Annotated in this window: 98 protein-coding genes and 4 pseudogenes (1 of these 102 running past the window's edge); 48 read left to right on the top strand and 54 right to left on the bottom strand. The window is 59.6% G+C overall.

Annotation, left to right across the window (positions count from 1 at the left end; translation table 11 throughout):
- From osmF to PAF17_RS02015, 4 genes are all read left to right on the top strand, one after another.
- Positions 1-674, top strand: partial view of a glycine betaine ABC transporter substrate-binding protein OsmF gene (osmF, locus tag PAF17_RS02030; protein ID WP_271887417.1) — the 3' portion only. The gene continues 238 nt to the left of window position 1, outside the view; only the last 674 of its 912 coding nucleotides appear in the window; its start codon lies beyond the left edge, outside the window; it ends in the stop codon at positions 672-674.
- Between the two features lie 66 nt (positions 675-740).
- On the top strand, positions 741-1,874 hold the full coding sequence (locus PAF17_RS02025) for an ABC transporter permease (RefSeq protein WP_271887416.1): 1,134 nt from the start codon (positions 741-743) through the stop codon (positions 1,872-1,874).
- On the top strand, positions 1,871-2,806 hold the full coding sequence (locus tag PAF17_RS02020; protein WP_271887415.1) for an ABC transporter ATP-binding protein: 936 nt from the start codon (positions 1,871-1,873) through the stop codon (positions 2,804-2,806). The genes PAF17_RS02025 and PAF17_RS02020 overlap by 4 nt, the downstream gene beginning before the upstream one ends.
- Positions 2,803-3,540: an ABC transporter permease gene (locus tag PAF17_RS02015; protein ID WP_271887414.1), complete on the top strand. Its 738-nt coding sequence runs from the start codon at positions 2,803-2,805 to the stop codon at positions 3,538-3,540. Before PAF17_RS02020 ends, PAF17_RS02015 begins: the two co-directional genes overlap by 4 nt.
- 4 nt (positions 3,541-3,544) lie before the next feature.
- On the opposite strand, the gene PAF17_RS02010 is transcribed toward PAF17_RS02015, so the two are convergent.
- Positions 3,545-3,997: a hypothetical protein gene (locus tag PAF17_RS02010; RefSeq protein WP_271887413.1), complete on the bottom strand. Its 453-nt coding sequence runs from the start codon at positions 3,995-3,997 to the stop codon at positions 3,545-3,547.
- 159 nt (positions 3,998-4,156) lie between these two features.
- Here PAF17_RS02010 and PAF17_RS02005 point away from each other — a divergent pair, with 159 nt between their 5' ends.
- Genes PAF17_RS02005 through PAF17_RS01975 form a run of 7 tightly spaced genes read left to right on the top strand, consistent with a single transcriptional unit; the run spans position 4,157 to position 12,192 of the window.
- Positions 4,157-5,200, top strand: coding sequence for a LacI family DNA-binding transcriptional regulator (locus PAF17_RS02005; protein WP_271887412.1), 1,044 nt, complete (start codon positions 4,157-4,159; stop codon positions 5,198-5,200).
- Positions 5,197-6,501, top strand: a complete 1,305-nt coding sequence (xylA, locus tag PAF17_RS02000) for a xylose isomerase (RefSeq protein WP_271887411.1) — start codon at positions 5,197-5,199, stop codon at positions 6,499-6,501. Before PAF17_RS02005 ends, xylA begins: the two co-directional genes overlap by 4 nt.
- 27 nt (positions 6,502-6,528) lie before the next feature.
- A complete protein-coding gene (locus PAF17_RS01995; RefSeq protein ID WP_271887410.1) occupies positions 6,529-7,581 on the top strand; it encodes a sugar phosphate isomerase/epimerase family protein in 1,053 nt (350 codons plus the stop codon).
- A 2-nt stretch (positions 7,582-7,583) separates the two neighbouring features.
- Complete coding sequence (locus PAF17_RS01990) at positions 7,584-8,726, top strand: Gfo/Idh/MocA family protein (RefSeq protein ID WP_271887409.1); 1,143 nt, start codon at positions 7,584-7,586, stop codon at positions 8,724-8,726.
- Positions 8,711-10,234: a sugar ABC transporter ATP-binding protein gene (locus tag PAF17_RS01985; protein ID WP_271887408.1), complete on the top strand. Its 1,524-nt coding sequence runs from the start codon at positions 8,711-8,713 to the stop codon at positions 10,232-10,234. Before PAF17_RS01990 ends, PAF17_RS01985 begins: the two co-directional genes overlap by 16 nt.
- Positions 10,231-11,217 (top strand): ABC transporter permease, encoded by a 987-nt coding sequence (locus tag PAF17_RS01980; RefSeq protein WP_271887407.1) that lies wholly within the window; start codon positions 10,231-10,233, stop codon positions 11,215-11,217. The genes PAF17_RS01985 and PAF17_RS01980 overlap by 4 nt, the downstream gene beginning before the upstream one ends.
- A 30-nt stretch (positions 11,218-11,247) precedes the next feature.
- Positions 11,248-12,192, top strand: a complete 945-nt coding sequence (locus PAF17_RS01975) for an ABC transporter substrate-binding protein (protein WP_271887406.1) — start codon at positions 11,248-11,250, stop codon at positions 12,190-12,192.
- Between the two features lie 64 nt (positions 12,193-12,256).
- On the opposite strand, the gene PAF17_RS01970 is transcribed toward PAF17_RS01975, so the two are convergent.
- Genes PAF17_RS01970 through PAF17_RS01960 form a run of 3 tightly spaced genes read right to left on the bottom strand, consistent with a single transcriptional unit; the run spans position 12,257 to position 15,165 of the window.
- Positions 12,257-13,180: a sugar kinase gene (locus tag PAF17_RS01970; protein WP_271887405.1), complete on the bottom strand. Its 924-nt coding sequence runs from the start codon at positions 13,178-13,180 to the stop codon at positions 12,257-12,259.
- 2 nt (positions 13,181-13,182) lie between these two features.
- The gene (locus PAF17_RS01965) at positions 13,183-14,103 is read right to left on the bottom strand and encodes a 2-hydroxyacid dehydrogenase (RefSeq protein ID WP_271887404.1); all 921 of its coding nucleotides are present in this window, start codon (positions 14,101-14,103) and stop codon (positions 13,183-13,185) included.
- A gap of 57 nt (positions 14,104-14,160) precedes the next feature.
- Positions 14,161-15,165, bottom strand: coding sequence for a LacI family DNA-binding transcriptional regulator (locus PAF17_RS01960; RefSeq protein WP_271887403.1), 1,005 nt, complete (start codon positions 15,163-15,165; stop codon positions 14,161-14,163).
- Between the two features lie 209 nt (positions 15,166-15,374).
- Here PAF17_RS01960 and PAF17_RS01955 point away from each other — a divergent pair, with 209 nt between their 5' ends.
- On the top strand, positions 15,375-17,732 hold the full coding sequence (locus PAF17_RS01955; RefSeq protein WP_271887402.1) for an arylsulfatase: 2,358 nt from the start codon (positions 15,375-15,377) through the stop codon (positions 17,730-17,732).
- 27 nt (positions 17,733-17,759) lie between these two features.
- Here the strand turns inward: PAF17_RS01955 and qhpG are convergent, their stop codons facing one another.
- The gene (qhpG, locus tag PAF17_RS01950) at positions 17,760-19,022 is read right to left on the bottom strand and encodes a flavin-dependent monooxygenase QhpG (protein ID WP_271887401.1); all 1,263 of its coding nucleotides are present in this window, start codon (positions 19,020-19,022) and stop codon (positions 17,760-17,762) included.
- A gap of 211 nt (positions 19,023-19,233) precedes the next feature.
- Between qhpG and peaA the strand changes: the two genes are divergently transcribed.
- From peaA to PAF17_RS01920, 6 genes are read left to right on the top strand one after another with little or no spacing between them, the layout of a single operon-like run.
- Positions 19,234-20,784, top strand: a complete 1,551-nt coding sequence (gene peaA, locus PAF17_RS01945) for a quinohemoprotein amine dehydrogenase subunit alpha (protein WP_271887400.1) — start codon at positions 19,234-19,236, stop codon at positions 20,782-20,784.
- A 9-nt stretch (positions 20,785-20,793) separates the two neighbouring features.
- Complete coding sequence (gene peaB, locus PAF17_RS01940) at positions 20,794-22,254, top strand: quinohemoprotein amine dehydrogenase maturation protein (protein ID WP_271887399.1); 1,461 nt, start codon at positions 20,794-20,796, stop codon at positions 22,252-22,254.
- Complete coding sequence (gene qhpC, locus PAF17_RS01935) at positions 22,251-22,577, top strand: quinohemoprotein amine dehydrogenase subunit gamma QhpC (protein WP_271887398.1); 327 nt, start codon at positions 22,251-22,253, stop codon at positions 22,575-22,577. Before peaB ends, qhpC begins: the two co-directional genes overlap by 4 nt.
- Before the next feature lie 4 nt (positions 22,578-22,581).
- Entirely contained in the window at positions 22,582-23,658 is a 1,077-nt protein-coding gene (gene peaD, locus PAF17_RS01930; protein WP_271887397.1) for a quinohemoprotein amine dehydrogenase subunit beta, read from the top strand.
- Position 23,659: 1 nt separating this feature from the next.
- Entirely contained in the window at positions 23,660-24,343 is a 684-nt protein-coding gene (gene qhpE, locus PAF17_RS01925; RefSeq protein ID WP_271887395.1) for a subtilisin-like serine protease QhpE, read from the top strand.
- Positions 24,336-26,063 (top strand): ABC transporter ATP-binding protein, encoded by a 1,728-nt coding sequence (locus PAF17_RS01920; RefSeq protein ID WP_271887394.1) that lies wholly within the window; start codon positions 24,336-24,338, stop codon positions 26,061-26,063. The genes qhpE and PAF17_RS01920 overlap by 8 nt, the downstream gene beginning before the upstream one ends.
- Here the strand turns inward: PAF17_RS01920 and qhpR are convergent.
- A complete protein-coding gene (gene qhpR, locus PAF17_RS01915; protein WP_271887393.1) occupies positions 25,967-26,962 on the bottom strand; it encodes an AraC-like transcriptional regulator QhpR in 996 nt (331 codons plus the stop codon). The two genes, PAF17_RS01920 and qhpR, sit on opposite strands and share 97 nt — an antisense overlap.
- Before the next feature lie 314 nt (positions 26,963-27,276).
- On the opposite strand from qhpR, the gene PAF17_RS01910 reads away from it, so the two are divergent.
- Complete coding sequence (locus PAF17_RS01910) at positions 27,277-28,680, top strand: aldehyde dehydrogenase family protein (RefSeq protein WP_271887392.1); 1,404 nt, start codon at positions 27,277-27,279, stop codon at positions 28,678-28,680.
- A 219-nt stretch (positions 28,681-28,899) separates the two neighbouring features.
- Here PAF17_RS01910 and PAF17_RS01905 read toward each other — a convergent pair whose 3' ends face one another.
- Positions 28,900-31,038 carry a glycosyltransferase family 61 protein gene (locus PAF17_RS01905; protein ID WP_271887391.1) on the bottom strand — a complete coding sequence of 713 codons (2,139 nt, stop codon included), beginning with the start codon at positions 31,036-31,038 and terminating at the stop codon, positions 28,900-28,902.
- A 242-nt stretch (positions 31,039-31,280) separates the two neighbouring features.
- Between PAF17_RS01905 and gmd the strand changes: the two genes are divergently transcribed.
- The 3 genes from gmd to PAF17_RS01890 are packed head-to-tail and all read left to right on the top strand — an operon-like array spanning position 31,281 to position 34,551.
- A complete protein-coding gene (gmd, locus tag PAF17_RS01900; RefSeq protein WP_271887390.1) occupies positions 31,281-32,405 on the top strand; it encodes a GDP-mannose 4,6-dehydratase in 1,125 nt (374 codons plus the stop codon).
- Between the two features lie 32 nt (positions 32,406-32,437).
- Positions 32,438-33,382, top strand: a complete 945-nt coding sequence (locus PAF17_RS01895; protein WP_271887389.1) for a GDP-L-fucose synthase family protein — start codon at positions 32,438-32,440, stop codon at positions 33,380-33,382.
- Positions 33,379-34,551, top strand: coding sequence for a DegT/DnrJ/EryC1/StrS family aminotransferase (locus tag PAF17_RS01890; RefSeq protein WP_271887388.1), 1,173 nt, complete (start codon positions 33,379-33,381; stop codon positions 34,549-34,551). The genes PAF17_RS01895 and PAF17_RS01890 overlap by 4 nt, the downstream gene beginning before the upstream one ends.
- 57 nt (positions 34,552-34,608) lie before the next feature.
- On the opposite strand, the gene PAF17_RS01885 is transcribed toward PAF17_RS01890, so the two are convergent.
- Genes PAF17_RS01885 through PAF17_RS01875 form a run of 3 tightly spaced genes read right to left on the bottom strand, consistent with a single transcriptional unit; the run spans position 34,609 to position 37,157 of the window.
- Positions 34,609-35,385 (bottom strand): MetQ/NlpA family ABC transporter substrate-binding protein, encoded by a 777-nt coding sequence (locus tag PAF17_RS01885; protein ID WP_271887387.1) that lies wholly within the window; start codon positions 35,383-35,385, stop codon positions 34,609-34,611.
- Between the two features lie 46 nt (positions 35,386-35,431).
- Positions 35,432-36,106 carry a methionine ABC transporter permease gene (locus tag PAF17_RS01880; protein ID WP_271887386.1) on the bottom strand — a complete coding sequence of 225 codons (675 nt, stop codon included), beginning with the start codon at positions 36,104-36,106 and terminating at the stop codon, positions 35,432-35,434.
- Entirely contained in the window at positions 36,096-37,157 is a 1,062-nt protein-coding gene (locus PAF17_RS01875) for a methionine ABC transporter ATP-binding protein (protein ID WP_271887385.1), read from the bottom strand. The genes PAF17_RS01880 and PAF17_RS01875 overlap by 11 nt, the downstream gene beginning before the upstream one ends.
- A 278-nt stretch (positions 37,158-37,435) precedes the next feature.
- Between PAF17_RS01875 and PAF17_RS01870 the strand changes: the two genes are divergently transcribed.
- The gene (locus tag PAF17_RS01870) at positions 37,436-38,434 is read left to right on the top strand and encodes a formylglycine-generating enzyme family protein (RefSeq protein WP_271887384.1); all 999 of its coding nucleotides are present in this window, start codon (positions 37,436-37,438) and stop codon (positions 38,432-38,434) included.
- Positions 38,435-38,664: 230 nt separating this feature from the next.
- The gene (locus tag PAF17_RS01865; RefSeq protein ID WP_271887383.1) at positions 38,665-41,226 is read left to right on the top strand and encodes a GcvT family protein; all 2,562 of its coding nucleotides are present in this window, start codon (positions 38,665-38,667) and stop codon (positions 41,224-41,226) included.
- A 70-nt stretch (positions 41,227-41,296) separates the two neighbouring features.
- Here PAF17_RS01865 and PAF17_RS01860 read toward each other — a convergent pair whose 3' ends face one another.
- The 8 genes from PAF17_RS01860 to PAF17_RS01825 form a co-directional block, all read right to left on the bottom strand.
- Positions 41,297-42,463 carry a mandelate racemase/muconate lactonizing enzyme family protein gene (locus tag PAF17_RS01860; RefSeq protein ID WP_271887382.1) on the bottom strand — a complete coding sequence of 389 codons (1,167 nt, stop codon included), beginning with the start codon at positions 42,461-42,463 and terminating at the stop codon, positions 41,297-41,299.
- Positions 42,460-43,920: an NAD-dependent succinate-semialdehyde dehydrogenase gene (locus PAF17_RS01855; RefSeq protein WP_271887381.1), complete on the bottom strand. Its 1,461-nt coding sequence runs from the start codon at positions 43,918-43,920 to the stop codon at positions 42,460-42,462. The genes PAF17_RS01860 and PAF17_RS01855 overlap by 4 nt, the downstream gene beginning before the upstream one ends.
- Positions 43,921-43,928: 8 nt before the next feature.
- Positions 43,929-45,548: a GMC family oxidoreductase gene (locus PAF17_RS01850; protein ID WP_271887380.1), complete on the bottom strand. Its 1,620-nt coding sequence runs from the start codon at positions 45,546-45,548 to the stop codon at positions 43,929-43,931.
- Between the two features lie 11 nt (positions 45,549-45,559).
- Positions 45,560-46,015, bottom strand: a complete 456-nt coding sequence (locus tag PAF17_RS01845; RefSeq protein WP_271887379.1) for a gluconate 2-dehydrogenase subunit 3 family protein — start codon at positions 46,013-46,015, stop codon at positions 45,560-45,562.
- Positions 46,016-46,028: 13 nt separating this feature from the next.
- Entirely contained in the window at positions 46,029-47,252 is a 1,224-nt protein-coding gene (locus tag PAF17_RS01840) for a sugar ABC transporter permease (RefSeq protein ID WP_271887378.1), read from the bottom strand.
- Positions 47,242-48,027, bottom strand: a complete 786-nt coding sequence (locus PAF17_RS01835) for an ATP-binding cassette domain-containing protein (RefSeq protein WP_271887377.1) — start codon at positions 48,025-48,027, stop codon at positions 47,242-47,244. The genes PAF17_RS01840 and PAF17_RS01835 overlap by 11 nt, the downstream gene beginning before the upstream one ends.
- 39 nt (positions 48,028-48,066) lie before the next feature.
- Entirely contained in the window at positions 48,067-49,128 is a 1,062-nt protein-coding gene (locus PAF17_RS01830; RefSeq protein WP_271887376.1) for an ABC transporter substrate-binding protein, read from the bottom strand.
- A gap of 130 nt (positions 49,129-49,258) precedes the next feature.
- Positions 49,259-50,014, bottom strand: a complete 756-nt coding sequence (locus tag PAF17_RS01825; protein WP_271887375.1) for a FadR/GntR family transcriptional regulator — start codon at positions 50,012-50,014, stop codon at positions 49,259-49,261.
- A 166-nt stretch (positions 50,015-50,180) separates the two neighbouring features.
- On the opposite strand from PAF17_RS01825, the gene PAF17_RS01820 reads away from it, so the two are divergent.
- On the top strand, positions 50,181-50,609 hold the full coding sequence (locus PAF17_RS01820; protein ID WP_271887374.1) for a YeeE/YedE family protein: 429 nt from the start codon (positions 50,181-50,183) through the stop codon (positions 50,607-50,609).
- 10 nt (positions 50,610-50,619) lie between these two features.
- Entirely contained in the window at positions 50,620-51,033 is a 414-nt protein-coding gene (locus PAF17_RS01815; protein WP_271887373.1) for a DUF6691 family protein, read from the top strand.
- A gap of 21 nt (positions 51,034-51,054) precedes the next feature.
- Here the strand turns inward: PAF17_RS01815 and PAF17_RS01810 are convergent, their stop codons facing one another.
- Genes PAF17_RS01810 through PAF17_RS01785 form a run of 6 tightly spaced genes read right to left on the bottom strand, consistent with a single transcriptional unit; the run spans position 51,055 to position 55,838 of the window.
- Positions 51,055-51,723, bottom strand: a complete 669-nt coding sequence (locus PAF17_RS01810) for a fumarate hydratase C-terminal domain-containing protein (protein ID WP_271887372.1) — start codon at positions 51,721-51,723, stop codon at positions 51,055-51,057.
- Positions 51,723-52,676, bottom strand: coding sequence for a fumarate hydratase (locus PAF17_RS01805; protein ID WP_271887371.1), 954 nt, complete (start codon positions 52,674-52,676; stop codon positions 51,723-51,725). The genes PAF17_RS01810 and PAF17_RS01805 overlap by 1 nt, the downstream gene beginning before the upstream one ends.
- Positions 52,673-54,436 (bottom strand): L-aspartate oxidase, encoded by a 1,764-nt coding sequence (locus PAF17_RS01800; RefSeq protein WP_271887370.1) that lies wholly within the window; start codon positions 54,434-54,436, stop codon positions 52,673-52,675. The genes PAF17_RS01805 and PAF17_RS01800 overlap by 4 nt, the downstream gene beginning before the upstream one ends.
- 3 nt (positions 54,437-54,439) lie before the next feature.
- The gene (locus PAF17_RS01795; RefSeq protein WP_271887369.1) at positions 54,440-54,781 is read right to left on the bottom strand and encodes a succinate dehydrogenase; all 342 of its coding nucleotides are present in this window, start codon (positions 54,779-54,781) and stop codon (positions 54,440-54,442) included.
- Positions 54,778-55,110: a succinate dehydrogenase gene (locus tag PAF17_RS01790; protein ID WP_271887368.1), complete on the bottom strand. Its 333-nt coding sequence runs from the start codon at positions 55,108-55,110 to the stop codon at positions 54,778-54,780. Before PAF17_RS01790 ends, PAF17_RS01795 begins: the two co-directional genes overlap by 4 nt.
- The gene (locus tag PAF17_RS01785) at positions 55,110-55,838 is read right to left on the bottom strand and encodes a succinate dehydrogenase/fumarate reductase iron-sulfur subunit (RefSeq protein WP_271887367.1); all 729 of its coding nucleotides are present in this window, start codon (positions 55,836-55,838) and stop codon (positions 55,110-55,112) included. The genes PAF17_RS01790 and PAF17_RS01785 overlap by 1 nt, the downstream gene beginning before the upstream one ends.
- A 382-nt stretch (positions 55,839-56,220) precedes the next feature.
- On the opposite strand from PAF17_RS01785, the gene PAF17_RS01780 reads away from it, so the two are divergent.
- The 3 genes from PAF17_RS01780 (at position 56,221) to PAF17_RS01770 (ending at position 59,270) form a co-directional block, all read left to right on the top strand.
- Positions 56,221-57,198 carry a Bug family tripartite tricarboxylate transporter substrate binding protein gene (locus tag PAF17_RS01780; RefSeq protein WP_271887366.1) on the top strand — a complete coding sequence of 326 codons (978 nt, stop codon included), beginning with the start codon at positions 56,221-56,223 and terminating at the stop codon, positions 57,196-57,198.
- Between the two features lie 75 nt (positions 57,199-57,273).
- On the top strand, positions 57,274-57,765 hold the full coding sequence (locus tag PAF17_RS01775) for a tripartite tricarboxylate transporter TctB family protein (RefSeq protein WP_271887365.1): 492 nt from the start codon (positions 57,274-57,276) through the stop codon (positions 57,763-57,765).
- Positions 57,762-59,270 (top strand): tripartite tricarboxylate transporter permease, encoded by a 1,509-nt coding sequence (locus tag PAF17_RS01770; protein WP_271887364.1) that lies wholly within the window; start codon positions 57,762-57,764, stop codon positions 59,268-59,270. Before PAF17_RS01775 ends, PAF17_RS01770 begins: the two co-directional genes overlap by 4 nt.
- Positions 59,271-59,579: 309 nt before the next feature.
- Here PAF17_RS01770 and PAF17_RS01765 read toward each other — a convergent pair whose 3' ends face one another.
- Positions 59,580-61,181, bottom strand: a complete 1,602-nt coding sequence (locus tag PAF17_RS01765; RefSeq protein ID WP_271887363.1) for a thiamine pyrophosphate-binding protein — start codon at positions 61,179-61,181, stop codon at positions 59,580-59,582.
- A gap of 238 nt (positions 61,182-61,419) precedes the next feature.
- Here PAF17_RS01765 and PAF17_RS01760 point away from each other — a divergent pair, with 238 nt between their 5' ends.
- On the top strand, positions 61,420-62,319 hold the full coding sequence (locus tag PAF17_RS01760; RefSeq protein WP_271887362.1) for a LysR substrate-binding domain-containing protein: 900 nt from the start codon (positions 61,420-61,422) through the stop codon (positions 62,317-62,319).
- On the top strand, positions 62,316-63,053 hold the full coding sequence (locus PAF17_RS01755) for a sulfite exporter TauE/SafE family protein (protein WP_271887361.1): 738 nt from the start codon (positions 62,316-62,318) through the stop codon (positions 63,051-63,053). The genes PAF17_RS01760 and PAF17_RS01755 overlap by 4 nt, the downstream gene beginning before the upstream one ends.
- Before the next feature lie 56 nt (positions 63,054-63,109).
- Here the strand turns inward: PAF17_RS01755 and PAF17_RS01750 are convergent, their stop codons facing one another.
- From PAF17_RS01750 to PAF17_RS01730, 5 genes are read right to left on the bottom strand one after another with little or no spacing between them, the layout of a single operon-like run.
- A complete protein-coding gene (locus PAF17_RS01750) occupies positions 63,110-64,243 on the bottom strand; it encodes an alpha-hydroxy acid oxidase (protein ID WP_271887360.1) in 1,134 nt (377 codons plus the stop codon).
- A 10-nt stretch (positions 64,244-64,253) separates the two neighbouring features.
- On the bottom strand, positions 64,254-65,780 hold the full coding sequence (locus PAF17_RS01745; protein ID WP_271887359.1) for a sulfatase-like hydrolase/transferase: 1,527 nt from the start codon (positions 65,778-65,780) through the stop codon (positions 64,254-64,256).
- 31 nt (positions 65,781-65,811) lie between these two features.
- Positions 65,812-67,389, bottom strand: a complete 1,578-nt coding sequence (locus PAF17_RS01740; RefSeq protein WP_271887358.1) for a tripartite tricarboxylate transporter permease — start codon at positions 67,387-67,389, stop codon at positions 65,812-65,814.
- Complete coding sequence (locus tag PAF17_RS01735; RefSeq protein ID WP_271887357.1) at positions 67,389-67,949, bottom strand: hypothetical protein; 561 nt, start codon at positions 67,947-67,949, stop codon at positions 67,389-67,391. Before PAF17_RS01735 ends, PAF17_RS01740 begins: the two co-directional genes overlap by 1 nt.
- A gap of 10 nt (positions 67,950-67,959) precedes the next feature.
- Complete coding sequence (locus PAF17_RS01730; RefSeq protein WP_271887356.1) at positions 67,960-68,901, bottom strand: tripartite tricarboxylate transporter substrate-binding protein; 942 nt, start codon at positions 68,899-68,901, stop codon at positions 67,960-67,962.
- A 121-nt stretch (positions 68,902-69,022) separates the two neighbouring features.
- Between PAF17_RS01730 and PAF17_RS01725 the strand changes: the two genes are divergently transcribed.
- Positions 69,023-69,961, top strand: coding sequence for a LysR family transcriptional regulator (locus PAF17_RS01725; protein WP_271887355.1), 939 nt, complete (start codon positions 69,023-69,025; stop codon positions 69,959-69,961).
- Positions 69,962-70,002: 41 nt separating this feature from the next.
- Entirely contained in the window at positions 70,003-70,650 is a 648-nt protein-coding gene (locus PAF17_RS01720) for a TetR/AcrR family transcriptional regulator (protein WP_271887354.1), read from the top strand.
- Here PAF17_RS01720 and dddP read toward each other — a convergent pair.
- From dddP to hpbA, 4 genes are all read right to left on the bottom strand, one after another.
- The gene (gene dddP, locus PAF17_RS01715; protein ID WP_271887353.1) at positions 70,647-71,987 is read right to left on the bottom strand and encodes a dimethylsulfonioproprionate lyase DddP; all 1,341 of its coding nucleotides are present in this window, start codon (positions 71,985-71,987) and stop codon (positions 70,647-70,649) included. The genes PAF17_RS01720 and dddP overlap by 4 nt on opposite strands.
- A gap of 208 nt (positions 71,988-72,195) precedes the next feature.
- Positions 72,196-74,019, bottom strand: coding sequence for a BCCT family transporter (locus PAF17_RS01710; RefSeq protein WP_271887352.1), 1,824 nt, complete (start codon positions 74,017-74,019; stop codon positions 72,196-72,198).
- Positions 74,020-74,082: 63 nt separating this feature from the next.
- Positions 74,083-75,318, bottom strand: coding sequence for an aromatic ring-hydroxylating oxygenase subunit alpha (locus PAF17_RS01705; RefSeq protein WP_271887351.1), 1,236 nt, complete (start codon positions 75,316-75,318; stop codon positions 74,083-74,085).
- 38 nt (positions 75,319-75,356) lie between these two features.
- Entirely contained in the window at positions 75,357-77,393 is a 2,037-nt protein-coding gene (gene hpbA, locus PAF17_RS01700) for an N-methyl-L-proline N-demethylase HpbA (RefSeq protein WP_271887350.1), read from the bottom strand.
- 653 nt (positions 77,394-78,046) lie between these two features.
- Here hpbA and PAF17_RS01695 point away from each other — a divergent pair.
- Positions 78,047-78,901: a hypothetical protein gene (locus tag PAF17_RS01695; RefSeq protein WP_271887349.1), complete on the top strand. Its 855-nt coding sequence runs from the start codon at positions 78,047-78,049 to the stop codon at positions 78,899-78,901.
- Positions 78,902-78,936: 35 nt separating this feature from the next.
- On the opposite strand, the gene PAF17_RS01690 is transcribed toward PAF17_RS01695, so the two are convergent.
- The 5 genes from PAF17_RS01690 to PAF17_RS01670 form a co-directional block, all read right to left on the bottom strand.
- Complete coding sequence (locus PAF17_RS01690) at positions 78,937-79,902, bottom strand: sugar-binding transcriptional regulator (RefSeq protein ID WP_271887348.1); 966 nt, start codon at positions 79,900-79,902, stop codon at positions 78,937-78,939.
- A gap of 76 nt (positions 79,903-79,978) precedes the next feature.
- Positions 79,979-80,374, bottom strand: coding sequence for a methylglyoxal synthase (locus PAF17_RS01685; RefSeq protein ID WP_271887347.1), 396 nt, complete (start codon positions 80,372-80,374; stop codon positions 79,979-79,981).
- A 242-nt stretch (positions 80,375-80,616) separates the two neighbouring features.
- On the bottom strand, positions 80,617-82,131 hold the full coding sequence (locus PAF17_RS01680) for a tripartite tricarboxylate transporter permease (RefSeq protein ID WP_271887346.1): 1,515 nt from the start codon (positions 82,129-82,131) through the stop codon (positions 80,617-80,619).
- A gap of 28 nt (positions 82,132-82,159) precedes the next feature.
- Positions 82,160-82,681, bottom strand: coding sequence for a tripartite tricarboxylate transporter TctB family protein (locus PAF17_RS01675; protein WP_271887345.1), 522 nt, complete (start codon positions 82,679-82,681; stop codon positions 82,160-82,162).
- Between the two features lie 69 nt (positions 82,682-82,750).
- Positions 82,751-83,716, bottom strand: coding sequence for a Bug family tripartite tricarboxylate transporter substrate binding protein (locus PAF17_RS01670; RefSeq protein ID WP_271887344.1), 966 nt, complete (start codon positions 83,714-83,716; stop codon positions 82,751-82,753).
- A 258-nt stretch (positions 83,717-83,974) separates the two neighbouring features.
- Here PAF17_RS01670 and PAF17_RS01665 point away from each other — a divergent pair, with 258 nt between their 5' ends.
- From PAF17_RS01665 to otnC, 4 genes are read left to right on the top strand one after another with little or no spacing between them, the layout of a single operon-like run.
- Positions 83,975-85,060: an isocitrate/isopropylmalate dehydrogenase family protein gene (locus PAF17_RS01665; protein ID WP_271887343.1), complete on the top strand. Its 1,086-nt coding sequence runs from the start codon at positions 83,975-83,977 to the stop codon at positions 85,058-85,060.
- Complete coding sequence (locus tag PAF17_RS01660) at positions 85,057-85,782, top strand: aspartate/glutamate racemase family protein (protein ID WP_271887342.1); 726 nt, start codon at positions 85,057-85,059, stop codon at positions 85,780-85,782. Before PAF17_RS01665 ends, PAF17_RS01660 begins: the two co-directional genes overlap by 4 nt.
- Complete coding sequence (gene otnK, locus PAF17_RS01655) at positions 85,776-87,053, top strand: 3-oxo-tetronate kinase (protein ID WP_271887341.1); 1,278 nt, start codon at positions 85,776-85,778, stop codon at positions 87,051-87,053. Before PAF17_RS01660 ends, otnK begins: the two co-directional genes overlap by 7 nt.
- On the top strand, positions 87,050-87,685 hold the full coding sequence (gene otnC, locus PAF17_RS01650; protein WP_271887340.1) for a 3-oxo-tetronate 4-phosphate decarboxylase: 636 nt from the start codon (positions 87,050-87,052) through the stop codon (positions 87,683-87,685). Before otnK ends, otnC begins: the two co-directional genes overlap by 4 nt.
- 113 nt (positions 87,686-87,798) lie before the next feature.
- Here the strand turns inward: otnC and PAF17_RS01645 are convergent, their stop codons facing one another.
- Together PAF17_RS01645 and hutI are read right to left on the bottom strand one after the other, a co-directional pair.
- The gene (locus tag PAF17_RS01645) at positions 87,799-89,451 is read right to left on the bottom strand and encodes a urocanate hydratase (RefSeq protein ID WP_271887339.1); all 1,653 of its coding nucleotides are present in this window, start codon (positions 89,449-89,451) and stop codon (positions 87,799-87,801) included.
- A gap of 3 nt (positions 89,452-89,454) precedes the next feature.
- Positions 89,455-90,765: an imidazolonepropionase gene (gene hutI / locus PAF17_RS01640; protein WP_271887338.1), complete on the bottom strand. Its 1,311-nt coding sequence runs from the start codon at positions 90,763-90,765 to the stop codon at positions 89,455-89,457.
- Positions 90,766-90,856: 91 nt separating this feature from the next.
- Here hutI and PAF17_RS01635 point away from each other — a divergent pair, with 91 nt between their 5' ends.
- From PAF17_RS01635 to PAF17_RS01615, 5 genes are all read left to right on the top strand, one after another.
- Positions 90,857-91,546: an IclR family transcriptional regulator gene (locus PAF17_RS01635; protein ID WP_271887337.1), complete on the top strand. Its 690-nt coding sequence runs from the start codon at positions 90,857-90,859 to the stop codon at positions 91,544-91,546.
- The gene (locus tag PAF17_RS01630; protein WP_271887336.1) at positions 91,543-92,517 is read left to right on the top strand and encodes an arginase family protein; all 975 of its coding nucleotides are present in this window, start codon (positions 91,543-91,545) and stop codon (positions 92,515-92,517) included. Before PAF17_RS01635 ends, PAF17_RS01630 begins: the two co-directional genes overlap by 4 nt.
- Positions 92,517-92,813: a Dabb family protein gene (locus PAF17_RS01625; RefSeq protein WP_271887335.1), complete on the top strand. Its 297-nt coding sequence runs from the start codon at positions 92,517-92,519 to the stop codon at positions 92,811-92,813. Before PAF17_RS01630 ends, PAF17_RS01625 begins: the two co-directional genes overlap by 1 nt.
- A gap of 89 nt (positions 92,814-92,902) precedes the next feature.
- Positions 92,903-94,219 (top strand): YjiH family protein, encoded by a 1,317-nt coding sequence (locus PAF17_RS01620; protein WP_271887334.1) that lies wholly within the window; start codon positions 92,903-92,905, stop codon positions 94,217-94,219.
- Between the two features lie 73 nt (positions 94,220-94,292).
- Complete coding sequence (locus tag PAF17_RS01615) at positions 94,293-95,954, top strand: HAL/PAL/TAL family ammonia-lyase (protein WP_271887333.1); 1,662 nt, start codon at positions 94,293-94,295, stop codon at positions 95,952-95,954.
- A 111-nt stretch (positions 95,955-96,065) separates the two neighbouring features.
- On the opposite strand, the gene PAF17_RS01610 is transcribed toward PAF17_RS01615, so the two are convergent.
- From PAF17_RS01610 to PAF17_RS01565, 10 genes and pseudogenes are all read right to left on the bottom strand, one after another.
- Positions 96,066-96,713: a cysteine hydrolase family protein gene (locus PAF17_RS01610; protein ID WP_271887332.1), complete on the bottom strand. Its 648-nt coding sequence runs from the start codon at positions 96,711-96,713 to the stop codon at positions 96,066-96,068.
- Positions 96,710-97,513, bottom strand: a complete 804-nt coding sequence (locus tag PAF17_RS01605; RefSeq protein WP_271887331.1) for an ABC transporter permease — start codon at positions 97,511-97,513, stop codon at positions 96,710-96,712. Before PAF17_RS01605 ends, PAF17_RS01610 begins: the two co-directional genes overlap by 4 nt.
- Before the next feature lies 1 nt (position 97,514).
- The gene (locus PAF17_RS01600) at positions 97,515-98,462 is read right to left on the bottom strand and encodes an ABC transporter permease (RefSeq protein WP_271887330.1); all 948 of its coding nucleotides are present in this window, start codon (positions 98,460-98,462) and stop codon (positions 97,515-97,517) included.
- Positions 98,459-99,523, bottom strand: coding sequence for an ABC transporter ATP-binding protein (locus PAF17_RS01595; RefSeq protein WP_271887329.1), 1,065 nt, complete (start codon positions 99,521-99,523; stop codon positions 98,459-98,461). The genes PAF17_RS01600 and PAF17_RS01595 overlap by 4 nt, the downstream gene beginning before the upstream one ends.
- A gap of 17 nt (positions 99,524-99,540) precedes the next feature.
- Positions 99,541-100,101 (bottom strand): annotated as a pseudogene (locus PAF17_RS01590) (extracellular solute-binding protein); the annotation flags it as partial.
- A 344-nt stretch (positions 100,102-100,445) separates the two neighbouring features.
- Positions 100,446-101,105, bottom strand: coding sequence for an RraA family protein (locus PAF17_RS01585; RefSeq protein WP_271887328.1), 660 nt, complete (start codon positions 101,103-101,105; stop codon positions 100,446-100,448).
- Positions 101,105-102,409: a TRAP transporter large permease gene (locus PAF17_RS01580; protein WP_271887327.1), complete on the bottom strand. Its 1,305-nt coding sequence runs from the start codon at positions 102,407-102,409 to the stop codon at positions 101,105-101,107. Before PAF17_RS01580 ends, PAF17_RS01585 begins: the two co-directional genes overlap by 1 nt.
- Before the next feature lie 2 nt (positions 102,410-102,411).
- Complete coding sequence (locus tag PAF17_RS01575; protein WP_271887326.1) at positions 102,412-102,948, bottom strand: TRAP transporter small permease; 537 nt, start codon at positions 102,946-102,948, stop codon at positions 102,412-102,414.
- On the bottom strand, positions 102,945-103,919 hold the full coding sequence (gene dctP / locus PAF17_RS01570) for a TRAP transporter substrate-binding protein DctP (protein WP_271887325.1): 975 nt from the start codon (positions 103,917-103,919) through the stop codon (positions 102,945-102,947). Before dctP ends, PAF17_RS01575 begins: the two co-directional genes overlap by 4 nt.
- Positions 103,920-104,305: 386 nt before the next feature.
- The gene (locus tag PAF17_RS01565; protein WP_271887324.1) at positions 104,306-104,650 is read right to left on the bottom strand and encodes a RidA family protein; all 345 of its coding nucleotides are present in this window, start codon (positions 104,648-104,650) and stop codon (positions 104,306-104,308) included.
- 185 nt (positions 104,651-104,835) lie between these two features.
- On the opposite strand from PAF17_RS01565, the gene PAF17_RS01560 reads away from it, so the two are divergent.
- Positions 104,836-105,756 carry a LysR family transcriptional regulator gene (locus PAF17_RS01560; protein WP_271887323.1) on the top strand — a complete coding sequence of 307 codons (921 nt, stop codon included), beginning with the start codon at positions 104,836-104,838 and terminating at the stop codon, positions 105,754-105,756.
- Here PAF17_RS01560 and lhpI read toward each other — a convergent pair.
- Complete coding sequence (lhpI, locus tag PAF17_RS01555; protein WP_271887322.1) at positions 105,741-106,688, bottom strand: bifunctional Delta(1)-pyrroline-2-carboxylate/Delta(1)-piperideine-2-carboxylate reductase; 948 nt, start codon at positions 106,686-106,688, stop codon at positions 105,741-105,743. The genes PAF17_RS01560 and lhpI overlap by 16 nt on opposite strands.
- The gene (locus tag PAF17_RS01550) at positions 106,681-107,928 is read right to left on the bottom strand and encodes a Zn-dependent hydrolase (RefSeq protein WP_271887321.1); all 1,248 of its coding nucleotides are present in this window, start codon (positions 107,926-107,928) and stop codon (positions 106,681-106,683) included. The genes lhpI and PAF17_RS01550 overlap by 8 nt, the downstream gene beginning before the upstream one ends.
- Positions 107,929-108,266: 338 nt before the next feature.
- Between PAF17_RS01550 and PAF17_RS01545 the strand changes: the two are divergent.
- The 3 genes and pseudogenes from PAF17_RS01545 to PAF17_RS01535 all read left to right on the top strand — a co-directional run.
- Positions 108,267-109,273, top strand: a pseudogene (locus PAF17_RS01545) (ISNCY family transposase); the annotation flags it as partial.
- Between the two features lie 249 nt (positions 109,274-109,522).
- Positions 109,523-110,269: a M15 family metallopeptidase gene (locus PAF17_RS01540; RefSeq protein ID WP_271887551.1), complete on the top strand. Its 747-nt coding sequence runs from the start codon at positions 109,523-109,525 to the stop codon at positions 110,267-110,269.
- A complete protein-coding gene (locus tag PAF17_RS01535; RefSeq protein WP_271887320.1) occupies positions 110,266-114,093 on the top strand; it encodes a peptidoglycan-binding protein in 3,828 nt (1,275 codons plus the stop codon). Before PAF17_RS01540 ends, PAF17_RS01535 begins: the two co-directional genes overlap by 4 nt.
- A gap of 62 nt (positions 114,094-114,155) precedes the next feature.
- On the opposite strand, the pseudogene PAF17_RS01530 reads toward PAF17_RS01535, so the two are convergent.
- Positions 114,156-114,527: pseudogene (locus PAF17_RS01530) on the bottom strand (IS6 family transposase); the annotation flags it as partial.
- 183 nt (positions 114,528-114,710) lie between these two features.
- Between PAF17_RS01530 and PAF17_RS01525 the strand changes: the two are divergent.
- A pseudogene (locus PAF17_RS01525) lies at positions 114,711-115,343 on the top strand (DDE-type integrase/transposase/recombinase); the annotation flags it as partial.

Below are 115,343 nucleotides of genomic sequence, written 5' to 3'. Positions count from 1 at the left end.
ATACCGGCAACGCGGCTTTCTTCTTCAACGAAGCCGACAGCCCGGTCTGGAAAGACCCGGATGCCAGCTATCCGCGCGCGGCCGAGTTGGATCTTGAGGCGAATGACATCGTCTGGCTTCCGCCGGCGGTTGCGAACAACACATGGGCCATCGCAGTGCAAGGGAGTGTTGCCAGCGACAACAACCTGTCCACCATGAGCGATCTTGGCGCCTATATCGAGGAAGGCGGTGACATCAAGCTTGCCGCATCAGCCGAGTTTGTGAATTCGGCGGCTGCCCTGCCTTCGTTTCAAGACACCTATGGCTTCGAGATGTCTTCGGATCAATTGGTCATTCTGTCCGGCGGGGATACTGCCGCGACCATTGCGGCAGCGGCGCGGGGCACAAGTGGTGTGAATGCCGCGATGGTTTATGGCACCGATGGCGGTATCGGGCCTTCCGGGCTGGTCGTGATGCAGGATGACAAGAATGTGCAGCCTCTTTATCAACCCGCGCCACTGGTGCGCGGCGAAGTGCTTCAGGCACATCCTGAAATCGCCGAGCTGCTGGCGCCCGTCTTTGCCAAGCTTGACCTTGAAACGTTGCAGGATCTGAATGCCCGGGTGCAGATCAACGGTGAACCGGTCGATACGGTGGTCAGGGATTTCATGACCAGCGAAGGCTTGTTGGACTGATCCGGCGGCCAAGTCGTGTCGGCCCGGCCCAGTCTGTTTTCCAGGCTCCCGGATAAGCTGGGCGTCTTGATCGCCGCGCTCGTTGCCGTGGGGACGATGCTTCCGCTGGCGCTGCTGCGCGCGAACCGGATCGTTCCGGGCGAAGCCTTGCCGATCTGGCAGGCGTTGCCGGCTTTTCAGGCGGGAATCCTGATCGTCGCCCTGCTGATCTGCGTCATCGCATCAATCTGGCTGCGTGTGCCCGGTTTGCGATTGGGGGGCGCGATCGGGGGCGTTGCGATATTGTTGGTGCTGATGGGCCAGGCGGGCGGCTATCTGACGCCTGCGGGCAATGATCTGGCCCGGGTATCCCCTGCTGCCGGTTTCTGGCTTTTGCTGTTTGCCCTTTCGCTGACCGTGACCGATGCGCTGGCAAAGATGAAGCTGAGGCCGATCTGGCGCATTTTGGGTGTGCTGTTGGCGGGCGTGGGGTTGTTGCTTTTGCTGGGGTCGGGGCAGTGGGACGATCTGTCCGTGCTGCGCGAATATCAGGTGCGCAGCGCCGCGTTCTGGCGCGAGGCCGAACGCCACCTGTTGCTGGCATTTGGTTCGCTGAGTGCGGCTGTTCTGATAGGGGTTCCCCTCGGCGTGGCGTGCTTTCGCGTGCCGCGGTTGAAATCTGCGGTGTTGAACCTATTGAATATCGTCCAGACGGTTCCGTCGATCGCCGTATTCGGCCTGTTGATCGCGCCGCTGGCCTGGATCGCAGCCACAATTCCGGGGGCGGCCAGGATCGGTGTTTCGGGCATCGGCGCTGCGCCGGCCATGGTTGCGCTGTTTGCCTATTCGTTGCTTCCTGTGGTTTCCAATACGGTCATCGGGTTGGAAAACGTGCCCGGCAGAATACGCGATGCGGCATTCGGCATGGGGATGACCCGTCGACAGGCATTCATGGCGGTCGAAGTGCCGCTGGCATTTCCCGTGATCCTGACAGGTATTCGCATCGTCCTTGTTCAGAACATAGGGCTTGCAACCATTGCCGGTTTGATTGGCGGCGGCGGCTTTGGTGTGTTCGTGTTTCAGGGTATGGGACAGACGGCAACCGACCTTATTTTGCTGGGCGCCTTGCCGACCGTGATCTTGGCGACCGCATCGGCGGTGCTTTTGGATGCCGTCGTCGAAATCAGTGAAAGCTCTGCAACCAGGACCATGCGCGCATGATCGAACTTCAATCCCTGACCAAGATCTATGACGGCGTGACCGTGGTCGACGATGTTTCATTGACCATCAACTCGGGTGAGATCGCGACCATCGTCGGGACCTCGGGGTCGGGCAAGACGACATTGTTGCGGATGATCAATCGGTTGGTTCAACCCAGCAGTGGACGGATCCTGATCGATGGCGAGGAAACGTCCAGCATCCCGGCGTATGAATTGCGGCGCAGGATTGGCTATGCGATCCAGGGGCACGGGCTGTTCCCGCATCGTAGTGTCGGGCGCAATATTGGCACGGTTCCCCGGCTTTTGGGCTGGAAGCAGGCGCGCATTGCGGCGCGGGTGGATGAGCTGCTTGACCTGTTCGGGCTGGAGCCGGGCGAGTTTCGCGACCGTATGCCGCATGAGCTGTCGGGTGGGCAGCAACAGCGCGTGGGTGTTGCCCGTGCGTTGGCCGCGGGGCCAAACATCCTGCTGATGGATGAGCCGTTTGGCGCGTTGGATCCGATCATCAGGGCCAAGGCGCAGGATGATCTGTTGGCAATCCAGCGACGCATCGGGACGACCATCGTGCTGGTGACCCATGACATGAACGAAGCCATATCCCTGGGTCACAATATCGCGGTGATGGATCAGGGCAGACTGCTGCAATTCGCGCCCCCGGCAGACATCATCGCGCGTCCGGGCACCCCCTTTGTCGAAGCGTTGATCGGGTCCGAAGATCGTCCATTTCGAATGCTGGCATTGCAACGGGTGCGCGACCTGATCGAAAAGGGGCCGGCCTCTGGTCCTGCCATCGATGCTTGGGCGAACGCGCGCGCCGCTTATGCCGAGTTGTTGTGGTCGGGACGCGAAGCTGCGCCGGTGCAAGAGGGCGGCGCCCCGGTGGGGCGCATCACCCGCGCCGCGCTGCAATCACAAGCGGAAAAACCGGTATGAGCATGGCCATTCTGATACGGCTGGCAATGCTTGCGCTCTTGGCCGTATTTCTTGTCCAGCCAGAGGTTTTTGCCCCGTTCTTTGCGTTGTTCACGACGCGCGGTGCGCCGCCGATCTATGTGCAAAGCGATCTGTTGTCGCTGGCGTTGAATCATATGGCCATCGTGGTGACGGCGGTGTTAGGCGCGACCGTGATCGCGGTTGGGCTGGCGGTTCTGGTGACGCGCCCAAACTGGTCCGAGTTCCTTCCGTTGTCCCGTGCCTTGGCCAATATCGGGCAAACCTTTCCACCGATTGCCGTTCTGGCCCTAGCCGTTCCCGCGATGGGGTTCGGCAATGGCCCGACCCTTGTGGCGTTGTTCCTTTATGGCTTGTTGCCGATATTTGAGAATACCATGACCGGGTTATCCAACCTGCCGCCGACCGTTCAAGAGGCCGCGCGCGGGATGGGCATGTCTGACCGGCAACGCCTGTGGCAGGTAGAGCTGCCATTGGCGATGCCGGTCATTCTTGGCGGTGTCAGGTTGTCGACCGTGATCGCGATTTCAACGGCGACCATCGGATCGACTGTGGCGGCCCGGACGCTTGGCGAGGTGATCATCGCGGGACTGCTGTCAAACAATATCGCGTTCATCCTGCAAGGGGGGCTTGTGGTCGGGGCCATCGCTGTCTTGGTCCATGACGGGTTCGTGGCACTGGAGCGGCGCATGTCCCGGCGTGCCGGGCAGGGCTGACGCCCTAGTCTGCGGCGGTTGGCGCGATCTTGCATTGCAGCATGCCCTGCGCCTCGTGGGCCAATTGCGTAACCGCCGTTGACACAGCGCGATCAAGGATGATCCCGGGATCATCGGCAAGATATTGGGACATGTTCTGAAATTCCGCGAGTCGGGCCTCCAGTCCGGCGGCCCGGTCTTGCAGTTTCGCAACGGCTGCATCGGCCGTGTCACTGCCAGTTTCCCGCAGATCTGCCAGATCCGTGCGCAGTCCAACGATTTCAGCGCGCAAGGTATCAATGCGATCGAGCGCGGGCTGCGCCGATACCAGATTGCTTGCCATGTTCTGGGTGACGCCGTTGACCTCGGCCATCAGCTTCCATCCAAACCACAGGCATATCGCCAGCAGGATGAGCGTTGCGTTGATCAACGCGAGCGCGAGGTTTCTGATTGCCTTGCCCAATCGCACTAGAAACATGGTGCTCACCTTTTCTCAGTCTTGTGAAATCATGCATGTGCAAAAGGCGCGGCTCAAGCCGGAACAGAGCGAAAGGGTAAATTTGAAAGACGTCTGTCATAAAATGATTGACGTCAATCATTTTCAGCGCGATGTTGGGCTAAGGGAGGAGATTCGGGTATGCGCAATCCGACGCTGCATGATGTGGCGCGGGCCGCAGGTGTCAGCTATTCAACCGCCGACCGCGTGCTGAATCAGCGTGGAGGGGTGGCAGAAAAGTCGATCCTGCGCGTCCAGCACGCCATCCAAGAGCTTGGCTATCGCCGTGATATTCACGCGGCAAATCTGTCGCGACGCCGCAGCTATCGTTTCAGGTTCTATCTGCCACAGGGAGATCATGGTTTCTTCTCGGTCTTGCGTGATGCCGCGCAGGATCAGGGGCGGGCACGTGCGCTGGATCGTATCAATGTCGATGTGCATGATGTGCCCGCGCTGGATGCCGATGCGCTGGCCATAGAGTTGGCGTCAATTGCCGAGGGCGATTGCGATTGCGTGGCAATAGTCGGGGCGGATTCCGACCGGCTGGGTGCGGCGGTGGCGCGATTGGCAGGGCTGGGTATCGCGGTGGTCACACTGGTTTCCGACGTCGAAAGCCATGCGCGTGCCGCCTATATCGGCATCAACAATATCGCTGCGGGTCGAACCGCGGGACGGTTGATCGGCTTGGCCCATACCGCAAGATACGGTCGTATCCTGCCGATACTTGGCAAGCTGGGCGTTCGCGATCACCGCGAACGTCTGCGCGGCGTCAGCGATGTTCTTGCCGGGGTTGGCGGAATATCGTTATTGCCCGCGCTTGAGGTCATGGACCGACCTGACAGGATGCTGGAACATGTCGGCAAGGTTCTGACAATGGATCCGGACATAACGGGAATTTATTCGATCGGCGCCGGCAACAGGGCGCTGATCAGGATCCTTGGTGAGATGGGCGGCGCGCGTCCTTTTGTGGTGCTGCACGAATTGTCGCCACATTCCCGCGTGGCTCTGGAAGGTGGTCTTGTCGATGCGGTGATCGATCAGAAACCTGCCGAGGAAATCGCTCAGGCGCTGGATGCCATGAAGGCAATCGTTGATGGCGAGGTGCCCATACAGGCCGAGATTACACCGACAATCTATCTGAAAGATAACCTGCCCGGTCCGACCGGCGACGGAGAACACGCATGAGTGGATATTTCGATTCAATTCCCCCCCTGAGCTTCGATCCGGCCAGTGACGGATTGGCATTTCGCCATTACAATCCGGATGAATTGGTCATGGGCAAACGCATGTCCGATCATCTGCGCTTTGCGGTTGCCTATTGGCACAGCTTTGGCTGGGAAGGTGGTGATCCGTTTGGCGGGCGCACATTCGAGCGTCCGTGGTTTCCTGCAGACACAATGGAACTGGCCGAGCAACGTGCCGATGCCGCGTTCGAGTTCTTTCGCATTCTGGGTGTGCCGTTCTTCTGCTTTCACGACCATGATGTCCGCCCCGAAGGCGACAACCTTGCCGAAAGCCGGGATCGCCTGAACAGGATAGCCGATATCTTTTCAGAAAAGATGGCGGATGGTGGGCCACGGCTGCTATGGGGCACGGCCAATTTGTTCACCAATCGCCGCTATATGTCAGGCGCCGCCACGAATCCTGACCCGGATGTTTTCGCCTATGCGGCAGCGACTGTGCGCGATTGTCTGGAAGTGACGCACCGTTTGGGCGGAGAGAATTATGTGCTGTGGGGCGGGCGGGAAGGCTATGAAACCCTGCTGAACACCGATCCGGGGCAAGAGCTGGACCACATGGGCCGCTTTCTGTCGCTGGTTGTCGAGCACAAACACAAGATCGGGTTCAAGGGTGCCATCCTGATCGAACCCAAGCCGCAGGAACCGACCAAGCATCAATATGATTTCGACGTGGCGACGGTCTATGGCTTCCTGAAACGGTATGGCTTGGAAAATGAGGTCAAGCTGAACATCGAACAGGGCCATGCAATCCTGGCCGGGCATAGCTTTGAACATGAACTCGCGATGGCAAATGCCTTGGGGCTGTTTGGTTCGATAGATATGAACCGCAACGATTATCAATCGGGTTGGGACACGGATCAGTTTCCAAATAACGTCCCCGAGGTCGCGCTGGCTTATTACGAAATTCTTAAGGCTGGCGGCTTCACCACCGGTGGAACCAATTTCGACGCCAAGTTGCGGCGTCAGTCATTGGATCCCGTGGATCTGGTCGCGGCGCATGCAGGGGCGATGGATGTCTGCGCACGGGGCCTCAGGGCAGCGGCAAATATGTTGGACGAAAATCGCCTCGAGGACGCAAGGCGCGAAAGATATGCCGGATGGCAACGACCCGAGGCGCAAGCAATGCTGGGCCCGGATGCAAGTTTGGAAGCCATTGCCGACAAGGCATTGGCAGACGGCCTGAATCCTGATCCCGTATCCGGGCGACAGGAAATTCTGGAGAATCTGGTGAACCGCTATGTCTGATAGTGTTGCCGGATCGGGGAGGAAGAGATGAAGACGATCAAGGGACCGGCCTTGTTTCTGGCGCAATTCGCCGGGGATGAAGCGCCATTTAACAGCTGGGACAGTATCACGAAATGGGCGGCCGATTGCGGCTATAAGGGCGTTCAGGTGCCCAGTTGGGACGGGCGCCTGATCGACCTTTCCCGCGCCGCGCAAAGCCGCGACTATTGCGACGAATTCAAGGGTATTGCGGCCCGGAACGGCGTCGAGGTGACCGAGCTGTCGACCCATTTGCAGGGGCAGCTGGTCGCGGTGCATCCCGCCTATGACGAAGCCTTTGATGGTTTCGCTGCCCCCGAGGTGCGTGGAAACCCCAAGGCACGACAGGAATGGGCCGTCGACCAGGTTAGAAAGGCGCTTGATGCGTCTCGCAATATGGGGTTGGGCGCGATGGCCAGCTTTTCGGGCGCGTTGGCCTGGCCTTTTGTCTATCCGTGGCCCCAACGTCCTGCCGGTCTGGTCGAGGCCGCCTTTGATGAACTGGCGGCTCGGTGGCGTCCGCTGCTGGATCATGCCGAAGAATGCGGCGTTGATATCTGTTATGAAATCCATCCCGGCGAAGACCTGCATGATGGCGACAGCTATGAAATGTTCCTGGACCGGACCGGCGATCATGCGCGTGCCTGCATGTTGTATGATCCGTCGCATTATGTTCTTCAATGTCTTGATTACATTGAGAACATTGACATCTACAAAGACCGGATCCGCATGTTCCATGTCAAGGATGCCGAGTTCAACCCGAATGGGCGCAAAGGTGTCTACGGCGGGTTTCAATCCTGGGTCGACAGGGCGGGGCGCTTTCGGTCGCTTGGGGATGGTCAGGTCGATTTCGGGGCCGTGTTTTCCCGTTTGACGGCGAATGACTTTGATGGCTGGGCTGTGGTCGAATGGGAATGCTGCCTGAAGCATCCCGAAGATGGTGCCCGCGAAGGCGCGAGCTTCGTTCGCGATCATATCATTCGGGTCACCGAAAAGGCATTTGACGATTTCGCGGGCGGGGGCACCGATGATGCCGCCAATCGCAGGATGCTGGGGATCTGAGCATGGCGCGTATCAAACTGGGAATGGTTGGCGGCGGAAAAGACGCCTTTATTGGCGGGGTGCATCGCATCGCGGCGCGGATCGACGGCGAATTTGATCTGGTGGCCGGTGCGCTGTCTTCGACGGCCGAGAAATCCCGCGAAAGCGGTATTGCGCTGGGGTTGGAGGAAGACCGGTGCTATGGTAGCTTTGAAGACATGGCCGAGGCCGAGGCCGGGCGTGCGGACGGAATCGAGGCGGTCTCGATCGTCACGCCAAACCACGTGCATGCGGCCGCCGCCAGGGCGTTTCTGGCACGCGGTATTCACGTCATCTGCGACAAGCCGTTGACGGCGACGATGCAACAGGCCGATGAACTGGCCAAGGCTGTTTCCGAATCCAAGGCGTTGTTTGTTCTGACCCACAATTATACGGGTTATCCCATGATCCGTCAGGCGCAGGCGATGGTCGCGGCTGGCGCATTGGGGGATCTGCGTGTCGTGCAGGTCGAATACCCGCAGGATTGGTTGACCGAGGCGGCCGAACAAACCGGCACGAATAAACAGGCCGAATGGCGAACCGACCCGGAACGTTCGGGTGCGGGCGGTTCGGTCGGGGATATTGGCAGCCACGCGCATAATCTCGCATGTTTTGTGACCGGACGGAATGTCGAGAAACTGGCAGCGGATCTGCAAAGCTTCGTGCCGGGGCGCCGGGTGGATGACAACGCGAATGTCATGCTGCGTTTCGACGGCGGCATGCGTGGTATGCTGTGGTGCAGTCAGGTTGCGCCCGGCAATGAGAATGGCCTGAAGCTGCGTGTTTATGGTGAAAAGGGCGGTCTGGAATGGGCGCAAGAGGATCCGAACTATCTTTGGTTCACGCCATTCGGTGAACCAAAGCGTTTGCTGACCCGCGCAGGCGCCGGTGCCACAGAAGAGGCCAATGCCGTCTCGCGTGTTCCCGGTGGCCATCCCGAGGGTTATCTTGAAGGCTTCGCCAATATCTATGCGGGCGCCGCACAGGCAATCCGTGCGGCTCAACAGGGGCGGCGTGATCCGGTTCTGGACCTGTTGCCGGGCATCGATGCAGGGCTGGCCGGGATGCGTTTTATTGACGCCTGCATCCGCTCGTCCGCCGAGGATGCCGCATGGGTGACGTTGTGAACCAGCCGGTTCTGGAACTGCGTCGGGTCAGCCGCAGTTTCGGCCCGATCGAGGTGTTGCATGATGTCGATATCGTGCTGCGTCCCGGCCGGGTTCATGCATTGATCGGTGAAAACGGTGCCGGCAAGTCGACCACCATGAAGATCATGGCGGGTTATCAGCCGCCCAGTCAGGGTGAGGTCGAGTTTGACGGCCAGCCGGTTCGCTTTCAAACCATCGCCGAGGCAGAAGGTCTTGGGATCTCGATGATCCACCAAGAATTCAATCTGGCCGAGCAATTGACGGTCGAGCAGAATATCTTTCTTGGCCGCGAGATCAGGCGCGGCTTGCTGCTGGACAAGCCGGCGATGCGGCGCAGGACGCGCGAATTGTTGGCGCGGCTGGATTGTTCTGTCTCGCCCGATCGCCGCGTGTCGGATTTATCCAATTCCGACAAGCAAATGGTCGAGATCGCCAAGGCGCTGTTGCGCGATACCCGCGTTTTGATCATGGATGAACCCACCGCTGTTCTGACACGGTCGGAAACGGCGGTTCTGCTGCGTCAGGTGCGCGCGCTGAAAGAGGCGGGCACCGCTGTTCTGTTCACTTCGCACAAGCTGGACGAGGTCTCGGAAATTGCCGATGATCTGACAATCATGCGCGATGGTCGCGTGGTGTGGTCAGGCCCTGCCGCTGAAATGGACGAACATGACATGGCGACGGCGATGGTCGGGCGTGAGATGTCCGACCTGTTCGCGCCCAAGCTGGGACAGCCGGGCGATCTGGCGCTGGAGGTCCGAAATCTGAACGTAGCGGGTCATGCGACGGATATATCGCTGTCGCTGCGTCAGGGCGAGATCCTGGGGGTTGCGGGGCTGATCGGGTCAGGGCGAACCGAAACCTTCGAGGCGATTTGCGGCTTGCGCCCGGGGCAGGGTGATATTCGGGTATTCGGCAAGCCGGTGCAGATTGATCAGCCCTGGCAGGCCCAGGCACTGGGGATGTGCTATCTGACCGAAGATCGCAAGACGCGCGGATTGCTGCTGGACAAGGGAATGCACGAGAACCTGACACTTCAGGCGCTGGAACGGTTTGTCGATCGTGGACGGATCGATCGGGCTGCCGAAGACGACGCCCTGACCCGCGCGATCGCCGATTTCGACATTCGCGGGCATCGCGACTCGCTTATCCGGAATCTATCGGGCGGAAATCAGCAAAAGCTGCTGTTTGCCAAGGTTTTGCTGGCCGAACCGCGGATCGTGATCATTGATGAGCCGACGCGCGGGATCGATATCGGAACCAAGCAACAAATGTATGAATTCATTCGTAATCTAGCCAGTCAGGGACAGGCGATCGTGGTCATCTCATCCGAGATGCAAGAGGTGATTGGCCTTGCCGACCGCGTCCTCGTCATGCGGCAAGGCCGGATTATGGGGGAATTGCAGGACGAAGAGGCCAGCGAAGACGCAATTGTCCGTCTGGCGATGGGGGTTGTCCAGACAACTCCTGCAGAGGAGAAGACCGTATGAATGCCATCATCCGCACAGATCGACGCCTGTCCATGACGGTGGTCGGCCCGGTTCTGGGATTGATCGCGCTTCTCGTGGCGGGTGCCTTGTTGAACCCGAACTTTCTGGGTTGGGACAACCTGACAAATGTCTTGGCGCGCTCGGCTTTTATCGGGATCATTGCCGTCGGTATGACTTTTGTGATCACGGCCGGCGGGCTGGATCTTTCGGTCGGATCAATGGCGGCATTTATCGCCGGCCTGATGATCCTGATGATGAACAAGGCGCTGCCCGGGCTTGGCGTCGGGATTCCGGTGGTCCTGCTGGGCATGGCGACCGCATTGATCGCGGGTCTGGGTGCGGGCCTGTTGAATGGATTGTTGATCACCCGGCTTGGGATCGAACCTTTCATCGTGACATTGGGGTCGATGGGCATTTATCGCAGTCTGGTGACATGGCTGGCCGATGGTGGCACGCTGTCGCTGGATTTCACGCTGCGCAGCTTTTACCAACCGGTTTATTACGGCGGGGTGTTCGGCATCAGCTGGCCCATTATCGTATTCGCGCTGGTTGTTATCATTGGGGAAATCGTGATGCGTTCAACCGCATTCGGTCGCCACTGCGCCGCGATAGGATCCAATGACCAGGTGGCGCGCTATTCCAGTGTTCGCGTCGGACATGTGCGGCTGATGACCTATGCGGCGTTGGGCATGTTGGTGGGCGTCGCGACCATCATGTATGTGCCGCGCCTCGGCTCGGCGTCTTCGGCGACCGGCGTGTTATGGGAGTTGGAGGCAATTGCCGCAGTGATCATCGGAGGAACTGTCCTCAAGGGCGGGTTCGGCCGCGTCTGGGGGACCGTGATAGGTGTTCTGATCCTGTCGCTGATCGGCAATATCCTGAATTTGACGGATTTCGTATCGCCCTATCTGAACGGTGCCATTCAGGGGGCCATCATCGTTCTCGCTGTTGTCTTGCAGCGTGAAAGCAAGGCTGACGGCTAGGGTCGCGGCCGATATAAATGGGAGGTTAACATGAAACATTTCGTATCCGGACTTGCGGTTGCGGTCGCCCTGTCGGCCCCGGCCTTTGCGCAGGATGACACCAAGGTGATCGGGGTCTCGATTCCCGCTGCGACCCATGGCTGGGCCGGAGGGATGAACTATTTCGCGCAAGAAGCGGTCGACCGCCTGGACGCGGCCTATCCTCAGCTTGATTTCGTGCTTGCCACGGCGTCGGATCCGTCAAAGCAGGTGAACGATATCGAGGATATGGTCGCGACCCGCAATATCGACGCACTTGTCGTTCTTCCTTTTGAATCAGAGCCGCTGACCGGCCCGGTTCAGAACGTCAAGCAATCAGGTGCATGGGTTACCGTTGTCGATCGCGGCCTGTCGGTCGAAGGGATCGAGGATCTGTATGTTGCGGGCGACAATCCCGGTTTCGGGCGCGTGTCGGGTGAATACATGGCCCAGGCGCTGCCGGATGGAGGCAAGATCGTGGTGCTGCGCGGTATTCCCACAACGATCGACAATGAGCGGGTCGAAGGGTTCCAGCAGGCGATCGAAGGATCCGGAATCGAAATCCTGGGTATGGAGCATGGCAACTGGAACCGCGATGACGCCTTTACGGTGATGCAGGATTTCCTGTCTAAGTATCCGGAAATTGATGCGGTTTGGGCGTCAGATGACGATATGGCGGTTGGGGTGCTGGGCGCCATCGATGCTGCCGGGCGCGAAGATATCAACTTTGTTCTGGGCGGTGCCGGGATGAAAGAGATGATCAAACGCGTCAAGGATAACGATGCGATGATCCCTGCTGACGTGACTTATCCGCCATCAATGATCGCGACCGCGATCGAGGTTACGGCCGTCGGTCTGGTGTCGAATGCACCGGTTTCAGGTGATTTCATCATCGGCTCGGTTCTTGTGACGCCCGAGAATGCGGATGATTTCTACTTTCCCGACAGCCCGTTCTGATCGGAAATGAACGCGCCCCCGTTTCGGATGTGAAGCGGGGGCGAAGATGGGCGGCGCGGTCCTGTCAGGAAAATAGATCGGGCATCGCATTGCGGGCAATCATGGCGCCCTGATGGCAGACCACGACCGAGGCCAGCGCGGCCGCCTTGTCGATCGCGTCCTCTGGTGCCAGGCCTTTGCTGCGTGCGGCGATATATGCGGCGTTGAAGCTGTCACCTGCGCCGGTCGTGTCCACGGCTTTGACGGCGGGGGGCAAGGTATGGCGTTGATAGCTGTCGCTTGCGGCGGCGCGGCGCAACACTGCATCGCCCCCGGTCGTCATCACGATTTCGGCCTCGGTGCGTGACATCAGGTCCTGCATTGCCTGATCGAGAGCGGTTGCACCGAAACACGCTGTCAGATCGTCGTAGGATGGCAGAAGCAGTGTCGAAATCTGGGCAGCCTGAAGAATGAAATCCGCGGCGGTGTTGGCGTCTTCCCACAATACGGGGCGATAATTGGTATCAAAGATGACTTGCGCCCCGGATTCACGGCGTGTTTTCAATGCGGCAAGCAGGTTCGCGCGCCCGCTTGGTCGCAATACGGCCAATGAAATCGCGGAAAGGAACAACACATCCGCGGCCTCGATCGCAGCCAGCGATGCAGGGTCGTTGAAGTGATCCCGATAGGGTGCCTGACTGCGCCAATAGGTAAAGCTGCGCTCGCCCTGTTCATCGGTGGTGATGAAATACAGGCCGGGGCGGGCATTCTGGCGCATTGCCAGCGCGGTGACGTCAATGCCCTCGGCCTCGATCATGCCACGCAGCCAGATGCTCTGAGGATCATCGCCAAGGCAGGACTGATAGCCGACTTCGCCCGCACCCAACAGGCGTGACAGGTAGATGGCCGTGTTCAGGCTGTCACCACCGGCGCGGCGGTCGAAGGTGGATTCCGCATCGGGGCGTGCGTTGAATTCGACCAAAGGCTCGCCGATTGAAAGATAACGCATGTTCAATCCTTGTAAGGTGTGGGCAGGGGCTTTTGGGCGACATGGGCCGCGATATTGTCCAGAACCAGCTGTGCCATGGCACGCCGGGCCTGAACCGTGGCCGAGGCGATATGCGGTGTCAGCACACAATTCGGCGCATTCAGCAAGGATTGCGGGACATTCGGTTCGTCGTCGAACACGTCAAGCCCGGCGGCGGCGATCATGCCCGTGCTCAGCGCGTCGGCCAGTGCCTGCGTTTCGACAACCGGGCCGCGTGCAACATTGATGACAATGCCGTCGGGCCCAAGCGCACGCAAGACCTCGGCATTGACCAGCCCCTTGTTGTCCGATCCACCGGCAGCGGTCACGAAAAGCAATTCGCATTCTGCCGCAAGCGTGACGGGATCGGCGGCAAAGCTGTCAAGGCTGTCATGTTTTCTGCTGCGTGCGGTATAGGTGACTTGCATCCCAAGGCCCCGCAAAAGGTCGGCCAGACTACGCCCGATACGGCCATACCCCAATATCCCGGCGCGTCTTGTCAGCACCGAATTGCCCAGGCCCAGCTTCCCCTTTGTGGCCCAGTTGCCTTCGCGGACAAAGCGGTCGCCTTCGGACATTCGCCGTCCGGCGTCCAGCGCCAGAGCCAGGGCCATTTCCGCGACGGCCAGTGACAGCACATCGGGCGTGGTGGTGACGGCGATGCCGCGTCTTGCGGCTTCGGGCAGGTCGACGGCATCGACGCCCACCCCGTTCACCGCAATCAACTTCAGCGCCGGCAACCTGGCCATTGCCGCGCCCGACAAACCGACATTTCCGGCCGTTACCACGATCTCGGCATGGGATGCGGCATCGATATCGGTAAGCACCTCATAGTTGTCCATCAACTGCGTTTGCATATCGGATGGCTCTAGCGAAGCCAGTTGAAGAACGGTTTTACGGCTCATGTTGGAAAGGACCTCGGGTGATGATTTGGAACGTTCTAAATAGCTGCGGCATTCAAGTCAACAACCGGTGCTGGACCGGATCACGATGCGTGGCGTGATGATGGTGCGGGATATTTCCGCATCAGGTTGCGCCAGTCTTCGCGCAAGTTGACGGGCCGCTGCCATGCCGATTTGATCGGGCATCATGGCGATGCTGCTGAGCGCGGGATGCGTCAGTTGCGCCAAGGGCAAATCATCCAGCCCCATGACCGCAAGATCGACGCCGGGTTCGACACCGTTCTGGCGCAAGCCGGACATCAGTCCTGCGGCCAGAATGTCGTTGAAACACAGAATTGCGGTCGGTGCCGCCGGCAGCGCCAGAACGTCCCGCGCGGTTTGCATGGCACCACACCAGGTCAGTTCGGTTTCGACCGTGCCTGCGTTTTCGGCGTGGGTTTCGATCAGCGCGGCGTTGAAGCCGGCCAATCGTTCACTGCGTGCGGATGTTGCGGTTTTGTCAGACAGAAAGGCAATGCGCCGATGACCTTGATCGACCAGGTGCCGGACCGCAAGTCTGGTGCCTTCGATATAGTCGGCACCGGCATAATCGCTGCTGCCAGCAGAGATTTCGCGCAGTGATTGCACCAGCGGCAATTCCCATTCGCGCATGCGGCGGGGCAGGTCTTCGGCTGTGCCCGCAGCAGGGCAGAGAATGACCCCATCAACCCCATGGCCCCGGAACCGTTGCAGGATCGTGTCCTGGCGCGCGGAATCATCCTGGCTGTTGGCAAGCAAAACGACGCGATCTTCTTCGCCCATGACGGTTTCGACACCGGCTAGAAATTCGGTAAAGAAGCTGTTGACCAGATTGGGGACGATGACCCCGACAGTGCGGCTGAGATTGCTGCGCATCCGCGCGGCCCCCAGATCGCGCACATAATCCATGTCGGCCATGACGCATTCGACCTTTTCACGGGTCGCTTCCGCCACAAGCGGCGATTTCCGCACCACCAGCGAAACGGTCGCGCGCGAAACCCCCGCCGCGCGCGCAACCTGTTCCAATGTAACTCTTTTGCGTTTCATTCCTGCCGCCCTGCCAGCCCATTCCGAAAAAGCCCATCCGCCGCGCCACTTGTCAAGCGCGGGGCCGGCGGGACGGATAGGTGTGAATTGGGTGTTCGTAAACGACAGGTTTCGCGCTAAGCTGACTGCATCTTTGAATTTCTTGTTGAACTTCCATCGTGCCTTTGGGTGCGGCGGGCCGCGTGGATGCCATGACAAGGAGAAGGATCATGAAAATTGACGGTAAAGGTTCTGCCATATTTCTAACGGGGTTTCTGGTCTTCGCGGCTATAGCCGGTGCCGGCAACGGCCAGCCCGACCGAACCATCCTGCCCATCGCCGAGCCTGACCCGCCGCGATACGATCAACTTGACGCCCGCGATGCAACGCCCCCCGTCCAGTTCGAAGTGACTGCCCCGGAAGGTGCGCCGAATGTCGTTATTATCCTGATTGACGATATCGGGTTTGGCGGTCCCAGTGCATTTGGCGGGCCGATCGCCACGCCGACATTGGACGCTTTGGCGGCCGAAGGGGTGCGCTATACGAACTTTCATACGACGGCGCTTTGTTCGCCAACCCGCAACGCGTTGAAAACCGGGCGCAATCACCATACGACGAATACCGGATCGATCATGGAAACCGCGACGGCATTTCCCGGTAATACCGGTCGATTGCCAAATGGCGTTGCACCGATCGCCCAGACATTGCGGTTGAACGGTTACAGCACCGGTGCTTTTGGCAAATGGCACGAGACCGCGCCTTGGGAGACCAGCGTGTCAGGCCCTTTCGACCGTTGGCCGACACATCAGGGATTTGACAAGTTCTACGGCTTTATAGGTGGTGAAACGGATCAATGGTATCCGCTGGTTTATGATGGTGTGACCAAGGTGACGCCTCCGCAATTCGAGGGTTATCACTTTACGGTCGATATGACCAATCAGGCGATCCAGTGGGTCAAGGCGCAGCAATCCCTGACCCCTGACAAGCCGTTTTTCATGTATTTTGCGACCGGCGCCGTGCACGCTCCGCACCATGTTCCGAAAGACTGGGCGGATCGCTATGCGGGGCAGTTCGACCACGGTTGGGACGCCGTGCGTGTTGAAACCGTCGCGCGACAAGTCGAGGCCGGCATTGTCCCCGCCGGAACCGAATTGCCCCCACGCCCCGAGGATCTGAGCGCATGGGAGGATCTTGACGACAACTCGCGCCGCCTGTTTGCGCGGCAGGCCGAGGTTTTCGCCGGTTTCCTGTCACATACCGACGATCAGGTCGGGCGGGTCGTGGATGCGCTGCGCGATATTGGCGAGCTGGACAATACCCTGATCTTCTATATTGCCGGTGACAACGGCACCAGCGCCGAGGGTGGCTTTGTCGGCATGTTCAACGAAATGACCTATTTCAACCAGGTCACGGAAAGCGTCGAGGACCTATTGCCCCTGATCGATGAATGGGGCGGTCCCTTCACCTTTCCACATATGGCGGCGGGGTGGGCGGTTGCCTTTGATGCCCCCTTTGCCTGGACCAAGCAGGTGGCATCCGATTTCGGCGGCACCCGCAACGGTATGGTTGTTCACTGGCCCGACGGCATTGATGCGGGGGGAATGCGCAGGCAATTCACACATGTGATAGATGTCGCTCCGACCATCCTCGAGGCGACGGGTCTGCCAGAACCCAAAGTGGTCAACGGAACTCCGCAGATACCGATCGAAGGCACCAGCTTTCTATACAGTTTCAATGACGAGGCCGCACCCGAGCGTCACACGACCCAGTATTTCGAAATGTTCGGCAACCGCGCCATTTATCGTGATGGATGGTTTGCGCGGACGCTTCACCGCGCCCCTTGGGAAACCGGTCAGCAACGGCCGCTGGATCAAGACCAGTGGCAGCTTTTCGACACGCGCCGCGACTTTAGCCTCAGCCGTGATCTGTCGGCTCAGCACCCCGAGAAACTTGCAGAACTTGAAAGCGTGTTCATGGAAGAAGCGCGCAAGTATCACGTGCTGCCAATTGATGACCGCACCGTCGAACGCGCCAATCCCGCCCTGGCCGGACGCCTCGATCTGATGAAGGGACGAAGCTCATTGACGCTTTATCCCGGCATGGACGGAATGCTTGAAAACACCTTCATCAATATCAAGAACAGCTCGATGACGCTGACGGCGAATGTCGACATTCCCGAAGGTGGCGCACAGGGCGTCATCATCGCCCAGGGCGGACGTTTCGGCGGTTGGTCGCTTTATATGGACGAGGGACGGCCGATATACACGTATAACTGGTTGGGTCTTGATCGATATACCATCGAGGCGGTGGATCCGCTGTCTGCCGGGCCCGCCGAAATCGTGGTGCAGTTCGATTATGACGGCGATGGGCTTGGCAAGGGCGGCGATGCGATTTTGTCTGTTGATGGCATCTCGCTGGCGAAGGGACGGATCGACAAGACACAGCCACTGATCTTTTCGGCTGATGAAACAGCCGATGTCGGGTTGGATAACCAGACACCCGTTGCCGAGGGGATCGGGATCGGTCGCGACCAGACCCGCTTCACCGGTACGATCCGTGATATCGTGATCGATCTGCAGCAACCCTGAACGCGTCCATTTCCGCGGTCATGTGCCTCATGACGAAAACGCAGGGGTTTCCTCGAGGAGCAGGGCCTTTTGGATGTGTTGATCCCATTGGCCCCAACGCTGCTGCAGGCCGCGAAGGCCATCGGTCTGATGTATCTGCCATGCCTCGACCGCAGGCACCGGTCCAAACCACGCGACCCCGTCGGGCGAACGCGGGGTCAACAGGATGTCCCGGCGCGCCAGTTGACCGTTTTCGACAACGATCGACTGACCGACCGTGATTTCCTCGGGCGCGGCGATGCTGGTTTCATTATCTGGAAATCCGGTCCGTCTCTGCCAGAAGGGATGTTTGGAAAACCGCTGCTCCAGCCGCAGGAAATCACGGCCCACGCGCGCCTGATGCAGGCTGGTGCCCACGGCGCGAGTGTTCAGGAATTGCAGCGACATGGCGTTTGTGTCCTGACCGGGGCAGGCGGCCAGGCTGCGGCGCACGGCCGCGACAGCAAGCGCGCTGGAAACCGCCCAGAACTGTCCGTGGCCCGACAAGGGATCCATGGCCGCAAGCGCATCACCGACCGGCAGCACGGTCAGATCCCGCAATGGAGCGGGCAGGCGTGGTTGCGCGGCCCGCACATTGACCTGGCCGACTGGCCTGGCGCTGGTCAGGCTGGGTTCGGCGCGGGACAGGGCATCATGCAGCCGCATGGCCGGGCTGCCGTGACCAGTGGCATCCATGATTGCCTGCACCCAGATGCGCCCATCGGGCAAGGCAACGCGCCAGACCCATCCTGTTGAAATGGCGGTGATGGATATGCCGGCGTCAATTTCGGCGCCGGCCATCCAGCCGCAAATGGCCAGGGTGGCGGCGGCACGAATACTGCTGTGATGTCCCGATTTGCGCCCCCGGGCGTCGATCACCATTGGTGCTTGCAGGTGATGCCCGGATGACAGGATCGCTCCGCCGTCAACGGGTGTGCCGCTGCCGTGCCGCAGTTGGGCACCGGCCCGGCGTGCAGCTGCGCGCAAATGCGCATCCAACTTGTCGCGTTCGACGACATATTCGCTGTTGGTATCGCTGATTCCCGCCCAGTCGACGCGCCTGCGCAGCGGGCCAAAGATGCCATCAAAGCCTTTCAACAGCCCTTGTTTGCCCAACCAGTGATGCAGTCGCGGACTTAGCCCTTCGAGGCGGGCCGCGGTGCAGCAAGGATCGATGAGTGCAACCCGCAGGCCATCGCGCGCGGCCAGCCAGGCGGAAACGGCCCCTGCCGGTCCTCCTCCCAGGACAATCAGATCGAACGCGTCTGCCATTGTATTCCGCGATTGTTCAGCCTTGTGGCAGGATCGCCTTATCCGCGTGCAGTCAACTTGACAAAAGCGGCCAAAACCTTGTTGCGCGTCAATCTGCCGCGACTGTGGCCGGGAATGACAAGTATGCCCCGGCCTGCGGCGCTTTGCTGAAAAATATCAATTCGGATCCGGCCCGTCCCGGATCCTCAGCCGAGCCAGAGGAAGCAGCAAGATGAAGCCACTTATCCGATCAGCCTTGGTAACAAGCTGCGCATTTGGCGCGCTGTCCCTTGCCTTGCCCGCCTTCGCGGTGACCGGCGAAGAGGTGCTGGAAAATACCTGTGCCGCTTGCCATGCCGCGACGGAGGATGGCGGCTACGAGCGTATCAGCGCCGTGCGCAAGACCCCGGAAGGTTGGGACATGACGGTCACGCGGATGATCCGCAATCATGACGTCTATCTTGAAGATGACGAGCGTCTGGCAATCGTTCGCCATCTGGCGGATACGCGCGGCCTGACCCTCGAGGAAACGTCCGACCGGCGCTATATCCTTGAACGCGAGCCGGTGGCCTTTGATGCGGGTCCGGATGATCTGATGACGCAGACATGCGGGCGCTGCCATTCCTATGCGCGCGTCGCGCTGCAACGGCGCAGCCCGCAGGATTGGGAACATCTGATCAATTTCCACCTGGGGCAGTTCCCGACGCTGGAATATCAGGCGTTGGCGCGTGATCGCGACTGGTGGGGCATCGCCAAGGCCGAGATCATTCCGTTCCTTGCCAAGACCTATCCGCTCGGCGAAGCGCCTGCGGCGTTTTCCGGCGATGCGTCCGGCGATTATGTGCTGGCAGGCCGACAGCCGGGGCGGGGTGATTACACCGGCATGCTGCGACTTCAGGCAGCAGATGGCGATTACGCCGTGACCATGACGCTTGATTTTGCCGATGGCAGCCAGACCTTTGAAGGCACGGGGCGGATACTCGGCGCGGGCGAGTGGCGCGCGACATTGACTGACGGCACGACCTCGATCCGGCAGGTATTTGCAATTGCCGAGGACGGTGCGATTTCAGGGCGCTGGTACGAAACCGATCGCGACATGATCGGTGGACGCATTGCGGCCCTGCCCGAAGATGGTGCGACACAGGTGATCGCGGCCACGCCCCGGCGCGTGCGGATTGGCGAAGAAACTAAAATCCGTGTCGCAGGTGTCGGGCTGGGCGATGACCTGACCTTGCCTGAAGGTGTCACGGCAACAACAGAGAGTTCCGATTCAGGTGTGATGGTGCTGTCTGTCCAGGCCCAGACGGCGCCCGGACCGTTTTCCCTACTGGTAGGGAAACAGCAGGTGGATCTGGTCGCCTATGACCAACCTGACCGCATCACCATCGTCCCCGAAATGGCCATGGCCCGTATCGGTGGCGGCGGCGGTCCGATCCCAAAGGCTCCGGCCCAGTTCGAGGCGATGGGCTGGTTGAACGGCCCCGACGGTCAGGCCGCGACCGAAGACGACATCGCCCTGGGTGCATTCGACGCACAATGGGCCGTCGACAATTTCGACGAGGCCGCCGCCGCGATGGAGGATGCGAAATTCGCCGGCCAGATCGATGAAACCGGCCTGTTCGTGCCCGCAGATGCAGGCCCGAACCCCGAACGCCCGATGATGACCAACAATGCGGGCAACCTGAAAGTGATCGCTACGGTCGAAGCCGGTGACACGCCGCTGACCGCCGAGGCGCATCTATATGCAACCGTGCAGCGCTTTGTCGATGCGCCAATCCGCTGAGGTTCCGTCATGTCTGCCTTGACCCTTGTCCGCCACAATGCGCATCGCGTCGATATCGATGGCTATGCGATGCTGATGCATCCGCCGACGACCAGCCTGTTCGAACTGGATGCGGTCGCACAGGACGTCTATGAACTGTTTCGCACCACCCCGGCGGTCGATGCCGGGACGATGAAGGCCCGGCTTGGCGACCGCCACAGCCCGGATGATCTGGGCGATTGCCTGCAAAGCTTCATGGCGCTGGATATCCTGCGCGATGCCGAAGCCGCCGATATTCCACGGCCGATCGTCAAGGTCGAGGAAATCCCGCTGTCGACCATCATCCTCAACGTCAATACGGGCTGCAATCTGGCCTGCACCTATTGCTACAAAGAGGATCTGACCACGCCTGCCAAGGGTCAGAAGATGGCCTTTGACACGGCGCGCGCCTCGTTCGAGTTGCTGCTGAAACAGGCGGTCGATCGGGATCGCGTCAATGTGGTGTTCTTTGGCGGAGAGCCGCTGTCGAACATGCCCCTGATCCGCGAGGTCGTCGAATACGCTGTGCCGCGCGCCCGCGAAATGGGCAAGACGGTCGATTTCTCGTTGACCACCAACGCGACCTTGCTGACCGAAGAGATGGTCGATTGGTTCAATGCGCATCGTTTCGCGCTGACCGTCTCGATGGATGGGCCCAAGGCCCTGCATGACATCAATCGCAAGACCGTCGGTGGCAAGGGTACCTATGATCTGGTGTCGCGCAAGGTGCGGATGCTGCTGTCGCGCTATACGGCCCGTCCGGTCGGCGTGCGTGTGACCCTGACGCGCGGCGTCACCGATGTGATCGGCATCCATGACCACCTGAAGAACGATCTGGGCTTTGCCGAGGTCGGGTTCGGTCCCGCGACTTCAGGTCCGATCGCGGTGTTCAATCTGGACGAAGCCGGGCTGAAACATGTGTTCGACGACATGAAGGCCCTTGGCCAGCGCTATGTCGAGGCAGCGTGCCGTGGCGAGAATATCGGCTTCTCGAACATGCACCAATTGCTGACCGATATCGCTCAGGGCACCAAGAAACAGGTGCCTTGCGGTGCGGGGTTGGGGATGCTGGCCGTCGATCTGGAAGGCGACCTGCATCTGTGTCACCGGTTCGTCGGCTCGAATGAACCGACCTATGGGAATGTCGACAAGGGAATCGATGTCCCGAAGCTGGCCGCGTTCATCGAAAAGGCCCAGGATCGCAGCGAATATGGCTGCAAAACCTGCCGCATCCGTTCGATCTGTGCGGGCGGTTGCTATCACGAAAGCTATTCCCGGCAGGGCGACGCCTTTGCGCCTGTCTATCACTATTGCGACCTGATGCGAGACTGGGTGGATTTCGGCATCGAATCCTATGTCCGCATCATGCGCGCCAATCCCGATTTCTTCCGTAGCCAGCTTGAACCCCGGATCACGCGCTCCGGCCCCGCCAAGGAGGTTCTTCCACAATGAAACATCTGACCCCCGCAAATGCCAAGGCCAAGGCCTTTGTCGAAGCCGAGGCCGAAGGCCGCGAGGACGAAGTCGTCGCGATGAACTCTCTGGTTGGCTGCACCACATCCTTCGATCCCGGTTGGGAAGTGGATGCGTTCGGTGCGGTTTCGAATCTGTGTCAGCCGATGGAGGCCGATCTGTATGGCTGTGCAGACCCCTGCTGGTGGCCGGCGCAGGTCGCAGATACGTTGAACACCTATCCGGATTGGAGCGCGGGCGCCGATGATGTCATGCAGGACTGGCGCAAGCTGCAATCCGTCTTCCCCGAAAAGAAAGGCTGACCCGATGCGCATGTCGTTTCTGCCCCTTCTGGCGTCCGCCGCGTTTCTGGCATCGCCGGTTCTGGCCAAGGATTTCATTCTGGCCCCCGCGCGCCCCGACAAGCTGATCGTTGTCGATGCCGAGGAAATGAAGGTCGTCAATACGATCACGGTTCAGGATGCCGGTCCGACACCGATGGTGCCCATCGTCGCGCCGGATGGAAAATTTGCCTATTCGACGGTCAACAAGACGGAAAGCTTCGTCAAGATCGATCTGGACAGCGGCGAAGCCGTCGCCCGCGTCGATCTCAGCAGCGATGGCGAGCGGGTGAAATCTCTGTTCGGCTTCGCCCTGTCGCCTGATGGCGGGACGCTGGCCGTCTATGAAAGCCCGGTCAAGATGGAGCTGACCCATTTCGAGGTTCAGCCAACCCGGATCGCGCTTTACGACACCGAAACCATGGAACGGAAATCCAGTTTCGAGGCGCCGCGGCAGATCACCATTCTCGCCTATTCCACCGACGGCACCCGTATCTATGGCCTGGGCCGCAGCATGCATGTCATGGATGCCGTGAGCGGAGAACTGATCGAAGATCTGCCGATACAAAGCTGGCAGCCCGAAACCTATTCCCAGCCGGATGTTCTGGCGGTCTGGAGCCAGCATGAAAGCTCGGACGTGTTGTCCGTGCCGTTCTATACTGCCCTGACAGCCAAGGACCCTGCCGATCCGGAAGCCTATCGCACCGGGATGTTGACCATGGATCTGGATAGCGGAGAGATGGACATGCGAGAGGTGCGCATCATGGATGTGTTCTACTTCTCGACCGCGGTCAGCCCTGACAAGACCCGTGCCTTCGGGGCCTATAATGTGCTGGAAAGCTTCGACCTTCAGGAAGACAAGTCGATCAAGCGGGTGCCGCTGCCCCACAGCTACTATTCCGTGAATGTCTCGACCGATGGCGACACGGTCTGGCTGGGCGGCGCGCTTGGTGATTTGGCGGCCTATGATTCCGAGACGCTGGAAAAGAAGGGACAGGTCGACCTGCCGGGCAATGCCTCGATGTCACTGGCCAGCGTGCGCCTGTTCTCGCGCGGGGACTGAAATGATCAGGGTCGGCGTCATCGACAGCGGCGGCCCGTTGACGGACCATGCCAATGATGGGCATGGTCATGTGGCGTTTGGGCCGGATGGATGCCAGACCACGGTCACACCCGATCGGTTGGGGCACGGCACTGCCGTCGCGGGCATCATACGACGCGCCTGCCCCCCGGTGCAGATCCGTCATGCGCAGGTTTTCGATGAACGTCCCGTGACCAGCGCGTTGCGCGTTGCCGCAGCATTGGATTGGTTGCAAGGATTGCCGGAAGCTGATCGCCCCCATCTGGTCTGTCTGAGCCTTGGTCTTCGGGCCGACCGCGCTGTCCTGCGAGAGGCCTGCGCGCGTCTGACGGCCAATGGCATGGTTCTGGTCGCCGCGCATCCGGCGCAGGGAGAGGCCTGCTTTCCGGCAGCGTATCCCCGGGTTCTGGCCGCCACGGGGGATGCAAGATGCGGCTGGGATGATCTTTCAATGCCACGACCTGACGTCATAGGTGCGTGGTGCAATTCGCCTGAACATGGGCAGGTCGGCATGGGGGGGGCAAGTATCGGAGCGGCCCGGATCGTCGGTCATTTGGCGGTCATGATGGCGCGGCAGGGGACCTTGGCACCGGTGCAGGCGTTTCGCGCACTGGCCGATCGCTGCCTGATCCTGGGCCCTGAACGCCGCAAGCTTGCACATGGGTGAAGAGGGTATCACATTTCGCGTCGCGCGATTGCTGTTTGGCGCGGAAACGGCGCGATGGCTGTCACCCGTGATGCGCAAGGCTTTGCCGGGCGCGATGACCGTGTTGGGGTTTTCGCTTGCCGCTGCCAGCTTTGGCCTTGCCTTGCCGATGCTGACGCGTCAGGTGATCAATGCCGGTATCATGGCGGGGGATATGTCCGCCCTGATCCTGTGGTCGGGATTGTCATTTGCCCTCGGGTTGGGGGCTGTTGGCCTTGGCATGGTCAATGCGATGCTGCATCTGCGTGTTTCGGCACGCATGCTGGTCGATCTGCGCGGCCGGCTTTTCGGCGCGACCCTGATGCGGGATCCGGCATTGCCGGACCTGCCATTGGGCGAGGCCATGGCGCGGCTTGATGGGGATTGCGCCGAAATCCAGAGTTTCGCGTTTGATACCGTGCTTGTGGCCGTGGGGGCGGTGTTTCGCCTGATCGGCGGGCTTGGCCTGATGATCGCGCTGGATTGGCGCATGGCAATGCTGCCCTTGTTGGCCGCGCCGTTCGAGCTGTGGTTTCTTAGTCGCGCGCGGCCGCGCACGACGCGATTGGCGCAAGCGGTGCGTCAGTGGCGTGGGGGGTTGTCCTCGCAAATGGCTGAAACCGTTGCATCGCGATCGACATTGCGCGGTCTTGGGGCCCTGAGTCAAAGCCGCGATCAATTTGCGCAAACCCAGATCGGGCAGGTCGGGGCCTTGATGCAACAGCGGCTTTGGTCCGAAACCGTATCCGCCGTCAGCCAGACGATCACGGCCATCATGCGGGGTGCAATCCTGCTGATCGGCGGCTGGCAAGTGATCACCGGCAACTGGCAGATCGGCACCTTGGTGGCGTTTCTGGCCTATGCCGGGATGATGTCCGGACCCTTGCGCAACCTGCTTGGATTGTATCATGCGCAGGCCCGCGCCAAGGTCGCGGCACAGCGGCTTGATGGGGTGATGCAAGCGACGCGCCCGGATGAAGGCCGGGATCTGCCTGGCGAACACCTGAAGATCGAGTTGCGCAACGCAAGGGCCATGCAAGGTCTGAACACCGGGGTGACGGCGACGATCAGACCGGGCGATCTGGTGCTGCTGGATGGTCCGTCCGGCGTCGGAAAATCACGTTTGATGGCGACCCTGACGGGCGATGCCCATTTGGCCCAGGGTGCGGTAATGCTGAACGGGCTGGATATCGGCGCCATACGGCCATCGGCATTGACGGGACGGATCACACATCTGGCGCAGCGATCGGCCTTGCTGCGGGGCAGTCTGCGCAACAACTTGTTGCTTGCCGATCCGGACGCTGACGATGATCGGATGTGGCAGGTGTTGCAAATGGCTGATCTGGCGGATTGGGCGCATCACGAAGATGGGCTTGAAACGGCCCTGGCGGAAACGGCGGCCAATCTGTCGGGTGGCCTGCGCCAGCGCGTTGCAATCGCGCGGGCATTGCTGCGTCCTGCCGATGTGCTGATCTTTGATGAAGCATTTTCCGAGATCGACGATCAGGCTTGCCTGCGCATTCTGGCCGCGCTTGAGCGTCACCGCGCGACTGCGGTATTTATTTTCATTGCTCACAGCGGGCCTGTGCGGGACTTGGACTTCGATCAGGTCATTACCCTGACCGCCTCGGTGCCGATCCTGCGCAGTTCGCGCGGGGATGCGCCGTACCAGCGCGAAAACGCCCGTGAAAAGGCCGTTTGATCGGAATATCCCAATGCTAGGGCGATCTCGCTGAACAGGCGGTCGGTGCGCACCAGCTGTGCAAGCCCGACACTGCGGCGGCATTCGGCAAGCAAATCGTGGAAGGGCTGGTCTTCATGTGCAAGTGCACGGCGCAGGGAACGTTCGGACATCCCCATTTCACTGGCCACCGCAGCCTGATTGACCATGCCTCGATCCATGCCGGCCAGGATAAGTTCACAGACGCGTTGGGAAACCGGGGTGGCATTCCTGAGTTCGTGCAGCGCCGCATCCAGCCGCTTGCCATAGGCGGCCACGTCATCATCGGCGTTGGGGTCGCGGCGGGTGTTCCACAGCACGCTTGCAGGCAGGATGATGCGGTTCGTTTCGGCCCCAAAGCGAGGCGTCAGGCCCAGATGTCGCGCCAATGACCGCATGGCGCGATCTGCTTCATGTTCAAAGCTGAGGTCGATAAAGGCATCTTTCGTCACGCCATAGCGTGCGCAAATGCCGTGGATCAGACCAAGGCTCAATTCGGCATCGGCGCGACGCGGCCAGATACGCGGGTCCAGCACGCGATAGGAAACATGAACCTCGTCAGCGATGACATCGACTGACACGCAGGTATTGGACTGTACCGTCGGAAATCCACGCGAAAAAACGCGCAACGCATCCCCAAGGCATTTGCGTGCCTTGACGGCATCACCGGCAATTCCGATGTCGCGCAAGCGGATCTGTTCACCGGAACGCCATGACGATGCCCCGTCGGATGTCGACGCACGGTTGCGTTCCAGAATGGATACGAAACTTTCCAGCGGTATTCCGCTGGACGCGGGCGTTGCCGCGTTGGCCGTGACCGAACCTCCGTCCGACCCCAGCAACATTGAAACGACGGCTCCGCGAATCCATGACTGCTGCATGGTTATCCCCGTGGCTACACCGGGTGACGGCTTGCTGCGTCTTGATCCGGCTATTCCCTGTTACGATATTGTTATCATACTGCCCCTTGTTGACCTAGTATTCGCCATATGCGGCAGAACTGAATAAATCCGTCATATAAGTTTTATTTTTCATTGTGTTGCGGGCTGTTTGGCGATGTATTGATGATATTGATGTTTTGACATTTTCGGCCAAATGCGGCGCCAATGGGCATTGCCTGCGCCACTTGGCCGCATTTGGCAAGAATCGCTACGGGCAAAGGCCAGACTATCTCTCGAATTGAGGGAGATTTATCATGACCGAATACAAATTGCTGATCGATGGTCAGCTTGTTTCCGGCGACGACAGCATGGATGTCGTGAACCCGGCAACCGAAGAGGTTCTGGCCCAGGCGCCGCGCGCCTCGGCCGCACAGCTGAATCAGGCGGTGGCGGCGGCAAAGGCGGCGTTTCCGGCATGGGCAGCAATGGCGATCAGCGATCGTCGCACCTTGATCCTGCAAATCGCTGACCGGCTGGAGGCCGAGTCCGAGGCTTTTGCCCGCTTGCTGACGCAGGAACAAGGCAAGCCATTGGCGGAATCGACGGCCGAGATCGCCTATACCTGCGCCTTTATACGCCATCTGGCCAGTTACGATTTGCCGGTGAAGGTGATCGAAGACAATGACGCCCGTCTTGTGCAGCAGTTCCGCAAGCCTCTGGGGGTTGTCGGCGCGATTATCCCCTGGAATTTCCCGTTGTTGATCGTGGCATTCAAGCTGCCGCTTGCATTGCTGGCGGGCAACACAATCGTTGTCAAACCGTCGCCCACGACACCGCTGACCACGCTGCGCCTTGGTGCGATCATGGCTGAATTGCTGCCGGCTGGCGTGGTGAATGTCATTACGGATCAGAACGATCTGGGGGCCTTGCTGACCGCGCATCCCGACATTGCCAAGATCTCGTTTACCGGTTCGACGGCAACCGGACAAAAGATCATGGCCAGCGCGGCTTCGACCATCAAGCGTCTCACGCTGGAGCTTGGCGGAAACGATGCCGCGATCGTGTTGCCGGGCGCTGATCCAGAAAAGGTGGCGCCGGGACTGTTTGCCGGGGCATTCATGAATGCCGGACAGGTCTGTCTGGCGATCAAGCGCGCATATGTACATGATTCCATTTACGAAGAGGTTTGCGATCGCCTGGCTGTCATGGCGCGTGAAGCCGTGGTGGGGGACGGGTTGCAGCAGGGCACGACGATCGGGCCGCTGCAAAACAAGATGCAGTTCGACAAGGTAAAGGGGTTTCTGGATCGCGCCCGTCAGGATGGTCGTGTTCTGGCCGGAGGCGAGGTCGGCGAAGGCCCGGGATACTTCATTCACCCGACCATCGTGGCCGATGTGAAGGATGGCGATCAGATTGTTGATGAGGAACAATTCGGTCCGATTCTGCCGGTGATCCGGTTCGAGGATGTCGAGGCTGCCCTGGCCAGCGCGAACGGGCTGGAGCTGGGACTGGGCGGTTCCGTCTGGGGCAGCGATCGCGATATGACCCGCGCCGTCGCCGAACGCATGGAAAGCGGCACTGTCTGGATTAACAAACATCTCGAGTTCGGGCCGAACATACCCTTTGGCGGCGCGAAACAATCTGGATTGGGCGTCGAATTTGCCGAGGAAGGCCTGGCCGAATTCACGCAGATCCGTATCGTGAACGAAGCACGCTAGATGCCAGACCCGTTCGGGTGAGAGAGTCCGTTTTTCGGTCAAGCGGACAGGTCGTGCGGGTAAGCCGCACGACCTACAAGGACAGGAAAAATGGTTCGACCTCGTCCCGTTGTTTATGGGATGTCGAAAATACCCGTCCCGGCCATAAAGATCAGCCACAAGCGCGTCGTGCCTATCACATGGCTGCCTGGCTCGTCACACATATGGCGAGGGCAGTTGTCAGATCAGCCCTTTGGCGTTCAGCGCGATCAGTGTCGGATCATGCTCCAGTAGTTTGGCAAAGCTGTCAAAGGTCAGATCACCTTCCATCAGATCCCGGCGCTTGGCAAAACGGCTGGGATCGACTTCGGCGCTTCCTGTTTCGTCGAAGGAACTGCCCCCGCCGTAGTCCTGAATGTTTCCGAGGCTGTTGTCCTGATTTTGCAGTCCCAGACGGTTCAGAACTTCGGCCCGATAGTCACCGTCGATGCACCATTTGTCATAACTGATCGCGACAAGGTTCTCGGGCAGTGCACCATCGATCAGAACGCCCAGCATATCCGTATACTGACTGACTCCGCGCGCAACCTGAGCAAATTCTTCGGCGAGGCTGTCCTGCTTTTTCTTTTGCAGTCGGCTGCGGATCAGTTTGATATAGGATGCCAGCCAATTCAGATAAGAACGATGGATCAGGATGTTTTTCGCAAAATCCGGCCCGGAATAGGTGGGTAAAGAAATCTCGGAAATGTTCTTTTCTGTCGGTGAATGGTTCTCGTAGGACACAAGCAAGGTATGCGTGCCGTCCAGCGATCGCGACAGGGCGCTGCCATCCAGTGCGACCTGCTTCGCCTTGGGAATGATCTCGCCGTTTACTTCAAGCTGGGTAAAACTTTCATAAGGGCTTTTGCGGGCGCTGCAGCAGTTGAGGAACAGGCTGTCCGTCCCCAGATTGCGGGCGACCCAGTTGATGATGGCATGATTGCCGGAACGCTGCATTCCGAAAAAGCGGATGCGCTGTGCTTCTTTGCCTGCAATATCGGTCAATGCGTTCACGGAGTTTACCTTCTTGTCAGTTCTGAGACGCCAGTTCGGGCGAAACCCATCTTGCAATATATTCTGGACATGCCGGGCGATGCGCGCAGCGGCATCTGTTGTAATTGCAACATCGTTGCCGACATTGGCCTTCATTTCATAATTGTCGCCGGATTCGTCACACAGGACGATTTCATACCCGCAGCGTGCAATATCGGCCAGGCGGATAAAATGCCTTGCGCGCCCGACATATTGTCTCTGCGTCAGTTCGATCGCATGGCAGTTCGGCGACGCGAACATGATATTGGTCATTCCCGCCCCGTGGGGTGACACGATCATTTCGGCCTGGGAAAACGCGGCGATCTGTTCCATCGGTGAGTAATCTTCAGCGACAAAGGGTTCGAAGCCTAGCGGCTCAAGCAGTTCAAGCAGCTTTTCTTCGCCGATCAACTTTCTGCGCTTGGCCTTGCGCCGCGAGATCACGAAACGTTTCGGCAGATGGCTCTTGTCCATTTTCGCAACCAGATCGCGTCCGGTTTCGGCGACACGCTTGAGATTGACCGAGTGGCTGTTTGAGAACATCGTAGAAATGCCGAGCAACCCGTGCGGGTTCTGTTGTTGTGCGCTGGTATCGGCGTCAAGCCGGGGCGGTTCGATCGCGCCATGCGTGCGCGAGAGATCCTCGAGATCCGCAACGATAAGAGCGTCTGACACATCGTGCCGCTTGCCCGATACCGTCACCCGGTCTGCAAGCTCTGGAAACAGCGTTTCGATGAAGCCCATGACATAGGCCGGGGGGTCGTTCAGGTCGCACAAGGTGATCGGGCCCTGCAGGCCGGCGTCGCGGATGGTGACGAACTGAGGCAGGGTTTCGGTCATGAAATGAAAGAAATAATGGATCTCGCGCGCCTGAACATAGACGGGAAGATCGCGGGCGATCCCATCAGCGATGTCGATGGGGTGCGATATGGTGGCCGCGCGTGATGCTTCGATCTGGGCGGCAAGCTTGTCCTTGAGTTCACGCGCGATCAACAGCCTGCTGTAATCGATCGAGACGGTCTTGCCATCAATGCGGAAATTCCGGTTTCCCACCTGGATTTGCGGTGCATAGATCAAGCCGCAATTGAACTCGACGATCTTGCGCGGGCCGTCATGCCGGGCGCTGTTTCTGGTCAGCTCGTTCAGGCGCGACATGGTCTGGTCGCTGATATGGGTGAAGTCCTCGGCAACCGACCAGGCGTCAACGATGGCGCCGTCCTTCTCTGCCCAGAACCAGGTAGGTTCTTCGACCAGCTGCGCCTGTTTGCCCAAGCCGGGGCTGATCCAGTTCAGATTTGGCTGGGCCATTCGTCGCCGTTTCCTTGTGTTGAAAACACCTATTACGATAGCGGACGTTGGCTTGACAAGATTGCGGGTGTGATGTCGCTGCCAGGTTTGGCGGTGGCGTTGCATTGCTGCACAAACAGTTTTCAGTCCCTGTCTGATCTGGATGAAAGCCATGCGAACGCCCAATCAAGAGTTGCGCAATGCGCCCTAAAGTGATGTTGTGCGCGGGCCGCAGCGACGTGTTTTGAAGAAAGTGCAATGGTATGAAAAAGGCATTGATTACAGGTATTACCGGACAGGATGGTTCATATCTTGCAGAGTTTCTGCTTGAAAAAGGATATGAGGTGCATGGCATCAAGCGCCGGGCCTCGTCTTTCAATACGCAGCGGATCGATCACATCTTTCAGGACACCCATGAAGAGCAGCCGCGCCTTCGGCTTCACTATGGGGATCTGAGCGATACATCCAACCTGACGCGGCTTCTGGCACAGATCGAACCGGATGAGGTCTACAATCTGGGCGCGCAATCACATGTCGCGGTCAGCTTCGAGGCCCCGGAATACACGGCGGATGTCGACGCGATCGGCACGTTGCGCATGCTGGAGGCCATTCGTTTCCTGAACATGGAAAAGAAAACCCGGTTCTATCAGGCATCGACATCCGAACTGTACGGGTTGGTGCAGGAAACGCCCCAGCGGGAAACCACGCCATTTCACCCGCGATCGCCCTATGCGGTCGCCAAGATGTATGCCTATTGGATCACGGTCAATTATCGTGAAGCCTATGGAATGTTCGCCTGCAACGGAATCCTGTTCAATCACGAAAGCCCGCGCCGGGGCGAGACCTTTGTGACGCGCAAGATTACCCGCGGGCTGGCGAATATCGCACAGGGACTCGAGCCTTGCCTGTATATGGGCAATATCGACGCATTGCGCGACTGGGGCCATGCCAAGGATTACGTGCGGATGCAGTGGATGATGCTGCAAGGGGACAGCCCCGAGGATTTCGTCATCGCGACGGGGAAACAATATTCCGTGCGTCAGTTCATTCTCTGGTCTGCCCAGGAACTGGGCATCGAGCTGGAGTTTCGCGGCTCGGGTGTTGATGAAATCGCGGTCGTTGCGTCGGTTACGGGCGACAATGCTCCGGCCTTGTCCAAGGGCGATGTCATCTTGCGTATCGATCCCCGGTATTTCAGACCAGCCGAGGTTGAAACGCTGTTGGGCGATCCGTCGAAAGCGCGCGAATTGCTGGGTTGGGAACCGCGCATTTCCGCACGCGAGATGTGCGCCGAGATGGTCGCGTCGGATCTGGTTACCGCCAAACGTCAGGCGCTGCTGACGGAACATGGGATGGCGCCTGCGGTCTCCATCGAAGACCACGGTTGAGCATATCACCTGATAAAGGATACGAGGACAGGATGTCCCAACTTAGCAGTAAGCCGGTTTTGCTGGTGACCGGTGCGCGCGGTATGGTCGGCCGGAACATTCTGGCCCATGACGCCGTGAAGGAATGGCAGGTCCATGCGCCGACATCGTCGGAGTTGAACCTGTGTGATCGCGGGGCGATTGATCGCTGGCTTGACGATCATCGTCCAGATGCCATCGTCCATTGCGCCGGTGTGGTCGGCGGCATTCACGCAAATATGGCAGAGCCTGTGCGCTTTCTGGCCGACAACACGACTATGGGCGTGAACCTGGTTTCTGCGGCTTTGCAGGCCGGCATCGGCACGCTGATCAATCTGGGTTCCAGCTGTATCTACCCCCGGGACCTGGGGCATGGACTATCCGAAGACCGCATTCTGTCAGGTCCGCTGGAACCGACCAACGAAGGATATGCACTGGCAAAGATCACGACCATGCGGCTGTGTGAATACGCCATGCGCGAGAACCCTGACCTGAATTACAAGACGTTGATCCCCTGCAATCTATACGGCTTGTGGGACAAGTTTGATCCACGTCATTCCCATTTGGTTCCCGCCATCATTCACAAGGTGCACAGCGCCAGACAGGCCGGGTTGTCCGAGGTCGAGATCTGGGGTGATGGAACCGCGCGGCGCGAATTCATGTATGCCGGGGATCTGGCTGACGCAGTGATGCGTGCAGTGGCGGATCCGGAGTCGCTGCCCGCGACACTTAATATCGGCTTGGGGCAGGATCACTCGATCAATGATTACTATGCCATCATCGCCAAGGTCATCGGTTGGGATGGCCGGTTCACGCATGACCTGACGCGTCCGGTCGGGATGAAGCAGAAACTTCTGGATGTGTCTGCGCAAAAAGCGTGGGGCTGGTCCGCGCCGACGGCGCTTGAGGACGGCCTTCGTGCCACATATGAATTCTACCTGCAGGAGCAATCGTCATGACCGCCCGTTTTCCTTTGGCCACGTCGTCCTGGGACGACGCCGAGCTTGCGGCACTTCAGCGTGTGATTGCCTCGGACCGCTATTCCATGGGACAGGAGGTCGCGAATTTCGAACGCGAGTTCGCGGCTTACACCGGCAGTCGTTTCGCGGTGATGGTCAATTCCGGGTCTTCCGCAAATTTGGTCATGGTGGCGGCGCTGCGCTATACCCAGAACAAGGATCTGCGCCTTGATCCCGGCGCAGAGGTGATCGTTCCGGCCGTGTCGTGGTCGACGACCTTCTATCCGCTGCATCAATACGGACTGAAGATGAAGTTCGTCGATATAGATCCTGATACGCTGAACTATGATCTGGACGCGTTGGAAGCCGCGGTGACTGACCAGACGCGGGCGATCATGGCGGTAAACCTGCTTGGCAACCCGAATGATTTCGATCGCATCCAAGCCATCATGAACGGGCGCAATATCGTTCTTCTTGAAGACAATTGCGAGTCGATGGGCGCCACGTTCCAACAACGTCAAGCTGGCACCTTCGGGGTCATAGGGACCTTTTCAAGCTTTTTCTCGCACCATATCTCGACCATGGAAGGCGGTTTGGTGGTGACGGATGACGAGGAGCTGTATCATATCCTTCTGGCCCTGCGCGCCCATGGCTGGACACGCAACCTGCCCAGGCAAAACCATGTGACCGGCGAAAAAAGCGATGATCCCTTCGAGGAGAGCTTTCGTTTCGTGCTGCCCGGATACAATTTGCGGCCGCTAGAGATGTCGGGCGCGCTTGGACAGGAACAGTTGAAGAAACTGCCTGAAATCATTGCGGGGCGTCAGGCCAATGGCAAGCGATTTGCCGAGGTGATGCAGGATCATCCGGTGTTTCGCGTCCAGCGGGAAACCGGCAACAGCAGCTGGTTCGGGTTCGCACTGATCATTCGCCCCGAGGCCGGCGTGACGCGGCGCGATGTGATCGATCGCTTTGACCAGCTCGGGTTTGAAACGCGGCCGATCGTCAGTGGCAATTTCACCAAGAACCCTGTTTTGCAGATGATGGATCATTCGCTGCATGGCGAAATGGTGAACGCCGATCACATCGATCGCAACGGGTTCTTCATTGGAAATCACCATTATGATTTCAGCGAAGCGATCGACACGGTTGCCGCATTCCGTGTCTGAAAATCGGGAAAGGGCCGCCGTTCTCGGGAACGGCGGCCCTGCTGACTGTCAGGCGGATTACCAGCTGGTCAGGACCGAGCCTTCGTATTTTTCTTCGATGAAGGCTTTGACCTCGGGGCTGTGATACGCGGCGACCAGATCCTTGACCCAGGGCTGGTCTTCTTCGCCCTGCTTCACCACGATGATGTTCACATAGGGGCTGTCGGCTTTTTCCATCGCGATGGCGTCGGTCTTGGGGTTGAGGCCGGATGCCAGGGCATAATTCGTGTTGATGATCGCGATATCGGCGTCAGCCAGGGCACGCGGCAACTGCGCAGCGTCCAGTTCAAGGAAGGACAGGTCCCTGGCATTTTCGGTGACATCCAGCGGGCTGGGGACAAGGCCGGTATCCGCATCCAGCGTGACCAGACCCAGATCCTGCAACAGCAGCAGTGCGCGACCGCCATTGGTCGGGTCATTGGGGATCGCGACCTTGGCACCTTCCGGCAGATCGGCCATATCGGCGATCTTGTTGGAATAGATTCCCATCGGAGTCGTGATCGTCGTGCCGACCTCGACCAGTTCGAAACCGCGATCCTTCATCTGGTTTTCCAGATAAGGCCGGTGCTGGAAGCTGTTCGCATTCAGGTCGCCATCGGCAAGTGCCTGGTTGGGCACGACGTAATCGGAAAACTCGATCACTTCGATGTTCAGGCCGCTGGCCTTCGCGACCTTTGCGACCTCTTCCATGATCTCGCCATGTTCGCCCGGCGAGACGCCGACCTTGATGTCTTCGGCCATGGCCGCGGTTGCCGTAAGGGCAAGGGCGGAAATCAGGGTGGTAAAGCGCAGCATCGGATGGCTCCTTTCTTGTCTGCGTGAAATCTTGTCTGCGTGAAATTCAGTGACCGCGATTGCGGGCGGCGCGTTTGTCGACGCGGGCGGCGATCCATTCGCCGACCGACTGCACCAGCTGGACCATGACGATCAGGATTGCCACGACGGCCAGCATCACATCGGGCATGAATCGCTGATAGCCATAGCGGATGCCCAGATCGCCCAGACCTTCGCCGCCGACGGCACCGACCATCGCGGAATATCCGATCAGGCTGACCACGGCCAGCGTCAGGCCCAGCATGATGCCCGGCAGCGCCTCGCGGATCAGCACCTTGCGGATGATCTGAAACGGCGTGGCGCCCATGGCCCGGGATGCCTCGATCAGGCCGGCATCGACTTCGCGGATCGAATTCTCGACCAACCTTGCGATGAAGGGGGTCGCGGCGATGGTCAGCGGCACGATGGCAGCATTGGTGCCGATCGAGGTGCCGACAAGCGCGCGGGTGAAGGGGATGATCGCCACCACCAGAATGATGAAGGGAACCGAGCGCGCCGCATTTACGATCAGGCCAAGCACCTTGTTGACCAATGGGGCGGACAGCAATTCCCCGCGCTGCGATGTGGCCAGAAAAACCCCCAGCGGCAACCCGAACAAGGTGCCAAGAATGGTGGATGCCGCGACCATGTAACAGGTCTGCAGCGTCGCCTCGATCAACAGGGAAATGACATTAGCGGACATAGCCCAGCACCTCCGTCAGCAGGCCGTGGCGTTCAAGATAGGCGCGCGCCTCGGCCCCCCGGTCGGCATCAAGCGAGATCAGCAGATTGCCAAAGGGATGGGGGCCGATTTCCTCGATCGCTCCAGCCAGTATATTGACGCTGACATTCAGATCCGTGCTGAGCCGTGCAAGCATAGGATCTGTGGCGTGTGGCCCGGCAAAGGTCACGCGCAGGACTTCTTGCTGGTCCCCGGCATTGCGTTGCTTGGACAGCCGTCCCGACAGGAATGCAGGCAGGGTCACGCCGGTGACGCCCGAAAGGAATGACCGGGTCGTGGGATGTGCCGATTGAATGAACACATCATAGGTCGGGCCGGATTCAACTATATGGCCACCGTCGATGACCGCCATCTGGCTGGCGATATCGCGCACCACCGCCATTTCATGGGTGATCAGCACGATGGTCAGCCCAAGGTCCCGACTGATGTCGCGCAGCAGGGTCAGCACCGTCTGGGTCGTTTCCGGATCCAGAGCCGATGTCGCCTCGTCCGAAAGCAGAACCTTGGGCTTTGTCGCCAAGGCGCGGGCGATTCCGACCCGTTGTTTTTGTCCGCCCGACAGTTCGGCCGGGAAGCGATCCCGGTGTGTCGTCAGCCCGACCCGTTCAATCAGTTCGTTCACGCGCGGTTCGATCCGGGCAGGGGCAATCCCGGCGATTTCCAGCGGTAATGCGATATTGTCAAATACACTGCGTTGCGCCATGAGGTTGAAATGCTGGAAGATCATGCCGACATCGCGGCGAATGGCGCGTAATTCCGCGCCCCGCGCCCGTCCGACATCGCGACCATCCACCAATACGGTTCCGTTTGTCGGGCGTTCAAGACCGTTCACCATCCGGAGCAATGTCGATTTTCCCGCACCCGAACGGCCGATGATGCCGCAGATCGCACCCGCGTCAACGGTGAGGGACACGTCCTTCAAGGCGGTGACGCCCGTGCCGTCGGCACCAGAGAATGATTTTCCGACATTCTCGAAGATGATCGAGGCACCGGTTGGTTCTGTCCGTGTCATGGGTCCGAAAGCCTGCTGGATTCGCGCGGGGATTGCCCCCTTCGCGCATCACGCGCGGGAAGACCAGACCTTGCTCCATCAAAAATGTGAAATCGGGAAAACGTTCCTCTGCCTGACGCGGTTCGCCATGGATCGTTCGCGCCGGGGGCCATGGGTCCGAACAGTGGCCAGAACTTGCGCCCCCGGCTTTTCTTTTGACTTTGAAAGGGTGTATTGCCTGTTGCTGAATTCTGGGGGAACTGCATGCGCAGGCAGGCACAGAGCAAAGGGAGAGTTGCATGACCGAGGACAGCGCAACCAAGGCATGTTGCGGAACCAAACGTTCCGACATGGCAACTGCCAGCCAGCATGGCGACGATGATTTCCTGCGTAACGCGCAGGCGATCGAACCCGCGGCAGCCAGTGTGACGGCGGAACTGCGCAACAGGCTGACGCCGATTCCCGGTGGCATCTATGAAATGGGCGCCCGCAAATCGACCTATCCTGCCGATCTCGACAGCCCGCGCCGTAAGGTCAAGGTCCGGCCATTCCTGATGTCGGCTTTCAGCGTGACCAATGCCGATTATGCCCGTTTCGTCGAAGCAACCGGTTATCGGACGGTCGCGGAACAGGAAGGCTGGAGCTTTGTTTTTCACCTGTTGCTCAAGGATCTCGATGCCTGGCCGGAAAGCCCTCCGGGATTGCATTGGTGGCGGCGGGTCGATGGGGCATGCTGGTCCGCGCCCGAAGGCCCCGGCACAGATATTTCCGGCCGTGAAGATCACCCGGTGACCCATGTGGCGTGGTATGATGCGTTGGCGTATTGCAATTGGTCGGGGCTGCGTCTGCCGACCGAAGCGGAATGGGAACGTGCCGCGCGGGGCGGGTTGACGAAGCGAAAATTCCCATGGGGCGATGAAATGCAGCCCGGCGGTGAATTCGCGATGAATACCTTTCAAGGCAGTTTCCCAATGCATAACAGTGTCGAGGACGGTTGGCTTGGCACCGCACCGGTCGATGCGTTCAAGCCGAATGGTTATGGCATGCACAACATGACGGGCAATGTCTGGGAATGGGTGGCCGACCGGTTCGGCGCGCGTCCCGCGCCGGGGCGGATGCCCGATATCGATCCCCGGGGGCCGGATACCGGCTATGCCCGTGTGCAGCGCGGCGGCTCTTATCTGTGCCATGTCAGCTATTGCGATCGCTATCACGTGCATTCACGCACCCGCAATGACCCGGACAGTTCGACCGGGAATTGCGGATTTCGCGTCGCCAGCGACGCAGTGGGGTCCTGACAGGGGCGGTGCGCAAGCTGGCCTGACGGGTGTGTGAGGCACATCCGCGCCATGTGAGCGGTGCAAACCGAAACGATGTCGTTGCGGTCGTTCAATCTGACGCAAACAGCCTATTTCTGCGCGATGCTTGTCGCAATATTGCAAAGGACGCGGGGGGCCGTGTCGTCAAGAGGCATCGGGGTGACGTGTCTGCCGACAGGGGGGCGTGACCAAAGCAGAAGGAAAGATCAATGTCCGCATTTCCGGAAAGGGCGAAGGTCGTCATTGTGGGCCTGGGCGGTATTGTTGGCGCATCGGTCGCGCATCACTTGCTGGAACGGGGGTGGGATGATGTGGTCGGCATCGACAAATCGGGGATCCCGACCGATATCGGGTCAACCGCCCATGCGTCGGATTTCTGCTACTGCACCAGCCATGACCTTCTGTCGACGTGGTGTACGATGTATTCCGTCGATTTCTACGAAAAGATGGGCCATTATTCGCGTATCGGTGGCCTGGAGGTGGCGCGGGTCGGCGATGACGAGCGCATGGCCGAACTGAGGCGGCGCGTTGATTCCGGTCGCGCTTTCGGCACCAATGTCAAAATCATCTCTGCGGCCGAAGCCAAGGAAAAATTTCCGCTGCTGGAAGAAGATCAGATTCAGGGGGCCATGTGGGACCCGGATGCCGGGTTGGTGGTCCCGCGTTCACAGACAGTCGCCGGAAAACTGGTCGATAACGCTGTTCGGACAGGGAAATTGCGCGCCTTCGCCAATACCCCGGCGTTGGAACTGCTGCACGAGGATGGCCGCATCACCGGCGTGCGAACCCCGCGTGGCACGATCCATGCGGATCATGTCGTGGTATGTGCGGGGTTGTGGGGCCGGCTGATCGCCGAACTGGCGGGCGAGGATCTGCCCGTCATGCCGGTGGATCACCCGCTGACCTTCTTTGGCCCATATGACGAGTTCGCGGGAACGGGGCTGGAAATCGGCCGCCCCTTGCTGCGCGATCAGGGCAATTCCGCTTATCTGCGCGATACCGGCGACCCCAAAAGCACCGAAGGCGGGCAGATCGAATGGGGCTATTACTATGACAAGAATCCGCGCCTGGTTCACCCGCGTGAGATTCTGGAAAAGGATCAGGCCCGGCTTTCTCCCTCTCAGCGGGATCTCGAACTGGATGATGTGATCGAACCGCTGGAGCGGGCGATGGAACTGACGCCGGTTCTTGCAGAACTGGGGTTCAATGAAAGCCATTCATTCAATGGCCTGTTGCAAACGACCACGGATGGTGCGCCCTCGATGGGGGAAAGCCGAAAGTTTCGCGGGTTGTGGTATGCGGTGGCGATCTGGGTCAAGGACGGTCCCGGCATGGGCAAGCTGATTGCCGACTGGATGACCGATGGCCGCACCCATCTTGACCATCATGCGATTGACTATGCGCGCTTTAGCGATTTCCAGTTGGATGCGGATTACATCTATGGCCGCTGCGAGGAAACCGCCGCCAAGATCTATACCCCGCCTGTCCACCCACGCGAACCTTTTGGCAATGGTCGTGGCATCCGCCGTTCGCCCTTTCATCACCGCGAGGTTGAGCTGGGCGGACACTTCATGGAGCTTGGCGGCTGGGAACGTGCGCATGGATATGCAGCAAATGATCACCTGCTGGAAAAATATGGCGATCGGGTTCCGATGCGGGAAAATGAATGGGATAGCCGGCATTTCTGGCGTGTTTCCAATGCCGAGCAATTGGAGATGAGCGCGGATTGCGGGTTGATCAACCTGTCCCATTTCCACATGACCGATATTTCCGGTCCCGATCATGTCGCCCTGATGGAGTGGCTTTGCGCCGCGAAAATCGGCGGAGATGCCAATATCGGCAAGGGTATCTATACCCATATGCTGGATGATGAAGGTATGGTCCGCGCAGATTTCACCGTGTTCCGCATGTCAGATCGATGCCGCTTAGTGAATGGTGCCGATGCTGGCCCGCGCGATCAGCAATATATGCGCCGCGTGGCCCAGGACAGGGGCTTGGATGTGACCATCACCGATGTCACCGAAAATTATACCACGATCGGCATCTGGGGACCGAATGCGCGCGAAAGGTTGCAGCAGGTTGTCTCGGACCCACAGCAACTTCTGCCCGAGAATTTCCCCTTCGCGGCCATCCGGCAGATCACGATTGCAGGGCAGGAGGTCACTGCATTTCGGATTTCCTATGTCGGCGAACAGGGGTGGGAATTGCACATGCCCTATGAGGATGGGCTGGCCGTCTGGGATGCCTTGCGCGATACAGGCGTGATCGCTGTGGGCGTGGAAACCTATGCCAATTCCCGCCGGCTGGAGAAATCGCTGCGGCTTCAGAATGCAGATTTGCTGACGCAATACAATCTCTACGAGGCTGATCTCGCCCGTCCCAAGGTCAAAGAGGCCGATTTCCGCGGCAAGGCAAGACATCTGGAATACCGTGCCCGCGATCATCAACCGGCAATGCTGTGTACCCTGGTGATGACCGACAACACGGATGGACAGGGCGTTGCGCGATACCCCGTAGGCACCTTGCCAGTCATGGATCCCGATAGTGGTCAGACATTGATCGACTCTTTGGGGCGCCGATCCTACACCACCTCACTGGCATATGGTCCCAGTATCGGCAAGAATATTGCCTTGGCTTATTTGCCCTGGGAATATTGCCAGATGGGCCGCAAGGTGAACCTGACCTATTTCGACGAAATCTACCCTGCGGAGGTCGCGGGAATTGGATATGCGCCGCTTTACGATCCCACGAATGCCAAGCCACGCAGCTGATGAACCGTGCGCGCCCTGACAAATCGGGGCGCGCCGGCCACAGGCCGCAATGCCATGGCAGTGGCTTGATCTAGTCGATTTCGTAATGGGCGATGAAGTCGCGGTCGGGGGTGATGCCCAGTCCCGGCCGGTCCGGGATCGAAACATATCCGCCATTTGCCTTGACCTGCCCCTGGATGTTCAGTGGTTCCGACAAGAGGTCGTCGCGGAACTTGTTGTCGGTGGTGTCGAATTCAAGCATCGGCTCCCACGGGAACAGACCACCTGGCAGGGCAGGCATGGCCGCCAGAAGGTGAAGATTGGTGGTTACCGCAATTGCCGATCCCCAGACATGGTTGATGACCGGTGTGAAATGGGCATGACACAAGGCAAGAATCCGCAGATACTCGCTGATACCGCCCACGGCACATACCTCGGGCTGGGCAATGTCGAGCCCGCGATTTTCAAGAATTTGCCGCCAGCCCCAGCGATTGAATTCGGCTTCTCCGCCCGAGATGTTGACGCGCAGCCCCGCACGCAACTCCCGGTAGCCGTCCAGATCCTCGGGTGCGACCGGTTCTTCGAACCAATATGCGTCCAATTCTTCCAGCGCACGGCCGACATGAAATGCATCCGGTGTGGTGTAACAGTGATTGGCATCGACCATGAAGCGGAATCCGTCGCCGACTCCGTCGCGCACGGCCTGCGCCAAGCGTATGTCATCGCGAGGTCCCAGCCCCACCTTCATCTTGGTCGCGGCAAAGCCCATATCGCGGATTGCAGCAGCTTCGTCGCGAAACCGCGCGACATGATCGTCGGTGCTTTCGCGTTTCAGCATCATGCCATATCCATAGACGGCGACACGGTCGCGATGGGTGCCACCAATCATCTTGTGCAACGGCAGACCAGCGATCTGACCGGCTATGTCCCACAGGGCGATATCGACGCCGGACAATGACTGCATGGGCATGCCTTTTTGCCCGTGATCGCGCAAGAGATTGTAAACCTTGTGCCAGATGACGTCGCGGTCAAGCGGGTCATCGCCAAGGATCATCGGCTGAATGACCTTTTCGACGATTCCCTTGTTTGCGATCGCGACATTGCCGGGGCCAAAGCATTCGCCCCATCCGGTGATGCCCTCATCTGTGCGGACCTCGACCAGATGTGCAGTCCGTTTGTGGTAATATTGCTGGGAATAGCCCAGTTCCGAGGGCAGGTCATATTGCAGCACATGGCTGATGACTTGGGTGATTTTCACGTCGCATCTCCTGATGGCCGGGCGTGGGGCAGGGCTTGGGTCACGCGCTTGAGCACAAGATAATCCTGCAGGGCGAGGTTGGAACAATCATGCCCGATGCCGGACTGTCCGATGCCGCCATGGGGCAGGTCGATGTCGTATTTCACGCCATTGATCTGAACCTCGCCATAACGCAGCCTTGCGGCGCAGTCCTCGGCCCGCGCCAGATCGTTGGTAAAGACATACGCGGTCAGGCCGCCATCATCGCCTTCGTTGGCGGCAGCGATCAACGGGGTGTCATCGTCAAACGGAATGATCGAGATCACCGGACCGAAATTTTCCTGCCGGTAGAGCTCCATGTCAGGGGTGACATCGGTCAGAACTGTCGGGGCGATATAATGCCCGCGGTCCAGCGCGGCAGGGCGATCGCCACCGGCCAGCAATGTGGCGCCTTTGGTCACGGCATCATCGACAAGCGCCTTGATGCGCAGCCTTGCCTTGCGGTTGATCACTGGTCCCGTGGTCACGTCGGCGTTTCGGTCCCAGCCGACTGTTGCCTGATCCGCAAGGGCCACGGCCTTCGAGGTAAAGTTTTCCAGTACGTCGCGATGCACAAAGACCCTGTTGGGGGAAACGCAGATCTGTCCGGCATTGTTGAACTTGACCCCGCACAGAATGTTTGCCGCCAGATCAAGATCTGCATCCGGGAACACGAGGGCAGGGGCGTTGCCGCCCAGTTCCATAGAATATTTCTTGATGGAAGTGGCACCGGTGCGCATGATGTGACGCCCCGTCGCGGTCGAGCCAATCAGGGTCAGCACGGCGGGAATGGTCGATGACGACAACAGGTCAGCAGCCTCATAGCTTGCCGTCGCGACAATCTGAACGACCCCTTTGGGCAATCCGATCCGCTCGCACAGTTCTCCTACGGCATAAGCCGAGATGGGCGTGTCATTCGAGGGGCGGATAATGATCGGACACCCCGCCGCCATTGCCGGGCCGAGCTTGAAGGCCAGGTTCAGCAATGGAAAATTCCATGCAAGGAACGCCACCACGACCCCGGCGGGTTCGTGCACCATTCTGTGCCGATGGGTGCCGGCGCGGTCGACCAGGCTGTAATCGTTCAGGCGCGCGATTTCTTCGGCATAGAAATCCAGTGAATTCCGCAAACTGTCGAAATCTTCTTGTGTCGACGCCCAGGGTCGTCCCATCTCGTGATGGATACACAGCCGCAGATAGTCTTCATTGGCGACAACCTCGTCGCGCAGGCGCCTCATCCAGTTTTGGCGCTCGGCGATAGAGGTTTGCGACCACATGGGAAACGCCGCTTGGGCATGTTCCAATGCCTCGTGGATATGGCCATTGTCGGCGGTGGCAACCGTGGCGATGACCTGTTCTGTTGCCGGGTTTTCGACCGGCAGCGTCGTCGCCGAGTTCCGCAGCGTGCCACCAAGATACATTCGGGTCGGAAATTCCATTGATTGCCTCAGTCGAACAAGGTTGCGATATTTGTCTTGATCCGGTCACCGATATACAGGGCCAGCGCCTGGATCGTGGATGTCGGATTGACGGCGCCGGCGGTGACGAAAATCGATCCGTCAACGATGAACAGGTTCTTCACGTCGTGACTGCGGCCCCAGCCATTCACGACCGAGTTTTCCGGATCGTTGCCCATCCGGCAGGTGCCCATCTGATGCCATCCGGCCCGCCACCAGACCGCGTCGTCATTCTTGGACAGGATCGTGTGTGCCCCTGCGGCACGCAGGGCCTCGGCGGCGCGGGCCTCGCCATGTTTCAGCATCCGGCGGGTGTTCTCGCCCAGCCGATAGCTGATTTTCGGCGCGGGGATTCCATCGCTGTCCGTGAGGTCGGGATCCAGGGTCACACGGTTTTCCTGATCAGGCAGATCCTCGGCCACGACGGTCAGACTGGCGATGTTGGGATAGATGTCGTCCATGATTTCCCGATGTGCCGCCCCCCAGGGGATCGGCCGGTCAATGCCATAGCCGCCAAGCGCAAAGGTCATCGGCGTCGTCGATCGCCCCGAATGCAGCCCATAGCCGCGAACGAAATCACGTGACGGGTCGGATTCGTAGAACTCCTGGCTGAGGATGGAACACGCCATCGGCCCCTCATGTCCTTTCATGGGTTGGTCGAACACGCCTGAAACACCGGTCAGGGGATGGAACATGAGGTTGCGCCCGACCATTCCCGAACTGTTGGCCAGACCGTCGGGATTGCGCTCCGTGTCGGAATTCAGCAACAGACGGGGCGTGCCGATGCCATTGCAGGCCAGGATGACCATTTCAGCCTGTTGTCGATGCAATTGACCATCCGCGCCGTGATACAAGACACCGGTCGCCATGCCGGTGGCGGGGTCGATCAGGATTTCGCGGACTCTTGATCCGGTGCGCAGCTCGACCCCCGCACGTTCCAGCATGGGCCAATAGGTGAAATTCGTGCCGCCCTTGGCCCCGGCAGCGCAACCCAGATCACAGGTTCCCGCATTCACGCATTTTTGCCGACCGTCCTGATCCTTGCTCAGGATGGCGACATCCGAGGGCCACCAGTGCCATCCCAACTGGTTGAACCCCTTTGCCAGCGTCTGCCCCAATTGTCCCAGCGGGATGGGCGGAAGTTCGGGTGCGTAATCCGGATAGGCCGGGTTCCCCGACAATCCGGACACGCCGGTATTGCGATCATTCATCGCGTAAAAAGGTTCCAGCGTGGCGTAATCGACGGGCCAGTCTTCGGCCACGCCATCCAGGGAACGGGTGCGAAAATCCGATGGTTTCATGCGGGGCCAGTGGCCCAGAAAGTTGATGGTCGATCCACCGACCCCGTTCCAGTTGACCGGCGCGATGCAACTGTCATCGACATTGATCGGATAGTCCTGCGCAAGTTGGCGGATATTGGGATCACAGGAAAATTCGCCATAGCGTGCCAGCTCATAGTCGGGGCGACGGCTGGGGAAATCGGCGTCCGGCAGATGCGTTCCCTGTTCAAGGCACAGGATGCGCATGCGTGTTTCCAGCAACGACCATGCGATTGCCGCACCAGACGCGCCGGCACCGATGATCAGGACATCAACGGGTTCATGTTTCATTGTTGTCACCATCAGCCGTCTGCCGGTCTATAGACCGCCCCCCTTGCGCGCACGGGTGCCGTCAGATCGGCCATCATCCGGGAAGATTCCGATGGCACGGGATAGCCGGATGGATGCACGGGTTCGGCGGCCACGCCAAACAAGGGCCGCAATTCGGCCTGACTGTAGTAGCCCATATAGGTCAGTCGCAGAAAACGTTCGAAGATCTGTGGATGCTGCGCCTGGACCCGTATGATTACATCGATCCGATCCTGGGGTGATTGGCTGGAAAAATCATCAGCGATTTCCAGCACCGTTTCGATCACGGTCAGGACGACCCGTGCAGGGTCGGGATCATAAGGGGTCGCCTGTTGGAGGAAACTGGCGACCCCCGCGTTCCCCGCGCCTGGCACATGACCATCCGCTGATGGCGGGATCACGTCATTCAAGATCAGGCTCAGGGTTTCGGTTTGTCTTGTTGTCAACATGAGATGGCTTTCCCTAGCGTCCGGCCGCGCCGGCGGGGCGTGAAACCGCGTCAATGGCCACGGCAAGCAAGAGGATCGCGCCCGAAAACATCAGCTTGTCTGCCGAACTGGCACCCGAAAGATCCAGCCCGTTTCCAAGCGAACCGATGACAAGCGCACCGAGAATGGCGTTCCAGACCGACCCGCGCCCTCCGAAGAGCGAGGTTCCCCCGATCACTGCCGCGCCGATGCTTTCAAGCAGCAGGCTGCCACCGGCAAAGGCCGTGTAAGACACCGACCCGAACCGAGACGCACCGAATATTCCACCGATTGCGGCCATCAGGCCAACGATTCCAAAGGCGGCAACGCGGATGCGGTTGACCTTCATGCCGACGCGGCGGGCACTTTCCGCATTCCCCCCGACCGCAAAAACAGAGCGTCCGAAAGGCGTCGAGGTCGTGATCCACCCGATCAGCGCCGTGAGCGCGACCAGCAGAACGATCATCAATGGGACGGCGCGATAGCTGTTCAGGGTCAGAACGGTTGCAAAGGTTATGGCGGCGAAGAATCCGATCTGGCCCCAGATGGCAAAGCGGCTGTCCAGTTCCAAACCGCGTGCACGGCGCATTGACTGACGGCGCAATGCGCTGGCCGCGACCAGGGCCACAAGGCCGATTGCCAGTACCACCCCAAGCATGTCCGGGATCAGGATTCGTGCGATCGCGCGAATGAACGGGTCATCCACATTCAAATTCCCGGTGGGCAGGATTTTTTGCATCAGCCCTTGATAGCCAAGCAATCCCGCCAAGGTGACCACGAAGGACGGAATGCCGACATATGCGATCAACAGCCCCTGCGCGGCCCCCATGACGGTGCCCACCACCATGACCATCAGGCAGGCCAGCCATCCCGGCACGCCTGCCAGAACAAGCACGCCCAGCAATGCGGCGCAAACCCCTGCGGTCGCCGCAGCGGAAAGGTCGATATCGCCCAAAAGCAGAACAATCGTGATGCCCACGGCAAGCGTTGCGATGACCGCCGATTGCATGAACAGGTTGTAGATGTTGCGCGGGCTGAGGAATATGAATCGGATGCTGTCGGCGGCAGGATCTGACCAGTACTCGAAAAGCGGAGCGATCAGCCCGAAATACCCCCAGATCGCGGCCAGAGCCAACAATACCGGAACAAAGGCGCCAAAACGGGTTTGCCGCATGATCCGCATGCGATCGGCAATCGACAACGCAGGTTCATGCGGCATTGCCTTGCCCTCCGTCCAGTCCGCGCGTCATGGCCACGACGATTTCGTCAGGCGTTGTTTCCGATGTTTTCCAGGTTGCAACATTGCCGCCATGGCGCAGCACACAGATGCGGTCTGCGATCTCGAAGATGTCGCGCATATTGTGCGAGATATAGACGACGGCATGATTGGTGTCGCGCAGACGGCGAACGACGTTCAGCACTTGTCGGGTCTGTGCGACCCCAAGCGCGGCTGTCGGCTCGTCCAGCATCACCACCGAGCTTTCGGCCCCCACGGCGCGCGCAATCGCGATTGCCTGACGCTGGCCGCCCGAAAGGCCGCCTACCAGCGAGCGCACCGATTTCAGGGTTCTGACCTCCAGCCTGTCAATGGCCTTCTGCGCCTTGATTTCCATTTCCAGATCATCGATCGGGCGCAGGAAACGCGGAAGAAAGCCGAAGCCAGCCTTGACCGGTTCGGCACCAAGCGAAAGATTGGCCGAGACATCCAGGTTCTCGCAGAGCGCCAGATCCTGATAGACAATCTGAATTCCCAGATCCGCGGCATCGGTCGGACCGTTTACCTGAACCTGCTGATCGTCCAGCCAGAAGCTGCCCTCGTCAGCCAGATGGGCGCCGGCCAGAACCTTCATCAATGTGGATTTCCCCGCGCCATTATCGCCGACCAGCGCCATGACCTCGCCGCGGGCGACTTCGAAATCGACGCCGCGCAATGCATGCAGGCCGCCAAAGCGTTTGTGTATCCCCGAAACCCGCAGGTGAGGGGGCGGGGTCATTGACCCCGCCATCAAGTTGTCATTCGGCATATCGTTCAATCACTTGCAGAAATCGGTTTCGGCGGCTTCGCCCTGGCAAACCATGTCTTTCGTGATCGACGGGTCGTTCTCGATCACATAGGCAACGCCTTCCGCCCCAACGGCCGAATAGCTGTCAATGGGTACGAAATTCACCTCTGCGCCGACACCATTCGTGACGGTTTCGGTGGCCAGATCGGAATAATCCTGATCATTCAAAAGGCGCACCGAAACCTCGGCCGCGGCCGCAGCCATTTCATGCAATGGCCGCCAGCCACATTGGGTCTGTTTCCCCAGCAACATCAGCTGCTGAGCCTGGACCGTGCAGTCAAGTCCCGATACGGGAACCTGTCCGGCCATCCCCTGTTCCTCCATGGCGGCGATCGCCGCGCCGGCATTGCCATCATTGGACGAGACAACGCCCTGCACATTGTTGTTCAGCTGTGTCAGGGCCTGATCCATGGATCGCCGTGCAATCGCCGGATCCCATCCCTGGGTCCAGTTTTCATACCCCAGCACGCGCTCGCCCGAGGCGAACAGGGGTTCCAGCACCGACATCTGACCTTCTGCGATCACGGCCGCGTTCGGATCGGTCGGCGATCCTTTCAACATCACCAGCGTGTCGCCCGATGCGGTGTTGTCGACGACGTGCTGGGCCTGCGCCGCCCCGGTGGCATGCATATCGGCCTGAACCCAGAAGCTGGTGTTCGGGGAATTGATCATGCGGTCATAGGCGATCGTCGGCACGTCTTCCTCGGCTGCCGTGTCCGCAATGATTGCCGAGCTTTCGCCATCAATGGGTATGACGACCAAGACATTTGCGCCCTGCGTCAAGGCCTGCTCGGCCTGTCTTTGCTGAACGGAGGTGTCATTACCGGCATTGAAAACCTCGACCTTGGTGTCGGGCGCGATTTCCTGCATCTTGGCAACAAAAGCTGCTGCATCCTGCTGTTCCCAGCGGGGATTCACGTTTTCGGGCAGCAAGAATGCGACCATCCCGTCTGCCTGCGCGGTCGCCGCACCGACGAATGTAAAGACCGCAGTGCTGGCCGCAAGCATTCTTGCCTTGTTGATCTGGATCATGTGTTCTCCTCCCAGAGATCGCGCCGTGCTGGCGCTGAGGTGGCGGTTTTGCCATGGGGCATCCTTCGCTGCCGCGCAGGGCAACGTGACCCGCCCGCCGCCGTTCGGGCATGTCGGATATCTGATGTCGTCAGGTGCCTTGCGAAATGTCGAAGCCGTCGATCACCTGCGCAAGCCGGGTGCTGGTATCGTCAAGGTGGCGTTCCATCGCGCGCTCGGCCTCGGCGGCATTGCGTGCGGTGATTGCCTGCAACAGATCCTGGTGAAACGGGATCGAACTCTTGTTCTGCCGCGGATCTGCATTCGTCAGCGGGATCGAGCTGAGCAGCGCCGAAAAAATCACCCCTTCCATCGCCGTCAGGAACTCATTGTTCGCCGCCCGCAGGATCGCCCGGTGAAACAGCGCATCCGCAACGACAAAATCCTCGATCGATCTTGGATCCTGTTCCATCCGTTGTTGTGCATCTGCGATTTCCGCAAGCTGTGCATCGGTTCCAAAGGTGGCTGCCCATGCAGCTGCTTTCGGTTCGATGATCCGCCGCATGTCCATCAGTTGGCGCAAGAATGACGGTTGCGGCGTCGAAGCGAGGTGCCATGCCAGAACATCATCATCCAGAAGGGCCCAGTGGTTGCGGCGGCGCACACGGGTGCCATCGCCTCTGCGCACCTCGAGAAGGCCTTTGCCGACAAGCAGTTTAACGGCCTCCCGTACGACGGATTTGCTGACACTGAAACGGGCGGCAAGCCTGGTTTCATCCTCGATCAGATCACCTTCGGGAAGATGTCCGCCAACGATCCGGCGGCCCAGTTCACGACACATCTGGGTCGCAAGGCTGGGCGACAGGGACGGTGCGTCCTTCAGGTCATAGTAAAGAATCTCGCTCATGTATCAAAGATGAAACATCAGATGTTTAGAGTCAACTGATTTATTGATTTCGTCGAAACGCGTTGCCTGGCTGTATGGTCATATTTGACTGCGATCGCTTTTCGGCCTTAAGTCGCGGGCGTTCGCGCGAATGCCTCATGCGTTCCGATTTCGAAAGGTTTGCGATATGCTTCCTGTCATCCCGACCGAGTTCACGCCTTGGGCATCACTGGCAGGTGGCGTCCTGATTGGTGTATCTGCCGTGATGGTCATGCTGCTTTTCGGGCGGGTCGCGGGTATTGTCGGAATCACGTCGGGGGCGGTTGTCGGTCATGACCGTGGATGGCGGATCGCGTTTGTCGCCGGCCTGATCGCAGCGCCGTTGGCCTGGTTCGGGGTTTCCGGCAATTTTCCTGAACAACAGGTCAGTGACAATCCGGCAGGCATGATCATTGCCGGGTTGCTGGTCGGGATCGGAACATCGTTAGGGTCGGGCTGCACGTCCGGGCATGGGGTTTGTGGTCTTGCGCGGTTTTCCCCGCGATCGCTGGCCGCTGTCTTGGTCTTTATGATCTGTGCCGCGGTCACGGTCTTTCTGTTGCGCCATGTTGCATAAGGGGATGGGAATGCGCGCGATGTTTGGCTTTCTATCCGGTCTGATCTTTGGTTTCGGGCTTATTATGTCGGGGATGGCGAACCCGGCCAAAGTGCTGAACTTTCTTGACATATTTGGAAATTGGGATCCCAGCCTCGCATTTGTCATGGGCGGGGCCTCTGTGACGGCTTTTCTGGGATACCGGATGGCCTGGCTGCGCGATGAACCGCTGCTTTTGCCGGATTTCGATTTGCCCGCGAGGGGCAGGATCGATGCGCCGCTTCTGGCGGGGGCTGCGATCTTCGGGGTTGGCTGGGGCATTGGCGGTTTTTGCCCCGGTCCGGCCTGGGTCGCACTGCCGATAGGGGCGACCGGCACGCTTGTGTTCGTGCCGACCATGCTTGCCGGGATTTTTGTGGGGCGCAGGCTGAAAGCGCGCGCATGATACCCCTGCTGTTGTCGCGCCCTAACCGATCAGTTCATCCGAGCGATCATCGGTTTCGCCAAATCGTTTCAGAACGGCGGGGCGCGTTCCTTCATACACGCGATCCAGATTCTTGCTGATCTTGGCGTTTTCGCGTTCGAACAGGCATGTTCCGTCCAGATCAGAGGCAACGATGAACGGCCCCATCCGCTTGCAGCGAATGACCCACATCGCCTGGGCCAGACCCAGTTCTTCGTGCCAGTGGACGGCCTCGACGTTTTCGACGCCGCGCCCCAGCAAGGCGCCGGTGCCGTAACCAACCGTCGACAGGTATACGGCCCCGTTGGGCACGAAGTAGTTCTTGTAATCCCTGGAAGACATGCCACCCTTGCCGATGATCAGCCTTGCGCCGGTCTTGGCCATCCATTCCGGCAACCACTTTGCGAATCTGAATGAAGCTGTCGCCGTGACCGCCCCCAGATCGAAGGTGCCATCTTCCCGGATCGTTGCCGCCGGAGAGCAATGAAAATTCGCCGCGCTTTCCGAAGGTAGCTCCATCGGGATATTGGCCTGCCCTTCAAGCGCACGCATGTAAACGCCTTCACGGGCCGTATACATAAGCCCGTCCAGATAAACGATGTCCCCCAATCGCAGCGCGGCGATATCTTCGGCGGTCGGCGTCGTGCTGAGAACAACTTCACGAGGTTTCATCACGCATCCTCCATTGCAGGTTCCCATTCAACGGTTTCGCGCCGCTGATAGGGGGTGAACCAGTCGGGGTCGGTGCGATATTCGACCCGCCCGTCAGGAAACAGGCGTGCGACAGCGCGGCGTGATGACAGGCAGAATGCATGCACCGACATCTGCATGCCCCCGGTGTGACAGTATCCCACCTCGATATTGCAATCGATCACCATGTTCTTTCCCACGAACCCCATGGCGCCCATCCCGATCGAGTTTCCAAGCTGCTTCAACTCATCCTCAAGGGCGGCTATGCGCGGATCGGAATTGCGGCTGCCCACGGTTCTAAGGACGGACGCGCGTTTGCCAAGGACCATGCAGGTATCCTTGGACCCGCCCAGCCCGATGCCGATGATCGCGGGCTGGCAGGCCAGACCGCGCTTGCCGAATGCAACAAGGCTGTCCAGATAGAACCGCTTGATCCCCTCGATACCATCTGACGGGAACAGCATCCGGTAATCGGTGCCGAACAAGCCGCCCTTGTGGACCGTGATCAGATCCACCCAATCCCCTTCGGGCTCGAAGCCGTATTCGATCTCTGGCGCGCCGATGCCGACATTGTTGTTGTGATCCGTGCGCCAAAGCGGGTGCACCCTGTTCGGGCGCAGCGGTACGCCGTTCGTTGCCTCGGCGGTGGCGCGGCGCAGGGCGGTTTCAAGGGCGCACATGCCGCCCTCGATCCGGGCGTCATTCGCCATCTTCACGAACCAGCGCGGCACGCCGGTATCTCCGCACATGGCGCGGCGATCTTCTTTCGCGGCTTCGTAGTTGTCGAGCATCGCCTGCAGGACAAAGGATGACAGGTCGCCATCCTCGGTCTTGGCGGCGGCCTGCAATCCGTCAAGATAGTCCTGCGGGATTTCGATTGCAGCCTTGTCCATCAGGGTTCGGGCTGTGTTCTGTATAAGATCGATCGAGATCATGTCTGCGCCACCAGTGTTTCTGGTTCGCCCTCGGGCAGGATTGTTTCACCTGGCCGGACGATGGTGAATTTGACCGGGACCCTGTTGACATCGACCACGCCGTTTTGTTGGCGTGCCATTGTGAAATAGGATGCCTCGAGATCCCCGGCTTCCGGGTAATCTTCGCGGAAATGTGCGCCACGAGAATTTTCGCGTGCGATCCCGGCTTTGGTGATGACCTCTGATATCTCGGTCAGAGATGCCATGTTCAGCCAGTCATGCCAGGTCAGATTGAAGGCCAGATTCGAGGGGTCCACCCCAGTTTCTGACAGTTCTTCTCTGATCTCGGAAATGCGTTTCAACCCACGCTCCATTCCGGCGCCGGTACGCATCACGCCCACATCTTCCCACATCGCTTCCTGCAGTTTGGCGCGCAGGCCCGGAACATGTCCGGGCGTTTTGCGCAGCGGGTGCAGGGCGCGCTCGATCTCGGCGGCCAGCACGGTTTCATCTGCAGGCCGCAATGCGGTCATTCTGCGGATATCGACCCCCATCACGTCGCCGGCCACACCGCCATAGACCGTGGAATTTGCAACGCCATTGCCGCCCAACCTGTTGGAACCATGCGCACCGCCGGCATCTTCGCCCGCGACATACAGCCCCTCTATCGCGGTGCGGGTGTCAGGATCGACAACCACACCACCCATGAAGTAGTGCGCCGTCGGCACGACCTCGACCTTGCCGGCAGCCAGATCAAAGCCGCTATCGGCACATCGCTTGACCATGCCCTTGAATTTCCGGCGGACATTGTCAGGGCCAAGATGAGCCATGGAAATGAACATGCCCACTTGATCGGGGTCGTTGTTCTTGCGCATTTCGGCATAGATTCCGCGGCTGACAACATCGCGTGTGGCGCGTTCGCCGCGGGTATCATAGTCGAACATGAACCGATCGCCGCGCGCGTTAAGCAATTGCCCGCCCGCGCCACGCAGGCCTTCTTCCAGCACGGTTCCCGTCATCCGGGTATGTTCGCCGGCCAGAAGGCCCGTGGGATGGAACTGGACCATTTCCATATCGCGCAGAGGCAGGCCAAGGCGCAGCGCCATTGCCAGGCCGTCCATCGTCTTGTCCCCTGACGGGGTATGGTATTTATACATGGTGGGGCCGCCGCCGGTTCCCATCATGACGGTCTTGGCGCGCACAAAGCGGAACCTTCCGCTGCGCATGTCGATGAACAAAACGCCAGACAGGGCCGTGCCATCTGCCGTCGGGATCAGGCCGATGGCGCGATGTTCCTGAAGCCTTTCAATCGGTCGCGACAGGACCTGTTCCATCAGGCGATTGATGATCTCGATCCCGGTCAGGTCGCCTTTGTGGACCGTTCGGTCTGCGGTTTGACCCGCAAAAGCCTTGTGGTGCAACTGGCCATTTGCCTCGCGGTCAAAGAAGCACCCCACCTCGTTTTCCAGCTCGCGAACGCGGATGACGGCCTGTTCGCACAGCTTCCAGGCCATGTCCTGATCCGGTAGCCATTTACCGCCGTGAATCGTATCCATGAAGTGGCGCTCGACGCTGTCACCATGGCCAAGCGCAACGTTGTAACCACCCTGAACCATGCGTGTGCAGCCACATTTCCCGATCAGCCCCTTGACGGCGATGGTGACACGGGTTCCCGGTGGCGCGGCGTGCTGGGCGTGAAGCGCTGCGAACAATCCCGCGCCGCCTGAACCAAGGATCAGGATGTCGGTGTCGTGGCGATCGATCTCGATTTTCAATGGCATGTCCTACACCGCGTTCAGAAAGAATACCCCGGATACCAGAAAGGCTCCGGCGACGGCGCCAGCGGCCAGGGTCTTGTGGGGGGCAGGCCAGGGCAGAAATTCCAGCGCCAGCAGGCGCAGGCCGCCAAAGAAATGAACTGCCAGCAGGAAGACCAGCCCGAATTCGGCTATCTTGACGATGGGCATGTCGGTCCAATGCAGGAACCCGTCCAGCGCTTCGGGCGATCTGATTGCCATGCCCAGAACATAAAAATGCGCGGGAAGGAACAGCGCCAGGCCCAGCCCCGACAGGCGATGCAGCAAAAAGGCGAACCACAGCGGATGATTGCGGTAATGTCCCTTCATATCATCGTCACGGCTGTTACTGCGCGCGCCCCCAGAAAAAAGAATACAACAAAGCCGCCCCAGGTCAGCGCCGCCAGCAGCAGTCCGCGCAGGCCAGTGACTTCATGGACGATCACTCGCAAGCCGATCGCCGCGTGCAGGGAAGACGCCACCACGAACATCCCGTAAAACAGGAACCAGAAAAGCGATCCCTGTGTGCGGCCCAAAATTTCGGATGCGCTCAAACCACCCTGGATCGCATAGATCATCACACCCAGATGCACGAAAACGAACGGCACCATCACCATCGCACTAAGGCGCTGCGCAAGATAGAGACGAAGATCCAACATCAATTGCCTCGCTTGAAAAACTGGCGCATCGTCGCGCGTTTCAGGCCGGCAATCGCCGACAACGGGTCCAGCCCGTTGGGGCAGAGTGCGGTGCAGTTCCCCATCGAATGGCAATTTTGGCATCCGCCAGCAGCTGAAACCGTGTCCAGAACATCCTGGCGATCACCGTGTTTTTCATCATTCACGATCGTCCAGGCGCGCTGCAATGCGGCGGGGCCAAGATAGTCTGCATTGTTGGCGACAGTATCGCAGGCCGCGTAGCAAACCGAGCAATTGATGCATTCGATCCCCGCATCAGCGGCGGCGCGCTGTTCGTTCGCCGGTTGGATTTCCTCGATCGGGTCGTGCCTTGTGCGCGTTGGCTCATGGCGCCCGCCTGCGCTGACCCATTTGTCAAAGAACGGATCCATATCCGTGACCAGATCCTTGATCACCGGCAGGTTCCGCAATGGCGCTATCTTCAGCCTGTTGTGCTTGAGTACCTTGTTGACATGGGTTCGACATGTCCAGCGGGGGGCGCCATTGACCATCATCGCACAAGAGCCGCACATCCCCACCCGGCAGGCAAAACGATAGGTCAGTGTCGGGTCGGCATTCTGCTGGATCCAGCTGACGACATCCAGAATTGTCTGGTTGTCATGGGCCGGAACCTCGAATGTTTCATAGAGACCTGTGCCGTTCCGGGTCCGCCAGACCGAGACCTCCAGATTTGTATCGCTATTGGACAACGTCATAATTCCCAGAAAGTCGAACTTGGTTCAGCATATATCCTTTTTGTTTGCTAACGTAAGAACGCAAATTCTAAATAGTAAAGTAAGTAAATGTTACATTACGCCGTTGATGTTGCGCGCCGTGAGCAACGGAAAAGAGTGCGAAGTTGCGCAGATAGTTCCATCCGCACAAGTCATACGCTGGCGGATATTTAGGGCCCCGTGGGGCCTGACACCTTGTGCGATCCGACCTGAAGGTAATAATTTCTTACGAGACAGGTAACTATTAATTACTTCTTGTAAGATGGCCTTCTTCCTATAGTTTTCCCTACAAGAAAGACTGCACCAAGGTGTTCAGCCAAATGGCAAGACCGTGCAGCGCAATCTCTGGGAGGACTGAATGAGATCGAAAGCCCTAGCTATCGCCAGCGCGATCCCTCTGACTTTCGCGGCGACCGCCGCCCTGGCCGAGTATCCTGAAAGACCCATCACCATGGTCATTCCGTTCGGTGCGGGTGGCGCAACCGATATTTCCGCCCGTACGATCGCCAAGCCGCTGGGTGATGCCGTCGGCGAAGCTCTGGTCATGTCAAATGTCACCGGGGCCGGAGGTGCCACGGGATCGGTCGCGGTGCAGAATGCCAAGGCCGATGGTTACAAGATGCTGTTCGCGCGTGTCGGTTCGCATACGGTCAGCCCGGCGATGAAGGCAACACTGCCATATGGACTGGACGATTTCCGTTTCGTTACCGTTTACGAAATCAACCCCGTCGTCTGCGCGGTCCGTCCCGATTCAGGCATCGAAACCATCGATGACCTGATCGCCAAGGTCGAAGAGGGCGGCGTGTCCTACAGCAGTTCCGGCGTGGGCACGCTTTTGCATATCGCCGCGGTCATGGTTCTGGATGAATTCGGCGTGGAAGACCCGCTGAACAAGGTGACACATATTCCCCAAAAGGGCGGCGGCGCGGCGGCCACGGCGGTGTTGAACGGCACGACGACATTCGTTTGCACCAACTCATCCGCTTTGTCGAGCTTTGTCGCCAATGATCAGTTGAAGCCGATTCTTGTGACCACCGCCGAGCCGGTTGCGGGCTTTGATGCGCCTTCGGCCGCCGATCTCGGCAAGCCCGAGCTGGAACAGCTGGTCGGATGGACGGGAATTGCAGGGCCCGCCGATCTGCCAGACGATATCGCCGTCAAATGGGGCGAATGGATGGCCGAAGCGACCGCCGATCCCGGGTTTGTCGAAAGCATGGAATCCTTTGGCTCGATCGTCGAACTGATGAGCCCCGAAGAGGCCAGTGCCTTTATCGAAGGGCAATACAATACCTTCCGCGCTCTTGCAGACGAGTTGGGCATGCGCATCGAAGGTTGAGTTTGCTCTGACATATTCGGAAGATGCCGCGCTCATGCTTCGTGCGGCATCTTCAGTATCGGGGGGAGAGGTGTCGTGAACGCCTATATTATCCAGCTGCGTCTTGGCCTTTTGGCGATCGCGGCATCCGCTTTTTTGTTGTTCGTCGCAATTCCAGCTTGGGTTACGACGCCGGGCGGCATTCAGAATATCGTTCTTTCGCCCAGTTTCTGGCCCTATGTTCTGGCGGGGTTGACGGGGCTTGTGGGGGCGGGCCTTGTCTTGGCCGCATTGCGTGAACAGCGGGACGGTGCTGCCTATGATCCGCCAATCGCGGATCGCGGGCGGGCCTATCTGCGCCTTGGACTGATGACAGTGATCATGGTTGTCGTCACGGTCGGCACGGCCGCCATCGGCATGGTCTGGATGAGCATGGCCGCCTTTGTCGCGACCGCGGCCCTTGTGCGTACAAGGCATCCCGTTGCGGCGGTCATCTGTGGCATTTTGCTGCCGCTGGTCCTGTATGCCTTTTTCGCCCATGTCGCGAGTGTCGCGATCCCGCAAGGTAACCTGGTGAGACTGCCATGAATGCATTTGACAGCCTGATGGCGGGCCTATCGCTCGTTGGAAATATCCAAGCCGTTCTTGCTTTGACCATCGGTGTGGCCGTCGGCGTTATCGGCGGGGCCATTCCCGGAATGTCGGCGACGATGGCCGTGGCGCTGACATTGCCCTTTACATTCGCAATGCCAACGATCCCCGCGCTGCTGCTGTTGCTGGGGGTGTACAAGGGGGGCATTTTCGGGGGATCGATCCCTGCGATCCTGATCAAGACACCCGGCACGCCCGCGTCATCGGCAACCATTCTGGACGGCTATCCGATGGCCGAACGTGGCGAGGCCGGCCGCGCCCTCGGGATGGCGCTGTGGGCATCCTGCACCGCGGATCTGATCTCGAATCTGGCGCTGATCCTGTTCGCAGGCTGGCTGGCATCATTCGCGATGAATTTCGGCCCGCCCGAATTCTTTACGCTGATCCTGTTTTCGCTGACGATCATTGCCGGCGTGTCGGGCGAAAGCCTGCTGCGAGGCGCCCTGGCTGCATTGCTTGGCCTGCTTTTGGCCACGGTGGGGTTGGATCTTGTCTATGGGACCAACCGGTTCACCTTTGGTGATCCCAACATGATGGGTGGGTTGAACTTTATCGCAGTGCTGATTGGCCTGTTTGCCATCCCCGAGGTGCTGGCCATGGTGTTGAACCCGACCGGACATCTGGGCAAGACCCGCAGTATCGGAAAGAACTGGGTGACCTTTGCGGATTACCGCCGGTCGTTCAAATCGATCGTCAGGGGCAGCTTTATCGGGGTGGCACTGGGGTCGATACCGGGGATCGGCGCTGCGCCATCGGCATTTCTGTCCTATTCCGAGGCACGCCGCACATCCAGGAACAAAGAGGCTTTCGGCAAGGGCGAGGTCGAAGGCGTCGCCGCCGCCGAAGCAGGTAACAACGGGGTTGCCGGTGCGACCCTGATCCCCTTGCTGGCTTTGGGTGTGCCGGGGGATGTTATCACCGCGATCATCATCGGGGCTTTCATGGTGCATGGATTGCAGCCGGGGCCAACGATGTTCGTGATGAACATCGACATCATCTATGGTCTGTTCATCGGGCTGATCCTCAGCTCGGCCCTGTTGTTCATGATCGGGTCCGTTGCGATCAGGGGGTTCAAATATGTGGCTGACATTCCCCGCCGATTGTTGATACCCGGCGTTCTGATCCTGTGCATTTACGGGGTCTTTGCCGTGAACAACAACCTCTTTGATGTCGGGGTCATGTTCGTCATGGGCTGGGTCGGTTTTCTGATGATGCGCTATCATGTTCCTGCCGCGCCATTCCTGATTGCCTTCATTCTCGGACCACTTCTCGAGGATAATTTCAGGCAGGCGATGTTGATGTCTGGCGGTGATCCGCAGATCCTGGTGCGCGGACCGATCACATGGTTCTTCTGGGTCTTGACCGCAGTGACGTTGGTCGCCGTCGCACGGGCGGGTTTTCGCGGCGTGCAGGACAAGGTCAGGGTCAAGACCTCCTCTTGACGAGCCCCGGGCAGGGTGCAGATGGCAACAAGGCGCGGGCATCGAGGCCCGCGCCTTTCGCCGTGCAAGGTGATTTCAGGCTTTTGGTTCGGAAGTTGGCTGCGTCAGCGTTGGCGTGCTGATTGCATAGATCATGCGGACCAACAGAACGCTCTGTTTGCTGGCAGATCCGGCCAGACTGTTCCACCGGGCGATTCCGACAGGCAGGTCATAGCGGTCAGCCGGTAAGTTGGTGGTCAGGCAGGTGTTGTTGTTACGGGTGTGCGTGCCACCCCAGTGGATGAGGCGGCGACTTTTGTTTTCGCGACCTCAATGCGCCGCGCCTGACGGGGCGGGCAAGCCTTCGATCATGACATTGACGCAGGAAGGCTTGCCGCTTTGCACGGCGCGGGTCAGTGCATTGTCAAGGTCGGCAAGATCAGTCACGTATTCGCCATGCCCGCCAAGCGCCATTGCCGCCAGATCATAGCGCGCGCCGCTAAGTTCACAGCCGATCAACCTGTCCTTGCCATAGTCGCGCAGTTGTATCTGGTGTTCGGCATTCCAGCGCATGTCATTGCCGATCACGACCACATAGGGCACGCCGACGCGCGCGGCGGTCTCGAATTCGGCAAGGTGAAACCCGACCGTTCCATCCCCCATCAACGCAAAGACAGTGGCGTTGGGGCGGGCGAGGCGGGCGGCAAGCCCGTAGCACAGCCCGCCGCCGATCGCGCCGGAAACGCCGTTGACGACCCGTGCGTCGCCTTTGGTCATGGCCTGCGCCCATTGGCCAAATTCTCCTCCGTCACATATCACGACTGAATTGTTGGCATGCGCGATGTGTTTTTGCACGGCCTCGCAAAGCTGCGCCGACGTGATCTGCCCCGACTGCCCGCCGCCGTTCTGGCGCAGCGCAAGGGCGGCCTCGACCTGCTTGCGCCATTCGGCATTCCTGGCTTTGCCCTGACCGGCGGCAATCAGTGCCGCGGCGGTATCCCGAATGTCGGCTGCAATGCCGAGCGACAGGCGTTTTCCCAGGTTTCGGCAGGTGCGGGCGTGTTCGGCCTCATCAGGTTGGATGTCGATCCAGCGCATATCCTGTGCGAAGGCCGTTTCCTTGCCGAAAGCCAGGGTGAAATCCAGTCGCTTTCCCAGATTCACGATCAGATCCGCCTGACCGAGAACCGAGCCGATATTGCCAAGCGCCGGATCCCTGAGGCCGCGCGGACTTTCCATCGGGATGACCGGCGCGTCCAGCGCATCGGCAAGGGTGCGCAGCCGGTCAAATCGTGTTTCATTCATCAAAGGACCGCAGATCACGACCGGGCGCTTGGCGGCGCCAACGGCCTGCAGGATGCTGGCGACATCGCCCTGACCGGGATGTTGAGGCACCCTTTGGAATGCGGGACCTGCAGGCAGCGCAGCATCGTCAACGCGCTCGTTCACAACGTCAAAACCCAGTGCCAGATGGACGGGACCCGGCCGGCCGGATTGCGCGACGCGGATGGCGCGGGCCACGGTTTGTCCCAGATCGGCGGCCTTGCTCGGTCGCAGGGACAGCTTGGTCAGCGGCGCCGTCATCTGCACCTGTGGCATTTCCTGAAACGCACCCATGCCGTCCTGCATGACGGGGCTGTCACCTGTCAGCAGCAAGAGGGGGGTTTCGCTTTCACTGGCGACCAGCAGCGCACCGACCGCATTGCCAGCACCCGCGCCCGCCGTCACCATTGCAACCCCGACCCGGCCGGTCAGCTGTGCATAGGCTTCGGCCATATAGACGGCGGCGGCTTCGTGGCGAGTATGCACGATCTCGACCCCGGCGTCGTGGCAGGCGTCATAGATCGGCATGATCTGGTTTCCCGATAGCGAGAATATCCGGGTCACACCGGTCTTGGCCAATGATTTCACGATCAGATCTGCGCCACGCATGCCATTCTCTCCCTCTGGCCGATCAACCGCCCATGCAGCGGTATGAAATACCCCGATAGTTTGATGCGCATCCGTTTTTCCGGGGCCAACCGATGCGACAATCCGAACCGATCCGGATAAGATCGGGTCGGAAATACCTTTGACCTTATCTGAGTATTTGGTTAGAAAGATTTAATCCATAGGCTAAAACTTTCATCCTATGTAAGAAAAAATTATATTATGCATATGGGGCAGATGCGTGTCGATCCGTATTCTCAAGACGCTGATTGCTGTGGCCGAACATGGCACGTTCAGCGGTGCCGCCAGCGCGGTCTTTGTGACACATGCTGCCGTTTCACAGCAGATGAAGGCGTTGGAGGAAGAATGGGGGGTGGCGATTTTCGACCGATCAAAACGCACACCCGAATTCACGCCGGTCGGTCGGGCCATCCTTGAAAAGGCGCGCGAGGTTGTGCGGGCCTATGACGAAATCGTCCCAAGCGTGCTGGGCGATGACGGTCTGCGTGGCGTTCTGAAGATAGGTGCGCTGCCCACGCATATGACCGGACTTATCCCGTCGGCTATTGCCATGCTCAAGGCGGATTATCCGGATCTGCACGTGCAGGTCTATCCGGCTCTGACTCCGCTTCTGGTGACGCAGGTCGAGCGCAACGAACTGGATGCGGCCGTAATCGCAAGGCCGAATCTGCTGCCTTTGACCGTCGATTGGGAAGAAATCGCGAAAGAGCCGTTTCAACTGGTCGCATCGACGCAGGTCGAAAGCGATGAGCCATTCGAAATGCTGGCCACGATGCCTTTCATTCGCGTGTCGCGAAACGGGGTAACCGGCGCCATGATCGAGAACTGGCTGATGGAAACCGGAATTCGCGTCAAGGACGCGATGGAGCTTGAAGGAACCGAAGCCATTTCCAGTCTTGTATATTGCAATCTTGGCGTCTCGATCATGCCTCGGCTCGCCGTTTCGAACTATCACCCCCTGCCGTTGAAGAGATTGTCACTGGGGGACACGGCGCCTGTTCGTTCATTGGGGTTGATCGCGCGCAAGGACACCGCACGCGGGCGAATGATAGATGAGTTGGAAAGGGTGCTTCTGCGAGCGGTCGACATCGGGCATATCCTGCCGGGCGGTGTCCTGTGAACTGGCCCTTGTTCATTGCAGGCGCCGCTGCGGGCGGGTTCATCAACGGGCTGGCAGGTTTTGGCACGGCGCTGTTCGCGCTTGGCTTCTGGTTGCAGTTCATGCCGCCACAGCAAGCTGTGGCAATCATTGTCGTGCTGTCTACTGTCACCGGGCTTCAGGGGCTGTGGATCGTGCGGCAGGCCATTTTCGACAACCCGCGCAGATTGGCCAGATTCCTGTTGCCTGCGGTGCCGGGCATTCCGATGGGTATCATGATCCTGTCCTCGATCGATCCGGCATCGCTGAAGATGTTCGTGGCGTGCCTGCTGCTGGTTTATGGCGGCTATTTCAGTCTGAAACGTAATCTGCCCAAATTCGAACGGCCGACCCCGGTCACCGATGTCATTGTCGGTTTTCTGGGCGGGGTTCTGGGTGGCGCGGCATCTTTGTCGGGTGCGTTGCCGACGATGTGGTGTTCCATGCGCCCCTGGCCCAAGGCCGAAACCCGTGCCGTACTTCAGCCCTTCAACGTTGCGGTTCTGGGTCTGACCTGTGTCATGCTGTTCTTTCGCGGATTGTATGACACGGAAACCCTGGGCTTTCTGGCGATTGCGCTGCCGGTATCCTTGATGTCGGCGCAGCTGGGCATTGCGGCCTTCCGGCGGCTGGCGGATGACTCGTTTCGCAGGTTGCTGATTGGCCTGACATTCGTCTCGGGCGCCAGCCTGCTGGCGCGAGAATTGCTGATATAGAAAGCACGCACAGGAACGAAAGCCTGCGCGTGCCGCGCGTTCGAAGGGGGGGGGCGTCAGGGGAGATCCAGATCGGAAAGGCCAATCGAGCCTGTATCGCATTTGCCCGCGAGGCCCATCGTCGTGCGAAGCTCTTTTTCCAAGATCGTCAGCAATCGTTCGACCCCCGGCTGCCCCATGGCGCCAAGCGCATAGACCATCGCCCGCCCCAGCAGCACGCCCGATGCCCCCAGGGCGCAGGCACGGAAAATATCCATGCCGGTGCGGATTCCGGAATCCAGCATCAGTTCACAGCGATCACCGACGGCATCCTTGATGCGTGGCAACCATGAAATCGTGCTGCCCGCCCCGTCCAGTTGCCGACCGCCATGGTTCGACACGACGATCGTTCCGATGCCCATATCCGCGGCAATGCGGGCATCCTCGCTGTCCATGATGCCTTTCAGGATGATCGGGCCGCCCCATTCCTTGCGGATCCATTCGATATCGTGCCAATCCAGCGCGGGATCGACCATTTCGGACGCCCAGACCAACAGGCTGGCCAGATCGTCGACGCCCTTGGCATGACCCACGACATTGCCAAAGCTGCGATAGGGCGTGCGGGCCATTTCCCATGCCCAACGCGGTTTCGTGGCGATGTTCAGAAGGTTGCGCAGGTCGGGGCGGATCGACAGCCGGTTCCTGATGTCCTTGTGGCGCTGTCCCAGCATCGACAGGTCCATCGTCACCACCAGCCCCGAACAGCCGATGGCCCTGGCGCGGTGGATCAGGTCGCGGACAAAGCCGCGATCCTTGACGACATATAGCTGAAACCAGAACGGCGTTCCCGTGGCCTCGGCGACCTGTTCCATCGAACAGACCGACATGGTGGACAGCGTGAAGGGCACCCCGAAATCGCGGGCGGCGCGCGCCACCTTGATTTCACCGGCAGCGTTCTGGATGCCCAGCATGCCGACCGGTGCGAAACCCGCAGGGATCCGGGCCGCAGCGCCGGCCATGGTGGTCGCCGTGTCGATCCGCGTGATGTCGATGCCGACGCGCTGCCGGATGCGGATCGCGGCCAGATCGCTTTCGTTCCGGCGGAACGTCGATTCGGTATAGGACCCGCTTTCGGCATAGTCGTAGAACATCCGTGGCACCCGGCGGCGATACAGACGGCGGAAATCCTCGACACAGGTGATGGTGGTCATGACGCAGCCCCTATGCCATGCCGACCGGGGTCTGGTTCGGGCGCATGTCGTCGGGGCGTGACATCAGGATCGCGGTCAGCGTGTCGCGCAGGGCGGCATGGGCCGGATCGTCAAAGATGTTGTCCAGCTCGGCGGGGTCGCTGGTCAGGTCATACATCTCGCCCGCGCCGGATTTCAGGTCCATCGTCAGCTTGGCCGTGCGGCTGCGGACGGTCCGCAGGGACAGCCCCACCCCGACGCGGCCCGGCAGCAATTCCCATTCCGACAGCGCCCCGTCGCGGGTGCCGTCCCCGGAGATTACGTCGCGCATGGATTTGCCATGGATCGGCATCAGGCTTTCGACGCCCGCCCAGTCCATGAAGGTTGCCCCCAGATCCAGTGTCGAAAGCGGCTGATCCTTGACCGCACCCACGGGCACATCGGGACCCTTGACGATGGCGCGCACGTTCAACAGCCCCTCGAACGGCATCGGACCTTTCAGAACCAGACCGTGATCGCCCAGCCAATCCCCGTGATCGGCGGTGTAGACGATATAGGTATTATCGGCCAAACCCTGTTCTTCCAGCGCGGTCAGAATGCGACCGACGGAATGGTCGATCAGTGCGATCTGACCATAGGTATTGGCGATGACCTCGCGCAGGTGATCGTCGGACAATTCCGGCATACGCGAATATTTCTGCCGGATCTCGGCATGTTCGCTGGGAATTTCGGATTCGCAGGCCGCCTGATGCCACCAGGGCCGCTTGCTGAAATCGCGGCTGCGATGTTCGGGCAGGTCCACATCCTCGGGGCGATGCAGGCTGGCCCAGGGTTCGGGCGCATCGAAGGGGTGATGCGGATCGGGGAATGACACCCACAGGCAGAAGGGCTGATCGTGGTCGCGCTTCAGATAGTCGATGGCGCGATCCGCGATCCAGGTCGAGTTATGCCAGGCCACCGGCAGTTTCGATGACCAGACCTGCGGCGCGCCCTTGTGATCGCGCGCGCTTTCCCACAGCAGTTTGTTCTTCATCTCGCCCCGGCCATCGGAATAATACCATTCCTCATAGGCAAGGCCGCGCGGCGGCTGTTCAGGCAGCCACCAGTTATGCCCCACCAGCACCAGTTCCGCATGGTCAAAGCCCATATAGGGGCCGCGCCAGCCCGACGGCACCTTGGCCGAACCGGGGATGCTTTCGGGGCGACCCGTCTCTTCAAAGACGTGATAGGTCGAAAAATGCGCCTTGCCGATCTTGGCCGTGTGATAGCCCGCCGCCGACAGCGATCCGGCAAAGCCCTTTTCGCCCAGGTCCGGGTCCAGATCGATACCATTGTCATGGACCCCATGCGTGCGTGGCAAAAGCCCCGTCAGGATCGAGGCGCGGGCCGGCTGGCAGACCAAGCAGGGCGTGACCACGGTTTCAAGGCTGGTGCCTTCGCTGGCCAGCAGGTCAAGATGCGGCGTCTGCACCTTTCGCCCCCGAAAGCCATAGCAGTCCCCGCGCTGCTGGTCCGATGTGATGAACAGGATATTGGGGCGTTTGTCGGAACGGGACATGGAAACTCCTTCAGGAAACGGAAACCGGCGCTCAGGCGGCCGGGCGACCGGCGCGCAGCCAGCCGGAACAGACGACGATACCCACGGCCAGCGCCAGGCAGGCGGGCGAAAAGATGCCGTGGAACAGGAACCAGGGGTCTGCGCCGCTGGCCTCGAATGCATTGCGAATGGTGGTTTCCAGCGGCAGCGCCAGGATATAGGCAATGACGAAGGGCAGGATCGGAACACCGGACCAACGCATCAGGCAACCGATGAAGCCAAAGATCAGAAGCGTGATCACATCGCTGATGGCGCCGCTTTCGACATAGACCGAAGTGATGGTCAGCAGCAGGACAATCGGCAGCAGGATCTGGCGCGGCACGCGCACCAGGCCGCCCAGAACCCGCATTGCGCCCGCACCGGTCGTCCAGTTCAGAAGATTGGCAACAACCATCAACGTGAACAGGCCAAAGGCGATGACCAGTTCCGGATTGACCTGATCGGCGGTGAAACGAAAGACCGATGGCCCCGGATTGAACCCGCCGATGCTATTGGCGGCAAGTATCAGGAACACTGCGGATATGTTGCCCGGAATGCCCAGGCTGAGGGCAGGGATCAGGTTCGCCCCCGAGACCGAGCTGTTCGCGGCTTCGCAGGATGCGATGCCTTCCGGGGCCCCCTGGCCGAACGGAATGGCACCTTTGTGCATCTTGCGCCCCGCTGTATAGCCCAATGCAGCGGCCAGGGTTGATCCGATGCCCGGCAAGGCCCCGATCGCGGTGCCCACGCCCATGGAAACGCCGATATATGGCAGCAGGGCGCGTCGTTCGGACCAACTCAGCCGCGCATCCTGGTTCTGAGGGACGCTTGCGCGCCTTGCTTGCAGGGTTTCCCGACGCATCTCGGCCAGACTGACCAGAATTTCGCTGACCACTAGAACGCCGATGATAACCGGGATCGTCGGCAACCCCGCAGCCAGGATGTCGCTGCCAAGGGACAAGCGGGGATAGGAATCCGCCCCCGTCGCGATCGCGGCGACAAACAATCCAAGGCTGGCCGCCAGCAAACCGCGAAAACTGTCCCTGCCGACGACAACCGCCACGAAGGATAGCGACAGGATCATCAGCGAGGCCTTTTCAGACAGGCCCAGAAACAATTCGATCGATATGGCCAGAAACGGGGCGCAGACGAACAACACCAGATCGGAAAAGCTGTCGCCGGTGACCGAAGCGAATTGTGCCACCCGCAGCGCCTTGCGGCCCTGGCCTTTTTGGGCCATCGGATAGCCATCCAGCGTTGTCATGAACGCATCCGGGGTGCCGGGCATGTTGAACAGGATGGCCGGGACGGCGCCGCCAACCGTCGCGCCTTTCATGATGCCGACCAGAAAGCCCATTACCGGCAACAATGCGTCAGGGGTGAAGCCGAAAGAGGAAATCAGGATCGGCAATGCCAGCGCCATTGCGAACGGCCCCGACAGACCAGGCGTGGCGCCGATCAGCACACCGACGAAGAAGCCCGAGCAAACCATCAGCACCGGCCATGACAGCACCAGCGGCCCCAATGTCAGGGCCGGGTTACCGGTCAGTGCCTCGGCAATGCCCGCCAGCACGTAATCCAGAACGCCCATCAGAAATCTCCGTTCGGGGGCAGAAGCAGATCTTCGAATGGCAGCCCATAGATCATCGCGATGACAAAAGTGGACAGAAAGGCCAGGCCGATCATGCGCCAGTGGATTCGACGCGTGGCCAGTGCCTGAAGCGCGACGACCAGAAATGTGCCCCCGGTCAGAAAGCCCGTGTATTTCCAGGGCAGATCGTCGCGCAGGGCGCGATAGGGGTGGTCCGGGCCCAAAATGACCCAGGCCAGTATCGGACCCGTAACCATCATCAACCCGATGCTGACCGCCAGGATTGCCGCCACGACACAAAGAACCGACCCATGCAAGGGTGGCCAGGTCGGGTTGGCGCGGCTTGTCAGGGCTTTGACGGTGATGCCAAGGCATGACAGCAGGACACCGATGGTCGCAAATGCAGGCAGCATGGAATCCCCGATCCGGGTAACACGCCGCCATGTGTCGATGACGCCGGTATCGATATCCGCCGGTATCCAGACAAACAGCGTTGCCAGGCCCAGGCACAGGCCAAGCAGCCCGAATGCAAGATCCACTCTGCGAGGGTTGGGTGACATCCGCCCGGACCTATTCTGCCGTAGCGTCAAGTAATTGCAGCGCTTCGTCGGCCTCGGTTGCCACATAGGCACTGGCTTCATCCGCGTTCAGCGTTTTTGCGACGAACAACCGGTCGATGAAACTGCGGACCTTGCTGTCCGGGTTGTCGACGGCGGCAATGATGGCCTCGGACCATGCTGCCTTGGCTTCGTCAGAAAGCCCGGCCGGGGCAAAGACCAGAAAGGTCGTGCCAAAGCCGAAGTCGACGCCGAAATCCGAGAGGCCGCGTGTGTCAGGCGACATTTCCAGTGTCTCATGTTCGCCATTTGCCAGGTTGATCAGATCGCCCGAGACAACCCCGGCCTTTTGCGGCCCTGCGACCCAGCCAATATCGATGTCGCCTGCATTGATTGCGTTCAGGACATCCTGTCCGCCCGAGAAATTGCTGACGATACTGAAATCGACCTCGTTGACCTTGCCGATGTAATAGGCACCATCCGCAAGCCGTGGGGTCATCGTGCCGAACGAGATTTCCTCGCCGGCTTTTGCCGCCTCCAGCACGTCGCCCAAATCCTTCCAGCCACGATCGGATTTGGCGACGATACCCATCTGTGTTCCGGCCAGAGTGGCAAGAAAATCGAAATCTTCGGGGGCATAGCCGGGATCGCGCATTGCCTGATGGCCATAGGCGAATGTGTCGGTGATGCCGACGCCGATCGTCATGCCGTCGGATGGAGAGTCTTTCAGTTCACGCGCCATGATTGCGCCGCCTCGGCCGTCGACATTGACTGGCAGCAGGTTCCAGCCCTGCTGGCTTTGAATGTCTTCTGCCAGCATGCGGGCAAGCGTGTCGGCCCCGCCACCGGCCTTGAAGCCGATCATCATCTTGACCGGGCCGTCCGGCGTCCATTCGGCATTGGCGGCACCTGCGCAGACAGCCACCACGCTTGCGGCCAGCAAAAAGCTTTTCATGACTTTCCTCCCCTGTGACCGGCCTCCATACCGGGTATCGCAGAGCATACGCGCAAACGGGTAGACCCAGAAATATAAAGATGGCATAAAGGCTATATCCTTGAGGTTATACCGAGGCAGAATGAGCCCGCGCCAACTGTTCCAGTTTCTTGCGGTGTGCCGGTTGGGGTCGATGTCCGCCGCAGCTCAAAGCCTGCGGATCGCCCAGCCCGCGCTCAGCAAGCAGATCGCCCAGCTGGAACATGAACTGGGCGTCAGCCTGTTTCAGCGCCATTCACGCGGTGTATCGCTGACCCGCGCAGGCGAGCGTTTGCGCGAAGAGGCCGCTGACCTCTTGCGGCGCATGGAAATGCTGAAGCAAGCGGTGCACGATGCCGGCGAAAGTGTCACCGGCGAAGTCGCATTGGCGGTCATACCCTCGCTTGCGGCGGCAATCGCCGGCGAAATCTATCCGCGTGTCGAACGCAAATTTCCCAAACTGCGTTTGCGGATCATGGATTATCCTTCCGATCGCGCACGGCATGCCTTGCAGCGTCACGATGCCGAGCTGGCGCTTATCCCCAATGCTGCGACCGATCTGCCGGATGCGGGGTCCATTCCTCTGTTCGAAGAGACATTCCACTATATCGAACGCCATACGCCGGGTGCGCGCAGCACGCCGATTTCGTTCGCGGATGCTGTTTCGCGCCCACTGGTGTTGCCTTTCGTCAATCGCGACCTGCGCCGCAGGATCGAGGAAACGGCGCGTGCCATCGGCGTTGTGCCCAATGTCAAATATGAAACCGGCAGCGTGAATGTTGTCAGCAAGTTGGTCGAGGAAGGATTGGCCGGCACGATCGTGCCCCTGACCTTCTGGCTGGACAAGATATCGAGCGGAAACCTGAACGTGCAGCCGGTCAACAATCCTCGCATTACGCGCACCCATTCCCTGTGCTGGTTGCGTGACAGGGTAATGTCACCGGCGACATCGGCCCTGCGTGATATGCTGCCCATTGAAATCGACGCGATGTTGGCGGCTGGCAAGCTGTCGGGAACAAGGGATGATCGCGGTGATGCATGAACAACTTGTCGCCGATCCGGTGTTGGGATAGGGCTTTCTGCATGTCAAAACAGGTTGCATCCGAAACCGGCTGGCGCGGTTCGCGCGAAGGGTGGCTGGAGGCCGCCTATGACGCCTTGATCGAAGGCGGCATTGATGCGGTCAAGATCATGCCGCTGGCCAACAGATTGAAATTGTCGCGCACCAGTTTCTATTGGTTTTTCAATGACCGGGACGAATTGTTGACGGCATTGGCCGATTATTGGTCCACGCGCACGACGATGCCGTTGATCGCGGCGGCGCGCGCCTATGCCGACACGGAAACCGAGGCGATGCTGAACCTGCTTGCCTGCTTTCTGAAACCCGGCGAATTCGACGATCGGCTGGAATTTGCGGTACGCAGTTGGGCGTTGCAGGATGATGCCATCATGCAGCGTTTGCAGGCCGCCGATATTGAACGGCTGGAAACGATTGGCCAGTTGCTGATGAAATGGGGGCATAGTGAGCAGGACGCGGATGTTCGCGCGCGCACCATTTATCTGGTGCAGATCGGGTATATCTCGATGCAGGTGCGCGAGGATGCGGCCACGCGCCTGACCCGAATTCCCGGCTATGTCGAGATCTATACCGGCAAACTTCCACATTCCCGCGAACTGGCACGTTTTCGTGCAAATATCGGATATGATGATGGTGGTTCAGCTGACAACTAGTTCCCCATGAGCCGTTCATCAAAAGGATAGCGTGTCAGGTTTTCGTGACCGGTATCGGTAATCAGAACCTGATCTTCCAGTTTGATCGAGAAATCACCGCCTTCGGGCGACACCAACGCTTCGACACACAGAACCATGCCGGGGTGCAGCATGTCTTCGAACGCACCCTCGACATGTTGGTCGGGATAGGCGATCAACGGCCATTCGTCGCACAGGCCGACACCATGCATCATCAACCCGTATTTCTGTTTCTGGCAGCTGTCAGGCAGCTGATGGCCGTTCATCACCAGATCGCGAAAGGCCGTGCCGGGTTTCAGCATCGCCATGTTGTGGTCGATATGTTCGCGCGCCAGCTTCATCGCATCCACCATATCGGCACGCGGAGCCTGATCGCCGATCCACCAGGTACGGCTGATATCGACACATATGCCGTAACATCCGATCAGATCGGTGTCGAAAGCGACGATTTCATTATTCTGGACGATCCGCGGGCCACATTCCTGAAACCAGGGATTGGTGCGCGGCCCAGATGTCAACAATCGCGTCTCGATCCACTCGCCGCCGCGCCGGATGTTTTCGGCGTGCAGCACGGCCCAGATGTCGTCCTCGGACATGGCACCCCCCGGAACACCGGTTCGGGCCGCTATCTCCATCGCCGCGACAGCCTGTTCGCAGGCATGTGATGCGCAACGCATGGCCAGAATTTCATCCGGCCCCTTGATCGCGCGACATTTCTCGGTCAGTTCCTCGCCATCCAGAACCTGAAAACCCTTGGCCTCCAGCGCCCTCAGGCCATGCAGCATGATCTTGTCGACCGCCAGCCGCATATTGCCGCCACCATGCTCGTCAACCAGATCGCGCAGCTCTTGTGCAAAACGCGCGGCGGCTTCGGCCACCTTGTCACCGCGGTCGAAGTAGAACAGATCTGCCCCGGAACGTCGCTCCCGTATCAACGGGTTGAATTCCGACAGGAACGGTACGCTTTTGTAATCCCATATCACCATATATCCATCGGCACAGAGCAGGACCGCCCGGAACAGGTTATGCGTGTTCCAAAGCTGCATATTGGTTGAATCGGTCGCATAGCGAATGTTCAACGGGTCAAACATCAACACGGCCCCGAAATCGCGCGCGACGATATGGCTGGTAAGCCTGTCCCAGCGATACCAACGCATCCGCGCAAGATCCGGGGCAACCAGCCCGACGGTGTCCCATTCGCAAAATGCCAGGGCGGTCGGGCCGATTTCGACCCGGTCGGCGTCATTTGGTGATCCGTCGGCCAGAACATCTTCGCGGGTCGGATCGATTTTTCGTCGATCCCTGAAATGCTGAAGCATGCTGTGATATCTCCTGAGAAATAGCTGTCCCGGTGCGTGGTAGCGGTCATTGCCGGGATCGGGCGGATGAAGGGCCGGAGCGTTGTCCGTGAAGCTGGCGGCAAGGCGGGCCATATCCTTACCTGTATTCTTGGATGCTCAATTAATTATTTGATACATATATATAAACCGATTGAAGAATATCTGCTTCAATCGGTTGCGTTTGGTGTCAGGTGCCCTGTACCAGATAGGTCTTTTCGCGCTGGTTGTCGCGGTACAGCGCCTTGGTCAAAGCGATCATCATGAAGGTCATGATGATCGTGAACGGCAGAGCGCCAATGATCATTGCACTTTTGACCGCATCCATCGGGTTCGAGTCGCCCAGCTTTCCTGCCACCAGCAAAGTGGCAATGACCAGCGTCAGGATCACGCCCCAGATGATGCGATGGCGCAGTCCGCTGCCTTCGTCTCCGCCTGACATGATGGTGTTCATCACCAGGATTCCGCTATCTGCCGACGTGATCAGGAAGGTCAGAACCAATATCACGCACATAGAGGATACGGCCGACAGCAAGGGCCCAGAGATCATCTGTTGCAATGTCACGAACAGTTTGGCCGTGCTCCCCGCTGCGATGATCGCGCCGCCTGCTTCGCCGCCAAGTTCAAGGTCGATGGCCGTGGCACCCAGTATCGTCATCCAGCCAAAGCAGACCAGCGATGGCAATATCACGCAGCCCAGAACGAATTCCCGCAGGCTGCGACCGCGCGAAATACGCGCCAGGAACAGGCCGACAAATGGTGCAAAGGCAATCCACCATGCCCAGTAAAATGTCGTCCAGCCTGACTGCCAGCCAAACTCTCGTCCGGGCGTTCCGGCAGCATATGCCGCCAGCTGGATTTCCTTGGACAGTTCTGCCGCTCCGCCCGTAAGGCTGGACTGGAATGACGCAGCCGAACCCCAGGGATTGGTCGCAGCTGCAAAGAGATCCGCGGCGAAGGGGCGTGCGGCTTCGGGCAGGGACATGGTGAATGCAGGCAGATCCTGAGGCGGATGGGCTGCAAAGCTAAGTGCCGGCAGATGTAGGACGTAATCGAACAGAGCGGTCGCGTAGGTCGTCATCGCGAATAGAAAAGATCCAAATATAACAAAGACCAACAGCAGAATTATCGACAGTACCAGATTGAGGTCGGACAGGATCTTGATGCCGCGACCCACCCCCGACACCGCCGACAGGATCGACAGGCACATGATGGTCAAAAGCCCCGCCAGCATTCCTGCCACGCTGGGGCGTGCAACCTCTCCGGTGAGGTCCATCAGCCATTCGACACCAAAGATTGCGTATACCCCGTCAATCAACTGAGAAACCCCAAAGCCGATGGTGACGGCGACCCCAAGTATGGTTGCGACGACGCCCATGATATCGACCAGATTACCCAATCCGCCGTTCATGTATCCGCCGAACAATGGCGTCAAAGCAGTGCGGATGGTCAGGGGCATGTCGCGCGTGTAGGCATAATAGGCAAGACACAGCCCGGTCAGCACATAGACGCCCCAGGCGTGAAAGCCATAATGCGCGAAAGTATAGCGATATGCCGGCGAAATCGCTTCGATGCTGTTGGGGGCGACCTCGCCAGATACTGTCATCGGGTTCGAGCCCCAGAGGCCCAGGGGTTCCGCAGTGGCGAAGACCATCAATCCAACGCCAAGTCCTGCCCCGAACATCATGGAAAACCAAGAGAAATTTCTGAATTCCGGTTTCTCTCCGGGTTTGCCGAGAATGCGTTTCCCGGTTGCCGGAATAAGTGCAATGGCAAACAGGAAGAACATGAACAACCCTGTGACGATGATGTAGAAGCTGTTGAACACCTCCAGAAGTCTGGCGTTGAAGCTTCCCAGGGTTCCGACCGCGTTGGCTGGCCAGATCAGCGCCCAGATCACCAGAAGAACCATGATCAGCTTGCTGGGAAAAGCAACGCCGATATTGTGGCCCTGATAGAACCCCTTGTTGGCGGTCTGGATTTCCAGATCTGTGAAAGGCGGCTTGATCGTCATTATAGATATTCCCCCTTGTTGATTGTTTTTGATTGTAGAATTTCTTCTTGTGCGATGCGTTCTCTATTCTGCGGCGATGGCCTGCCGACCCTGCAGGCGGCGGGACAATGTATCGCAATACCAGTCGACGAACTGGTTCACGCCGCCCTCATGCGTCTGGCTGTAGGGGCCGGGGCGATAGCCCGGCGTGTTGACGCCGCGCTGGTTCTGTTCGCAGATGCGCCGGTCTTCGTCATTGGTCGCCAGCCAGACCTTGGTCAGGCGGTCCAGATCGTAATCCACGCCCTCGACCGCGTCCTTGTGGACCAGCCAGGTGGTGACCAGATGGGTTTCCTGCGGACCGACCGGCAGGATGCGGAAGGTCAGGGCCTGATCCGACAGAAAATGGTTCCAGCTGTTCGGATAGTGGTACAGCAGGCAGGACCCGGCATTGTCAAAGGGCAGGGTGCCGATGCGGCGGTTCACGGCCTGCTTGCCATCCATCGTATAGCTGACCGCATCGCCCAAAAACGGGATGCGCACAAAACGCCACTGACCGTCCGGCCCCAGCAGGTATTTCGAGGGCAGCCCCGCAGCCTCGCAACGCGCGATGTGCTGCATCCCCGCGTTCGAGCCGCTGACATCGTCCGAGCCGAACAGGTTCGGATCATCCGGGAAGGTCACGCACAGCGAGGGGTGGTTGCTGCTGCAATGGTAACATTCGCGATTGTTTTCCATCACCAGCTTCCAGTTCGCCTGCTCAACGCTATGGGCGACATGGGCGACCTTCAGGTTGGACAGATCATGGGGGCCCATATAACCCGGCGCGCTGGCGGCCAGAGGCTCGATATCGGGGGCATCATCGGCAAGGCACAGATAGACCATGCCCTCGACCTCGCGGCAATGCACCATGCCCAGCCCGTGATCCTGCGGCTTGAAATCAGGGCCCATATCGCGCGCCCACAACAGCTTGCCGTCCAGATCATAGGTCCATTGATGATAGGGACAGACCAGTTTCGGCGCGGTGCCGCGCTCGGCGGTGCAGACATGGCTGCCCCGGTGGCGGCAGGAATTGTGAAACGCACGGATCACGCGGTCCGACCCGCGCACCACGATCACGGAATGATCGCCGATGCGAACGGTCACATAGCTGCCGACCTTGGGCAGTTCAGCCGAGGTGACCGCAAAGACCCAATCGCGATACCAGATATGGGCTAGGTCCGCCTGAAACAGGGCGGGGTCGTTATAGAAGGGCTGGGGCAGCGTGTGCCAGGGCTGGCGGCTGCCCAGAAGCGAAAGCAGTTCGGAATTCGGCATCATGGTGGCGGACCTTCCTGAATGATGTTGCAGGGCGGTGATCAGATATCCTTCATCAGGCGCAGGGCGTCATAGATGGCGGCATGGGTATTGCGCGCCGCGACCGCATCGCCGATCCGGAACAGGCGGAAGGCGCCGTCGGGATTGGTGCTGACACGCTGCAACCCGCCCGTGGCCAGCGCCTCGTAATCGACCTCGCCCAGATTGCTGGATTGCGGCTTCAGGTCGAAATACAGCTCGTCCAGCGGGCGGGTGCCGTGATTGACGACGACCTGATCGACCTGACGCTGACGGGTCACGTCGCCATAATCGCTGCCGAGCGTGGCGGTCAGCATATTGCCGCTGCGATGGACCGTCTGCAGACGCCAGGTCACGGTAAAGGTCGTATCGCGCTGTTGCAGGGCGCGCATATAGGGCACCAGATTCATCGCCATCACTTCGGGCGCAAAGCTGCGATCGGGGGTGACGATCTCGACCCTGGCCCCGCTGGCCGAGATCATGTCGGCGGCCTGCAGCGCGGCGTGATCGCCCGCATCGTCATAGATCAGCACGTTGCTGCCGGGTTTCACATCGCCCGACAGGATGTCCCAGGCCGACACGACCAGATCATTGCCCTCGGTCAGGACCTCGGTATGGGGCAGACCGCCGGTCGCGATGATGACATCATCGGGCGAGGTCGCCAGAACGTCGCCCTCGTCCGCAAAGCTGTTGAAACGGAAATCGACGCCCAGCCTCGTGCATTGGTCAAAGCGCCAAGCGATGATCGAGATCATCTCGCGCCGCCGTTCCTGTTGCGCGGTCAGGCGGATCTGGCCGCCGGGCTGATCCGCGGCCTCGAACACGGTGACCTTGTGGCCACGTTCGGCGGCGACGCGCGCGGCTTCCATCCCGCCGGGGCCGGCGCCGATGATGGTGACGCGGCGCGGCGTGTCGGTGGCCGGGATGGCATGGGGCATCGTTTCTTCGCGGCCGGTGGCGGCATTGTGCAGGCAGAAGGCCATGCCGCCCTGATAGATCCGGTCCAGACAGTAATTCGCGCCGACGCAGGGGCGGATATCATCCTCGCGCTTTTCGATCACCTTGCGGACCAGATGCGGGTCGGCCAGATGCGCGCGGGTCATGCCGACCATATCGACCAGACCGCTGGCGATGGCGTGACGCGCGGTCGGTACATCGGGGATCTTGGCGGCATGGAAGGTCGGGAAATCGGTCGCCTTGCGGATCTGCCCTGCGAATTCCAGATGCGGCGCGTTGCGCATGCCCTGCACCGGGATCACATCGGTCAGCCCGGCATCGGTGTCGATATGACCGCGTACGACATTCAGGAAATCGACCAGACCGCTGGCCTTCAGCTTTTGCGAAATGGCGATGCCGTCCTGTGCGCCGAAACCGCCCGGCAGGCATTCATCGCCGGTATAGCGCACGCCCAGCAGAAAATCCTCGCCACAGCGTTCGCGGATGCCGCGCAGGATATCGAAGGTAAAACGCAGGCGGTTGTCCAGATCGCCGCCGTAAGGACCGTCCAGCTCATTGGTCAGCGGCGACCAGAACTGATCCATCAGATGGCCATAGGCCTGCAGTTCCAGCCCATCCAGACCCGCATCCTTCATCCGTTCGGCCGCATCGACATAATCGGTGATGATGCGCTGAATGTCCCAATCCTCGATCTTTTTCGGAAAGGACCGATGCGCGGCCTCGCGTTCATGGCTGGGCGAGACGACGGGCAGCCAGTCGGCCTTGTCCCAGCGGGTGCGCCGACCCAGATGGGTCAGCTGGATCATCACCGCACAGCCGTGATCGTGGCATTCGTCGGTCATCTTCTTCATCCAGCCGACGACCTCGTCCTTCCAGGCCAGGATGTTGTTGAAAACCGGCGGACTGTCGCGCGACACCGAGGCCGAGCCCGCGGTCATCGTCAGCGCCACCCCTGCCTTGGCCCGTTCGACATGATAGGCGCGATAACGGTCCTTGGGCATCCCGTCCTCGGGATAGGCGGGTTCGTGGCTGGTAATCATGATGCGATTGCGCAGCGTCAGATGTTTCAGTTGGAAGGGCTGCAATAGCGGGTCGTTCGACATCCGGAACCTGCATTGTGGCGTTGGCATGAAGTTCGTGTAACGCGATAAATGTGCATGAGTGTATATTTAATTGTCAATAACGAACATTTTGTATTTTCCGAGCCCCGGAGTCGCTGTTGTCCGGCTAAACGGGGATCATATTAGTGTATTGATAATATTAAAAATAATCTCCACTGACTCAGTTTTATTGCGGGGCGCGATGCGGGGGGGGGGGGATGGGGCTTGTGCAGCGTGGCACTGGGCAGATACAGAATCGCGTTGCACCAGATTCGCGATTCCGCCCAAGCAGGATCTCGACGCAGATTTAGTCGCAAAGGGAATTTGTGCCGATCGCTATCGGCGGGGGCGTCGAGTTCGGCTTTCGTCCTCTGCGTGATCCGAATGGCAGGTCGTGCCTCTGTTCCATTCTGCAACTAGAAAGCGCTATAAGCTTGGCGATGGCCGCCGCCGACCCTTATGTAATCGAGACAAATGCGAGAGACCGTATGCACCTGATCCTTCATCTTGGCCCTTCAAAAACAGGTTCTTCAGCGATTCAGACGGCAATACGAAAAAATCGTCAGCGTCTGAGCGATCACGGTGTGCATCTGACAAACACAACCGGGCACAGCCTGTGCTTTTGATATCGTTACGACGGCAGGCTGCCCCCGAATATGGAGCGGCGATTTGGCTCGCTTGAACAACTTCGAACCCAGTCAGAGCAGAGCTGGGAAGAGTTCGAGGCTGAAATTCATGAAAAACGCTTTGATACGGTGATCGTTTCCAGTGAAGACATTCCTGCGGCCAAGCAGCGAGATGAGCTGCTGGAGCGTTTCAAGAAGAGTTTTGACAGGATCACCGGGGTTTTCTATTTCCGTGATCCGGTCGATCTGTATGTGTCAGAAATCAATCAGCGCATTCGACATGGATTGCGCCTGCGCCAGACACCGACGCCGCGCGACTATAAATTCCGCCATCTGGAATTCGCTGACTGGTTCACGTCCTCGGTGGGTCATAACGCCCTGATCGCGCGTAACTTCAATCGTCAGAACTTGGTCGGTGGTGACGCGGTTGAGGATTTCTTTGGTGTCATGTCGAAGATATGCGGGTTCACCGACGAGTTCGACATCCCGGAAGTCCCTGTAAATCAAAGCCTGCCGGGCGCCGCGACGGTGTGGATGTATTCGTTCAACGAGATCCTTGACCGCCGCTTTCGCAATGTAAACAAGAAGATCCTCGAACGGCGCTCCGAGGTTGTAAAGCAATTGCGAAAATCCGAAGCAGTGATGCAGCATGGCAAGCTGAAGCTTGATGATCCGCAGCTGCAATCGATCATTCGCCAGAATGCCGATGCAGACATCCGGCAGATCAACGAAAAATACCTTGCGGGGCAGGTTCCGCTGAAAACGGACAGCAATCCCCCGGTCGACCTGACAACGGAACAGGCGCGGGAACGCATGCGCGAGTGGCTTCTTGGATATATGACGCCGGATGCGGTCAGCAGCATTGCCCGCGAACTTCTGAGCTGAGCGCCGGTCACGGCAATTGGTTGACCCGCCGGGGCCTATGTCTTTGACAACAGGGCCTTGGCGGTGTTTTCGTCTGTCACCAGCGTGCCGACCAAACCTCGCTTGATTGCGGCTTTGATGACCGGAACCTTGTGCAGCCCCCCCGCTGCCAGAATGACATTGTCGATTGTGGCCATGTCGTCCAAAGACAACCCGATCACCTGACGGTTCACCGGATGATCGACAAGGTCGCCCTGTGCGTTCAGGATATATCCGGTAATGTCGCCAACGCCGCCCAAGGCCTCTAGTTCCGCGGGGCTGACACTGTCGGGCAGGGCATCGCGGACCAGCAGCGACCTGTGCAGGTCTCCCGTGGCAAGGGCGATGGCATTGCAGGACAGGATCTTTTTCAGCATGTCCTGAACGAGATCCTGTTGCATGAACAGATCGCGGCTTTCCGGGCTGTTGGCGAAAAGCGGGGCGGTGAAGAAGCTGTGTTCGGCGTTGCACAGATCGGCAAGCCGGGTGGTGATCTCATAGCCGTTGACGTCCGACCCCCGTGTCACGCCCCCCATGATCGACACAATTTCGAGATCGGGTCGATTCAGGGGCTGCATGTAGCGCGTTGCAAGATTGAGCGTGTTTCCCCAAGACATGCCAAATCGCAACATCTCGGAAGATTGCAGCAATTCGCCCAGATACGCCCCCAATCCTGCAGCCACCAACGCGGTGATCGATCCGCAATCCGCGGGCGAGGGCACGATAATCGCGCGTTTCAGTTGAAATCTCTGCTGGACTTCCCATTCCAGCCCCGCCGCGGCCGCAAAGACGGAATCCACGCTGACACGCAGGATGCCGCGGCGTCTGGCCTCGCTGAGCGCCTTGTTGACGCGAAGGCGTGTGATCCCGAACCTCTCGGCGGCTTCTGCCTGGGTCAGCCCCTCGATCTCGCAGGCCCAGGCCAGGCGAACCAGTAATTGTTCCTCGGGGTCGATCTGATCAAGTTTGATATTGCGTGCCATGCCTCAGCTCAGCAGCTCGTTGGCGAAAGGGCAAGATCGCGAAAGGGTTGCCTGGTTTCTTCACGCAGCTTCCGCATTACAGAAATCCTGCGGCCATGATCAGATCGGCCGTCGCGACGCTGCAGGCCATTGGAATGTCATAGACGATCGCCAGCCGCGTCAGCGCCTTGACATCCACATCATGCGGATGCGGGGTCATCGGGTCGGTGAAAAACACCAGCAGATCGATCTGGTTCAACGCGATCATTGCGCCAATCTGTTGATCACCACCAAGAGGGCCGCTTTTGACCCGGGTCAGGTTTTCCAGCGATACAGACGCGGAAATGACGCCGCCGGTCGTTTCCGTCGATACCAGCCGGTGGCGGTCAAGTGTGCCGGCATGGCGTTGCACCCAAGACGCCAGTTCGGCCTTTTTGTGATCATGTGCAATCAGCGCAATCGTCTTACGGGGGTCGTCTTGGTCATGGGTCATGTCGATAAGTCCGCGTGTTGTCAGTCGGGTTCCGGGTGGGATCAATCCATCACTGTTCGATACGGGAATAGGGTGTTTGGAACATGGCTGGCAAGCCCGGCTTGCGGGTGGTTTGGTCATGGATGGCATTGCCCGCGCCCTGAAGGTCAGGGCGCGGGTGGTTGCGGTGCTTGGACGTGATGGCCGTATTGGCAGGGCTGGCCGTTTGCGCCGACGCAACCGGGCGTCACGCCGGGTCAGGTTTAGGCCGGCTTTTGGCGCGCGCCTCGCAGCGCAATGGCGATCGGCACCAGGATGATCGCCAGCAGAGTCAAGGAAAGCACCAAAGATACAGGACGTTGCCAGAAAAGGTTCATGCTGCCTTGCGAAATGATGTAGGTCTGCAAAAAGGTTTCCTCGGCCATGGCGCCCAGAACCAGCGCCAGCACCGTTGCCGCAGGCGAATAGCCATAGCGTTTCATGGCAAAGCCGACCAGTCCGCTGCCAACCAGAATCCATGTCTCGACGATGCTGGCATTGATGGCGAACGCACCGATGATGCATAGCAGAACAATGACGGGAACGACATTGACATAGGGAATGTCCAGGAATTTCACAAAGAGCGGGATGGCAAAAATGCTCATCGCGATCAGGATCATGTTGCCCAGATACATGCTGGCAATCAGTCCCCAGACAAATTCGGGGTCGTTGACGATCAGCATCGGTCCCGGTTGCAGACCCCACATCAGAAATGCGCCCAGCAGAACCGCCGTCGCGCCGGATCCCGGAATGCCCAATGACAGCAGGGGCACCATTGCGCCGGCCGAGGCCGCATTGTTGGCAGCCTCTGGGGCGACCAGTCCACGCATCTCGCCCTTGCCGAAATTCTCGGGATCTTTGGCGATTTTCTTTTCGACCGAATAGCCGATAATCGAACCCAGTGTGGCGCCCGAGCCAGGCAAGACGCCTGCGATGAACCCGATCGCCGAACCACGCCAGAAGGTCCAGCGGGATTCGTGGTAGTCTTTGCGCGAAGGCCAGAATTCCTTGTCGCGGAAACTGACCCGCAGCCGTTTGGCCGGTTGCCGGTGTTGACCGTTAAAGATGCAATGCAGCAATTCGCCGATTCCGAACAGCCCGATGGCGACGGCGACGAAATAGACGCCACCGATCAGTTCGGGCGAGCCAAAGGTAAATCTCTGTTGACCGCTCATCACGTCGACTCCGACGGTGCCGACGGCGAAGCCGATCAATGCCGAGATGAAGCCCTTGAATTTATTGTCACCCATCATCGTGGTCAGCATCAGCAAGCCGACGGCAATAATCAGGAAATACTCTGACGGTCCGAAGGACGCGGCAAAATTCGCCAGTGACGGTGCCAAGGCCGTAATCAGGATCACGCCGATCGTTCCGCCAAAGAACGAGGCGACGGCCTGCATGACCAATGCGGGGCCCGCCCTTCCTTTTTGCGCCAGCGGATAGCCATCGATGGTTGATGCCACGGTTGCGGATTCGCCTGGCGTATTGATCAGGATCGACGTGATGGTGCCGCCATACATCGAACCATAATAGATCCCCGCCAGCATGATAATGGCGACTGTGGGCTGCAATCCGAAGGTCATCGGGATCAGCACGGCAATGCCTGCCGCCGGACCAAAGCCGGGAAACAATCCGACGATCATCCCAAGGAAGGCGCCGATGACAAGAAACAGGAACGCTTCGGGCGAGGCGGCGACGCTTAGCCCCAACGAAAGATTGGCGGCAATATCAGCAAGCATATGCAATATCCTTTATCTGCCGGGGGTTTCAGAAGCCAAGGGGACCGATGGGCAGCGATGCATTCAGCAAGACCTTGAACAGCCCGTACAGAAATGCCGGCAAGGCCAGGCTGTAGATGATGTTGCTGATCGGATGCGCACGATTGAACGTGAACAGATAGGCCAGCATGAACACCGCCATTGCCAGCAGGGCGCCCAACGGTTTCAGGAACGCGACAAAGGCACAAATATACAGAAACACGATCAAGACATCGCGCCCGTATTCACGACCGGTTCCGATGTGTTGGGCGTCCATGCCGGGGACATCGTCCTGCGCTTTTGTCGTTGCGTTGGCTTGACGTCTGTGCGCCGGGGCGGCTTGCATGGCTTCTTCACGCCAGTCATTCCACAGATTGACCGCGCAGGAAATCACCATCAATCCCCCGATCAGCAAGGGAAAGAACCCAGCGGCCGGACGGCCTGATCCGGACACCAGTGTCAGCGTGCTCAATCCATAAATCGTATACCCGGCGGCCATGACCAACAGACCTGCGGCAAACCATTTTTTCATCGGTCCTCCCTCTCCGATAAAGGCTTTCTGCGCGGGCAGGGCGGCCCGGCCCGCGCAGAAGGTGGGTGCCTAGTTCTTGATGGCGCCAATCTCGGCAAGCGTGTCGCGATATTGCGTGCTTGTGGCTTCAAGATAGCTGGCGAATTCCTCACCCCAGATCGGGGTGCCTGACATTCCGTTCTTGGCCAGATATTCCTGCCATTCGGGCTTTTGGATCACTTCTTGCAATGTGGCGACCCACCAGTCCCGAATTTCCGGGGTGATGTCGTCAGGCATGACGACACCACGCGGCAGGGAAAAGGTGAAATCATACCCCAGTTCCTGAAATGTGGGTATGTCGGGATTGTTCGTGCTGCGCGCCGTGTCCGAAAATGCCAGCGCGCGAAGCGATCCGGCTTCCAGTTGGCCGGCCACCTCGGAAGGATTGGCCACAACGGCATCGACGCTGCCCGAAGTCAGGGCGGTCACCAGCTCTCCTCCCGATCCGATGGGAACATATTCGAACTCGATGTCTGCGGATCGCGCAAAAAGCGAAGCGGTAACGCGCTCTGGTCCGGCCGAGCCGCTGCCCGCAATCGTCACGCGCCCGGCCTTTGCCGCCTCGACAAAACCGTCGACATCCGTGAATTCGGAATCCGCCCGCACAACCATCAGCATCGCGTCACTGGCCAGCAGGCCGATCGGGGTGAAATCCGCATAGGTCCAGTCGGTATCGGCCACCAATGGCGTGCCGATAAAGTTTCCGCTGGTCGAGGTCAGTCGATAGGGGTCGCCTGCCTTACTGGCGACATAGCTAAAGCCGACGGCGCCACTGCCACCTTCTCGATTCTCTACGACGATATTGCCGTCATAGAGATCGTATTTGCGCAAGATGTCCACGACGGTTCGCGACATCCGGTCATTCCCGCCACCCGGGCCGAAGGCAACTGTATAGGTTAGTCGCTCCGACGGATAATCCTGCGCCGCGGCAGGGATTGCGAGGCCGGCCGCAAGGGCCGTGGCCATGAGGCAGGATGCTGCGTTGCGTTTGATCATGTGATACCTCCCAAGGATAGAAATGCTTTTTTATCTTCTTTGGTGCAATACAGGCATTTTTTGCACCTTGTCAACTAAAAATGCATAATGGGCGATTGTTCATCGCTGGATGCAGCAACTATTATCCGCCATAGCTGGTTGAGATGCGATCATGTGAAACTCCGGGGTGCATTTTTGAATTGATAAGTGCATATCGTGATGCTAAAGAGCAATCCGAACAGCCAAACCTGCACGATGCATGACGGGAGGATGCAGATAATGAAGATCATGACTTTGCCTTGCGACGGAATTGGACCTGAAATCATGGCGGCCACGCTGGAGGTGGCACGTGCGGCAAATGCGCGCTTTGATCTCGGGTTGTCCTTTCATGAAGAAGAATCCGGATTTGACAGCCTTGCAAGGCACGGAATTACCCTGCGCGAAGAGGTTCTGGATCGCGCGCGCAATGATTTCGACGGGGTGATCCTGGGAACGCAGTCGCATATGGATTACCCGCCAGTGGCCGAGGGCGGGCGCAATGTTTCTGCGGGTTTCCGCATCGGGCTGGACCTGTATGCCAATGTCCGACCTGCGCGCAGCCGCGACTTTATTTCCAACAAGGCGCCCGGCATGGACCTGATCATCATGCGCGAGGCAACCGAAGGGTTTTATCCTGATCGCAACATGTTCAAGGGGGTGGGCGAGATGATGCCCGACCCGGATATGGCGCTGTCGGTGCGCAAGATCACCCGGCACGGATCCATGCGGATCTGCCGCGAGGCGTTCAAGCTGGCCATGCAGCGGCAGAAAAAGGTTACCGCCATTCACAAGGCCAATTCTTTCCTGATGACGGACGGCCTGTTCCTTGAGTGTTTCCGCAAGGTCGCCCAAGACTTCCCCGAGGTCGAGACCGAGGAGTTGATCGTGGATGCCTTTGCCGCATTGCTGGTGCGCCATCCACAGAAATATGATGTGGTCGTGGCAACCAATTTCTATGGCGACATCTTGTCTGATCTGGCCTCGGAACTGTCAGGTTCGCTCGGCTTGGCGGGTTCGATCAACGCCAATGCAGAAACAGGTCTGTGCTGTGCGCAAGCCCAGCATGGCTCGGCCCCCGACATTGCGGGAAGGAATGTCGCCAATCCGACCTCGTTGATCCTGTCGGCGGCGATGATGCTGACTTGGCTGGGTGAACAGCGCGGCGTGCACAAGCTGATGATTGCGGGGCAGGCCATTGCGGAGGCCGTGGATGCCGTGATTGACGATCCGGCCAATCGCACGCGCGACCTAGGCGGAAGTGTCAATACCGATGCCTTTGGCCGGCTGGTCGCGCAAGAAGTTGCCAAGGTCGCGGTCGCGGCGTGACCGACCCGCACGCCCCGGATGCGCGAAACCCGGATTCGGTGCCCTGTCAGCCCCGACTGGCTCTGGTCCATGCCACAAGATTGGCGATGGATCCTGTCGAAGCCGCAGCCCGCAGCCTGTGGCCAGAGGCAGAGACAGTTTCGCTTCTGGAAGAGGCGTTGTCTGTCGATCGTCGGAAATCCGCCGCGCTGTCATCTGAATTGATGGATCGCATCCTGTGGCTGGCACGATATGCCGAGGATGCGGGGGCCGATGGGGTGTTGTTCACCTGTTCGGCTTTTGGCGCGGCGATCGATCTTGCGGCAGAGCGGGGTGGGGTTCCGGTCATGAAACCAAATGAGGCAATGTTCTGCGAAGCACTTGGTCACGGCAACAGAATTGCGATGATCTGCACATTTGCTCCGGCCGTCCCTGGCATGACGGCCGAGTTTCACGAGACCGCATTTGCCCGCGGTGGTTCCGCGCGCGTGACAACGCATGTCGTCGAGGGCGCGCTAGAGGCGAAACTGCGGGGTGATTCAGGCCTGCATGATCAGTTGATCGCGCAAATGGCGGCGTCGATCAAGGGTGTGGATGCGATCATGCTAGCCCAGTTTTCCATGTCGGGCGCGGCCGATGCCGTGCGGGCCGCAACCGACTTGCCGGTTCTGACAAGTCCGCAGTCCGCGATCATCGAGATGCGTCGCAGAATAGAAACCCAAGGAGGAGGTGGCCGATGCTGATCGGTGTCATTGCGGATGATTTTACCGGCGCGAGTGATATCGCCAACACTCTGGCCAAGGGGATCGCGCCAGAGGGCGGGCTGCGCACCGCGCAATATTCGGGCATTCCTGTCGAACGGGCGGCACCGGAAGTTGATGCGGGGGTGATAGCCTTGAAAAGCCGAACGGCGCCTGTTGCGGACGCCGTCAGCGATAGCTTGTCTGCCCTGGATTGGTTGCGCGATCAGGGGTGCCGGCAGGTCGTTTTCAAATACTGCTCGACCTTCGATTCCACATGCGAAGGCAATATCGGTTCGGTTGCCGATGCCCTGAGCGCGGCTCTGGGTGCCGAACGGGTGGTGTTCTGTCCGGCATTTCCCGCCGCCGGTCGCACGGTTTATCAGGGACATCTGTTCGTGAATGGCCGGTTACTGAATGAATCCGGGATGGAAAACCATCCCCTGACGCCGATGACCGATGCCAATCTCAGGCGGTGGCTAGGCCATCAGACGCGCCGTGAGGTTGGCTTGGTGCCTGCTGCGGTGGTCGCCCAGGGCGCACAAGCCCTGCGGGACTGGTTGCGAAATCAGGCCGCGCCATATGTCATTGCGGATGCCTTGTCCGAAACGGATCTGCTGATCCTGGCCGAAGCGTTGCACGATGCGCCATTGATTACGGGGGCGTCGGGGATCGCGTTGGGATTGGCGCGCAATTTCATTCGCGCAGGCCATGCGACCACACAGGCCGCATCGTTTACACCCGTTCGTGGACCCGAAGCAATTCTTGCGGGGTCCTGTTCCGGGGCAACGCGCGGGCAGATTGACCTGCACGCCAAACTTCACCCAACCTTTGCCATTGACGTGCCGAGGGTCATGTCGGGCGAGATTACCAGTGCCACGTTGGCCCAGTTTTACAAAATGCATATCGGGCAGGCACCGCTGGCCTATTCGTCTGGCGCTCCGGCGCAGGTCCGGGCCTTGCAAGATCGGTTCGGCAGAGAGGCGGTTGCCAAGCGACTGGACGGGTTGTTTGCGGACACCGCGCAGGATCTGGTCCGGTCCGGATATCGCCGGATCGTGGTGGCCGGGGGCGAAACCTCGGGGGCGGTCGCGCAGGCCGTGGCCGATACATTGGCCTCGTCCGCGATGGCCGTTGGCCCCGAAATTGATCCCGGCGTGCCGGTTCTGACCGTCAAGGGGGCGGAGCCTGTCGCGCTGGCCTTGAAGTCGGGAAATTTCGGAACCGGGGATTTTTTTATCAAAGCGCTACGCAAGATGGAGGAAGGCGCATGACCGAAACGGAATTGCGCCAACAGATCTCGGGCTTGTGCCGTTCGCTCTTTGATCGTGGGTTCTCGGTTGGTACCGCCGGCAATGTTTCGGTGCGCCTTCCGGACGGGATCTTGATGACCCCGACCAATGCGACGCTTGGCGACATCGATCCCGAAAGGATCGCCAAGGTTGATTTCGATGGCAACCATGTCGCGGGTGATCGCCCCACAAAAGAGCTGTTCCTGCATCAGGCATTCTATGAAACCCGTGCCGATGCAGGCGCGGTCGTGCATCTGCATTCGACATGGGCGACGGCGCTTTCCTGCCTGGAAGATACCGATCCCGAAAATTGCGTTCCACCCTTGACGCCGTATGTCGTCATGCGGGTGGGGCCAGTCAGGCTTGTGCCTTATGTCAGGCCAGGCGATCCTCGTGCCGGGGATCTGATCCGTGATCTGGGCGGGGCCTATGCCGCGGTTCTGTTGGCCAATCATGGCACGGTTGTGTGCGGCCGTAACCTGTTCGGTGCCTGTTGCGCCGCGGAAGAGCTGGAGGAAACTGCAAAATTGCTGATCGCTTTGCGTGGCCTGCCAGCAAGATCGCTGTCGTCGGCACAGGTGTCAGAGCTGAGCGCTACCTTCGGCAGGATCTGAGCCACAACAATATCCGACGCGAAGGGGGGCACGTCCCGGATGGGGCGTGACCATGGATGTTCGCGCTCGGTCTGCCTTGCATTGGCGTGGATCACCTGACAGTTCGGGCCAGGTCACTCGATGGCGGTGGCCGGAATGATGCGCCGGGTGTAACTCGGCGACATCAGCAGTTCCAGCGCACTTTCATAACCCGCATCCGCGTGGCGTGCGATACCTATGCCGGGGTCGCAATCCAGCACATTCTGAATTCGGCGGGCAGCGCAATCGCTGCCATCCGCAACAAGCGTCACACCGGCGCATCTTGCCCAATCGTCCATTTCATGAATAGCAACCAGATCCGCCCCAGCGCTTGCATTCAGCAAGGCATTCAAGAGCGGCCAGTCCGCAACCGCGTCAGAGCCGTCTTTCATGCCATCCGTTTCGCGAAACGGCAGTGCCGCCGAGCCCGAGTCAAGATGATCACGGGTAAAGCAGACAGGGCCGGTGACCCGCCCATCGCGGACCGCCTCGTTGACCAGCCCCGCCAGTTTGGAACGTTCGCCAAACCCAAGCCAGCCGATACGTGCAGGCAGGCCGGTATGTTGAACGTGGTCACGGGCAACATTGATCCATTGCGCGATCGGAGTTTCCGGCGCGAAATTCTGCAGGATCAGATCATCGATAAAGGCGATGTCGTCCGGGTTGCCGGATGCGGCAATCCAGCGGAACGGGCCGATCCCTTTGCAAAATAGCGGCCGGATATAGGCCTTGACGAAGGAATCGATCTCGAAGGCACGTTCTTCACCCAGCTGAGACACCACGCTTCTGAAGTTATTGCCATATTCAAAGAAAACGGCACCGCGTGCGCGCAGGGTCAGCAAGGCGCGGAAATGCGTCAGCATTGTTTTGTTGGCCGCTGCTGCCAATGCCTCGGGGTCGGCTTTGCGGGCATGCAGGCATTGCTCAACGCTCATTCCCTGCGGAACATAGCCGCGATAGGCATCCGGTTCGGTCTGATCAGTCACGACATCGGGGGTGATATTGCGCTGGATCAGCGTGGTCAAAATATCCGCGACGTTGGCGCAAAGACCAATGGCTGCACCTGTTTTTCGGGCGATGTGATCGTTGCAGATTTCAAGCGCGGATTCCAGATCATCGACGATCACATCCAGATACCCGCTGTTCAGGCGTCGTTCCAGCGCGGCGCGATTGACATCAATCACAAGGGTGACCGCCCCGGCCAGCTTGCCTGCAAGACCCTGGGCGCCGCCCATGCCCCCGCAACCTGCCGTGACAATCCAGCGTCCGGCCATGCTGCCATCAAAATGATGCCTGCCGACGGTCTTGAAGGTTTCGTATGTGCCCTGCAGGATGCCCTGGCTGCCGATATATTGCCATGCTGCCGCCGTCATCCCCGGGAAAATGGTCAGCCCGGCATCTTCGAGGTTGCGCCGCTTTGCGACCTCGGTCCAGCGCCCTACCAGATTGCCGTTTGCCATGATGACGATCGGCGTCGTTTCCTGTGTCGGGAACAGGCCGACCGGCTTGCCTGATTGCATGACCAGCGTCTGGTTCGTGTCCATTGCCATCAGTGCCTTTTCGATCTTCCCATAGGCGTTCCAATCCCGGGCGGCCTTGGCCCGCGACATGTAGATCATCAGATCCTCGGGGCGTTCGGCATTTTCAAGATTGTTCTCCAGCATCCGCAGGATGGCTTCCTGGCGCCAGCCCTTGCAGCGCAGTTCCAGCCCGCGTGTCGCCGTGATTTTTGTGCTTTGATCTGTCATGATTCACCCTGTTGTCCTGAATGAAATGTTTCGGTCCGAGACGACCTTGCGCCCGGAAATCCAGACATCTCGAACGTGATTGCCGCCAAACTGGTTGATCACCTGCCCATGGGTCTGGACATTCCAGACAATGAAATTCGCGTCCTTGCCCGGTTGCAGGCTGCCGGTCCGGGTCGCTCTGCCCAGGGAGGCCGCTGCATTCAGGGTTGCCATATACCAGGTCGCTGCAAAGCCGATGCGAAACATGCGCGGCAGCAACTGCATCATCATCTGCATCGACAGGCAGGGGGACGAACCCGGATTGTAATTCGTGCCAACCGAAGGCACGCAGCCAGACTGCATCAGGCGCGCTGCGGTTTGCGGCAAATGTGGCTTTGCCGCAGCCAGGATCGTATCCCCGTCCACCGCGGTCGTTGTTTCCAGCATGTGAAAATTCGCGCCCGGCAGCAAGACCAACACGACACCCGCCTTGGCAAGCTGCGCCAATTCCTGCGGCAAGGCATAATCGCCGTGATCGGCACTTGCGGCTTTCCATTTCGCGGCAAGTTCCAGCCCGCGCCAGGGTGATGCCTGGTTGGCATGGATGCGCAGCTTCATACCGTGAGATGTGGCGACCTCTGCAATGCGATCGCTTTCGTCATAGTCGAAACAGACCGAGTCGCAGGCGATGTCGCAAAACTCTGACAAGGCAGCGGCGGCCGGGATGGCATCGATGACGGATTGTACAAAGCCCTCTCGGTCATGGGCCGGGGGGATGTGGGCGCCCAGAAAGGTCGGAATGACCTCGACCGGATGTTCGCAATCCAGTGATCTTGTCACTTTCAGCAGGCGTAGTTCCTGCGCCATGTCTGCGCCATATCCGGTCTTGGCCTCGACCGTGGCGGTGCCATTCAACAGCATCTGATCCAGAACCCCGATGGCACGCTGCTTCAGCGCATCGTTGCTGGCCGAACTGGTCGCTTCGATCGTCGCGCGAATGCCGCCGGTCGAGATGCCATTGGCGATCCCGCCGCCGGACGCGCGGGCGTCCAGTTCGGCTTCACGACTTCCCATATGCACCAGATGCGTATGCGGATCGATCAGGGCCGGTGACACCAACGCCCCCTGGGCGTCCACCTGCTGTGTCGCAGTGTATTGCGACAGGATTGCGCTTGACGCACCCGTCGCGACGATCCGGCCATCCTTGATTGCGATTGCGCCGTCCCTGATGATCTCCAGTTCCTGTAATTGCGACCCGGCGACACCGGTGTCCGGGCCGGCACAAGTCAACAGCTCTCCGGCATGCGCAACGATCAGATCCACGGTCTTGTTCATGCTAGTTACTCCGTATTGCGGAGTTAAACTCCGTATTGCAGAATCTTATCGTGTCGTATAGAAACCCTCTTGAAAGTCAAGCGGAGGAAATATGGCGAACGCATCGGCATCACCGGCGCAGGCGGGGGAAAGGCGGGGCAGGGACAGTGTCCGGTCCGCATTGCGGGCGTTCTCGATCATCGAGCTGTTCAGGCCCCAACGACAACGGCTCTCGATGAAAGAGATTTCCGACGCGCTGGATCTGCCATCCAGCACCACAGTGCGTCTGGTCCAGACCTTGGAGGGCGAGCATTACATTCGCAAATGCGAAGATGGTTTATACGCGCCCGGCGGCAGGATGATGCGCATTGCCCTGTCACTGACGCAGTTCTCGGGGCTGACCGAGATTATCCAGCCACATTTGCAAAAGCTCCGGGATCTGACGAAAGAGACCGTTTGCTTTGCGCAATTGGCCAGCCCGGACGAAGTTGTATACCTTCTGCAAAGCGACAGCCCCATGGCCATTCGCCATGTTCGCTGGGTCGGTGAGCGTGTGCCCGTCAAGGGAACGGTGATCGGATCGGTGCTGACGGGCAATTGCGAACAGGGCAAGACCCAGAGTTCGCGCGCTACTTTCGAACGCGATGTCACTGCAATTGCCATGCCGGTTTATGCCCGTGACGGGGCGGTGCTGGGTGGAATCAACATTACCGGCCCATCATTCCGTATTTCAGATGACGACATCATCCGCATGTCCGAACTGTTGCGCGATGAGGTCGGTCAGATCGAGATCAAACTATGAGCAATGACCGGTTGATGAACAGCCATGCCATGGCCTTTCCTGGGCCAACCTTCATGCAAGTCCCTGCGGGTCAGGTGGATGACGTCGTTGCGGGCGGGTTCGCCATTATCGGCGCACCATTTGGCAGCGCATATACCGTGCCGGGCATCGCACCCGGTGCGGCGCGGGCGCCGCATGCGATCCGATCCGCGTCGGCGCGTTATCACGCATTCGCCGGACGTTATGATTTCGACCTTCAAGGCCCGTTTTTTGATCCAGCCGGGGTCGGTCTGCTGGATCTGGGCGACTGTTTCGGGCCGGTGCATGACCCCAGCCAGCATGTCGCGATAATCGAAGAGACAGTCCGGTCGGCTGCGGTCTTGTCGGCGCTGCCCATCGTGCTGGGCGGTGACGATTCCACCCCGATCCCGATTTGCGCAGGGCTGGATGCCTTCACGGATATTCATGTTTTGCAAATCGATGCGCATCTAGATTATCGCGACAATGTTGATGGGCATCGCTGTGGCTATTCAAGCCCGATGCGCCGCATTCGCGAGATGTCGCATGTCGCGAAAATTGTTCATGTCGGTGCGCGCGGAATCGGCAGCGCCCATGTCAGTGATCACGACGACACGCTTGAGGCAGGAAATGCCATCGTTACGGCCCGTGAAGTTGTCCGCGAAGGTGTCGGTGTCGCGCTGCAACATTTTCCTGATGGCGCGAATGTCTATATCAGCATCGATTGCGACGGGTTCGACCCGTCCGTTATGCCCGGCACCAGCGTTCCATTGCCCGGCGGACTGCAATTCTATGATGGCGTGGACATGATCCGCGATCTGGTTTCACGCTGCAATTTGCGCGGGATCGGCTTTGCAGAACATTACCCCGAATTCGACAATCACAACCTTACCTCGGTCGCGATTACGCGCCTGATCAGCAACACAATCGGTGCCACCTTGTCGCGCCGTCAAACCGCGAAGGAAGCAATCTGATGCTCAGACATATTGTCATGTTCAAGCTGAAGGACGGGATCGAACGCGACGATCCGCGCGTCGTGAAAGCGGTCAAGCTGATCCAGGAACTGCCCGGTCAGATCGACACTGTTCTGGATTCCGAACTGGGATGGGATACCTCGTGCAAACCGCATTCCCTGGACTATGCAACCTTGTGGAAGTTTCGCGATGCGGACGGGCTGGCCCAATACAGTGCGCATCCCGCGCATCTGAAGGTGCTGGAGGCAACCAGAGACATCTTTGATGCCAAGATTGCCGACTACGTGATCGCCTGATCCAACTGCGTCTGCCGGCGCGGATCCTTGTCAAAAACGAATAACAACAAAAATCCGGATGCGGCGGCATTCCGGAAACGGGAGCACTCATGGAAAAAACCCTGGAACGACGACCGGGCAGGGGCTCGACCCTGTTCAAGATGGTCTCACTCAGCCTGATCGGGATCGTCATCTTTTTCGTTGAATTGCCAATAGCCGGGACGGCGACGATCCTGCCCGTGCATATCGCCAACGCAATCGTCGATCATGCCCGCCCCGCGGCAATAGCCTTTGTGCTGTTGCTGATCCTTTATGGCGCGCTGGCTCCGTTTCTTGACGGAAGCTGGCGCAAGTCCTGGGGCAGTATGGTGTTTTCCGCGTTCAAGGTGCTGGGGTTGATCGCAACCGTCGCCTATCTCGCCGGTTTCGCGCCTGCGGTCATCACAAGCCCGGGCATGATGCCGTTCCTGTTTGAAAAGCTGGTCCTGAACCTGGGATTGATCGTTCCGATCGGCGCGATCGGTCTGAGTTTCCTGATTTGCTATGGGCTGATCGAGTTCTGCAGCGTGTTTCTGGAACCGGTCATGCGGCGGATCTGGCGCACACCGGGCTATTCGGCGGTTGATGCGGTGGCATCCTTCGTCGGCAGCTATTCCATCGGGTTGCTGATCACCAATCGCATGTTTCTGACAAGATCCTATTCGTTTCGACAGGCCGTTATCATTGCGACCGGGTTCTCGACGATTTCCGTGACCTTCATGGTTGTCGTGGCCAAGGTTCTGGGCCTGTTGTCGATCTGGAATTACTATTTCTGGTCGACATTGCTTGTTACCTTCGCCGTCACCGCCATCACGGCCCGCATACCACCGATCTCGTGGTATGATGATACGGAAGACGGTCACCAGGAAGATGATGTCGCCGCGACCGGATATTTTGCTGCGGCGATGCAAGCCGCGCTGACCCGTGTTGAAGGAAATCCGGGTTTCCTGCGCCTGCTGTGGGAAAACGTCAAAGACGGATTGAAGATGACTTCGGTGATCTTGCCGACGGGTGTTTCGGTCGGATTGCTGGGGTTGTTGCTCAGCATGTATACTCCGGTCTTTGATTGGCTCGGATTGCTTTTCTATCCTTTGCTGTCGCTGCTTCAGGTGCCCGAAGCGATGTTGACCGCCAAAGCGATGGCCGCGGCCCTGGCCGAGATGTTCTTTCCGACCGGCATGCTGACGGATGCGCCAATGATGTCGCGCTACCTGTTTGGTGTCACATCCGTATCCGGGCTGTTGTTCTTTGCCGGGTCGATCCCCTGCATTCTGGCAACCGAGATTCCGGTCAAGGTGCCACATCTGGTGTTGATCTGGGCGATCCGTGTCCTGCTGAGCATCCCCTTGGCGGTGGCCGCCGCCCATCTTGGCCCGGTCATTGTCTGACCTTGTTGCAGGCGCCGCGGGGTGCCTGCGACAGACTCGAAAAATCAGGAAAATTCTATCTTCGGAGGGTCGAATGAATTCGGCATGTATTCGGAATCTGGTTGCCGGTGTCACCGCAGCAACCATGATGGCGGGGGCTGCATTTGCGGATGATCTGGTGTTGGACGGCGCCAATCTGACCATTGAACAGGTCGTCGAGGTTGCCCGTGATCCCGCGACGGGCATTACCATCGACGCAACAGCGCAACAGCGGCTGCAATCCGGCTTCGATCTTGTCATGGATGCCGCAACCCAAGGTGTTGCGGTCTATGGACTGACGGTCGGGGTCGGTTGGAACAAGGATCGCCCGGCATTCCAGGTCGAGGACGGAAAGCGGGTTCTGGATGATCAATTGCTTGACCTGTCGCGCGCATTCAACCTTGGACAGTTGCGTGCGCATGCGGCGGGGTTTGGTGATGCAATGGATCGCGATGTGGTTCGTGCCGGCATGGTGGTGCGGCTGAACCAGATGTTGACCGGCAGAACCGGGATCCAGCCCGATATCGCCGAGATGTATCGTCAGTTCCTGTTGCATGACATCGTGCCAGTCGTTCCTGAACGGGGATCGTTGGGGCAGGCAGACATCACTTTGGCGGCGCATGTCGGGCTGGCCATGATCGGTGAATGGCAGGTTGACTACAAGGGCAGGCGAATGCCAGCAGCCGAGGCACTGACCCAGGCGGAACTTTCGCCCGTCACGCCGGTCGGCAAGGATTTCCTGTCGATCATCAGCTCGAACGCGCTGACGGCGGGCCACGCGGCCCTGTTGGCGCATGACGCCGATGCCTACCTTCAAAGGCAGGCCGTGGCGTTCGCGCTTGCATTGGAAGGGTTCAACGGTAATGTCGCGCCCTTCCTGGAAGAAACCACAACCATTCGCCCTTTCCCGGGCATGGTCAAGGCGTCGGCGCAAATCCGGGACGCCTTGGATAGCAGCTATTTGTGGCAACCGTCCGACAGCCGCGGTTTGCAGGATCCGTTGTCCTATCGCACGATGGCATACGCCATGGGGTCTGCAATCGAGGCCAGTGAGGCGCTGAACGCGGCGCTGACGATCCAGATCAACCATACGGATGACAATCCCGCCACGATTTCTGGGCATCAATATGAGGGCGCGTCCGCGCAGGTCGAGGCATATCAGGTCGGTGACGCCGGTGCGATCTACCCGACGGCAAATTTCGAGCTGCTACCTGTCGGTGACAAGGTCGAGGCACTGAACCTGGCCTTGGCCCGGGTCATGCGCTCGGCGGTGATGCAAACCATCAGATACGAAAACCCGTCCCTTACGAAACTGCCACGCTTTCTGGCGGCACAAGGGAATTCCGGCCTGGCTTTCGGCGCATTGCAGGTTCCGCTGACCGCATTGCTGGCCGAATCCCGGCAATTGTCGCTGCCCGTATCGCTGGATGGCATGGGAACCTCGGCGGGGATCGAGGATGTTGCCAGCAACACGCCGCTCGCTGTGGCCAACCTCGCAAGCCTGATCGAGTTGGGCTACAAGATCTCGTCGATGCAATTGCTTCATGCGGCGCAAGCTGTCGATCTGCGCGAAACCGAGGATCTGGGAAAGGCCACCTCGCGCCTGCTGGCGCGTTACCGCCAAGACGTGCCGTTTGTCGAAACCGATCGTCCCTTCACCGACGATATCAGGGCAGGCGTTGCGGTTTTGCAGGGCTTTGACGTCGGCACGGATTGATCCGACGTCCTGATTGTCTGCGATGACGTCACCGATCTGTGAAAGATCGGTGACGTCTTGATGTCAAATGCCGGATGTCAGGTATCGCGCCGGAAGTGCCCTCGGGCGCGATCACGCAGCGGCTTGCGGCGTCATGGCGGCGATCACTTCATCCAGAGGGCGGACTGCACCATGTTGCAGATATTCCATCGCCTTCAGCGAAGCCTGATGGGCGATCTCGCTTGAGCCTGCGACGCAATCTTCAATCACCCGGCAGAAATAGTCACCCTGATGTCCATCTGCAAAGGTGTAGTGCACGCAGACATCAGTCAGGCCACCCGTCAGGATCAGCGTTTCGGCCTTCAGGCCGCGCAACAGGATGTCCAGATCGGTGCCGTAAAAGGCCGAGTATCTGCGCTTCTGGATTTTGTAGTCATCCGGGCGGATGCCCAGCTCTTCCACCGCCAGTTCGGTCAGGGGATTGTTGTCGAGGCAGTGGATATCTTCGTCGCCGTCGGTTTCGCGGCCCAGATCCACCAGGTCGGCGCGGTGTATTTCCTGGATGAAGACCACGGGAATACCGACCTCGCGTGCACGATCGATGGCGGTCCTGGTGCGTGCCATGCGCTGCGCGTAATCGGGCATATGGGCGATCGTGCGTTTGTCATCGGGAATGGGCGCAAAGGTCGATTTCTGGATGTCGATGACAATCAGAACGGCTTTGCCATCGATCAGGGCGCTTGTTGGATTGACCGTTTCGCATGTTTCTGCCTCCGTCATGATGATTTGCTGCTGTCCGACCCAAGAAGCTGGGGCAGGTTTCCGAACCGCGCGATCAGGGAAAAGACCAGGGCGGAAATGGTAAGGAAAGTGATGGCGCCGACGGCCATCGTGGGGGTGAATCCGTTCCGAAGCGAGTTGAAGATCTGCACTGTGACCGTCGAATATCCCGAGGCGGACACGAAGAAGATCACGATGAATTCGTTGAAGCTGAGAACCAGCGCGAAGAAAAATCCGGATGCTGTAAACGGCAGCATTTGAGGCAGGATGATGGTCCGGAAGGCGGTTGCCTCGTTTGCGCCCATGGTTGCGGCCGCATCCAGATGCGCGCGGTCGATGGATTGCAGCCCGATCGACAATGTGGTCAGCGGCAGCGCCGGAAACAATACGGCATGGCTGATTATGCCTGACCAGATATTCCCAAGCGCGCCAAGGTAACCCCAAAAGAAGACCAACCCGACGCCAAACACGATGGGGGGCAGGGCGAAGGGCATCAAGGCCAGCCCCGCTATCAGTTTCGAGCCGCGATCGTTGCGACGCCACAGGCCATAGGCAATGGGCCAGGCTGCCAGAACCGCCAATCCCGCGCTGGAAAATGCCACGACAAACGACGTGCGCAGCGAACGGACCCAGATTTCTTCGGTCAGAAAGAACTCGGTAAATCGGGCAAGGGTCGGATCCTCGGGCGGGAAGAACATCGTACGACCACTATTCAATGCGGCAAGGCAAACGACGATGATCGGAAAGATGATCCAAATGGCGGCCCCGCACATGAACCCGCGCGAAAGAAGCTTTCCCATATTAGCGCCCCCCGGATTTTGCGGACATGAAACGTTGTCCGATGACAAGAACACCGGCGGCGGTCAGTAGCAGGATGACGGCCTGCGCTGCCCCGAATGGTGCATTCAATGTTGCGCCGCGCACGGCCTCGTAGACCGAAATCGACAAGGTATGGCTGGACGGATCGGCAAAGACGGCAATGGTCACATAGGCACCGAGCAAAAAGACAAACAGCAGCAGCACGGCCCCGATCAGTGGGGTGCGCACCATCGGTGTCACCACCGTGCGCATCACGGTCAGGGGGCCGGCCCCCATTGTGCGTGCCGCCTCGATGACTTCGCGTTCGATCTTCGAGATTGGCGGATAAAGCAGGATTACCGCGTAAGGCCAGACCAGATAGGTCAAAGTCAGGATCGTGGCGAATTGGCTGGGCTTGAAACGGACATTTCGCGGTGTCGCCAGACCCCATTCCCGCAATAGATCAAGGCCACCATTTGCTTTCAGCCAATCGGTTATGCCGGTTTCCCTGAACAGCATTGGCAATCCGGAACGGTTGGACATCAGAATGTCCCATCCCATCACGATAAACACTTCGGAAAAGGTCAGGCTGCAAAGGAAAAACACCAGCCAGAGGGTTTGGGCGCGACGGGACAGGCGGATCATTTGCCAAACAAAGGGAAACGCCGTGGCCACAGCCAGCACCGCCGCGACCAAGGCGTACCAAACCGAATACCACAGGTACTTAAGATACAGAAAAGACACGGTGTCGGGGTAATCGCTGCCGACAAAGAACCGCTTGTAGTTCGAAAACTCCAGGCTCCAGACCCAGGCAGCGCCTTCGACCTTGTGGCCAAAGCTGATGGCAAAAACCAAGAGGAACGGAATCGTTGCAAGGGTCAGGATGACCGCTACATGCAGTAGGCCGAGGCGTTTGAAAGGTGACCGGGCGGGCAGGGGCAATGCTGTCATGCTGCGACACCTTCGGCAACCGGCAGAAGATGTAGTGTGTCGGGGCTGAGTTCGGCGATCAGTCGATCACCGATCCGGACGGTCTCGTGGAAGCTGCCGGGGATTTCCGCCGTGATACGCCCCACGGGTGTCTCAAGATGTATTTCACGGGCCACGCCTTCATCGCGCACGAAGGTGACCAGGCCCGGAACGCAATTTTCCCCCAAGCTGTCTGTGGACAGGCGGACGGCCTCGTGTCTGCAAAACACGGTCACCTCTGCACCGGGCACAAGTTCTCCCTGGCCTTTTACGATCAGTTCGGTCTGATCCACACGCACACCATTCTTGATCGTCCGCCCCTGCAGAAGATTGGCATTGCCGATAAATGACGCCACGAACGGATTGGCGGGGCGATGATAGATTTCCTGCGGCGTGCCGACCTGTTCGATCCTGCCCTGACTCATGACGACAATCCGATCGGCCATGGTCATCGCCTCGCGTTGATCATGCGTAACAACGATGGTCGTGATACCCAGCTGCTGTTGCAGCAAGCGCAGTTCCATCTGCATATCGTTGCGCAGTTTGGCGTCGAGGGCGGACATCGGTTCGTCCAACAGGAATATCTCGGGATTCTGGGCCAGCGCCCTTGCGATCGCGACCCGCTGGCGTTGACCGCCAGACAGTTCGCCAATCCGGTTGCGGCCTTTGTCGCCCAGCTGCACCAGCTCCAGCAATTCCTGAGCCCGGGCACGACGTGTCTTGGCATCCACACCAGCGATCCGCAGGCTGTAGGATACGTTGCGTGCGACATTCAGATGCGGAAACAACGCGAAGGACTGAAACACCATCCCGAATTTTCGTTGTTCAGCCGTCAGCGGGGCAATGTCTTGCCCATTCAGCATGATCTTTCCGCGGCTGGGGCTTTCCAGGCCGGCGATCATGCGCAACAGGGTGGTTTTGCCACAGCCCGATGGCCCAAGAAGTGCCGTCAGTTTCCCGTTTTCGAAAGTCAGATCCGCGCCATCCACGGCGACAAAGCTGCCAAACTGTTTGCGCAGGTTTTCAAGTACAAGATCAGACATCCTGTCGCCTCCCATTCCTACGCTTTCGCGACCATGCGGTCCCAGGCTTCATTGATGAATGTCTCGTCATCGACATAGACATCATAGGGTGCGTGAATGGCGGGGGTTCCGGTCACGGCAGCCAACTCGCTTGTGTCAAGCCCGGTCATGGCCGGGTTCACGACAGGGGCAGTGCCAATGCTGCGCGACATTGCCGCCTGAATTTCGGGCAAACAGGAAAACTCCATGAATTCATGCGCCTCGTCCTGTTTTTGCGATCCATGCGTCAAGGTCCACGAGTTGAAATCGACCACGTTCCCTTCCTTGGGGAAAAGCGATTTGATCGGATGTCCGTCGGCGGCCATCAACCCGGCAATGTCATGGAAATACATGCCGCCAACGACGTCGTAATTCTTCAACGACTGTTCCATCTGGCTTTCGCCCGTATACCACAACGCCACATTCTGATGCAGTTCGGCGACCTTTTCGACGGCAGCGACAATTCCGTCATGGCTGCGCAGGGCGTCGGGACCGCCAAGAAAGGTCGCGGCGACGACATCGAGCACATGGAAATTCACACTCTTGGGTAGGCCGAGGCTGGCCTCGAAACGGTCTCTATCCCAGAAATCGGCCTAGCTTTGCGGTGCTTCGGTGATTTCTTCTGTGTTGACGGTGAGGGTGTGATCCTGGCCGATGACATCCTGTGCAGACAGGAGGTTTCAGACGATCGTCTTGTCAGGTTGGACGACCGTGTTGTCCGTTGTGTCTGGTATCAGATCGCGCTGCCCCGCAGTTCGGCCAGAAAAGCGGCATCCGAAACCTTGCGCGACTGGCTGCTGGACCGGACATCGTGTTTTCGGGGTTAGTCGCGGGCTTTGATGTCATGGGGTGATGGCGGGCAACCGTCATTCGAACAGTCGCCCGAACATCCTATTTGTCGAGTTCACCCCTCGACCAGTCGTGTCGCGCCGCTGATATCGGGCAGCACCTCGCCATTGGCCAGACGTGCCAGGATGCGGCGTTCCTCGGCCTCGACCTCGGCTGCGTGGGTGGCAGCGGCCTCGGCCTCGGATGCGGGCATGATGAGGATGCCGTTTTCATCCGCAAGGACGGCATCGCCCGCATTGACCACGACCCCACCGACCGAGACGGGATGGTTCATCGCGCCGCCGCCATTGGCCAGCTTGGTCGTCAGCGCGGCCAGTCCGCGCGACCACAGGGGCAGCCCCGCCTGCCGGATTGCCAGCACATCGGTCGCCAGCCCGTCGATCACCACACCCGCCAGCCCGATGCGGCAGGCCACATCGGTCAGCACGGCACCCCAGCAGGCGTGGCGGCGGTCGCCCCCCTGATCGACGATCAGGAAATCGCCCGGACGCAGCAGCCGCAGCGCGTGGTTCAACAGCGTTCCGTCACCCGGCGGCAGCGCGATCGTCACGGCCGTCCCGGCCACCGGGCCATTGGCATGGCGGCAGGTGATTTGCGGATCGACAAAGCCGTTGCGGCGGAAATGCCCGATGGTCGCGGGCTCGCAGCCGCCAAGGCGGTCACGCAGCGCCGGATCCATCTGCGGCGGCATGGGTGCGATAGTATAAGCGGTCATCAGATCAACCCCGGCAGCCAGGTAATGATCCCTGGAAACAGACTGAACAGAAGGATTCCGATCAGGAAGCAGAGGCAGATCGGAATGGCGGCGGCATAGATGGAGGGCATCGGGATCCAGGGCGCGCTGCCCTTGGCGGCGAACAGGTTATAGCCGAAGGGCGGTGTCAGGCTGCCCACGGCAAGGTTGATCAGGAACAGCGTCCAGAACCAGACCGGATCGAAGCCATACAGCGACACCAGCGGATCATAGATCGGCACGACCACCATCATGAAGGCGATCTGGTCGATGAACATGCAGGCGATCAGCGGGATCACCATCAGCAACAGCAGCATCAAGGCGGGGCTGAGGTCGAATTCTGTCGCGGCCTCGACCAGACCGCGCGTCGCGCCGGTAAAGGACAGAAGCTGGCTGAACAGCTGCGAACAGGCCAGAATGGCGATGATCATCGCGCTGATGCGCAGGGACGACATCAGCGCCTTACCCGACATCTTCAACGAGAACTTGCCATAGAACGCTGCGACCAGGATCGCGCCCAACACGCCGGTTGCGGCGGATTCGGACGGCGTTGCAATGCCCAGCATGATCAGGCCCAGAACGGCGAAGATGATGATGCTGAAGGGCAGCATCTTGCCGATTGCCGCCAGGGTCGCGGGCAGCGAGCGGTCGTGGTCGTCGTCGCCGGCAGGTGCCTTGGACGGGTCGGCCCAGATGCGGATCAGCGTATAGCCGACGAACAGTCCCGCCAGCACCAGACCGGGAATGATCCCCGCGATCAGCAGCCGCGCGATCGACACATCGACCAGCGAGCCGATGATCACGACCAGCAGGCTGGGCGGAATGATCGGTGCAAGACCCGCACCGCCAAGGATCAGCCCGACCGAGATCTTTTCGTCATAGCCGCGATCCCGCATCGTCGGCAGCGCGGACCGCGACAGCATCGCCGTCACCGCCAGCGCCGATCCCGACAGCGCCCCGAACAGCGTCGACAGTGCGATCACGAAGAAATACAGGCGGCCCCTGATCTTGCCCATCAGCGTGTCGAGGGAATCGAAGATCACGTCGATCGACCCGGACCTGAACAGCAATTCCCCCATCAGGACGAACAGCGCGATGGTCGACAGCGTTTCCGAGGTGACGGTGTTATAGACGCTGTTGGTGAACATCCCGAAACCCGCAGGCCCCATCAGCCACAGCGTGCCCGCGACATTGATCGTCAGGAAGGCCGCGAAGATCGGGATGCCCAGGGCGAACAGCACCATCAACGACGTGACCCCAAGGCCAAGCGCAAGTTGCCAATCCATGATCAAAGTCCTTCCTGCGGATCTTCGTCCGCGTTCCACGGCAGGCTGTCGGGTGCCAGCGCGGCCCGCAGATAGTAGATCGCCGTCCCGGTAAAGCCGTAGCAGATCAGCCCCGACAGCCAGATCTTCGGGATCCTGACCGCAAAGGATGTGCTGGTGCCCGATTGCACCTGCCGGATCGCCTCGACCCAGATCATGTAGGCGGCAAAGCTGCAGACGATCGCGGTCAGCGCCGCGATGATGCGGATGAAGCGGGCCTGCGTCGCCGTGGGCAGCTTTTCTTCCAGAATGGTGATGCCGATATGGCCGCGTGTGCGGGCCAGTTCGGGCATCGCAAGCGTGGCCGCGGCGCATAGCAGATACGCCACCGCCGAGGCCGACCACAGCGTCGGCGAATTGAAGAAATAACGGGCGACGACCTCGATCAGGAAGGTCACAACGATCCCCGCAAGCGCGGCGCCGCCCAGAAGGAACCCGGCGCGGGTCAGCGCATCATGCGCGCGCCAGATCCCCGCGCCGAATGTCCGGCCTTGTGTCATTCGGTCAGCCCGTTTTCCTGCGCCAATTCACGCATTTGCGCGACGGTCTCGGGGGACTTGTCCAGGCCAAGCTGCCAGATGCCTTCGTTGACCAGCGCGTCCAGGCGCTCGGCATCCTCGGGGGCGAACTCGGTCGGCTGCATGCCCAGCTCTTCCAGTTCCTTCCATTCCTGAACGGCCAGACCGTCCAGCAGTTCGGCATTGGTTTCTTCCAGTTTGCGACCTTGTTCCAGCAGCAGCGCCTGTTCGGCCTGATCGAGGGATTCGAACTTGGACAGGTTCATCAGGATATAGGTATAGGTCTGCCCGAAGGTCGGCTTCGAGAAATAGCCGGCAACCTCGTGCCAGCCCAGATCCTTGACCCCGTTCAGGCCCCATGCGGCCCCGTCGATCACGCCGCGATCCAGCGCCGAATAGACATCGCCCGACGACATCAGCACGGGCGCGCCGCCCAGCCCTTCGGTGATGTTGGTATAGGTCGCGCTGCCCCGGATGCGGCGACCGTCCAGACCGGGCGATCCCTCGATCGGCTCTTCCAGCACATATTGAAAGCCCGACGATCCCAGCGGCGGCACCGCGATCAGCTTCAGGCCCAGATCGGCGTAATGGGCGTCGACCAGATCCCAGATGCCGGCTTCGCGGACCTTGGCGGGATCGACGGACACCGCGTCCATGGCCGCGCCGACGCCGGTGGTGTCGGTGTGATAGGCGCCGTGGGTATACAGGATGTCGAACACGCCCGCTCCGACAGGCTGTAGCTGTTCGAAGGGCGGAATGACGTCGGGACCGCTGAGATTGATGCTGGTCTCACCACCCGAGGCTTCTTCGACCATGTCGATAAAGCGCATCGCGACCTCTTTGGTATAGGTCGCGTTCATGTTGTAGCTGGTCAGCATCCGCAAATCTGTCGCCATCGCGGCCGCGGGAAGGACAAGTGCAGCCGTCGCTGCCGTGATCATCAAACGATTCATGGGGTTACCTCACAAGTTGTCTTTGCGTCTTGTTCTTTGTCTGCCGACCGCAAGCTGCCCGATTCCTTTCGGGCAATGCGGGGCGCGGGGGGGAAACCCGGCCTGGTTCGGCGCGTGTCCTGGCCTATCGGGAATGCGTCACGTGGTGGTCATCCTCTGGTCTTTGGATCTGGTCAACGATAAATCTGAACGCGCCTGACGCGCAAATAGTCGCAGGCTATTCCAAGAATAGCACAGCCAAAGTCAATGACCCGACGTTCCGTCATGTAGCTGCCCATTCGAGATGCAATTGCCCGACCGACCAGCGGGGTCAGGCTGGAACGAAACCGCCCCAGCATCGATCTGATGCAGGGGCGGGCAGGGGAGGCGGGTCGCCGATGACAAGATCAGACAGCGGCGGTTACAATGAATTCCACCAGATATTCGGGCGTGGCGAGCTTGGCTTCACCGCAGGCCCGTGCTGCCGGTGCGGCGGGGTCGATCCAGGCGTCATAGACTTCGTTCATGGCGCCAAAGTCCTTCATGTCGGCAAGCCAGATGATGACCTGCAACAACCTGGATTTATCCGACCCGACCTCGGCCAGAAGCTTGTCGACGGCTGCAAGACAGTCGCGGGTCTGGCTCGCCACATCGGCACCCGGTGTGCCGACCTGGCCGGCCAGATACGCGGTGTTGCCGTGAATGACGGCCTGACTCATGCGCGGGCCGATTCCGATGCGTTTGATGTCCATAGCGATCTCCATGTCAGAAACTGAAATATGCCTAGCGCTTTACAGGTTCCGACACTATGCGGGAAGCGGCATTCGGGCATGCCGAAGACAGGTGGTTGTCATAGGCATTTGCTATAGTTCGCATCTGTATTTCCGCATATGCTGTGTTATCTAGCCTGCCTTGCCACAAGGGACCCACAGCTTTGATGCAAAATGATCTGAACTGGAACTTGCTGCGGACATTTTATGTGATTGCCCAGGAACAAAGCATCACGGCGGCATCCAGACGGTTGGGTATTTCGCAGCCATCGGTCAGCAACGCCTTGCAAAAGCTGGAAAGCCAGTTGGGATGTCAGTTGGTGTTCCGCGACAGCCGTCACTTTGAACTGACCCTGAGGGGGGAAAAGGTCTATCAGGAATGTCGCGACATGTTCCACGGGGCCGACCGCATTGCGCAATTGGCGCAAGACCCGCTGCAAGAAGAGCGCGGCGAGGTGCGCTATCAGGTGATCTCTAACCTGGCGTCGCCGTTGATCAATGAGTTGCTGCGTCTGTTCCACCAACGCCATCCATCGGTCAGGTTGCATGTCGAGGCGAAGAACAGCCATGAAATCGTGCGCAATATCAGCAAGGGCAACATCAATATCGGTTTTTGTCTGCTGAATCGCCCGGTGCTGAACCTGGATTCGATCCGCCTCTTTCGGGAAGAGTTCAAACTGTTCTGCGGGGCCGAGCATTCGCTTTACGGTCGCGAAAGCATCAGCGAGCGCGAGTTGCGGCAGGAACCGTTCATCTCGTTCACCTGCGCAAGCGAAGGGATGGGGCTAGAACCGATGGCGGTTCTTCAGGCCAGCGCGAATATCGGCAACCGCATCACCGGCGTCAGTTCAAACCTGCAAGAGGTCAAGCGCATGATCGTGTCGGGCATCGGGATCGGCCTGCTGCCGACCTATCCGGTGCAGGCCGATATCGATGAAGGCGTGCTATGGCCGATCCGCGTCACGGACCGGCCCATCGGGGCGGATGTGTATCTGGTCCATGCCCCGAAACAGGATCTCAGCGGGGCTGAACGTGCCTTTGTCCGCACCGTCGAGGAATTGGCCCCGATGTATCAGGATGTGACCTGACGGTGGGCCAGTTCGGCCGCGGCCAGATCCTCGATCGCGACGCCTGCCGATTTGAACAGCGTGAATTCCGCGTTCGATCCGCGCCCCGGATGACGACCCTGCGCCAGTTCGGCCAGATCCGCCTCGATCTGGATCGGGTCGAACAGGCCCGCGCGTGCGGGTTGGGCCAGATCGCCCGATTTCATCGCGCCGTCGACGCTGTCCACGAACACCCGTGCCTGACCCAGCGCGGTATCGTCCGCCTCGCGCATATCCTCGCGGAAGGCACCGACCAGATCCAGATGGGTGCCGGGGCGCAGCCAGTCGCCATGGATGATCGGGCTGGTCGCCGCCGTGATCGTCGTGATCACATCCGCGTTCCGGCAGGCCTGTTCCAGATCAGTGACCGCCTCGGCGGGCAGACCGTCATTGCGCATCGCCCCCGCAATCCGGGCCGAACTGTCGCAATTGCGGCCCCAGACCATGATGCGATCATGGCTGCGAACGCTGGAATGGGCCGCGGCCATCGCGCGCGACAGCTGACCCGTTCCCACGACAAGCAAGCTCCGCGCGTCCTTGCGGGCAAGATAATCCGCCGCCAGCGCGGATGCCGCCGCCGTTCGACGCGCGGTCAGCGCATCGCCATCCATCACCGATTTCATCTGACCGGTTTCGCCATCGAACAGCATATAGCCCGCGTTGATCGTCGCCAGCCCGCGTTGCGGGTTTTCGGGAAAGAAGGTCACGATCTTCACGCCAATGGATTCGCCCGGAATCCAGGCCGGCATGATCAGCAGTGATGCCTCGCTGCCATCGGGCTGCCTGATCGGCAACACCTGACGGGGCGGGGCGACGACGGCATTGCGGGCGAACCAGTCGCGCAGTTCTTCGACCAGCGGTCGCCAGTCCAGCGCGGTTTCCAGCTGATGCTCGGTCAGGAAGGTGTCAGTCACGATCGGCCCTTTCCACGACGGCATGCAGCAGGATGTTCAGCGCGGCATCGAAATCCTGCGGTTCGCAATGTTCCTCGTTGTTATGGGTGATGCCGTTCTTGCAGGGGGCAAAGATCATCGCGGTCGGGCAATGCGTCGCCAGAAAATAGGCGTCATGCCCGGCCTGCGACTGGATATCGCGCCAGTTCACACCCAGACGGATCGCGTGGTTGCGGATGCTGTCGATCAACCCGGCATCGAAGATGTCGCCGCCCCATTCCCATTCATCCTCGATGGTCGCGGTGCAGCCCGCCACGGCGGCCGCCTCGTGGACCGAGCGGCGCATCTTTTCCGCCATGACACGGGTAGTGATCGGGTCGGGATGGCGCACGTCGCAGACGGCCTCGGCGGTATCGGACAGGATGCCGGGCTTGTTCGGCCAGGCGGTCAGCCGCGCGGCAGTGGCCTTGCCGTCATGGACCGCATAATCCCAACCGATATCGTCCACCGCCGTCAGCCAGCGCGCGCCCGCGACCAGCGCGTTCCGGCGCAGATCCATCGGCGTCGGGCCGGTATGCGCGGTCTTGCCCTCGAACGAGGCGCGCATTCCGCGCACCGGATAGCCGCCGGTGACGATGCCGACATCGCGCCCCTCGGTATCCAAGATCGGACCCTGTTCGATATGCAGTTCGAAATAGGCGTCGACCTCGCCCGCCTTGCAGGGGCGGCTTCCGTCATAGCCGATGCGCTTCAATTCGTCGCCGAATCGGGTGCCGTCATCGCCGATCAGGTCATGGACCCAATCCACCGAATATTTGCCTACGAAACAGCCCGACGCGACCATCGGCGGCGAGAACCGGGCACCTTCCTCGTTGGTCCAGTCCACGATGACGATGGGGCGTTTGGTGACATGGTTCGCCTCGTTCAGGGCGCGAACGACCTCCAACCCGGCCAGAACGCCCGCGATGCCATCGAAACGACCGCCGTTGATCTGGGTGTCCAGGTGGCTGCCGATCAGGATCGGCGGCAGGCTGTCATCGCTGCCTGCCCGCCGCGCGAAGATCGAGCCGCATTCATCGATTTCCACGCTGAGACCCGCATCCTGGCACCAGGCCACGAACTGGTCTCGCATTTCCTTGTCGGCATCCGACAGCGTCAGACGCGACAGGCCGCCCGGCCGTCCCTGACCGATCCGACCCGAGGTTTCGATGGTGTGCCAAAAGCGGTCCAGATCGACGCGGCTGTCAGATGTAATCGGCATGGGTGGTCCTTCATGTGATCCAGGGTGCCGCCGTGTCTTGTGAAGCGGTCCGTGGTGCTGAATGCTTGTTCACAAGACTCTGACGGATTGCAGTCAAGCGCAAATAGCGATGGCTTATAGCATCCAAAGACCACTGATATGCTGACTGTTCATCAGAAACATCTGACAGTGAGGGACACCTGAACCAATCATTCATATAATATTCCATAAGATTGATTATTGTATAAATTCTTGTAGAAACCAGATAGAAATGTCGCGAACTGGCAAAGTTGATTTGTCGGCTCGGGTCTGACGGATGACGCTTGCGGCACCGGAAAACGATCACGAGGGACAGCGTCATGGGATTTCTGCTGATGAGCGCACGTGAGTTGCAGAAGATCGAGGTTCTGGCGCAGGTGCTGGATGGCAGTCTGCGGACAGCCTCGGCGGCGCAGGTGCTGGGTCTGAGCCAGCGCCAGGTTCAGCGGCTTGTGCGCGACGTCCGGGTGGACGGTGCCGTGGCGGTGCGCCACAAGCTGCGCGGGCGAGCGTCCAACAACCGGATCAGCGATCTGAAGCGCGACTACATCCTGTCGCTGATCCGCAGCGGCTACCCGGATTTCGGGCCCACGCTGGCGGCCGAGAAGCTGGCCGAGCGGCATGGCATCCGCGTCTCGTCCGAGAGCCTGCGGCAGTGGATGATGGCTGCGGGCCTGTGGCAGAGCCGGACACAGCGGCGGCAGGTCCATCAGCCCCGGCTGCAGCGCGAGGCCCTGGGCGAGCTGATCCAGATCGATGGCTCGGAGCATCGCTGGTTCGAGGATCGCGGCCCTGCCTGCACGCTGCTGGTCTTCATCGACGACGCCACCGGCCGGCTGATGCAGCTGCGCTTCGTGCGCTCGGAATCGACCGAGAGCTATCTTGCGGCCCTCGCGGACTATCTGCGAGAGCATGGCCTGCCGGTGGCCTTCTATTCTGACAAGCACAGCGTCTTTCGGGTGAACAGGAAAGAGGCCCGGAGCGGGCACGGCATGACGCAGTTCGGTCGCGCCCTGAGCAAGCTGAACGTCGAGATCCTTTGCGCGAACAGCAGCCAGGCCAAGGGCCGCGTCGAGCGCGCCAACCGGACGCTGCAGGACCGGCTGCTCAAGGAACTGCGCCTTGCCGGGATCGGCGACATCGAGGCCGCCAATGCCTTCCTGCCGGGTCTCATCGCGCGTCACAACCTGCGCTTTGGCCAGCCCCCCTGCTCGCCTCGCGGCTCAACGACATCCTCTGCAGCCGCGACCAGCGGCAGGTCGGCGCGAGCCTCGTCGTCCATTACGAGCGCCGGAAGTTCCTCCTCGATGACAACGACCATGCCCGAGATGGCTGTCTTCGCGAGATGGCCGGCGGCTTAATCCCGAAACAGCTTGAACGAAAAACTTTATTCGTCGCGGTTAAAGTGCAATCATTGCCGTTATTACGACAGTTCGCTCCAATCTCATGGGGAAACCGGGACAAGACGGGGGCACGCGTGCTTCGAGGTTTCACAGAGTTGCTTGCCGCGGCCGTCCTGGTCTCGGGCTTATTTGGCAGCAGTACTAGCGCGCAGCATTGTGCGCCGCGGGATTTCTTGGCCGAGCCTATTCCGACGGACTTTTCGACAGCCGACTGGCGCAGTGCGATCTTGCTTGCATATCCCGCGCTGAGACCGGGCGCAGACAAAGACAGTTTGATTGGGCCGGATGACAGCCTGTTTCCGATGTCGGGTCCCACAGGACGATCTCCTCGTGCCCACCTTGATGCGCCGACAACGGGTGACCAGTTCATTCCGGCTTACCCCTTGTCTCGTGATCTGGACAATCGCACAGAGCCGTTTTTTGATCCGGGCCGCGTGCGCGATGGCGCGTTTTTCGCACTGCTTTATGGCAACAGCCCCGCCGATGTGGAAGCCGAGCTGGAAACCGTTACCTTCGGCGGCGCGCGTTTCCATGTAACGGCACGCAATGGCGTGGCCTGCCAACTCCGCGCTGCCTTCACGCTTTTGGCGCCGCATCGAGCGACACTTGCGCCCTTTTTCGAAGCTGTTGGCGGCGGCTATGTCTGGCGGCGGATTTCCGGCACTGACCGGCTGAGCCCACATTCATGGGGTATCGCAATCGACATAAACGCGTCGCTTGGCGGCTATTGGCGCTGGACGGGGGCGACCGAGGGTGCGGTGGGTGACTATGACAACCGTGTGCCGTGGAGCCTTATCGAGGCAATGGAACGATCAGGTTTCATATGGGGCGGAAAATGGCATCATTTCGATGGTATGCATTTCGAGTACCGCCCGGAACTGATCCTGTATGGACGGATGCTGGAAGGAGGCGGAAGATGACTGACCGGTTGAGGGCCGCGGCACTAGGGGCGCTGATCGCGATCTTACCTGCGACGGCAGATGCGCAAACACTTCTTGAAACCTATCGCGCGGAAATCGCGCCGGTGGATCGCCGCAACTCCTCGGGCACGGGGCTTACGGACATTGGCGCGATCCTCGCACAGGACCGCGCCAATGTGCATCGCTTCGGACATCGCCAACCCGGCGACACAGTGGACGCGACCTTTTCATCGCGCAAGCAGCGGGCGGCAATGGGTTCGCTTCTTGCACGCGGATCAATCAGTCAGGCGGCGGCACGAGCGCTGCGCGATGGTGGCACCGTGCTGAAGGTCGAAGTCTGGAGCCGTGGCGGCAAAGTCAGCCACGTGACCGTGGATGTTGCGCCAAGCAAAGCAGCAGCTGGCGGTGATCCTGGCGACCCATTGCTGACGGCATCCGAAATGGATCAGAACGCCGCGCGCATTCAGGCGGCGCTGAATAACTTGGGCTTCGATGCAGGCCCGGTTGACGGACAAGGCGGACGGCAGACGCAGGAAGCGGTTCTGGCCTTCCAACGAAGCCTCGGACGGCCTGCCACAGGCACGCTGACCCGGTCCGAGTGGAAAGAACTTAGCGATATACCAAGCGCCATCGGTCCAAGTTTCGAATGCGCCCGTGCTGCCACCCCGACCGAACAGGCAATTTGTGCAGATCCTGCGCTGGCCGCGCTGGACCGTGTGCTTGGAGATGCATGGACCGCGCAAAGGCAAGTCGACAACTCCGACAGCCGCCTCGCCGAGCAGCGAATTTGGCTTGCCGAACGTGACGCCTGTAATGACGACGTGGCTTGCCTGCAGGCGTCGATGAAGGGGCGCCTCAGTGTGCTGGGCGGAGAGCTTCCCGCCACATCTCCCGGTCTGGCCGCGGCTACGGATGGCACGGCGCAAGTCGCCGAAACGGGTGCAGCAATGGCGGTCTCTGCCGAAGGCGGCCTTGTCACCGTGAACGGGCGCATTCTTTACAGCCCAAGCGATCTGGGCAGGCAGATCGTTCCCTTACTGAGCAGCCTGAGCGTTCAGGACCACGAGCAGGAATGGACGCGCCGCCTTGCATATACGCAATGGATTGCGGGCTCGGACGATCTGGAAAAAGGGCTGGCAGGGACGCGGGGCACCCTGCGACGCTATTTCGATCTATTGCCGCGCGATGCACAGGACGAAATCGTGCAGTTCGGCTTGTCCGCCTCGGGCATGACAGATAGCGAGAACAATTCTTGCTTCAAGAATACGCGCGCATCGCGTTATTCCTGCGCCGCGCAGAATTTGCCGACAGAGTTCGATCGCCGTCGCTTCCAGCAGGTCGCAGCAACGATTGTCGCCCGCACGGCCAAAGCCGAACAGCTGGATCTGCCGATCGCTGTCCGCGCATTCTGTCCGCTTGGTCCGATTGATCGCGCCTATGATTTCGATACGAGCACGGTCGACTGGGCTTGGATGATCGCAAATGGCTGCCATCTCAACCAGCCCGACACCGATCTTGCCGCCGCTGTGCCCCAACGGTCAAAGATGGACGCCGCACGGGTCGAAGACCTTGCGCGGCGGTACATTGGCCACGATGCGCAAGGCCAAGGACGTTTGCTGCCGCTGATGCTTGCCTTCGACGCCGAGCTATCCGTGGCTCGCAATCCAAATGGGCGGGCGGGACCGGATGGCTTGACAGAAGTAAGCCAATCGCTTCGCCGCACCGGGCCGGTAGAATTGCGTTGGAGTGGTGCGCCGCAAGAAGTCGTTCTACAGTTTGAAGCACCTACCGGAAACCTGCCATCCGAGGCAGTTGATTTGCGGCAAGGAAGCCCAGCCTTTCGCCTGTTCGAGACCGCGCCCGAGATGGATGCAACGCGCCTCAAGGCCGCGCTGAGGACGCCCGCGTCATCCGGCGATGGCGTCAGGGTTCGCCTGCCTGCCTGGCCCACCGCCGATCAAGGGCCGGCGCGCCTGTCGGTTGCCAACTTTTTCATTGCCGAGGAACCTGCGCGCCAGATTGCGGCGCAAACAGATCAACCGTTGGAACATGTTGCCTGGACACAGCTGTCGTCACGCGAGCGAGGCGTGCCTGACACTGAACTTGTCCTGATCTTTCCCGCGCCTTACGCATCGGTCGAAAGCGAACCCATCGATCCCGCGCTTACCCAAGGTCGAAATCAAGAAGATGTCGCGCTGCTGGGCCGCATCTCGGAGCCCATGCAGATGGAAGGCAGCGCGGGGCCCGCGCTCGTCGCCATCTTCCAACCAGAAGGATTCGAAATTACCGAGTCCGGAATTGGTGGTGCGCGACAGGTCGTCGCGCGCCCGGTCCTTGCGGCGTCAAAGGCCGCAGCCAATCCGCAGAATCGGGTGTTTCTGCCAACGCCATGGTGGTTTGCCGCGCAAGCGGCGGAGCTGCAAGGGCAGGATATCGACACGTATCTAAACGCGGCGATGGATCGCGCCAACCTGCACAGGAGTGATACATTCGCGCGGCTTGACGCGTTAGCAGCTGCCAAAACGGCAATCGAGCAAGTCAAACAGGCCAAGGAAGAAGCCCCGTGGGTCGCAGGTCGCATCACGCTCGGCGCTTATGATCTGGAACGCAAGGCCTGGCCTGTGAATGGGCTACAACTTGTCTTGCCAACGCAGGACTCCATCGAGGCCGCCGTGGCGCGCAGGGTGCAGCCTAAGATCGATACGAAGGAATTGTTCATTCCGATGTCCGTTGATGATGCCCGCGCATTCGAGGCGGCGCGACGGCGGTCGGGTCCGCTCGATTTCTATGCCCGTGTTGATATATCTGCGCCAAGCGTGTCGGATCATCTGGCAGTGCAAGCGCATATGCGAGAGCTGCTTTTGTTTCCGTTGGAAGGTTCGCCATCCCAGCAAATGAACGTCTCGCACAGCTTCGACCGAGAGACAGCCATCGCACGGCTGGAATTCGATCCACCCCCGAAGGTCGAAGCCATGGACAGCCAGCCTGTTGCAAAGGTGGCGCCCTCACCCGTAGCCGCTTTGGATGCGGTTTCGCAAACCCTTGAACATGCCACCGGGACTGCGCCGCCCCCAGTCCAGAACGCGCCCGCGGTGTCAGATGATGACTGGCCCGAATTGCCCGACCTGACCGTTGCGAAGAGCGATTGGGATTTGCTCGGGCTGCATACCGGAATGACGCTGCCCGAAGCCGAGGCCGTGATTGAGGAGCGCGGCGGCCTTCTTGCCGTTCTGGAAAGACCCATAGTCGAACCCGACACGGCTCAGGTCAGATCGACCTTGTATCAGCGGATGTATGTGGCCGCAGAGGGCACCGAGGCAATTACGCTGGCCGCGCCCGGACCAGAGGGGCCGGTACTTGCCATTTTACGCCGCCTTCAACTGCCACGCGGCGATTTGCCCTTCGACACGATTCAACAAACGTTGATCGAAAAATACGGCGCACCGTCGATACAAGACGACTCGGCGGCTGGTGAACGGATGTATTGGTTCGACGGCACGCCCGGCGCGGCGCAGGCCATTTGCCGCACGCATTTCCCGCGCCGCGTGGCAGTGAGCGAATGGCAAGTGCGAGACGGCGGTGACGGTTCCCCGGACCTGTCGAAGCACCCGGCGCCCTGGGATTGGGCAATCACCGATATGCCCGTGGACTATGCCGAGCAAGCTTCTACCTGTGGGCGCGTTTTGACCTTCGAACCCGAAGGCGTAGCTCAGCAAGGTGGCGCAGCCTTCTCGATGATTCTGGTCGACCTCGAGGCACTGAGGATGGTGGACGAGACACTTGCAGATGTCCCTGCGGCAGAGAAAATCGAGATCGAGTTCTAGATCAGCAAATTCGCGCGAACCGCTCCGTACTGACAGGGCGCGACGCCTTTGCGTATATCTCGCACACCGTTCGTGCTGATCGCTCGCGTGAAGAACCGCCGTGCGGCAGCCAGATCGCGGCGCTCAGAGAGCATGAAATCAAGGGTTTGCCCATCGCGACCCACAGCTCGGCAGAGGTAGATCCAGCGCCCCTTCACCTTGATGTAGGTCTCGTCCATCCGTCAGGAAGTGGCCGCCCGCCGCTTCCTCGCCCGAGCCGCGATCTGCGGAGTGAACTTGATCACCCAGCGGTTCAGGGTCGCGTGATCGACGGTGACGCCCAGCTCCGCCAGCATCTCCGCGAGATCATGATAGGAAACAGCATAGCGCAGGTAGAAGAACACCGCGTGTAGGATCGCCGACTTCGGAAAGTGTACGCCTTTGACATTGATCACGCCGCAAGTCCCTCGCCAACGACCTGACAACGTTGATCTACAAGAGAATGCCACAGAACCGGAAACTTTGCGACAGAACTGTGGGCAGCTCACTCCAACAACCAAATGCACCAACGCCTCCGATCCGCTTTGAACCTCTCGGTGTTTTTCGGCGGCTCCAACTTCTGATCAGGATGGAGCATCATGAGCAAGACCACGAATAAGTTTTCGCCTGAAGTGCGCGAGCGGGCCGTGCGGTTGGTTCTCGACAACGAGGGGCAGCATGGATCGCGCTGGCAGGCAGTCATGTCGATTTCCGCGAAGATCGGCTGTGCGCCCCAAAACCTGACCGAGTGGATCAAGAAGGCCGAGGTCGACAGCTGCAAGCGCGCAGGCACCCCGACCGACATGGCCGAGAAGATGAAAGCTCTGGAACGGGAGAACCGGGAGCTCCGGCAGGCGAACGAGATCCTGCGTAAGGCGAGCGCCTATTTTGCGATGATCGAAGGCAGCAGCGGCATCGCTTCGAGCGCGGCCTGAAATGCTCGACCGCCGGTCGACGTGATGGTGGATTTTACCGAGGCGCACAGGGATGCAATTTTATCAAGCCGCACAGAACGACGATCCCCGACAAGAAAGCGCCATGTCCGCTGGACAAGGTGAACCGCGAATTCCGCGTCCCGGCGCCCAACATGCTCTGGGTCAGCGACGTCACCTACGTCGCCACCTGGAAAGGCTTCGTCTATGTCGCTTTCGTCATCGACGCCGACGCGCGCCAGATCGTCGGCTGGCGGGTCAGTACATCGGCGCGGACAGGGTTCGCCCTGGATGCACTGG

It is taken from the genome of Paracoccus onchidii, from assembly GCF_028294535.1.
Lineage (GTDB): Bacteria > Pseudomonadota > Alphaproteobacteria > Rhodobacterales > Rhodobacteraceae > Paracoccus > Paracoccus onchidii.
The sequence above is the reverse complement of the archived record's forward strand: the minus strand, read 5'-3'. Positions and strand labels throughout refer to the sequence as shown.

What these genes read in the sequence shown, in the direction of transcription:
- PAF17_RS02020 (WP_271887415.1), top strand. Translation starts at nt 1,871, where the DNA reads ATGATCGAACTTCAATCCCTGACCAAGATCTATGACGGCGTGACCGTG.
- PAF17_RS02015 (WP_271887414.1), top strand. Translation starts at nt 2,803, where the DNA reads ATGAGCATGGCCATTCTGATACGGCTGGCAATGCTTGCGCTCTTGGCC.
- PAF17_RS02010 (WP_271887413.1), bottom strand. Translation starts at nt 3,997, where the DNA reads ATGTTTCTAGTGCGATTGGGCAAGGCAATCAGAAACCTCGCGCTCGCG.
- PAF17_RS02005 (WP_271887412.1), top strand. Translation starts at nt 4,157, where the DNA reads ATGCGCAATCCGACGCTGCATGATGTGGCGCGGGCCGCAGGTGTCAGC.
- xylA (WP_271887411.1), top strand. Translation starts at nt 5,197, where the DNA reads ATGAGTGGATATTTCGATTCAATTCCCCCCCTGAGCTTCGATCCGGCC.
- PAF17_RS01995 (WP_271887410.1), top strand. Translation starts at nt 6,529, where the DNA reads ATGAAGACGATCAAGGGACCGGCCTTGTTTCTGGCGCAATTCGCCGGG.
- PAF17_RS01990 (WP_271887409.1), top strand. Translation starts at nt 7,584, where the DNA reads ATGGCGCGTATCAAACTGGGAATGGTTGGCGGCGGAAAAGACGCCTTT.
- PAF17_RS01985 (WP_271887408.1), top strand. Translation starts at nt 8,711, where the DNA reads ATGGGTGACGTTGTGAACCAGCCGGTTCTGGAACTGCGTCGGGTCAGC.
- PAF17_RS01980 (WP_271887407.1), top strand. Translation starts at nt 10,231, where the DNA reads ATGAATGCCATCATCCGCACAGATCGACGCCTGTCCATGACGGTGGTC.
- PAF17_RS01975 (WP_271887406.1), top strand. Translation starts at nt 11,248, where the DNA reads ATGAAACATTTCGTATCCGGACTTGCGGTTGCGGTCGCCCTGTCGGCC.
- PAF17_RS01970 (WP_271887405.1), bottom strand. Translation starts at nt 13,180, where the DNA reads ATGCGTTATCTTTCAATCGGCGAGCCTTTGGTCGAATTCAACGCACGC.
- PAF17_RS01965 (WP_271887404.1), bottom strand. Translation starts at nt 14,103, where the DNA reads ATGAGCCGTAAAACCGTTCTTCAACTGGCTTCGCTAGAGCCATCCGAT.
- PAF17_RS01960 (WP_271887403.1), bottom strand. Translation starts at nt 15,165, where the DNA reads ATGAAACGCAAAAGAGTTACATTGGAACAGGTTGCGCGCGCGGCGGGG.
- PAF17_RS01955 (WP_271887402.1), top strand. Translation starts at nt 15,375, where the DNA reads ATGAAAATTGACGGTAAAGGTTCTGCCATATTTCTAACGGGGTTTCTG.
- qhpG (WP_271887401.1), bottom strand. Translation starts at nt 19,022, where the DNA reads ATGGCAGACGCGTTCGATCTGATTGTCCTGGGAGGAGGACCGGCAGGG.
- peaA (WP_271887400.1), top strand. Translation starts at nt 19,234, where the DNA reads ATGAAGCCACTTATCCGATCAGCCTTGGTAACAAGCTGCGCATTTGGC.
- peaB (WP_271887399.1), top strand. Translation starts at nt 20,794, where the DNA reads ATGTCTGCCTTGACCCTTGTCCGCCACAATGCGCATCGCGTCGATATC.
- qhpC (WP_271887398.1), top strand. Translation starts at nt 22,251, where the DNA reads ATGAAACATCTGACCCCCGCAAATGCCAAGGCCAAGGCCTTTGTCGAA.
- peaD (WP_271887397.1), top strand. Translation starts at nt 22,582, where the DNA reads ATGCGCATGTCGTTTCTGCCCCTTCTGGCGTCCGCCGCGTTTCTGGCA.
- qhpE (WP_271887395.1), top strand. Translation starts at nt 23,660, where the DNA reads ATGATCAGGGTCGGCGTCATCGACAGCGGCGGCCCGTTGACGGACCAT.
- PAF17_RS01920 (WP_271887394.1), top strand. Translation starts at nt 24,336, where the DNA reads ATGGGTGAAGAGGGTATCACATTTCGCGTCGCGCGATTGCTGTTTGGC.
- qhpR (WP_271887393.1), bottom strand. Translation starts at nt 26,962, where the DNA reads ATGCAGCAGTCATGGATTCGCGGAGCCGTCGTTTCAATGTTGCTGGGG.
- PAF17_RS01910 (WP_271887392.1), top strand. Translation starts at nt 27,277, where the DNA reads ATGACCGAATACAAATTGCTGATCGATGGTCAGCTTGTTTCCGGCGAC.
- PAF17_RS01905 (WP_271887391.1), bottom strand. Translation starts at nt 31,038, where the DNA reads ATGGCCCAGCCAAATCTGAACTGGATCAGCCCCGGCTTGGGCAAACAG.
- gmd (WP_271887390.1), top strand. Translation starts at nt 31,281, where the DNA reads ATGAAAAAGGCATTGATTACAGGTATTACCGGACAGGATGGTTCATAT.
- PAF17_RS01895 (WP_271887389.1), top strand. Translation starts at nt 32,438, where the DNA reads ATGTCCCAACTTAGCAGTAAGCCGGTTTTGCTGGTGACCGGTGCGCGC.
- PAF17_RS01890 (WP_271887388.1), top strand. Translation starts at nt 33,379, where the DNA reads ATGACCGCCCGTTTTCCTTTGGCCACGTCGTCCTGGGACGACGCCGAG.
- PAF17_RS01885 (WP_271887387.1), bottom strand. Translation starts at nt 35,385, where the DNA reads ATGCTGCGCTTTACCACCCTGATTTCCGCCCTTGCCCTTACGGCAACC.
- PAF17_RS01880 (WP_271887386.1), bottom strand. Translation starts at nt 36,106, where the DNA reads ATGTCCGCTAATGTCATTTCCCTGTTGATCGAGGCGACGCTGCAGACC.
- PAF17_RS01875 (WP_271887385.1), bottom strand. Translation starts at nt 37,157, where the DNA reads ATGACACGGACAGAACCAACCGGTGCCTCGATCATCTTCGAGAATGTC.
- PAF17_RS01870 (WP_271887384.1), top strand. Translation starts at nt 37,436, where the DNA reads ATGACCGAGGACAGCGCAACCAAGGCATGTTGCGGAACCAAACGTTCC.
- PAF17_RS01865 (WP_271887383.1), top strand. Translation starts at nt 38,665, where the DNA reads ATGTCCGCATTTCCGGAAAGGGCGAAGGTCGTCATTGTGGGCCTGGGC.
- PAF17_RS01855 (WP_271887381.1), bottom strand. Translation starts at nt 43,920, where the DNA reads ATGGAATTTCCGACCCGAATGTATCTTGGTGGCACGCTGCGGAACTCG.
- PAF17_RS01850 (WP_271887380.1), bottom strand. Translation starts at nt 45,548, where the DNA reads ATGAAACATGAACCCGTTGATGTCCTGATCATCGGTGCCGGCGCGTCT.
- PAF17_RS01845 (WP_271887379.1), bottom strand. Translation starts at nt 46,015, where the DNA reads ATGTTGACAACAAGACAAACCGAAACCCTGAGCCTGATCTTGAATGAC.
- PAF17_RS01840 (WP_271887378.1), bottom strand. Translation starts at nt 47,252, where the DNA reads ATGCCGCATGAACCTGCGTTGTCGATTGCCGATCGCATGCGGATCATG.
- PAF17_RS01835 (WP_271887377.1), bottom strand. Translation starts at nt 48,027, where the DNA reads ATGACCCCGCCCCCTCACCTGCGGGTTTCGGGGATACACAAACGCTTT.
- PAF17_RS01830 (WP_271887376.1), bottom strand. Translation starts at nt 49,128, where the DNA reads ATGATCCAGATCAACAAGGCAAGAATGCTTGCGGCCAGCACTGCGGTC.
- PAF17_RS01825 (WP_271887375.1), bottom strand. Translation starts at nt 50,014, where the DNA reads ATGAGCGAGATTCTTTACTATGACCTGAAGGACGCACCGTCCCTGTCG.
- PAF17_RS01820 (WP_271887374.1), top strand. Translation starts at nt 50,181, where the DNA reads ATGCTTCCTGTCATCCCGACCGAGTTCACGCCTTGGGCATCACTGGCA.
- PAF17_RS01815 (WP_271887373.1), top strand. Translation starts at nt 50,620, where the DNA reads ATGCGCGCGATGTTTGGCTTTCTATCCGGTCTGATCTTTGGTTTCGGG.
- PAF17_RS01810 (WP_271887372.1), bottom strand. Translation starts at nt 51,723, where the DNA reads ATGAAACCTCGTGAAGTTGTTCTCAGCACGACGCCGACCGCCGAAGAT.
- PAF17_RS01805 (WP_271887371.1), bottom strand. Translation starts at nt 52,676, where the DNA reads ATGATCTCGATCGATCTTATACAGAACACAGCCCGAACCCTGATGGAC.
- PAF17_RS01800 (WP_271887370.1), bottom strand. Translation starts at nt 54,436, where the DNA reads ATGCCATTGAAAATCGAGATCGATCGCCACGACACCGACATCCTGATC.
- PAF17_RS01795 (WP_271887369.1), bottom strand. Translation starts at nt 54,781, where the DNA reads ATGAAGGGACATTACCGCAATCATCCGCTGTGGTTCGCCTTTTTGCTG.
- PAF17_RS01790 (WP_271887368.1), bottom strand. Translation starts at nt 55,110, where the DNA reads ATGTTGGATCTTCGTCTCTATCTTGCGCAGCGCCTTAGTGCGATGGTG.
- PAF17_RS01780 (WP_271887366.1), top strand. Translation starts at nt 56,221, where the DNA reads ATGAGATCGAAAGCCCTAGCTATCGCCAGCGCGATCCCTCTGACTTTC.
- PAF17_RS01770 (WP_271887364.1), top strand. Translation starts at nt 57,762, where the DNA reads ATGAATGCATTTGACAGCCTGATGGCGGGCCTATCGCTCGTTGGAAAT.
- PAF17_RS01765 (WP_271887363.1), bottom strand. Translation starts at nt 61,181, where the DNA reads ATGCGTGGCGCAGATCTGATCGTGAAATCATTGGCCAAGACCGGTGTG.
- PAF17_RS01750 (WP_271887360.1), bottom strand. Translation starts at nt 64,243, where the DNA reads ATGACCACCATCACCTGTGTCGAGGATTTCCGCCGTCTGTATCGCCGC.
- PAF17_RS01745 (WP_271887359.1), bottom strand. Translation starts at nt 65,780, where the DNA reads ATGTCCCGTTCCGACAAACGCCCCAATATCCTGTTCATCACATCGGAC.
- PAF17_RS01740 (WP_271887358.1), bottom strand. Translation starts at nt 67,389, where the DNA reads ATGGGCGTTCTGGATTACGTGCTGGCGGGCATTGCCGAGGCACTGACC.
- PAF17_RS01735 (WP_271887357.1), bottom strand. Translation starts at nt 67,949, where the DNA reads ATGTCACCCAACCCTCGCAGAGTGGATCTTGCATTCGGGCTGCTTGGC.
- PAF17_RS01730 (WP_271887356.1), bottom strand. Translation starts at nt 68,901, where the DNA reads ATGAAAAGCTTTTTGCTGGCCGCAAGCGTGGTGGCTGTCTGCGCAGGT.
- PAF17_RS01725 (WP_271887355.1), top strand. Translation starts at nt 69,023, where the DNA reads ATGAGCCCGCGCCAACTGTTCCAGTTTCTTGCGGTGTGCCGGTTGGGG.
- PAF17_RS01720 (WP_271887354.1), top strand. Translation starts at nt 70,003, where the DNA reads ATGTCAAAACAGGTTGCATCCGAAACCGGCTGGCGCGGTTCGCGCGAA.
- dddP (WP_271887353.1), bottom strand. Translation starts at nt 71,987, where the DNA reads ATGCTTCAGCATTTCAGGGATCGACGAAAAATCGATCCGACCCGCGAA.
- PAF17_RS01710 (WP_271887352.1), bottom strand. Translation starts at nt 74,019, where the DNA reads ATGACGATCAAGCCGCCTTTCACAGATCTGGAAATCCAGACCGCCAAC.
- PAF17_RS01705 (WP_271887351.1), bottom strand. Translation starts at nt 75,318, where the DNA reads ATGATGCCGAATTCCGAACTGCTTTCGCTTCTGGGCAGCCGCCAGCCC.
- hpbA (WP_271887350.1), bottom strand. Translation starts at nt 77,393, where the DNA reads ATGTCGAACGACCCGCTATTGCAGCCCTTCCAACTGAAACATCTGACG.
- PAF17_RS01695 (WP_271887349.1), top strand. Translation starts at nt 78,047, where the DNA reads ATGGAGCGGCGATTTGGCTCGCTTGAACAACTTCGAACCCAGTCAGAG.
- PAF17_RS01690 (WP_271887348.1), bottom strand. Translation starts at nt 79,902, where the DNA reads ATGGCACGCAATATCAAACTTGATCAGATCGACCCCGAGGAACAATTA.
- PAF17_RS01685 (WP_271887347.1), bottom strand. Translation starts at nt 80,374, where the DNA reads ATGACCCATGACCAAGACGACCCCCGTAAGACGATTGCGCTGATTGCA.
- PAF17_RS01680 (WP_271887346.1), bottom strand. Translation starts at nt 82,131, where the DNA reads ATGCTTGCTGATATTGCCGCCAATCTTTCGTTGGGGCTAAGCGTCGCC.
- PAF17_RS01675 (WP_271887345.1), bottom strand. Translation starts at nt 82,681, where the DNA reads ATGAAAAAATGGTTTGCCGCAGGTCTGTTGGTCATGGCCGCCGGGTAT.
- PAF17_RS01670 (WP_271887344.1), bottom strand. Translation starts at nt 83,716, where the DNA reads ATGATCAAACGCAACGCAGCATCCTGCCTCATGGCCACGGCCCTTGCG.
- PAF17_RS01665 (WP_271887343.1), top strand. Translation starts at nt 83,975, where the DNA reads ATGAAGATCATGACTTTGCCTTGCGACGGAATTGGACCTGAAATCATG.
- otnK (WP_271887341.1), top strand. Translation starts at nt 85,776, where the DNA reads ATGCTGATCGGTGTCATTGCGGATGATTTTACCGGCGCGAGTGATATC.
- otnC (WP_271887340.1), top strand. Translation starts at nt 87,050, where the DNA reads ATGACCGAAACGGAATTGCGCCAACAGATCTCGGGCTTGTGCCGTTCG.
- PAF17_RS01645 (WP_271887339.1), bottom strand. Translation starts at nt 89,451, where the DNA reads ATGACAGATCAAAGCACAAAAATCACGGCGACACGCGGGCTGGAACTG.
- hutI (WP_271887338.1), bottom strand. Translation starts at nt 90,765, where the DNA reads ATGAACAAGACCGTGGATCTGATCGTTGCGCATGCCGGAGAGCTGTTG.
- PAF17_RS01635 (WP_271887337.1), top strand. Translation starts at nt 90,857, where the DNA reads ATGGCGAACGCATCGGCATCACCGGCGCAGGCGGGGGAAAGGCGGGGC.
- PAF17_RS01630 (WP_271887336.1), top strand. Translation starts at nt 91,543, where the DNA reads ATGAGCAATGACCGGTTGATGAACAGCCATGCCATGGCCTTTCCTGGG.
- PAF17_RS01625 (WP_271887335.1), top strand. Translation starts at nt 92,517, where the DNA reads ATGCTCAGACATATTGTCATGTTCAAGCTGAAGGACGGGATCGAACGC.
- PAF17_RS01620 (WP_271887334.1), top strand. Translation starts at nt 92,903, where the DNA reads ATGGAAAAAACCCTGGAACGACGACCGGGCAGGGGCTCGACCCTGTTC.
- PAF17_RS01615 (WP_271887333.1), top strand. Translation starts at nt 94,293, where the DNA reads ATGAATTCGGCATGTATTCGGAATCTGGTTGCCGGTGTCACCGCAGCA.
- PAF17_RS01610 (WP_271887332.1), bottom strand. Translation starts at nt 96,713, where the DNA reads ATGACGGAGGCAGAAACATGCGAAACGGTCAATCCAACAAGCGCCCTG.
- PAF17_RS01605 (WP_271887331.1), bottom strand. Translation starts at nt 97,513, where the DNA reads ATGGGAAAGCTTCTTTCGCGCGGGTTCATGTGCGGGGCCGCCATTTGG.
- PAF17_RS01600 (WP_271887330.1), bottom strand. Translation starts at nt 98,462, where the DNA reads ATGACAGCATTGCCCCTGCCCGCCCGGTCACCTTTCAAACGCCTCGGC.
- PAF17_RS01595 (WP_271887329.1), bottom strand. Translation starts at nt 99,523, where the DNA reads ATGTCTGATCTTGTACTTGAAAACCTGCGCAAACAGTTTGGCAGCTTT.
- PAF17_RS01585 (WP_271887328.1), bottom strand. Translation starts at nt 101,105, where the DNA reads ATGACCGCTTATACTATCGCACCCATGCCGCCGCAGATGGATCCGGCG.
- PAF17_RS01580 (WP_271887327.1), bottom strand. Translation starts at nt 102,409, where the DNA reads ATGGATTGGCAACTTGCGCTTGGCCTTGGGGTCACGTCGTTGATGGTG.
- PAF17_RS01575 (WP_271887326.1), bottom strand. Translation starts at nt 102,948, where the DNA reads ATGACACAAGGCCGGACATTCGGCGCGGGGATCTGGCGCGCGCATGAT.
- dctP (WP_271887325.1), bottom strand. Translation starts at nt 103,919, where the DNA reads ATGAATCGTTTGATGATCACGGCAGCGACGGCTGCACTTGTCCTTCCC.
- PAF17_RS01565 (WP_271887324.1), bottom strand. Translation starts at nt 104,650, where the DNA reads ATGGACATCAAACGCATCGGAATCGGCCCGCGCATGAGTCAGGCCGTC.
- PAF17_RS01560 (WP_271887323.1), top strand. Translation starts at nt 104,836, where the DNA reads ATGCAAAATGATCTGAACTGGAACTTGCTGCGGACATTTTATGTGATT.
- PAF17_RS01550 (WP_271887321.1), bottom strand. Translation starts at nt 107,928, where the DNA reads ATGCCGATTACATCTGACAGCCGCGTCGATCTGGACCGCTTTTGGCAC.
- PAF17_RS01535 (WP_271887320.1), top strand. Translation starts at nt 110,266, where the DNA reads ATGACTGACCGGTTGAGGGCCGCGGCACTAGGGGCGCTGATCGCGATC.